Raw genomic sequence first — 109973 nt, forward strand, 5'->3', positions numbered from 1 at the left:
GAAATCGCCCTGAAAAGCGGCTAGAACTTGGTTCTCAGGAGGCATGCGGGTTTGGATCGATAAATTTCGACTGATCATCGATAAAACCCGAAGGTATTCATGCCTTTTTCAACGCCCTGCTAACAACACGCCGTTGAGTCAGTATGTGACGGCACTGGCGGTGCCGGCTCCCCACCCTGGTTGAGCAGCGCCAGCAAAGCACGGCTGGCGCGCTGTCGCACATCTCATTCACTCGCCCTGATTTTGCTTCATTACCGACAACACGGCGGCGCTATGAATCAGGCCGTCATCGCTCATGGTTTTCGCCCCACGCCCCACATTGCTCAGAAAAATATTCAGGTCTTTCGCCGTTACACGTCCGTCCATGCCGGTGACGATTTTAAAGACGACTTTAAAATTCGCAATCATGGCATCATCATTTTCCAACTGTCCTCTTGACTCGGAAATACGCATGAATTGATAGGCGTTGCCGATCCGGTCGTCTTTTCCGCCGGTTTCCGGTAACAGTGACACCGCCTTTGATAGCTGTCTAAGCAGCCTAACTGAGGGATTTTTTCCAAGCGTCTTGGTCATTTTTTCGCAGATGGCAGCAGTTTCCTCTCCGCTCAATGTCGAGATTCTAACCGGAGAGACAGTCTCGAATCCGCATGAAGCCAACATAGTCGAATTGCTATCGAGAGCGCGCTCTTGGGCCTGCATTTCTTCGGACGACTTGCCGCAACCTGACAGGATAAGAGCGGCCAAGATAGATATGGCAAACATTGGAATGGTATTGGGCCGCATAGCTTCCTAACTGAAATTTAGATGTTCAAAAATGTCACGATCAGAGCGTGGTGATTTAGTATACATTGCTCGACAGTGTCAGCGTGGAAACGCTGAGAAAATCATTGGGCGAACGGGTGCGCCAACTACGCCGCGACGCAGGAGTCTCTCAGGAGGACTTTGCGGACGCGTGCGGGTTCGCTCGCAGCTATATGAGCCGGATTGAGCGGGGCACATCGAACTTGTCTTTGGACGGCATTGAGCGGGTTGCCGCCGCGTTCGGGATTTCTGTTGGGGAGCTATTCGAGGGACTGTAGCGTCGCTTTCCCGAAGGCATGTTTATGTGGCGGACTGGTGCCGGACCGCTCATAACTGCCTAGGGCCAAGCCGCGAGCACCGTCCACTATCTTGTCGCCAGTCAACCCGGCCACCGTTCAGGCAAGCAACAATGCCCATTCCGCACAACCGGAACGGGGTTTCAAAATGGCAATTGACGCATACCTGCAAATCGAAGGCATCAAGGGCGAATCTGCGGATTCCGCTCATCCTGGCTGGATCGAAGCTACCGGCATAAATTGGGGCGTCCACCAACCCAAGAGCGCGACCGCTTCGACAGGCGGCGGCCACACTGCCGAGCGCGCCGAACTGTCGGAAATATCGTTCTCCAAGCTGGCCGACATCTCATCACCGTTACTCTTGCAAACCTGCGCGTGCGGCAAGACGATCCCCAAAGCCAAAATTGAGCTTTTCCGCGCTGATGGCACTGGCGCGCGCGTGAAGTATTTTGAAATCGAACTGGAAAACGTGCTTATCGGTATGGTCAAGCCTCACCTTGGCGGCGCGGATTCCTACCTGATCGAGAACGTCAACCTCAAATTCTCCAAGGTGAAATGGCGCTATGTCCAACAGAAGATTGGCGGCGGAGCTGGCGGCTCGACCATTGGCGGCTGGGACGCGGCTGCAAATAAAATCGCGTGAGGTGAATCATGCCAGTTGACATAAAAAAATTCACGAAGCACCTGCGTGACAATGCAGCCCTAATGCCACCGGGGAAGGGAAGATGCGGCGAGTATGTGCGGAAGGCGTTGCAAGCTGGCGGCGCGAACTTCAATGGCTCCAACCCCGGAACCGGCAAGGAATATGGCCCAACGCTGCTGAGGCTTGGCTTTCACGAAATAATCGTGGCCAACCCCGACACGTTCAACTTTATGCCGGGTGACATCATGGTGATGGAACCGTATGAAAAAAGCACGAACAACGCCGGGCACGTTGCAGGATATGACGGACGAAATTGGATTTCCGACTTCATCCAGAACGACTATTGGGCGGGTCCACGATACCGCAAGGAGAGGCCAAAAAATGCTGTCTTCCGTTACTAGAATCCTCGCGACTGCATTGCTCGCAATCAGCACTGCCGCCAGTGCGACCGGCAGCAACAAGCCACCGCAATTTCTGACCGTCCCTGTCCTCGGCTTGCGAGTGCCGCTCGACCGGATCAACCTCGACCAGTTCCCCGACGACCTGCGCGCGGCATGTAGCCAGCTTTACGATGAAGAACGGTTCACGGCTCACATGTGGGTGTTCGGCAAGGTGAAGGATGCGGCAAGCTCGTATTACATCCTTGCGGGCTACTACAAGTGGCGCAATCCAGCGCCGGGGCAGCGCCTGTATGACCTTTCCGAGTATGGAACCGTGTTCACCATGCGCGGCGGCAAGTGTGGCGGAGACGAAGCCGGGGAAGTGTTCGACGTGCGCGACTTGAACGAGACACCGCTTCCAGTCTTGCAACAGCTTGCGCGCGACCTGGCATCACAATCGGTCCGAGCGTTCGGGAGTCCTGACAAACTGCGCGCGGCCATCATCACCCAGCGGATCGACTTCAACGCTCTTTCGCCTGAATTGCAGGAAGCGTTCAAGCCGTATTTTCCTGCGGCGAAGTAGGCCAGCGCCAGCGCTGCCGTAATACGCTCAAGTTCGCGTGAGGTGGCGACATGAGCGTCATGCAGGGGGAGCATAAACCGTGTTGCTACGCCACCAGCGCCAGCCGTAGCGGGCGCTTAGACGGTGCCGGTGCTGAAGCGGGCGCGGTCGGCGATGTCGCATGGCTCTCTGCCCACGAGCGCCAGCAGCCAGGACATGCGGTCGGTGCCCCCCCCTGTAAGGTTAGACGGCTGGCGCTCCAAAGTTGATGAAAGCTACCCCATCGCGGCAATACTTATATTCTAGGACTTTCACTTTTTGGGGCCGGTGCTGGCGCTGGTAAGTCACTGGTGACTTACTGGGCAAGGCAACAAGGTAAGCGGGTCGTTCCGCTTACCTTGTTGTCCTACCGGGTGGGTGTTACTGGATCACGTAGCAGTCGCCCGCGCCTCGACAGGTTGAGATGATGATTGTCGGGACGCCTTCGATGTGTCCGTGATGTGTGATGAATGGGCCGCTGTCGATGGATTGGGTGATGGTCATGACGTCCAGACGGTCTGTTGCGTGTTCAAGTGTGATGCACTTCATGTTGCGTGTGTTCCTCTACAGTTGGTCGGCTTGTCGAACCGGTAGGCGATCTTACGGGTTTTGCAATGGTGTCGTCAAGCAATACGGCGGGCCGGTTGGGATGACGGGTTTTCCCTCGTCTGAGGGCAGAAATTGCCCCGCGTTGGTTGCGCGTTGGTTGCGCGTTGGTTCTCACAATGTGGAATGAGGGGGTGGCAAGGGGGTGCTTTTTGCCACCCCCTCAATTGGGCCTTGTGCCACCCCCTCGGGTCGCCTCTTTTTGCCACCCCATCGGATGTTCGATTCTCCGGGCGTGGAGGTGTGTTTAGGGGGTGGCGTGGAACAATGTGGAACTACGTTCCAAAAAACACAATTTTTCGACCCGAGTTCGGGGCTACCCACACAAATAGTCACCTATTTTTTCACGTAGCACGGCGCGCACTTTTTCAAGCTGTTTTGCCGCCGCCTGTCTCGTCATCGTTTCGCCGCTCAGCAGCATGTAGCGTGCCGCGATCATGGCCGCGCTTTCGCCCTTGCCCATGCGCGAGCAATGCCAGAGTGCATGACGGCGCGCGAGCGACGCCTGCGCGTCCGCCTCGCTGAACGTGGGCGTCCTGTGGACCGTTTGCAGGTTGTCATGCAATGTTTGTCGCACCCGCTCGCCGAGGATAGCTGTGGCCTCTGCCTCTCGCTTGATCGGCGTCGAGCGGAGGTATGCAGACTCCCACTGTTGGCGTTTCGTCATGCTTAACGATCCAGCAAGTTTCCACGCTGGGCGCTTGCCTGCATAAAAAGCGAACTCGGCTTCACGGAGAAAAACCGTCTCGCTGCCGGTCAACAGCGCCTTGCCTCGTTGGTATCGCGCCGCGCTTGCATGGCCGGGGTGCTGGCGGCGCAGCCATGCCAAGTCTGCCATTGCCAAATCGGCCAGCTGGTTGACGCTGGCGCTGACCAGCGCCAGCCGTTCATGCCAAAAACACGGAGGGATGCCGCGCTCGATCAGCTCGCCCGCCATGGCGTAAGCGGTCAGGCGTTTGCCGTCCGCATACGCCGCCCGGTATCGCTGGATCAGGTCGGCCCTGTCGAGCTTCGCCACCCGCCGCCGCGCTTCGCTGAGAGTGGCAGGCGTGACGGCGTGCAGCAGCGACGAGAACGGCGTGTATGACATTGCCGATGGATCGGCCGCTGTCGGTGCATCCTGTCGCATCAGGAGGCCGTAGCGGTGCTCTTGAGGTCGGCCAGCAACTCATCAAGCTCGGCATCGGTGCTTTCGGCTAGCGTCCGGTAGGTGGGCGCGCAGCGCCCGATACAGGCCAGAATGCTTTCGGTGCTCGTGTCGCCAAGTCGCAGCCTGTCGGCCAGCGCCGAGTGCTCCGCCGTCCCTTTCAGGAACTCCTTCATGAAGGCAGCGGCCTCCAAAAGTTCGCCGGGGTGGACTGCGGCTGCGGTGACGAACGCCGTCAGCGTTTCCGCTTCATCGGCAAGCCAGGACACGGCGCGCTTGTCGATCAGGTCGAGGGCGGAGAATTTGATTTTCTGCATCGTCACGTCTTCCCTCATTGGCCGATGTCATACCAGATGCCGGACAGCTCGTCGGCCTTCTGATTGTGGTGTTCGGCAATGATGATGGGCACGCCGTGGCGCGTGCCGTGATGGACCGTGAAGCCGCCCATGTCGATGGAGTATTCAAGCTGTGATTCGGTCATCGTCTGCGTCACGGTGGCGAGGTCAACCGCGTGGAAGTGTTCGACGCTGAGCGGGCTGTGTGGGCGCTTGGTGTTTATGCTCATGCCGCCACCTTCTGATGGCTGGCTTGAATGCGGGTCTGAATCCAAGCATCGACGGATGATGCGAGCCAGCCAACAGCCCGCTCGCCCAACTTGACCGGGGCGGGGAAGGTGCCATTCTTCACTCCGGCGTAGATACTAGCGCGACCAAGGCCGCAGCGGCCTTTGACCTGTGGGAGTCGGAGAATAATTTCTCCCGTCATGGTGTTTGGCGGGAGGGGGAATGCTATTACGTTCGTCATGTCTGATACCTTTCGTAAGTGTCTGTTTGCTGCCGGTGAGCAGCAACAGACCGAACGATATCGGTTTGAATTCTGACGGTCTAGCTGGCGTGACTTGACGTGACCTGACGTGACTTGGCGTGATGTTCTTCCTGCCGTTTGAATAGCGCGGCAAGCGTTCGGCGTGCATAGTGGTCGAATTCCGATCCCTGTGTTCGTCCGTAAATTCCGCCTCGATACCGAATTCCTTTGCCATGTATGTAGCCTGTTACTTCATCCGGTGATTCATCAGTGCCGGCCATGCGCACAAGCTCAATCCAAACGCGACCGAGGCTTTCAAGGTCAAAGCCTGTAGCGCGAACACTCCGCATTGCCCGCGCTATAAACGGAACAAGAGCATGGTTGGTATTTTGTAATTTTGGGAGCAGGACGGTCAATTTCCTCTCTGCGTCTATCTCGGCTGCGGTGCGCATCGCCGCCGCGATCTGCTCCGGGGTGTCCGTGGGTTTAGTCTCAATCCCGAAGCCACCCACCGTTATTTTCAGCTCCCATGCGCTGTCACTGGCACCAGTGACGGCTTCCGATCTTGGCTCCGGTGCGCTGTTGTCGGTTGCCGTTCCAAATGCGCCCCAGCTAGGGTAAATCTTTTCGTCGTTCATGCTGCCTTTCCAAAGTTGGCGACAACCACATTGCCGCCCTGTCTAATTGCGTCGAGGTAGTCGGCCCAGCGCTGCATCATGAGGCGGCGGGCCGGTAGGTGTGCCGTGCGGTTATAGGCGCGCCCGTTCGGGTCTTTGACGGCATGGGCGAGCTGGTGCTCGATCAGGTCCACGCGTTCACCGAGCACTTCATCCATGATCGTGCGGGCCATTGCGCGGAAGCCGTGACCGGTCATCACCTCTTTGCCGTAGCCCATGGCGCGCAGCGCCGCATTGATCGTGTTTTCACTCATACAGCGCTCGCCAGTTCGGACGCTGGGGAACACATATTTGCCATGCCCCGTCATCGAATGGAGCGCCCGCAGCAACTCCACCGCTTGCGTGGACAGCGGGACCAAGTGATCCGTCTTCATTTTCATCTTGCTACCGGGGATGCGCCACTCGGCGGCGTCAAGGTCGATCTCCGTCCACTCCGCAGCCCGCAGCTCGCCAGGACGCACGAACACCAACGGCGACAGCTTGAGCGCCGCGACGGCGTAGGGATGGCCGGTGTAGGCGTGTATGGAGCGCAGAAGTTCGCCCGCTTGCTTTGGCTCCGTGATAGCCGCGTAGTGGGCCTCTGGCGCCGTCGCAAGCGCATCGCGCAGGTCGGCAGTCACGTCACGTTCCGCCAGCCCGCCTGCTACCGCGAACCGGAACACCTGCCCGCATAGTTGCTTGATCTTGTGCGCGGACTCAATCGCACCGCGTGCCTCAATAATGTGCAACGCGCTCAATACGTCGCGTGGCTTGATGGTGGACACAGGCATTGCGCCGATTACAGGAAAGATATTCCGTTCTAGCCATGCGGTATTCTTTTCCTGGGTGCTGATGGCGCGGTCCGCCGCCGTCTTCGCAAGCCATGCGCGCGCCACAGCCTCAAAGGTATGGATGGCCGCAACGCTCCTTGCGTGCTTGTCTTCGCGCTTGGCCTGTCCGGGGTCGATGCCTTCAGCCAGCAGCTTGCGCGCCGCCGCACGCTTCGTCCGGGCGTCCAGGAGCGAGATTTCGGGGTAGGGGCCGAACGTGAGCCGGTTGTTCTTGCCGTTCGGCTGGCGGTAGGCCATGCGCCAAACCTTAGATCCGCTCGGCATGATCTCCAGATACATGCCACCGCCATCGGCCAGAGTGTAGGCCTTCTCTTTTGGTTTGGCGCTTCGTGCTTGGGTGTCGGTCAGAGGTTTAGCGAGTTTTGGCATCTTGCATCCATGCGGTTTTGAGGTTTGAATCCATGGATGAAAGTATGGATGCAAGGTTGCCGGATGTAAATGGACGCCAAAAGCCCTCAACAAACAAAAAACCCGCATTCTCACAGGGAGAGTTGCGGGTCATTGGTTGCTGCTGGACTTCTTCAAACATGATCATGGTGCCGGGAGCCGGAATCGAACCGGCACGCTGTTTCCAGCGCGGGATTTTGAGTCCCGTGCGTCTACCTATTCCGCCATCCCGGCAACGCGACCCGCATTATGGCTGATTTAGCAGGATGCGGCAACTGTTTTGGCCGGGATCGCTCGCCGCCGCGCCTTAGCCAGTCAGCCGCTGCTGCAGCATGCGCAGCACGAACACCGGGCCGACGACGACGATGGCGTGATCGCTGACCTTGATGGCGATCGCGTTTTCCTTCCAGTGGACGATCCTTGCCTGTGGCTGGTAGCAGGACTGGCCGTCGACGGACTCGGCGCGGTGGTAGCCCATGGCCCGGATCGCTTCATCGAGCGTCTTGACGAAATGCTGGGCATGGAAGCGGGTGTGCACCTGGAAGCGCCCCGGCAGCGCGGCAAACACCGGCGCCAGGCCGCCGAGCAATACCGGGATCACGATGTAGGCCAGCGGCGCGCTCGGGTCGATCGCCGCGCACAGCATCGCGATGAAGGTCAGGCCGACTGCCAGCGCCAACCCGAGCGAGACCAGCTGGCCCCGCGACTGGATCGGCCACAGGAAACGGAATGCATCGTGCGCCCTGACCACTTGAGACATCGACACGCTTTTCATGATGAGCTCCCCGAGATGGAACCGTTGACCAGTTCTATATTCTCGGCGTCAATTTCCGTAGCGAATTGATATTTCTCAAGTCGAATCGACGTGCACGTCGCTGCCGCCAGGCGTGCCGGGCGGCCCGCGGCCCATCTGCTGCGCGGTCTTACTTGACGCGGCGGTACAGGCGGAACCGTTCGTCAGGGTCGGACGGGCGCCGTCCTTCCCACAGCAGCGCCCACTGCTTGCCGCGGAAGGCTTGCGTGATTTCGCCGTCATCCCTCAGGTCCATGCTGTCCTGCAGCAGCAGCAAGTCGCATTGTTCGTCGCCGAAGCTGGCGAAAGTCAAGCCGCCGTAAAAGGCGAACGACGCGCGCTGGGCCGCTCCGACATTGGTCAGGATGCAGGCGCCGCCTTCCGGCAGCTTGGCGGCGATTTGCTGCGCCACGTTGTTGTAGCTCTTGCTGTAATTAAATTGTGGCAGCAGCAGCGTCATCAGCAGCACCCAGAACAGGATCAGCCCGCCCGACGACAGCACCACGGCGCGCCACAGCACCGCCGGCTGGCGCGAGATGCGCCAGTGCACCAGCACGAACCAGCCGATGGTGGCCGCGGCAGCCACCAGGCACGCGATGATGCCGAACTCGGCGTGAAAGCCGGGCGACTGCCGCGCTGCGTTCTTGGCCAGCTGCGCCGGCCAGCCGGTCAGCGTGGCGCACCACCACAGCCAGATGCCGCCGGCAATCATGGTCAGCACCATCACCGAGAACCAGTCGATCGCGTTGATGGTGCCGCGTTTCATCGCCGGCAGCCCGAACGCGGCCATGATGGCCAGCGGTGGCAGCAGCTTGAGCAGGTCGCCGCTTTCCGGCGCCGGATCGAACAGGATCAGCAAGGTCAGCGCGCCGGCAAAGCTGAGCGGCAGCACGATGTGCAGCAGCCGCCGCTGGCGCCGCCAGGCGTAGGTCGCCCAGATCGCGAACGGCCAGGCCGGCCAGAAGAACCAGATGCCGACCTTGAGGAACGCTTTCAGTGAATGCAGGCTCGGCAGGCCGATCTGGCTCAGGTTCCAGGCCATCCAGCTGTCGACCGGCGACAGCTGGTAAGGGCGCAGCGTCGCCGCCGGCACGATCCACAGCAGTGCGATCAGCAACGCCACCAGCGCGGCGTAGCCCAGGTCGCGCAGCGTGCGCGCGGCCGGCAAGTCGAGGAAACGGGTGCACAGGAACAGCGCCAGCGCCAGGGTGCATGGCGGCAGCCAGCCGCGCGTGAGCGTCAGCGTGCCCAGCGCCAGGCCGATCAGCCCGGCATTGCCCAGGCTTGGCGCCTCGACGTAGCGCACCGCGCGGTACAGGAAGAAGGCCAGCAGCGACCCTTGCAGCGTCACCGCCAGCGTTTCGTGGCTGTTGAGCAGCAGGCCGAGGCAGCCGAGGTAGATCAGCAGGGCGGTGTCGGCCAGCGTGCGGCCGTAGTCGTCCGGCTCGGGCTGGCCGCCGAAGGCCAGCCGCAGCGGCTGGGCATCCGGGCGCCGGCCCAGGTGGAAGGCGGTGTACCAGACCGACAGCGCGCCGAGCACGAAAATGCCGATCGTCGACACGCGCGCGGCCATGACGTCGCCGAGCAGCCAGCCGAGCAGCTTGATGCAGAGCGCGCCGAGCCAGAACGCCAGCGGGCCTTCGTCGGCCAGCGGCAGGCCGGCGACGTTCGGCAGCAGCCAGTCGCTGACACTGCCGTGCGCCATCGTCCACATGATGCCGAAGCTGGCCGCGTCGTCTTTCCACAGGTCGCGCCCGATCAGGCCGGGCAGGATATATAACAGGCCGAGCCCGAAAATGGCCCAGCGTGGCAAGGCGAGGGTAGCGGCGGCGGCTAGGCGGACTGGCTTCATCGATAACTGTTTGGTCACGGGCACAGCCCTGAAAGTCGGAAATAGTGCGTAGTATCCGCGAAAAAAAAGCAGCCGTAGCTGCTTTTTTTACTTGCGGCCGGAAACTTAGCCGTTTGCGACGGCAGTCTTCGAACCGACTGCGCCGAATTTCTGGCGGAATTTCTCAACGCGGCCAGCGGTGTCGACGATCTTGTGCTTGCCGGTGTAGAACGGGTGCGATTCAGCCGACACCTCGATCTTGACCAGTGGGTACTCTTGACCTTCGTGGGTGATTTTGTCACGGGTCTGGATGGTCGAGCGGGAAACGAATTTGAAGTCGCACGAAACGTCGTGGAATACGACATCGCGGTAATCTGGGTGGATATCTTTACGCATGGTCTTGCCTCTTTAAGTTTGGTAGCCAATCTGCACTTCGTCGGTCGTCGAGCCTCTTGACCCGGTTGCCGATCACTTGCCAGGGGTTTGTTACTGCAACCGGCGATTATACAGGTGGTTGAGGGTGGAAGGCAATACCAGGGCTCAGCCTGGGGGCAACAGCTTCAACATTGTCACTATCATGCCGGCGAAACCGAGGAGCATCGTGAGCAGCGTCGCGGTCATCCACCGCTGGATCTCGGCTTTGAAGGCGTAGACTTCCATGCGCAACGCAACGATGTCCGCCCTCACCGCCGCCTTCAGTTCGATCAGATCGGCTTTCGTTGCAAGTGTCGGCAAGATGGTGTCGAACCGGGTTTCAAGTACGATCAGGCGCCTGTCCATCTTCAGAATATAGGCCGCCCAATCGCCGTTGGCAAGGTCAGCTTCGTCGGTTCCGGAATTGAGCGCCATGATGGTCTCCCAAGCGAAAAAAGGGAACGCCGCGGCGTCCCCTTTTTTGTGATGCTGCAGGGGGCGTTAGCCGCCGCGGCGCATCAGGTCGAAGAACTCGTTATTGTTCTTCGTCGCCTTCATCTTGTCGAGGATGAACTCCATCGCTTCGATCTCGTCCATCGAGTACAGCAGCTTGCGCAGGATCCAGATCTTCTGCAGCTGGTCCGGCTTGATCAGCAGCTCTTCGCGGCGGGTGCCCGACTTGTTCAGGTTGATCGCCGGGTAGACGCGCTTCTCGGCCAGGCGGCGCTCGAGGTGCACTTCCATGTTGCCGGTACCCTTGAACTCCTCGAAAATCACGTCGTCCATGCGCGAGCCGGTTTCGATCAGCGCGGTGGCGATGATGGTCAGGGAGCCGCCTTCCTCGATGTTACGGGCGGCGCCGAAGAAACGCTTCGGACGCTGCAGCGCGTTGGCGTCGACACCACCGGTGAGTACCTTGCCCGACGCTGGAATGACGGTGTTGTAGGCGCGCGCCAGGCGGGTGATCGAGTCGAGCAGGATCACCACGTCTTTTTTCATTTCGACCAGGCGCTTGGCTTTTTCCAGCACCATCTCGGCAACCTGCACGTGGCGCGTGGCCGGCTCGTCGAAGGTCGATGCGACCACTTCGCCGCGTACCGAACGCTGCATCTCCGTCACTTCTTCCGGGCGCTCGTCGATCAAGAGCACGATCAGGGTGCAGTCAGGATGGTTCGCGGTGATCGCGTGCGCCATGTGCTGCAGGATGACCGATTTGCCCGACTTCGGCGACGCCACCAGCAGGCCGCGCTGACCTTTGCCGATCGGCGCGATCAGGTCGATGATGCGGCCGGTGATGTTCTCCTGGCCCATCATCTCGCGCTCGAGGCGCAGCGGCTCGTTCGGGTGCAGCGGGGTCAGGTTCTCGAACAGGATGCGGTGCTTCGACGCTTCCGGCGATTCGCCATTGACCTTGTCGACCTTGACCAGCGCGAAATAGCGCTCGCCGTCTTTCGGGGTGCGTACTTCGCCTTCGATCGAGTCGCCCGTGTGCAGGTTGAAGCGGCGGATCTGCGACGGCGAAATGTAGATGTCGTCGGTCGAGGCCATGTAGGAGGCGTCGGGCGAGCGCAGAAAGCCGAAGCCGTCCGGCAGCACTTCGAGGGCGCCGTCGCCAAAAATTTGTTCGCCTGACTTCGCGCGCTTTTTCAGGATCGCGAACATCAGTTCTTGTTTGCGCAGGCGGGCCGCGTTGTCGATATCGAGGCCAATTGCCATCTCGAGGAGCGCCGAGACGTGCATTGCCTTCAGTTCAGATAAGTGCATGAGTTGAGTCCCGTGACGGGAAAGTAAAGGTAGGGGAGGGGATTGCGTGGGTTAATTATTTGGGGAGGATTCAGACGAGGCTGCTTCGCTTCCCGGCCGGATTGGACGACAGCGCGGGCGCGCTGCCGTCGCATCATATCAGATGTTACTGTCGATGAACGAAGTCAACTGGCCCTTGGCCATGGCGCCCACCTTCTGGGCGGCGGCAACGCCGTTTTTGAACAGGATCAGAGTCGGGATGCCGCGGATGCCGAACTTGGCCGGCACCGCCTGGTTGGCGTCGACGTCCATCTTGGCGATCAGGATCTTGCCGTCGTACTCCTTTGCCACCTCTTCGAGGATCGGGCCGATGGCCTTGCAGGGACCGCACCATTCAGCCCAGAAATCGACCAGCACCGGACGCTCCGACTTGAGGACGTCGGCTTCGAAAGATGCGTCGGTGATGTGTTTAATATTTTCGCTCATGTTTTCTTCCTCAATTGAGGGTAGGGATCAAATTACGCCGCCGCGTGCCGATCAGACGTTCGTCGGATCCTGCGACGGCACGCCGGCCAGCTTCCTTTTGTTGCAACACTTATGGTGGCGACGGAGTCCGCAAATTCAATAAGTGGAGGGGCGTCAAAGGGGGCGTCAGGCGGGGGATTAGACGAAATAATAACCTATTTTCCCAAAAAGGGGCGGTGGTTCGTACGAAATGTTGAGCAATGCGCAAGCGCGTGCCTTTCCCGCCTTGCCGGCGCCGGCAAGGCGCAACTATCCGACGCTGCCGGTGAACTGGTACAGCGCGCCCGGATGCCACATCGTCACCACCGACGCCACATGCCCCGACGACGTCGTGCGGCGGCGCAGCACCAGGCAGCTTTCGCGCGCATCGATCGCCAGCATCTCGGCCACGTCGCGCGGCGCCGCCAGCGCTTCGATGCTGTAGGTGGCGCCCTGCAGCGGCGCGGCAACCATCAGGTGCTCGTTCGGCGTCAGCACGCTGAAGTCCTGCTCCAGGTAACGCGGCGCGCAGGCCGGGTTGACCCAGCGGTCCTCGACCTGGATCGGCGTGTCGTTTTCGAAGTGGACGATCACCGAATGGAACAGCGCGCTGCCGGCGGCCAGCGCGAACTGCTGCGCCAGAACGTCGCTGGCGCGGCCCGCTTCGAGCTTGCGCAGGCTGCTGCGGTGGACGTGGCCGCGCGCGCGGATCTCGTCGGCGATGCTCTTGATCTCGACCAGCGTCGCCTGGTATTTTTTCGGCGCGACGAACGTGCCCGAGCCTTGCCGGCGCGTGAGCACTTGTTCGGCCGTCAGTTCGCGCACGGCGCGGTTGACCGTCATGCGCGAGACGCCGAACTGGCGCACCAGCGCCTGCTCGGACGGCACCACTTCTCCTTCTTTCCAGCGGCCGGCCGCGATTTCGCTGACCAGATAGTCCTTGATGCGCTGGAAAATAGGCGTGCTGTCTTGCGCGATCTGTTCTTCCAAACTACTCTCCGAGGGGCGGGCGATAATCCGATTCTAGCACTTCAATTCAAAAGCAAGACCCGGGGTTTCTTTCGCCGCCGCAGGGTGCACGATGCTGGTTCGGCTCCCACCCACAGAGGCAAAATCATGAACGCAGCAATCCAATCGGCCGGCTACCGCGGCGACGCCGGACGCTGGCAGGCGGTGCAGAACCGCGACGCCGAGGCCGACGGCCAGTTCTACTATTCGGTCAGCAGCACCGGCGTGTACTGCCGGCCCTCGTGCGGCGCCCGGCCGGCGCTGCGCCGCAATGTGCGCTTCCACGACAGCTGCGCCGAGGCCGAACTGGCCGGCTTTCGCGCCTGCCTGCGCTGCAAACCGGACCAGCCGCCGCTGGCCGAGCGCCATGCCGCGGCGGTGGCGCGCGCCTGCCGCCTGATCGACGCCGCCGAAGAGGCGCCCGACCTGGACAGCCTGGCGCAGGCGTCCGGCATGAGCCGCTTCCATTTTCACCGCGTCTTCAAGGCCCACACCGGCATCACGCCGAAAGCCTACAGCGCCGCCGGCCGCGCGCGCCGCCTGCAAGAAGGCCTGGCCGGCGCGCCTACCGTGACCGATGCGATCTACGCCGCCGGCTTCAACTCGAGCGGGCGTTTTTACGCCGCATCGAGCGAGGTGCTCGGCATGAGCGCCACGACGTACCGCGCCGGCGGCAGCGGCGCCTCGATCCGCTTTGCCATCGGCGCCTGCTCGCTCGGCGCGATCCTGGTGGCGGCCACCGACAAGGGCATCTGCGCCATCCTGATGGGCGACGATCCCGAGCGCTTGGTACGCGATCTGCAAGACCGCTTCCCGCGCGCCGAACTGCGCGGCGCCGAGCTGGACTTCGAGGCGACCGTCGCCAAAGTCGTCGGGCTGGTCGAGTCGCCGGCCATCGGCCTTGACCTGCCGCTCGACGTGCGCGGCACCGCGTTCCAGCAGCGCGTCTGGCAGGCGCTGCGCGCGATACCGTCCGGCGCCACCGTCAGCTACGCCGAACTGGCCGAGCGGGTCGGCGTGCCATCCGGCGCGCGCGCCATCGCCGGCGCCTGCGCCGCCAATCCGGTCGCCGTCGCCATTCCATGTCACCGCGTGGTCAGGCAGGACGGCACCCTGTCCGGCTACCGCTGGGGCGTCGAGCGCAAGGCGGCGCTGCTCGAGCGCGAGGGCAAGGCATGACGGGCGATCAGTGGCAGCGCATCGCCGCCGACCTCGACGAGCATGGCTGCGCCGTCGTGCCAGGCTTGCTGACGGCGGCCGAATGCGCCGCGTACGCGGCCGCTTACGACTCGCCGCAGCTCTACCGCAGCCGCGTGGTCATGGAGCGCCACGGTTTCGGCCGCGGTGAATATCAGTACTTCGCCTATCCGCTGCCGCCGGCGCTGGCCGAACTGCGCGCCGCGCTGTATCCGCAACTGGCCGCCATCGCCAACCGCTGGTACGGCGCGCTCGGCATCGATAAGCGCTTCCCGCCGCAGCACGCCGAATTCATCGCCCGCTGCCACGCCGCCGGCCAGTTGCGGCCAACGCCGCTCGTGCTGCGCTACCGCGAGGGCGACTACAACTGCCTGCACCAGGACCTGTACGGCGAACACGTATTCCCGCTGCAGGTCGCGGTGCTGCTGTCGCGCCCCGGCGACGACTTCGCCGGCGGCGAATTCGTGCTCACCGAGCAGCGCCCGCGCATGCAGTCGCGCGCCGAGGTGGTGCCGCTGGCGCTGGGCGACGCCGTCATCTTCCCGGTCAGCCTGCGCCCGGTGAACGGCGCGCGCGGCCCTTACCGCGTCAACATGCGGCACGGCGTCAGCCGGCTGCGCGCGGGCCTGCGCCACACCCTCGGCATCATCTTCCACGACGCCCTCTGAGCGGCGACCTGCATGCCGGATTGACCATTTCACAAATGTCTATACACTCTCCAGTTCAACTCAACGGAGAGAAAACCATGCGCCTGGCCCTGCTGCACAGTTCCCTGTTTGTCCTCGCTTCCATGGGAGCGCTCGGCGCCGCCCAGGCCGATACAGTGCTCGACCGCGCCAACGGTTACACCCTCAACAGCAAGAACGAGCTGGTGCGATTCACGTCGCTGGCGTTCGACGACAAGGGCAAGGTCACCGCCGTCGGCAGCGCCTCCGAGGTAGCGGCCAAGGCGCCCAAGGCGCGCCATATCGACATGCAGGGGCGTACCGTGCTGCCAGGGCTGATCGACGCCCACGGCCACGTATTCGGCCTGGGCGAGATGCTCACCCAGCTCGACCTGTCGACGACGGCCTCGCTGGCCGACGCCCTTAAAGCTGTCAGCGCCTACGCCGGCGCCAATCCGAAGCAGCCGTGGCTGCGCGGGCGCGGCTGGAACCAGGAGATCTGGAAGCTGGGCCGCTTCCCCACCGCCGCGGAACTCGACGGCGCGCTGGCCGACCGCCCGATCTGGCTCGAACGCGTCGACGGCCATGCCGGCTGGGCCAACAGCCGCGCGCTGCAGCTGGCCGGCATCACCAACACGACGCCCGATCCGGCCGGTGGAAAGATCATGCGCGACGCCGCCGGCAACGCCACCGGCATCCTGGTCGACGCCGCGCAGTCCCTGGTGCAGAAGGTCATGCCGAACCAGACCGAGGCGCAGGCGCGCGTGGTGCTCGACCGCGCGCTGGCCGAAATCGCCCGCGTCGGCATCACCAGCGTGCACGACGCCGGTGTCGACTCGGGCAACGACCGCCTCTACCGCGACTACGCCGACCACGGCAAGCTCACCGTGCGCGTGTACGGCATGATCGGCGGCGTCGAACAGGACTTCGACCGCCTCGCCGCCAAAGGCCCGCTGAAGACCTACGCCGGCGACATGTATGCGCTGCGCGCCGTCAAGCTGTACTCCGACGGCGCCCTCGGCAGCCGCGGCGCGGCGCTGATCGCGCCCTACAGCGACGAGCCGTCCTCGCGCGGCCTGCTGTTCAGTAGCGACGCGTCGATGCGCGCGACGATGGAAAAGGCGATGAAGAAGGGCTACCAGGTCAACGTTCACGCCATCGGCGACGCCGGCAACCGCCAGATCCTCGACGGCTACCAGGCGCTGGTGACCAGCACCGCCAGCGCCGGCCAGCGCCACCGCATCGAGCACGCCCAGGTCGTCGCCCTCGGCGACATCGCCCGCTTCAAGGGCATCGGCATCATCCCGTCGATGCAGCCGACCCACGCCACGTCCGACATGAACATGGCCGAGCAGCGCGTCGGCGCCGAGCGTATCAAGGGCGCCTACGCCTGGCGCACCTTCCTCGAGCAAGGCTCGCGCATCGCCTGCGGCTCCGACTTCCCGGTCGAGTCGCCCAACCCGTTCTTCGGCATCCACGCCGCCGTCACGCGCCAGGATGCGCAAGGCCAGCCGGCCGCCGGCTGGTATGCCGGCCAGGCGATGACCTTGAAAGAGGCGTTCCGCTGCTTCACCCTCGACGCCGCCTACGCCGGCCACCAGGAGGACAAACTCGGCTCGCTCGAACCGGGCAAGTGGGCCGACTTCATCGTCATCGACCAGGACCTGTTCACCATGCCGGCCAGCGCCATCCACAACACCGGCGTGCTGGAAACCTGGGTCGCCGGGCGCAAGGTCTACCAGCGCAAGTGAGCGGGGCCGGGCAGGCCGCCGAAAAGTGTTGACGAACTTGTATAGACAACCTAGACTTCAGGGGCCTACCCAATTCCAGGAGCTGCCATGAGCACCGATCCAAGTCACGACGTCGACCCGCGGTTCGATTCCAGCCGCGTCGTCCGCGCCCCGCGCGGCACCGAACTGGCCTGCAAGAGCTGGCTCACTGAAGCTGCCTACCGCATGCTGCAAAATAACCTCGATCCGGAAGTGGCGGAAAATCCGCAGCACCTGGTGGTCTATGGCGGCATCGGACGCGCGGCGCGCAACTGGGCCTGCTTCGACCAGATCCTGGCGTCCTTGCGCACGCTAGGCGACGACCAGACCTTGCTGATCCAGTCCGGCAAACCGGTCGGCGTCTTCCAGACCCACGTCGATGCGCCGCGCGTGTTGATCGCCAATTCGAACCTGGTGCCGAAGTGGTCCACCTGGGAGCACTTCAATGAACTCGACCGCAAGGGCCTGTTCATGTACGGCCAGATGACGGCCGGCAGCTGGATCTACATCGGCACCCAGGGCATCGTCCAGGGCACCTACGAAACGTTCGCCGAAGCCGGCCGCCAGCACTTCGGCGGCGACTGGGGCGGGCGCTGGATCCTCACCGCCGGCCTGGGCGGCATGGGCGGCGCCCAGCCGCTGGCGGCCAGCTTCGCCGGCGCCGTCTCGCTCAACATCGAGTGCCAGCAGAGCAGCATCGACTTCCGCCTGCGCACCGGTTACCTCGACAAGCAGGCCGCCAGCATCGACGACGCCATTTCGCTGATCGAGCAGCACACCGCCGCGCGCGAAGCGGTCTCGATCGGCCTGCTCGGCAACGCCGCCGAGGTGCTGCCGGAGCTGGTGCGGCGCGCCAAAGCCGGCGGCATCGTGCCCGACCTCGTCACCGACCAGACTTCGGCGCATGACCTGATCAACGGCTACCTGCCGCTCGGCTGGAGCGTCGCCGAATGGAAGGCCGCGCAGCAGGACCCGGCCGAGCACGCGCGCCTGAAAGCGGCCGCCTCGGAATCGTGCGCCGTCCATGTGCAGGCGATCCTCGACTTCCACGCGATGGGCGTGCGCGCCGTCGACTACGGCAACAACATCCGCCAGGTCGCGTTCGACCAGGGTATCGCCGACGCCTTCTCCTTCCCCGGCTTTGTGCCGGCGTATATCCGGCCGCAGTTTTGCGAAGGGCGCGGGCCGTTCCGCTGGGTCGCGCTGTCGGGTGACCCGGAAGACATCTACAAGACCGACGCCAAGATCAAGGAGCTGTTCCCGCACCATAGGCAGGTCCACCATTGGCTCGACATGGCGCGCGAGCGGATCGCCTTCCAGGGCTTGCCGGCGCGGATCTGCTGGCTGGGCCTGGGGGAGCGCCACATCGCCGGCCTCGCCTTCAACGAGATGGTGCGCACCGGCGAACTGAAGGCGCCGATCGTCATCGGCCGCGACCACCTCGACACCGGCTCGGTCGCCAGCCCGAACCGCGAAACCGAGAGCATGCGCGACGGTACCGACGCGGTGTCGGACTGGCCGCTGCTCAACGCCATGCTCAACACGGCAGCCGGCGCCACCTGGGTCTCGCTGCACCACGGCGGCGGCGTCGGCATGGGCTACTCTCAGCATGCCGGCATGGTGATCGTCGCCGACGGCAGCGAGGCCGCCGCCAGGCGGCTGGCCCGCGTGCTCGTCAACGACAGCGGCTCGGGCGTGATGCGCCACGCCGATGCCGGCTACGAAACCGCAATCGCCTGCGCCGAGCGGAACCACCTTGACCTCCCTATGGTCCTGCAGGACGGGAACCGTTCCTTGCAAGGAACGGTCGTTTCGCAGGCAGGCAGCGTGCTGCCTGAACCTCCTGCTACACCAATGATCAAATAATGATGACTACTTCAACCGACAGCTGGACCCTGATCCCTGGTGTCATGACCTTGGCCGACCTGCGCGCGGTGTGGACTTCCAGCGCCCCGGTGGTGCTGGCCGACAGCGCCTGGCCGGCCATCGAAGCGTCCGCCGCGGCGGTGCGCGCGATCGTCGCCAAGGGCGACGCCGCCTACGGCATCAACACCGGCTTCGGCATCCTGGCCAGGCAGCGCATCCCCGACCAGCAGCTCGAGCAGCTGCAGCGCAACCTGATCCTGTCGCACTCGGTCGGCACCGGCGCGCTGCTGTCGGACGCCGTGGTGCGCCTGGTGATGCTGATGAAGATCGGCAGCCTGGCGCGCGGCTATTCGGGCGTGCGCCCGGTCATCGTCGAAACCCTCGTCGCGCTGTACAACGCCGGCATCATGCCGGCCATTCCGGCCAAGGGGTCGGTCGGCGCCTCGGGCGACCTGGCGCCACTGGCTCACATGACGCTGGCGATGCTCGGCGTCGGCCAGGTACGCGTCAACGGCGAACTGCTTGATGCCACCGAAGCGCTGGCCGCCGCCGGCATCGCCCCGGTGGTGCTGGCCGCCAAAGAAGGGCTGGCGCTGATCAACGGCACCCAGGTATCGACCGCGCTGGCGCTGCACGGCCTGTTCATGGCCGAGCGCCTGCTGGAGGCGGCCATCGTCGCCGGCTCGCTGTCGTTGGATGCCGCCAAGGGCAGCGACGCCCCGTTCGATGCACGCGTGCACGCGGTGCGCGGCCAACCTGGCCAGATCGCCACCGCCGCCATCTACCGCGAGCTGATGGCCGGCAGCGCCATTCGCGCCTCGCACCTGGTCGGCGACGAGCGGGTGCAGGATCCGTATAGCTTGCGCTGCCAGCCGCAGGTCATGGGCGCTGTGATGGACATTATTAATAACGCTGCGCGCACCTTGCTCATCGAAGCGAACGCGGTGACCGACAATCCGCTCATTTTCGATGGCACCATTATCTCGGGCGGGAATTTCCACGCCGAGCCGGTCGCCTTTGCCGCCGACACGCTGGCGCTGGCGATCGCCGAAATCGGCGCGCTGGCCGAGCGCCGCATCGCGCTGCTGATCGACGCCACCTTGTCCGGTCTGCCGCCATTCCTGGTGCGCGACCCCGGCGTCAATTCCGGCTTCATGATCGCGCACGTCACCGCCGCCGCGCTGGCGTCGGAGAACAAGTCGCTGGCCCATCCGGCCAGCGTCGACAGCCTGCCGACGTCGGCCAACCAGGAAGACCATGTCAGCATGGCCACCTTCGCCGCGCGCCGGCTCGACGATATGGCGCACAATACAGCTGTCATCGTCGGCATCGAGCTGCTGGCGGCGGCGCAGGGCATCGACTTCCACCGGCCGCTGACGAGCTCCGCGCACCTCGAGCACGTGCATGAGCAACTAAGGCGCCAGGTGCCGTTCTTCGATGCCGACCGCTTCTTCGCGCCCGACATCGAAGCGGCCAAGCAGATGGTCATCGACGGAACGCTGAGCGCCTCGTGCAAGGAAGTATTCGCCGCGCTGTATCAATAAGTAAAGCCAGGAGTGACGATGGATTTCGAGTTCAAGGCCGGCAGTATCCCGATCCTGGTGTCGATGCCGCATGCCGGCGCCGACATCCCGGACGACATAGCGGCCCGCATGGCGCCGTGCGCGCTGGCCAGGGCCGACACCGACTGGCACCTGCCGCAGCTGTATGACTTCCTCGGCGAGATGGGCGCCTCGACCATTGCCGCGCGCTGGTCGCGCTACGTCATCGACCTGAACCGCCCGCCCGAGGACACCAACCTGTATCCCGGCATGGACACCACCGGCCTGTGCCCGGTCGACACCTTCGGCCGCGAGCGTTTGTACCTCGCCGGCCACGACCCGTCCGACGCCGACGTGCGGCAGCGGCTGGCGCGCTACTGGCGGCCCTATCACCAGCAGCTGCGCGCCGAACTCGATCGCCTGCTGGCGCTGCACGGCAAGGTGGTGCTGTGGGATGCCCATTCGATCGCGTCGACGGTGCCGCGCTTTTTCGACGGCCGCCTGCCCGACCTGAACTTCGGCACCGCCGACGGCGCCTCGTGCGACCAAGGGCTGGCCGACGCCGTGGTGGCCGCGGCGCCCGCAGCGAGTCAGTACAGCATCGCCGTCAACGGCCGCTTCAAGGGCGGCTACATCACCCGCCAGTACGGCCGCCCCGCCGCCAACGTGCACGCGATCCAGCTCGAAATGTGCCAGTGTCTGTACATGGACGAGAGCACGCCGTTCGCCTACCGGCCGGACGTGGCACGCCGGATCCAGCCGGCGCTGCGCCAGATGGTGGCGGCCGCCGCCGATTGGGTCCGCCAGTGAACGCGCGGCTGTTCGCCCGCCACGCCTTGCTGCCGCATGGCTGGGAGGCGGATGTCCTGATCGAGTGGGACGCCGGCGGCACGCTGATGTCGGTCACTTCCGGTTCGATTCCAGTCGGAGGGATCGAGATCGCGCAGCTGGTGGTGCCGGGCATGGTCAACCTGCATTCGCACGCCTTCCAGCGCGCGCTGGCCGGCCTGACCGAAACAGCCGGCGACAACCCGGACAGCTTCTGGACCTGGCGCGAGCTGATGTACCGCTTCGCGCGCACAATCACGCCCGAGCAGATCGAAGCCATCGCCGCCCAGCTGTTCGTCGAGTGCCTGCGCCACGGCTACACGGCGGTGTGCGAATTCCATTACGTGCAGCGCGCGCCCGGCGGCACGCTGTATCCGCGGCCGGCCGAAACGGCCGAGCGGGTGGTCGCCGCTTCGCGCGCCGCCGGCATCGGCCTGACGATGCTGCCGGTCTTGTACAGCTATGCCGGCTTTGGCGACCTGCCGCTCGGCGCCGACCAGCAGCGCTTTCGCACCGATCCGGCGCAGGTGCTGCAGATGGTCGAGGCGCTCGAACCGATGCGCGGCGGCCAGCTCGAAATCGGCGCGGCGCCGCATTCGCTGCGCGCCGCGTCGATCACGCAGATACAGCAGCTGGCGCGGGCGATGCCGGCCGGCCGCCCGCTGCACATCCACATCGCCGAACAGCAGGGCGAGGTGCTGCAGTGCCAAACCGCCACCGGCATGCGCCCGCTGCGCTACTTGTCCGAGCACCTCGCGCTCGATGCGCGCTGGTGCCTGGTGCACGCGACCCACATCGACGCCGACGAAGTCGAGCGCATCGCTGCCAGCGGCGCTGTCGCCGGCCTGTGTCCCACCACCGAGGCAAACCTGGGCGACGGCCTGTTCCCGCTGGCGCAGTTCAGCGCTGCCGGCGGGCGCTTCGGCATCGGCAGCGACAGCCACGTTTCGCAAAGCCCGGTCGAAGAACTGCGCTGGCTCGAATACGGCCAGCGCCTGCAGCACCAGCGCCGCAACGTCGCGGTGTCGCCGACGCAGCGCAAGGTCGGCGAGTTCCTGTGGCAGGGCGCCTTGCAGGGCGGGGCGCAGGCGAGCGGGCGCAAGGTTGGCGCGCTGGCGGCCGGCATGCGCGCCGACCTGCTGGTGCTCGATAGCGAACACCCTAACCTGGCCGGCGCGCCGCCCGGCGACGTGCTCGGCATCTTCGTTTTTGCCGGCAACGACAACCTGGTGCGCGACGTGCTGGCGGGCGGGCGCTGGGTGGTGCAAGCGGGGCGCCACGCCGACCAGGACGCCATCGCCAGCGGCTACAAACAGGCTATCGCCAACCTGCGGGAGGTTCGCTCATGACCATGCTGATTGCCTTCGCCAGCCTGGCGCCGGTGCCGTGGAAAAACGGCGGCGGCAGCACCACCGAGATCGCCATCGAGCCGCCCGGGGCGCTGTTGTCGGACTTCGACTGGCGCGTCAGCCTGGCGACGATTTCGCAAAACGGACCGTTCTCGCTGTTTCCCGGAGTCGACCGGACACTGGTGCTGGTGGAAGGTCCCGGCATGGTGCTCGACGTCGACAACAGCGGGCGCTTCGTGCTCGGCGAGGACGAAGTCATCATCGAGTTCGCCGGCGAGTTGGCGATCCAGGCCACGCTCGCCGGCGCGCCGACCATCGACTTTAACGTCATGACGCGGCGCACGGTATGCCACCACAAGTTCGGCATCCGGCGCCTGTCGGGCAGCTCGGTGTTCGCGCCGCGCGGCGACCGCTCGCTGCTGTTCCTGGCCGAAGGCGAGAGCCTGTCGATCAGCAGCGACGACGAGCGCATCGGCATGGTGCGCTTCGACGCGGCGATGTTCGACACCGATACCCTGTGGACGCTGGAGTCGAGCGAAGCGACCGTGTTCATCGTCGATATCTTCTTCGGCGCCGAGGTCCCATGAGGGAGCCTGGCGACACCGTCTTCGTCAACCTGCACCTGGCCACCATGGCCGGCGGCTACGGCGAGCAGCGCGACGGCGCGGTGCGGGTGCGCGACGGCCGCATCGCGTGGGTCGGGCCGCGCGCCGATGCGCCGGTCGACGGCGCCACCCTGGTCGACGGCGGCGGCTGCTGGCTTACGCCCGGCCTGATCGACTGCCACACGCACATCGTCCACGCCGGCAACCGTAGCGACGAATTCGAAGCGCGCCTTAACGGCGCCAGTTACGAGGACATCGCCCGCGCCGGCGGCGGCATCATGTCGACCGTGCGCGCCACCCGCGCCGCCACCGAAGACGAGCTGCTGCTCCAAAGCCTGCCGCGCGTGGCCAGCTTGCTGGCCGAGGGAGTCACCACGATCGAAATCAAGTCCGGCTATGGGCTCGACCTCGAATCGGAGGCCAGGATGCTGCGCGTGGCGCGCCGGGTCGCAACCGAGCTGCCGGTCAGTGTCGCCACCACCTTCCTCGGCGCCCATGCGCTGCCGCCGGAGTTTAGCGGCCGGCCCGACGACTACATCGGCGCCGTTTGCGCGATGCTGCCGCAGCTGGCCGCCGAAGGCCTGGTCGACGCGGTCGACGCTTTCTGCGAGCGGATCGGCTTTTCCCATGCGCAGACCGAACGCGTGTTCGACGCGGCGCGCCGGCTCGCGCTGCCGGTCAAGCTGCACGCCGAACAGCTGTCCGACCAGCGCGGCGCCGAGCTGGTGGCGCGCTACAACGGCCTGTCGGCCGACCACCTGGAGCACCTGGGCGCAGCGGGCGTTGCCGCGATGGCCGCCGCCGGCACGGTCGCGGTGCTGCTGCCGGGCGCCTACTACTTTTTGCGCGACACCACGCCGCCGCCGGTAGCGATGCTGCGCGCGGCCGGCGTGGCGATGGCGGTGGCCACCGACTGCAATCCCGGCACGTCGCCACTGACCTCGATCCTGCTGGCGATGAACATGGCCTGCACCCTGTGGCGCCTGACGCCGCAGGAGGCGCTGGCCGGCTGCACCGTCAACGCCGCGCGGGCGCTCGGGCGCGAAGCGGACATCGGCACCATCGAAGTGGGCAAGCGCGCCGATTTCGCGCTATGGGACATCGCCCGTCCCGCCGACCTGTCGTACGCAATGGGCCTCAACCCCTGCCGTGGCGTGGTCAATGCAGGCGTGCTGCGCGCGCCGGTGGTAAGCTGGCGCGACTGATTTTTCCTGGAGAGTGCGTGCGCACCAGACTTGTCGCGGCCATTCTCTGGTTCGCAGTATTCATTTTTGCGTCTACCTCGATGGCCGCCGACGCTGTGCTGCGCGTCGGTTCGAAACGCTTCACCGAATCGTACATTCTCGGCGAAGTGCTGACCCAGACCGCCGCGGCGCACGGCAAGGCGGAACACCGCCAGGGCCTTGGCAACACCGCCATCGTTCTCGCCGCGCTGCAGGCCGGCAGCATCGACGTCTATCCCGAATACCTCGGCACCATCGACCTCGAGATCCTCAAGAACGCCAGGCCGACCACGCTGGCCGAGATGCGTACGGCGCTGGCGCGCATCGGCCTCGGCGTGGCGGTGCCGCTTGGCTTTGACAACACCTATGCGCTGGCGATGCGCGGCGACAGCCGCGGCGTCAGCAAGCTATCCGAACTGGCCGCCCATCCGGAATTGAAGCTCGGGCTGTCGCACGAATTCCTCGGTCGCGCCGACGGCTGGCCAGGCCTGGCGCAGCGCTATGGCCTGCCGCAGCAGCCGCGCGGGCTCGATCACGGCATCGCCTACGAGGCGCTGGCGCAGCGCCAGGTCGACCTCATCGACATCTATTCGACCGATGCGAAGATTGGCCAGTTCGGCCTGCGCCTGCTCACCGACGACCTCGGCTACTTCCCGCGCTACGACGCCGTGCTGCTGTACCGGCGCGATGCGCCGGCGCGTTTTCCGGCGGCCTGGCGCGCCATCGAACAACTCGAAGGGCGCATCACGCCGGCGGCGATGATCGCCATGAACGCGGCGGTCGAACTGCAAGGGAAAAGCTTCGCGATAGTCGCCGCCGACTGGCTGGCGGGCGGCGCGAAGGCCGGAGCGCCAGGGGCGCGCAGTGCCCTGATGGCCAAGCTGTTCGACCGCAGCCTGTGGAAGCTCACGCGCGAACACGTCATGCTGGTGCTGCTGTCGGTGGCGCTGGCCTGCCTGGCCGGCATTCCGCTCGGCGTGCTCGCTGCCTACGTGCCGCGCCTGCGCCACGCCGTGCTGGCGCTGACCGGCGTGCTGCAGACAGTGCCCTCGCTGGCGCTGCTGGCGATGCTGATCCCGCTGCTCGGCACGATCGGCACGGTGCCGGCGCTGGTGGCGCTGTTCGTCTACGCGCTGCTGCCGATCGTGCGCAACACCTGCACCGGCATCCTGCAGGTGCCCGACGGCTTGCGCATGGCGGCGCTGGCGCTGGGCCTGGGGCGGCGCGACCGGCTGCTGCAAGTCGACCTGCCGCTGGCGCTGCCGGTGATGCTGGCGGGCGTGAAGACGGCGGCGGTGATGAGCGTGGGCACCGCCACCATCGCCGCCTTCATCGGCGCCGGCGGCTACGGCGAGCGGATCACGATCGGGCTGGCGCTCAATGACAACGACATGCTGCTGGCCGGCGCGATTCCGGCGGCAGTGCTGGCGTTGCTGACCCAGGGCGCGTTCGAGGCGCTCGAGTGGCTGCTGGCCGGGCGCAGAAAACTATAGCGACTGCAGTTTCGAGCGCATCGCGGTGACCTCGCGGTGCAGGATGCATTCGGCCTGGAAGTCGTTCTCGCGCTGCTCGGCGATGGTCTGCAGGCTGCGCGCGTGCATGTTGATCTGTGAGCGCAGCCAGGCTTTCTGGAGCCGCAAAATAAGGGATTTGAATGTGGGGTTCATAAGGCAGCCTGCGAAAAGAGACCCATTCTGCGGTTGTCATACCTATTGCATTTGTGCTAACTCAATCGGGCGCTAGCGAAGTGCATCATTTGACTTGAATCAACCTGCAATCTTCCATATGAGTAATGATTACTCTAACGGTTGCACAACCAATACGCTGCACGGCGTGAGGCCAGTCTCCCCTCCCCATCGTCAAAAATGGGTTAACCCACGGTTAAGTTTTTCCCGTGGGTTTTTTCTGCGCGGTACGAAAATCAGGCGCGCGCGCCGCTGGCCAGCTGCGCCAGGGCGTCGCCGGCGACGCGGCAGATGCGCCACTCGGGCATCACATCGGCGCCGACACCTTTGTAGAACTGGATCGCCGGCTCATTCCAGTCGAGCACGGACCACTCGAAGCGGCCGCAGTCGCGCTCGACGGCGATTTGCGCCAGCCTGGCCAGCATCTGCCGGCCGAAGCCCTTGCCGCGGTGTGCCTGCTTGACGTACAGGTCTTCCAGGTACAGGCCCTTGCGCGTGAGGAAGGTCGAGAAGTTATGGAAGAACAGCGCGAAGGTGACGACCTCGCCGTTTTCCTCGCCGACGATCGCTTCGCACGAAGGGCGCAGGCCGAACAGGCCGTCGTGCAGTTGCGCCTCGGTGGCCACCACCAGGTGTTCGAGTTTTTCGAACACGGCCAGTTCGACGATCATGGCGTGGATGTGGGCGACGTCGGACGGCTGGGCGGGACGCACTGCGAATACGGTGGAAGAAGTCATGGAATCTCTAAGGCAGGGGTGGATGGGAGAGTGCCGAGGGTTGCAGGCTGCGGTCGCGGCGCCGGCGCACGCACGGCCCACGCCACGCTGGCGAGGCACAATATCATGCCGCACCACTCCAGCGGGCCGGGGCGGTAGTGTTCGAGGCGGATCGACAGCAGCACCGAGATGACCGGCGTGACGACGCCGATGTACACCGCTTTCTGCGAGCCGATCCGGTTGATCAGCGTGAAGTAGGCCATGAAGGCGATTACCGAGCCGAAGATCGACAGGTAGAACAGCCCCATCCAGTAGCGCGGGGCCGACGGCAGCACCAGCGGCTGCCCGCTGGCAACCACCCAGGCCAGCACCATCGCGGTGCCCCAGAACATCGACCAGGCCATCGTCAGCAGCAGGTTCGACGAGCGGTCGCGGATCCTGGTGACGATCACGCTGCCGGCCGAACTGGCGATGGTGGCGGCCAGCGCCAGGCCCAGGCCGAGCAGGAAGTGGCCGCTGCCGCCTTGCACGATGTCGCGCCAGGCCAGGCTGATCGAGCGGTAGAACAGCAGGCCGACGCCGGCCATCGCCACCGCGCCGGCAGCCCAGGTGCGCCAGCCGATCGCGGTGCCGAAGGCGATGCGGCTGCAGATCGGTGTCCAGAACACCATCAGCGCGAACAGCACCGCCACCAGTGCCGACACCAGGTACTGCTCGGCGTTATAGGTGCAGATGTACGACAGGCAGAACGTCAGCAAGCCTTGCAGCATCAGCCAGCGCTGGGTGCGCCACGGCAGGCGCAGGCGGTCGCCGCGCAGCAGGCACCAGGCGAACAGCGTCGCCGCGGCGATGCCGAAGCGATACGCCACCGACACGGCCGGCGGCACTTCGCCCAGTTGCAGCGTGATGGCCCAGAAGGTGGAGCCCCAGATGAGCGAGGCGATGACGAAGAGGAGAGGTGATGACATAAGGAAAGTATACGGGCTTTCGCGGTTTTCCGTCGGCGATGGCCACAAAACGACGGTTGGCTCGCTCTTGCTTGAGCCGCCGCAAGGAAGCCGGCATCGCTCCTTAGCCGCGCGACGGTAACGGTATCATTTTTACCTCGGAAGGACGGAACCATGAAACCATCGCTGCGCATCAAGATACTGATCCTGATTGGCTACGTCGTGCTGTGCACGTCACTGCTGGTGCAGGGCGAGCAGCCGGCCGAGCCGCTCATCCCGCACCTTGACGCAGCTTACGAATAGCCCGGTTCAGTAGCGCACATTGAGGCGGCGGTACAGGAAGCCGAGCACAAACAGCGGGCCGATCAGCAGGAAGCGCAGGTCTTCCAGGAACGACGGCTTCTTGCCCTCGATCTTGTGACCGATGAACTGGCCGATCCAGGCCAGCACGAAGATCGCGATCGACAGCGGCAGCACGGTTTGCGGCGGCATCAGGCGCAGCAGGCCGAGCATCAGCAGCGTCATCACCAGCATGCCGAGCGCAAACGGGCGCGACAGCTGAAAATAGTACCACAGCGCCGCCACGCTGATGGCCACCGCTGCCAGCGGATGGATCCACCAGAAGATTCCCAGCAGCGTGAAGACGATGACCGGCACGCAGACGAAATGGATCAGCTCGTTGGTGTGGTTGAGGTGGCTCTCACTGTATTTCGCCAGCAGGACGTCGATGGTGCGCGCTTGTCCGGTCTGTTGCATCGATTGTCTCCGTATAGTTCTTGTTGTCGTGGAAATGCCGCTTGATTCTACACCGGCGCCGCCGGGCCATCGGATAGAATCGCGGCATGCCTCACTTGACTTCGTCTGCCGGCGACGGCCTGACCGGACTGGCGCCGGTAATCGCCGCCAACACACGTATCCTGATTCTCGGCAGTTTTCCGGGCGCCGCCTCGCTCGCCGCGCAGCAGTATTACGCGCATCCGCGCAATCAGCTGTGGCCGATCTTGTCGGCGCTGACGGGCGAGGACCTGGCCGCGTTGCCGTATGCGCAGCGGCTGCCGCGCCTGCTGGCGAATGGATTCGGCCTGTGGGACGTGCTCGGCGCATGTGAGCGCCGAGGCAGCCTCGACTCGGCGATCCGCCATCCTGCCGCCAATGATTTTGCGCGCCTGCGCGAATTGTGCCCGGCGCTGGAAACGGTCGGCTTCAATGGGCAGACGTCGGGTAAATTTGCGCCCGAGTTTGCGCGGGCCGGATATCGGACGGTGCTGTTGCCGTCGACGTCGCCCGCGCACGCGTCGCTGACATTGGAACAAAAGCTTCAACATTGGCGTATTTTGATTGAAATCGATCAGTAGCGATGGATAGTAAAATCTTCTGTTGATAGCCAGCGACCGATATGGAAACGCAACTGAAAAAACTTGTATCCGCAGCCATGCTGCTCCCGCCCGAGGAGCGAGCCGCTTTCGCCCAACTTTTGCTCGCCAGCTTGAACAGCGCCACAGAAGATGACGACGCGTGGGAACTTGAGGTCGAGCGGCGAATCTCCAATGCGGAAAACGGTCGCTCACCTGACATTCCGATGGCTGACGCACTTGCTCAGATTCGTGCGAATCTGAAGTGAAGCTTCTCATAGCTATCGGACCGGCGACACTACACGCACGGCCGACTCCAGGTAGTCGCCAAATCCCATGCGCAGGTAGAGCTGGTGCGCGCCATCGTTGGAACGCATCACGTGCAGGAACGGGATTTCGCCGCGCGCAAGCTGGCGGTACACCAGCTTCATCATCAGCTTGCGGGCGTAGCCGCGGCCCTGGTAGTCGGGATGGGTGCACACGCCGCTGATTTCGCGCAGACCGGCCACGTGCGTCCGCTCCCCGGCCATCGCCACGAGCTGCCCGCCGTCGAAGTAACCGAAGTAGTCACCCAGTTCGATCGTGCGCGGGCCGAACGGGCCGGGTTTGCACAGCGTCGCCAGTGCCAGCGCCTGCGCGGCGTGCTCAGGGCCCAAGGCTATAGCGTCTGGCGCAGCGTCGGCCCCGGGCGCCGGCGTGTTCCACAACATGCGGAACATGGTCGCTTCTGCCTCGATCTGCCAGCCGTCGGGCGCCGCGCCGGTCCAGCTGTCGCAGTAGAAGTGTTCGCCCACGTCGCAAAACGGCGCCAGCGCGGCGAAGTCGGGCTGCTGCGGATCGGCGAAGGCGAGGATCGGCGAGAAGCCGCGGGCGTAGCGGCGCGCGCCGCCGGCGCCGCTGGCGAACTGCGCGTGCGGCCCAGTCAGCGTGGACCAGAAAATCGTATCGAGAAGAGGGAGGCGGTGCATGCGCAGATTGTATGTCAGCACCGGGAACCGCGACTGCGCTAGTGGCTGAAGCAGTCTAGCAGGTGGTCGAGCAGGTCGGTGATCTCGTCGTCGGACAGGCCCAGATAGGCGCAGGCGCGGGCGCCGCCTTTTTCCCATTCGAGCGACACGGCATGGCCCTGATACGCCTGCAGCGAGCGCTCGGCCAGCAGCGCCAGCGCCACCAGCGAACGGACCGCGTCGTCGGTGGCCGCGTCGTCGATCACGCTGTAATCGTGGTGGTGCAGGATCGCCACCGACACGTCGCTCGACAAGCCCCAGTTACGCGCCAGCAGGCAGCCGACCGCTGCGTGGTTGGTGCTGTGACGCTCGTCCTCGATGTCGGTGACGCGGCGCTGCGGATCGAGACAGGCTGCTTCGAACGTGGCGGCGTAGCCGGGAAAGCGGTTCAGCAGCAGCGCCACGCCGGTGTCGCAAAACAGGCCGAAGGTGTGGGCGACGTCGGGCGCGCCGATGCGCAGGCGGTGCGACAGAAATACCATCGCCTGCGCGCGGCGGGTCGACAGGTCCCAGAACGCGGCCAGCGCGGCGCTGTCGGACGGGATCGCCTGGCGCGCCAGCAGGCCCGTCATCAGCGCGGCGACCTGGTTAATGCCGAGGAAGAGGATGGCCTGGTCGATCGACTTGGCCTTGCGGGTGCTGCCATACAACGGCGAGTTGGCCAGCTTGAGCAGCGCGCCGGACATGCCGACATCGCTGGCGATGATGCGCCCGATCGCCGTCGGCGACGGATCGGCGGCCGCCAGCTCGCGCTGCAGGTCGGCCAGCAGGCTCGGGCGCGGGGGGATACGGATCGACTTGATCAGTGCGTCGACCGGGTCGGCGTCGCGGGGAACTGCAAGGTTATTCATCTGTTATTTCTGTCGAATGATGCATTTGGGCAATACCTCGCACTATAAACCACTGCGGGCCGTGCCGCACGCGTTCTGCGCAATCTGTGGCGGCTAGGAAACGGATGCGGGCCGCCGAATCGGGCGCGGCCCATCGCCGCAGCCGCGCTAGAATTCCTGGATGACAAAAAACTTCATTCTGGCCGGCATCGACTTCCATGCGCCGTCGGACCTGGTGGCGCGCCAGCTGATCGGCACCGTGCTGCTGGTCGACGGCGTTGGCGGGCGCATCGTTGAAACCGAAGCGTACGATCGGGAGGATCCGGCGTCGCACGCCTTTTCCGGCCCGACCGAGCGCAATGGCGCCATGTTCGGCGAGCCGGCCCATGCCTATGTGTACCGCTCGTATGGGATTCACTGGTGCCTCAATTTTGTCTGCCGCGAAAGCGGGCATGGCGCCGGGGTGCTGATCCGCGCCATCGAGCCGCTCGAAGGGCTCGACCGCATGCGCGAACGGCGTGGACTGGAGGCTGAGCGCCTGCTGTGTTCCGGCCCCGGCAAACTGTGCCAGGCGCTGGGCGTGTCGCGCCATCACAACGCGTTGGCGCTGGCGCTGCCGCCGTTCGCGCTGCGGGCGGCGCCGCAGCCGGTCGAGGTGGTGGCCGGCCCGCGCATCGGCATCTCCAAGGCGATGGATGTGCCGTGGCGCTTCGGGCTGGCAGGATCGCGCTTCGTCAGCCGGCCGTTCTAGACTTTCTTGCGCGCGGCCTGCGCGGCGCGTCCCTGCAGCGCGCGCGGTGCGGCGCCGCGCATGCCGCTGTGCGCTGAACGGCGTTCGGCCGGATCATGGAAGCCGGCATCGGGCTCGGCGCCATCGGGCGCTTCGGCCGCCGCCGCCGTATCCTCGCCCTCGATCTTGAAGATCGACACCGCTTCGGCCAGGTTGATGGTCTGCTCGTGCAGGCTGGCCGCGGCCGCCGCCGCCTGTTCCACCAGCGCCGCGTTCTGCTGCGTCATGTCGTCCATCTGGCCGACCGCGTGATTGACTTCGGCGATGCCGTCGGCCTGCTCGGAGCTGGCCACGCTGATGCGCGCGATAATGTCGTTGACCTGCTGGACCGAGGCGACGATATTGCCCATGCTGCTGCCGGCCTCGTTGACCGACGCGCTGCCGCCGTCGATGATGGCGACCGAGGCGGCGATCAGCGACTTGATCTCCTTGGCCGCCGCCGCCGACCGCTGCGCCAGCGTGCGCACTTCCGATGCGACCACCGCAAAGCCGCGTCCCTGCTCGCCGGCGCGCGCCGCTTCGACGGCGGCGTTGAGCGCCAGGATATTGGTCTGGAACGAGATGCCGTCGATGACGCCGATGATCTCGACGATCTTGCGCGAACTGGCCTTGATCGACTCCATCGTGTTGACCGCGCGGTCGACCGCCTTGCCGCCGTTGGCCGCCAGCGTCGCCGCGCTGGCTGCCAGCTCGGTGGCGAGCCGCGCGTTGTTGGCGTTTTCCTTGACCGCCACCGTCAGCGTCTCCATCGCGCTGGCGGTCTGTTCGAGCGAGCCGGCCTGCATCTCGGTGCGGGTCGACAGGTCCAGGTTGCCGGTGGCGATTTCCTGCGACGCGGTGTCGATCGAGCGCACCGAGGCCAGGATCCGGCGTAGCGTCGTGGTCAGCTTGGCGATGGTGTGATCGAGCGCGCGCGAGGTGGCGGCAATCTCGTCGCGGCCATCGTTGCCGGCGCCGACCGCCAGCCGGCCTTCGGCCAGTTCACCCATCACGTCGGCCATCGCGCGGATATCGCCCAGCATCGCGCGCCGCACCATCACGGTGGCCAGCAGCGACAGCGCGATCGACAGCACGACCAGGCCGGCCATGGTCGCTACCTGCACGCGGAAATCGGCCTTCGCGGCGCTGAAGGCGCTTTCGCTGAGGGTGCGCTCGAGCGCCGACAATGCCCCCAGCTGGTTGTTGAGCAGACCGAACTCCTTTTCCGCCTTGCTCATCGAGGCGGTCGCAGTCGACTGGTCGACCTGGGCCAGTTCGATCGTCTGCTGCACGCTCTTGCGGTAGGCCACCAGCGCGGCGCTGCAGGCGTCGATGATCTTGCGTTCGGCCGGATCGGCCACCGCCGCCAGCGCGGCCAGCTGCGCCGCGATCGCGGCCTGCTTCTTGCCGATGTCGGCGGTCAAGCCGTCGAGCCGCGCCTGCGCGAAGCTGCCGTTGATCCAGGCCAGCAGCTGGTAGACGCTGCCGTGCACGTACTTGGCGTCGCCCGACACGTCGGCGGCCGCCTTCAGGCGCGCCGCGCGCACCTGCACCAGGTTTTCCAGCGAGGCGTTCTGCCGCACCATGCCGTAATAGGCGCTGCCGGCGGTAAACAGCAGCAGGATCAGCACCAGCCCTGGCGCCAGCAACAATTTAGGGCCAATGCGCAATTTTTTCAGCATGCCAACTCCCGCCTGTGACATAAGGAAGACGGCGGCGCCAGGCGCCGCCGCGGTTTATTTCTTGTAGATGCCGGCCTCGAGCGTGACCTCGCTGACCCGGTAGATATAGGTGGTCTTGTCTTCGACTTTGCCGCTGGCGGGATTCTTGAACTTGTAGTCGACCCAGCCTTTGCCTTTCGACTTGGCCAGCTCGAGAATCTCGCGGCGAAACAGCTTGCCGTCGGCGTCGGGCACGTCGACCAGGTCCTTGCCGATCATCGCCGGGTTGACCGGATTGGCCAGAATCACGCCCTTGTTGTCGCGCATCGTCAGGTACAGCGGGCCCTGGACGTAGTCGGCATCCTTGGCGTTGATGCGCTTGATCATCTCGTCCTTGCTGTTGGTCTTCATGAAGGCGACGCCTTTTTCGACCATCGAGATGGCGTCCTTTTCGGTCGGTTCGGCGGCCATGGCGAACGGCGAGCAGCTGATGGCGGCGAGCAGGATGGCACTGGTCAGTTTCATTGTTTCCTCCGGGAAATTGATTAACGGTATCTACTCTACCGCCGCGGAATCGGCCCGCATTTGCGCACGCGCAAATGCACGCAACACCGCTGCCGCCACCGGCACTGCGACTGGCACAGGTGCGCGCGTTTGCCCCGTTGAGTTGACGCAATTTGTGCCGCGATATCTGCTCGTATGATTCCCCATCGGAAATAATTTGTTACAGAAAGTGTCTTGTTCCGATTCATCCTGCCTGACACCCAACTCCCACCTCACGAGGCGCACATGTACAAGATTGCAATCATCGGCCTGGGGCCGCGCGGCCTATCGGTATTCGACCGCATCATCGCGTATGCCCGCAACGATTCGTCCGCCACGCCGCTTGATTTGTACCTGTTCGACAGCAAGGAGTTCGGCCCTGGCTGCCACACCACCGACCAGGCCGACCATCTGCTGGTCAATACCGTGGCCTGCCAGATGACCCAGTTTTCCGACGACACCGTGCGCGGCGCCGGCCCGCTGCTGTACGGGCCATCGTTCGCCGACTGGCTCAGCAGCAACCGCGCCGCCAGCGGCGCGCGCGCCGAGATCGACCGCAACGGCTACTATTCGCGCGCCCTGTTCGGCGACTACCTGCGCTGGGGCTTCGAGTACCTCAAGAAGCTCGCGCCCCCGCACATGACGATCTTCCTGCACAACTACGCCGGCGTTGACGACCTGTCGTGGCAGGACGACCAGTGGCACGTGTCGTACGACGGCTGCGCGTTCCTGGCCGATTTCGTCTACCTGACCACCGGCCACGCGCGCAAGGTGCTGACCGAATCGGAACGCACGCTGACGCTGACGGTCGACGCCGCGCGCAGCCGCAATCCGCGCCTGCAGCTGGTGCTCGAGCCTTACCCGATCCGCAACGCCGTATCGAGCGTGACCGCCATCGACACCATCGCCATCGAGGGCATGGGCCTGACCAGCTTCGACCTGATCGCACAGCTGACCCAGGGCCGCGGCGGCAAATTCGAAGCGTGCGGAAAAATGGAGGCGGCCGGACGGCTGCGCTACCGGCCGTCCGGCCACGAGCCGCAGATCCTGCTGTACTCGCGCTCAGGCCTGCCGTTGACGGCGCGCGCGGTCAACCAGAAGGGCGTGTTCGGCCAGTACAAGCCGAAATTTCTCACCTTCGCCAAGGTCGAGGCGCTGCGCCTCGAAGCCGACGGCGGCCAACTCGATTTCGAAAAGCAGATCATCCCGCTGCTGTGGTGCGACATGCAGTTCGCCTATTACTTCGCGTACATGCACAAGCGGCGCGACAAGATCGCCGCCCTCATGTTCAGCAACGAGTTCATGGCCTGCGACGGAGCCGGCGCGCGCCAGGCGCTGATCGACCGCCATATCGACAAGCGCGAACAGCTGTCGTGGGAAAAGCTGGTCGACCCGATCCCGGTGCTGGCGCTAAAGAGCCGGCGCCAGTACGACGACTGGCTGCGCGGCCACATGTGGCGCGACTACGAGCACGCCTGCCTGGGCAACCTCGACGGGCCGCTCAAGTCTGCCTGCGACGTCCTGCGCGACGTGCGCGACGTGGTGCGCAGCGCGATCGACTTCGGTGGCCTGTACGAGCACTCGCACCGCTGGGTGCTGTCCGAATTCTTGCCCATCATGAATCGGCTGGCGGTCGGTCCGCCCAAGGAACGCATCGCTCAGATGCTGGCGCTAATGGACGCCGGCGCCGTACGCGCCGATTTCGGACCTGGCGCCAGGTGCGAGCTTGACGAAAGCCGCGCGTCGTTTGTGGTGCAGAGCCACTGGCCGGGCGAAGCGGCCAGCGCCAACGTGCTGGTGCGCGGGCGCGCCTCTCTGCCAGGGCCGCTGGAAGACAAGTCGCCACTGATGCGCAAGCTGGTGCAGCGCGGGATCGTGCGCCCGTTCATGAACGGCCAGTTCCACCCGGGCGGCATCACGGTCGATCGCAACATGAACGTGGTGGCGCACGACGGCGCCGCGCAGACTACCCTGTGGGCGCTGGGCACCCTGGTCGAAGGCTGCAAGTTCTACACCTTCGTGCTGCCGCGTCCCGGCGCCAATTCCACCACCATGGTCGACGCCGGCCGCGCGGTCGGCCACATGATGGACGCGATCGCCGCGCGCAAGGCGGCCGGCCTGCACGCCCGGCGCGACAGCGAGTACGAAGACGGCATGCGGTTCGAAGCATCGCGGATGGTGCCTGGCGCGGCCGATCACCTGGCGTTTCACGTGCCGGTCGACGAGCCGCGCCGGCAGCTGGCCGATCAGGCGCAGTCTTTGGACGACGTGCAGTCCTGATGGCCGGCGGCGCAGCGCACCCGCGCGAGGCGTGGCCCGGCCTGTGCGGCATGGCCGCCACGCTGACCGGCGTTGGCATCGGCCGCTTCGCGTACGTGGCGATCCTGCCGCTGCTGGTGCAGCAGGCCTGGTGCAGCCGCACCGCCGCCGGCTACCTTGGCGCTGCCAACCTGGCCGGCTACTTCCTCGGCATCGGCATCGCCGCCTGGCTGTCGCGCCGCTGCAGCGCCGGCCGCATGGTACAGGCGTCGATGCTGCTGTGCGCACTGAGCTTTTTCAGCTGCGCCTGGCAAGGCGGCGGGCTGGCCTGGTTCCTGTGCTGTCGCACCGTTGCCGGCGCCTGCGGCGCCATCCTGATGGTGCAGGCGCCGGTGCTGATCCTGCCGCGCACCGATGCGGCGCGGCGCGGGCGCGTCGGCGGCGTGATCTTCTCCGGTGTCGGCCTTGGCATCGTTGCCGCCGCCACCGTGGTGCCTTCGCTGGTGCGGCATGGCCTGGCGGCCACCTGGCTCACGCTCGGCGGCATCTGCCTGCTGCTCACCATCTCCACCTGGCGCTACTGGCAGCAGGCGCCGGCGCAGCGGGCCGCGCCCGCCGGGCCGTGGCGCCTTGCCTGGCCGCGCTTTCCGGCGCCGGTCGCGCTGCTGCTGGCCGCGTATGCGTTAAACGCCGTCGGCTACCTGCCGCACACCTTGTTCTGGGCCGACTACATCACCGGCGAATTGCAGCGCCCATTGGCCGAAGCGGGCTTTTTCTGGGCCTGCTTCGGCGCCGGCGCCGCCTGCGGGCCGTACCTGACCGGCGTCATCGCCGACCGCATCGGACTGACCGCCACGCTGTTCATCGCCTTCTCGCTGAAGGCCGCCGGCGTGGCGCTGCCGCTGTTTGCCGACGGCGCCGTGGCGCTCCTGGTGTCGTTGGTGCTGGTCGGCTTCTTCTCGCCCGGTATCGTCGGCGCCGCCTCGGGCTACGCGCTCGAAATCGGCGGCGCCGACAATCACCGGCGCTACTGGACGGCGATGAATTTCGGCTTCTCGCTGGCGCAGGCCGGCGCCGCCAGCGCGATGGTATGGCTGATGGGCGCGCGCCTGTCGTATGCGCTGCTGTTCGTCATCAGCAGCAGCGCCCTGGCCATCTCCGCACTGTGCATCGGCGCCATTGCGCTGCTGCGCCAGCGCGACGCGCAGCTCATGCTGCGGGCCTGACGACGGGACTGTCGCGCCGGCGGCGCGACCGGTTAGAATGCCGCCTTGGCATCTACTCCCGAAAGCAGAATATGAAACTGGTCCGATACGGCCGTCCCGGCAAGGAAAAACCTGGCCTGATCGACGACGAGGGCAGGCTGCGCAGCCTCGCCGGCGAACTTGACGACATCGGTCCCGAGACCCTGTCGGACAAGGCGCTGCGCAAGCTCGCCAAGATCGATCCGGCCAGCCTGCCGCTGGTGCGCGGCACGCCACGCTTCGGTGTGCCGTTGACAGGCATCGGCAAATTCATCGGCATCGGACTCAATTACGCCGACCACGCCGCCGAAACGAACATGCCGATTCCGCTTGAACCGATCGTCTTCATGAAGGCGCTATCGTGCCTGTCCGGCCCCGACGACCCGGTGCGCCTGCCACCTGGCTCCAAGAAGACGGACTGGGAGGTCGAGCTGGGGGTGGTGATCGGCACCCGTGCGCAGTACGTCGACGAGGCCGACGCGCTCGATTACGTGGCCGGCTTTTGCGTCGTCAACGACGTCTCCGAACGCGCCTTCCAGTTCCAGAGTTCGCAGTGGGACAAGGGCAAGGGCTGCGATACCTTCGGCCCGGTCGGCCCATGGCTGGTCACGCGCGACGAAGTCATGGACCCGCAGCGCCTCGACCTGTACCTCGAACTGAACGGCAAGCGAATGCAGACCGGCTGCACCGAGACGATGGTGTTTACCGTGGCGCAGCTGGTGAGCTACCTGTCGCGCTTCATGACGCTCGAACCGGGCGACATCATCGCCACCGGCACGCCGCCTGGCGTGGGCATGGGCCGCACGCCGCCGCGCTTCCTGAAACCGGGCGACACGCTGCGACTCGGCATCGCCGGCCTCGGCGAACAGCAGCAGTCTATCGTCGCCGCCGACACCGCTGCCAGGCGCGCGCGCTGATCGCCACACGGGCAAAGAGCTGACCTCCACCGTCAAGATGCCGACAACGCCCGCGGTGCCGATCAGGCGCTCAGGCGAGCGCCTTTTTTGCTGCTTCTTCCGGCGTCAGGCCGTCATAAAACTGGTCGGTGAACCACTCGACCTCGTCCTCGATATGTTCCTGCGCCTGCGCCAGCGTGGCGCCGCCGGCGACCAGGAATTTTTCCACTTCGATGCACCAGTTAATCAGTGCCATCGTCTCTTCGTCGAGTTCTTCTTTCTTCGCCATCGTCATTCTCCCGCTATCGTGATCAGGCCGCGAGGCTTTTGGTCAGCAGGTCGGCGACCAGCTGGTTCAGGTCGACGTTGCGTTCCTTTGCCTGCGTTTGCAGTTGCAGCACCAGATCGCTGTTGAGCTTGACGGCAAACGGCACCAGGCCTGCTGCCTGATCGAGCTTGCGCTGTTCGCGGCGGTCGACTGGGACCGCGCCGCTGTTGCCGAAACCGCCGGCGCCAGGGGCGACCATCTGGCCCATCAATTTCTTGGCGTCGCTCTTTGCCATGCCGGTTTTTTTCATGTGAGGCTTTCTGTTGATGTTGTTCGTGGAATTTTACGCCGCCGGAAAATCGGCGGCGCTTCTTACAATGGATAGCCTGAACCGTCATTGTTGCCAATGACGGTTTGAACGCGGCGGTGGAGGCGTCAGGCCAGCACTTTTTTCAGCCAGGCGCCGATGTCGTCGACTTCTTCCTGGCACAGCGAGTGCTGCATCGGATATTCATGCCACTCGACCTGGTAGCCCATCGCCTTGAGTGCGTCGCGCGACTGTTCGGCGCGCACGATCGGGACGACGCCGTCGCTGCGGCCGTGCGCCATGAAGATCGGCGTGTCGAGGCTCTCTTCGGTGCGTTCGGCGGCGACGGTGGCGGCCACCGGCAGGTAGCCCGACAGGCATAGCAGGCCTGCCAGCTTTTCAGGGTGGCGCACGCCGGTCTGCAAGGTCATCGCGCAGCCTTGCGAAAAGCCGGCCAGGATGATGCGGTTCGCCTTGATGCCGCGCGCTTTTTCGCGCGCGATCAGCGCCTCGATCTGCTGCTGCGAGCGACGCAGGCCGGCGTCGTCTTCGCGCCGCACCAGGTCGGCGTTGCTGATGTCGTACCAGGCGCGCATCACGTAGCCGCCGTTGACGGTCACCGGAATCTGGTCCGCATGCGGAAAGACGAAGCGGATGCCCGGCAGGCCGGTCAGGTCAAGCTCGCGCACCAGCGGCACGAAGTCGTTGCCGTCGGCGCCCAGGCCGTGCATCCAGATGACCGCCACTTCCGGATTTGGCGCGGTCTCGATTTCGATGTTTTCAAGAAGTTGGGTCATGCGGCTTCCAATCAGGGTTGAGGGCGCAGCGCCGATTTGGGCCGGAACGCCTTGCAGACGGCAGGATCGGTTTCCATGTACGGCCCGCCGATCAGGTCCACGCAATACGGCACCGCGGCGAAGATGCCGCCGACGAGCTGCTTGCCGTCGGCGTCCTTCAGGCCCTCCAGCGTCTCCTTGATGGCCTTCGGCTGGCCGGGCAGGTTCATGATCAGCGCGGCGTGGTCAAGCGTTTCGCGGATCACCGCCAGCTGGCGCGACAGGATCGCGGTCGGCACAAAGTGAAGGCTGATCTGGCGCATCTGCTCGCCGAAGCCGGGCATCTCCTTGGTTGCTACCGCCAGCGTCGCCTCGGGCGTCACGTCGCGCCGGGCCGGCCCGGTGCCGCCGGTGGTCAGCACCAGGTGGCAGCGCTGCAGGTCCACCAATTCGACCAGCGTCGCTTCGATCTGCGCGCGCTCGTCGGCGATCAGGCGCGTCTCGACGCGGTACGGCGTGGTCAACGCCGAAGCGAGCCAGTCCGACAGCGCCGGAAGGCCCTTGTCCTCGTACACGCCGCCGCTGGCGCGGTCCGACACCGACACCAGGCCGACGACCAGCACGTCGTTATTCGTCGTCGGACTCATCGTCGGCCGGTTCCAGGTCGAGCGCTTCGTCGTCGTCGCCGTCGGCTTTGGCAGACTTGCCTTTCTTGTTCAGGTCCTTGAGGATCTGGAAGATCTCGCGGTACGCTTTCGGCGGCTTGTTCTCGGCCTGTTCCTTGCGCGCGTTGCGGATCAAGGTGCGCAGGTGCTGCACGTCCAGTTCCGGATACTCGGTCGACAGCACCGTCAGCGCCTTGTCGTCGGCCAGCAGCTTCTCGCGGCGACGCTCGAGCGCGTGCAGCGCGGCGGTATCGGCCTTCGACATGCCTTTCCAGCTGTCGATGGTGCGCTGGATGACGGCGATTTCCTCTTCATCGAGGGTGCGCATCTTCTTGCCGACGAATTGCATCTGGCGGCGCCGGCCTTCGTGGTTGGTGATGGTCTGGCACATCAAAATGGCGTCGCGCACGTCTTCCGGCATCGGTACCCGCTTGACGCGGTCGCGCGCTTCGTTGACGAGTTCCTCTCCCAGCTTCTGGACTTCGAGGCTCTGGCGCTTGGCCTCGGACTTGGAAGGACGCTCGTATTCTTGCTCGAACTCGGAGGATTGGAACCCGCAGGCACCGCGGTTTGGATTAGGCATGATATGGATCCGGGTGGCGCAAGGCCAGCCAGTAAAAACAGTAAACGACTGCTATGATAACCGTTTTACCGGCCAGCCAAGAAAACACGATATGAACGACTCCGTCTTTATCCATACCCAGGACCAGCTCAAACAGCTTGCAGCCGACGTTTTGGCGTTCGCGCGCGAGAAGGGCGGCACCGATGCCGCGGTCGAGATCAGCGAGGGCAGCGGCCTGGCTGTATCGGTCCGGCGCGGCAAGATCGAGACGATCGAGCAAAACAAGGACAAGGGCATGGGTGTGACGGTGTATATCGGCCAGAAGCGCGGCAACGCCAGCACCTCGGACTTTTCGGCCGCCGCCCTGCGCGCCACGGTCGATGCTGCCTACAACATCGCCCGCTTCACCGCCGAAGACGACTGCGCCGGCCTGCCGGAGGCCGAACTGCTCGAAATGGCGCCACGCGACCTGCGCCTGTGCTACCCGTGGCGCATAACGACCGAAGAAGCGGTGGCGCTGGCGCAGCGCGCCGAAGGCGCCGCCTTCGAGGTCGACCCGCGCATCACCAACAGCGAAGGCGGCAGCGTGTACGTGCAGCAGTCGCATTTCGTCGCCGCCAATTCGCGCGGCTTCGCCGGCGGCTACCCGTTTTCGCGCCACACGCTGTCGGTCGCGCCGATCGCCGGCAAGGGCGCCAAGATGCAGCGCGACGACTGGTACACCTCGGTGCGCGACGCCTCCAAGATGGCATCGCCCGAAGCGGTCGGCCGCTACGCCGCCGAGCGCGCGCTGGCGCGCCTGAACGCGCGCAAGATGGACACGCGCACCTGCCCGGTGCTGTTCGAAGCGCCGCTGGCGGCGGGCCTGCTCGGCGCCTTCGTGCAGGCCACCTCCGGCGGTGCGCTGTACCGCAAGTCGACCTTCCTGCTCGATTCGCTCGGCCAGTCGGCGTTCCCGGCGCATATCCAGATCCTCGAAGACCCGCACCTGATCGGCGGCGTCGGCTCCGCGCCGTTCGATGAAGAGGGCGTGCGCACGGTGCGCCGCCACGTCGTCAAGAATGGCGTCGTGCAGGGTTACTTCCTGTCGACCTACTCGGCGCGCAAGCTGGGCATGCAAACGACCGGCAATGCCGGCGGCTCGCACAACCTGTCGATGACGTCGTCGAACACGAAGCGCGCCGACGATTTCGCCGGCATGATCCGCAAGATGGGCCGCGGCCTGCTGGTGACCGAACTGATGGGGCAGGGCACCAACTACGTCACCGGCGACTATTCGCGCGGCGCTTCCGGCTTCTGGGTCGAAAACGGCGAGATCCAGTATCCGGTCGAGGAAATCACCATTGCCGGCAACATGAAAGACATGTTCCAGCAGATCGTCGCCATCGGCAACGACACGCTCACGCGCGGCAACAAGTCGACCGGTTCGATCCTGGTCGAAAGCATGGTCGTCGCCGGCAGCTGATTTCCCCGGGTCTGACCCCGGTTGTTCCGTGGGGGGGGCAGACGGGGACGCCGAGTCCCCGGTTGAGATGACGGCTACACACCGGGGTCAGACCCCTGACAGGAGCACCGGGGCCTGATCCTGCTTCCCCCCGCCTCCCCCAAAATTCACATTTTTATTGCAAGCTTTCAACTCCGCTAATACACTAGCCCAAGCAAAAAAATGGCGCGGGCTTCCCCCGCGATGACATCTTCAGGAGACAACACACATGGAACGCCGTTCATTCCTTAAACAGGCGGCCGTTGGCGCCGCCGTTGCAGCACCGATCGCCGCGCAGGCAGCCGATCTGCCGACCATCAAATGGCGCCTCGCCAGCAGCTTCCCGAAAAACCTGGACACCATCTTCGGCGCCTCCGAACTGTTCTGCAAGCGCGTCTCCGAGCTGACCGGCGGCAAATTCAGCATCCGTGCCTTCGCCGCGGGCGAAATCGTGCCGCCGCTGGAAGTGATGGACGCCGTGCGCGCCGGCACCGTCGAGATGGGCCACACCGCTTCTTATTACTATGTGGGCAAAGATCCTGCGTTCGCCTTCGACTGCTGCGTGCCTTTCGGCCTGACGTCGCGCCAGCAATCGGCGTGGATGCAAGTTGGCGGCGGCATGGAACTGATGCGCGAGTTCTACAAGGGCTACAACATCATCAACTTCATGGGCGGCAACACCGGCACCCAGATGGGCGGTTGGTTCCGTAAGGAAATCAAAACCGTCGCCGACCTGAAAGGCCTGAAGATGCGCATCAGCGGCCTGGCCGGCAAGACGATGGCCAAGCTGGGCGTGGTGACGCAGCAGCTGCCCGCCGCCGACATCTATCCGTCGCTGGAAAAAGGCACGATCGACGCGGCCGAATGGGTCGGCCCGTACGACGACGAAAAGATCGGCATCTATAAAGTGGCGCCGTTCTACTACGCGCCGGGCTGGTGGGAGCCAGGCCCGCAGCTGTCGTTCTACATCAACATGAACGAGTGGGCCAAGCTGCCGAAGGAATACCAGTCGGCGGTCGAAGCGGCAACGTACGAAGCGCACGTCTACATGCAGGCCGCCTACGACGCCAAGAACCCGGCCGCCCTGGCGCGCCTGGTCAAGAACGGCGCCAAGGTGCGTTTCTTCTCGAAGGACATCATGGATGCCGGCTTCAAGGCGGCCAACGAGATGATGGAAGAAGAGTCGTCGAAAAATCCGAAGTTCAAGAAGATCTATGAGCCGTGGAAACTGTTCCGCCGCGAGCAGAACACCTGGGCATCGGTGGCCGAAGCGACCATGCAGAACTACCTGATCGTCGCCAACCGCGCCGGCAAATAAGTAAATTGTAGGCAACGTTGCCTACGTAAGCGGGGTCAGACGGGGACGCCGAGACCTAGGTCTGACCCCGTTTTTTTTCGCTTTCGCGCAAGCTGCCGCGCCGCTCCACCCACGTGTGCATCGCACCCTATTGCAAGTCGGGCCCCGGTTTTTGCGTTCTGTCGCACAAGCCATTCAATGTCGAGTCCGCCATGCAATGATGGCGCACCTCATCCTCAATAATCTTTTTTATACTCATGCATACCAAAATCAAGTCGCCGCATTCCCTCCATCTGCGCCTGTTGCTCGCCGCGCCCGCCGTGTTCGGCATGATCGCCGCCCAGGCCGCCGGACAGGATGGCGCCGGCGCCGCGCCGCCGGTCCCGGCGCCGGCCACCACCGCGCAGCCGCTGCAGAAGGTCGAGATCAAGGGCGCCGCCGCCTCGTACGACGCGCGCCGCAACGACACCGCTACCAAGATCGTCATCGGCCAGGAAGAAATCCTGCGCAACGGCGACACCACCATCGGCGAGGTGCTCAAGCGCCTGCCAGGCGTGACGGTTGGCGGCGTGCAAGGCCGCGGCGGCGACGTGCGCATGCGCGGCCTCGGCAGCGGCTACACCCAGGTCCTGCTCAACGGCGAGCCTAGCCCGCCGGGCTTCTCGCTCGATTCGATCTCGCCCGACATGATCGAGCGCATCGAAATCATGCGCGCCGCCACCGCCGAATACAGCACCCAGGCGGTCGCCGGCGCCATCAACATCGTCCTCAAGCGCGCCATCGTCACGGCGCAGCGCGAAATCAAGGCCGGCTTGCAGCTCGATAACGGCAACATCGGCACCAACACCAATTTCCAGGTCGCCGACAAACAAGGCGCGATGTCGTACGCCGTCGGCGGCAACGTCACCTGGGCCCGTTTCGAGCGGCCGCAGGAGACCATCACCGAAGGCAGCAACGCCGCCGGCACGCCGACCGTGCTGCGCCGCGCCGAGCAGGGCAACAGCGGCCACTTCGAGGCGATCGGCCTGTCGCCGCGCATCAACTGGACGCTCGGTCCGGGCGACGTGATTACCTCGCAAAGCTTCATTAACGTCAACCGTTTCCGCGGCGACAGCACCGAACGCGTCGCCACCTTGCTCGGCCCAGCCCCGCTGTACAGCGGCACCCGGGTCGATATCGAATCGGACGTCGCGCAGGTGCGCAGCGATCTGAGCTGGACGCGCAAGCTTGCCGAAGGCGCCAAGCTCGACATGAAGGCAGGGGTCAACTGGAACAAGCGCGAATCGCGCGCGCCATCGCTCAACTACGACGCGTCCGACCGCTTGATCCTGAACCGCCTCGTCACGTCCGACTCGAGCGATAAGGGCGTCACCGCAAACGGCAAATATTCCACGCCCATCTTGGAAGGCCACGCGCTCGCGGCCGGCTGGGACGCCGCCTACAGCAAGCGCAACGAAGACCGTATCCAGCGCGAAAGCTCGCCAACCGCCACCTGCCTGGTGCGCACCCCGAGCGGCGACTGCCTGACCCCGAGCAACCTCGACCAGGTATTCGAGGCAAATGTCTCGCGCCTGGCGATGTTCGCCCAGGACGAATGGACCGTCACGCCGCGCTGGTCGGTGTACTTCGGCCTGCGCTGGGAAGGCATCCGCACCCGCAGCGAGGGCAACAGCTACGCCGCGGTCGACAACAAGTCGAGCGTGTGGAGCCCGCTGTTCCAGACGCTGTGGAAAATCCCCGGCAGCAAGTCCGACCAGGTGCGCCTGGGGCTGACGCGCACCTACAAGGCGCCTGGCGTGAACAGCCTGATCCCGCGCCGCTTCGCCTCCAACAACAACAGCGAGGTCAGCCCTGATCAGCAGGGCAATCCGAACCTGCGTCCTGAACTGGCGTGGGGCCTCGACCTGGCGTACGAACATTACCTGGAAGCCGGCGGCCTGCTGACCGCCAGCACCTACGTGCGCCGCATAGAAGACATCACGCGCCAGCAGACGTCGCTGGTTGACGGCCTGTGGCTGTCGATGCCGGTCAACGCCGGCATTGCCAACACGCGCGGCATCGAGCTCGAAGCGAAGTTGCCGCTGCGTTCGGTGTACAAGGCCGGACCGAACATCGACATGCGCGCCAACTTTTCGCGTAACTGGTCTGACCTCGACAGCGTGCCCGGTCCGAACAACCGCCTCGACCAGCAGACGCCGTTTAGCGGCACGGTCGGCGCCGACTGGAAGCTCGACAAGCTGCCGATGACCTTGGGCGCGAGCTACAGCTTCCAGAACGGCGGACCGGTGCGCATTTCGTTCAACCAGTACGCCTACTCGGTGCCGAAGCGTTCGCTCGACATGTACGGCCTGTGGAAATTCAACCCGAAGAACCAGCTGCGCGTATCGGTCTCTAATGCGCTGGCCCAGGACAACATCGTGCAGTCGAGCTACGTCGACGAGCGCGGCCGCTCCAGCAGCACGCTCATCACGCCGACGACGGTGGTGGTGCGCGCCATGCTTGAAATCAAGCTCTGATGCGGTGATTCCGGGGTCCGACCCGCTTTCTGGGTCAGCCCCTTTCACCTACCGCCAGCACATGAATAAAGCCCCGGAGTCCGGGGCTTTTTTATTCATGGAGTCAGCGGCGAATCGCCCGCAGAATCGGCTGCAGTACCGCCGCGCCCAGGCGCGCGCTACGCGCCCCATCCCAGCCCGTCTGCGCATCCGGATCGTTGGCGTTGTCCTTGAACGGCAGCTCCAGCGTCAGCGCCAGGCACCCGAACGCGTGGGTGATATGCGGCGACCCCATGGTCAGCACCTCGGGCGTGTACGGCGATTCGCCGTAACCGTGCTCGGTCTGGAAGTCCGGGCTGGCGACCTTGAAGTCGTCGGCGAACTGCTTCTCCGCTGCCGCCTGTTCCGCCGTAAAGGTCGGCAGCGCGCTGCTGCCGGCGACGAACACGTAAGGCAGTCCCTCGTCGCCATGCACGTCGAGGAACAGGTCGCAGCCGGTCTCCTTCATCTTCTGCTTGACCAGGAAGACTTCCGGGCTGCGCTCGATCGTCGGCGCGTTCCATTCGCGGTTCAGGTTCGCGCCGGCCGCGTTGGTGCGCAGGTTGCCGTGCACCGAGCCATCCGGATTCATGTTCGGCACCACGTAGAACACCGCTTCCTTGAGCAGCTGGCGGCCGAACGGATCGGACGGGTCGAGCAGCGCATCGAGCATGCCTTCGACCAGCCACTCCGCCATCGTCTCGCCCGGATGCTGGCGCGCGATTACCCACACCTTTTTGCGATCCGGCGCCCCGGCGGCCGCCGGATCGCCGATGATCAGCACATTCATGTCGCGGCCCTCGATGGTGCTGCCGAGGTCCTGCATGCGCACCTGCTCGGACATCTGCGCGCGGTCCAGCAGTTCGAGGTGGCGCTCCCAAGAATACGGCTCGAAGTAGGCGTAGTAGACGCTGTCCATGCCCGGCGTGTGGCTGATCGTCATGACCTGGCCGTCGAAGCTGGTCGGCACGCGGAACCAGTTGACGCGGTCGTAGCTGGCCATCGCCTGGTAGTCGTTCCAGCCGTCCGGATAGGCGCTCTGGCCGGCGTTGAGGAAGCGGATCGAGCACGCTTCGCCCTGCGCGCCCTGCAGGCGGAAGTAGAACCACTGCGTGATGTCGGCGTGTGAATCCTTGCGGATGTTCAGATCGATCGCGCCGGCGCTTGTGGCGCTGACGATATCGATGGCGCCAGCGTCGAACTGGCTGCTGATTTTGATAGACATGGTAAGTCCTGTATCGGAAAAGGGCGTGAACCCGCGATGATACTAGAACTGAACCTCCGCATCTGCTGTGCGCTGTCAAAAACTTACTGTGCCGTCTTGCTACCGTTCCAAGTTGGCCGCGCACCCGGCGCGCCCGCAGTCACGTGGAGACAGCAATGAGCGCCATCCGTTTTTCGTACGCCGAGGTCACCAGCATCAGCCGGCTGGGATTCTGGCTGCAGTTCGGCGCCGAGGAGCTCTACCTGTCGTTCGTCGAGTTCCCCATTTTCGAGTACGCCACCGTGTCGCAGATCACCGAGGTGGTCTGCATCAGCTCCGGCCGCGTGTACTGGCCCGACATCGACTTCGATCTGGCGCTCGACACCATCCGCAATCCGCTGACGCGCGACTACCACCGCGCCAGCTACGATTGTTAAGCAAAAGGGGTCTGACCCGGCGTTGGGGTCGGACCCCGAATTCGCAGGCGCCGAAGGCCCCTACGCAGGCGATTAACCGAGCCCGCCGAACCGCTCGAAGAACACCGTGTCCGCCGGCGCCGCGCCGTCGTCCTCGCGCAGCATCGCCGCCATCACGTGCTCCTCGGCCGCGGCGCAGATCTGCCGGTACAGCGAGCGCGCCAGCTCGTACGCCCGCGCGCCTGGCCACGGATCGGGCAGCAGCTCGACCGGCAGCATCGGGTCATGCAGCTGCACCCGCCGGTAGGCGTGGATCAGCAGCGTGCGGATCACGAACGCCTGCTCCGGCGCCATCGGTGCGGCCAGCCCCAGCAGCGGCTCGAACCGGTCGATGAACTGCTGGTAGCCGGCGGAGACGCCCGACAGGTCCCAGCCGTCGCCGACCAGTTCCGGCAGCGGCCGGCCCGCCACGCCCGGCATTTCGGTCGCGCGGCAGGCGAACAGCTTGCCGCCGGCGCCCAGGCGATCGAGGATGTCGCGCAACACGTCGACATCCGCCGCCGGATGGCCGAACACGCCTGGCGTCACCAGCGCGTAGCCTTCCCACAGCAGCTCCTTGCGCAGCGCCGCGCGCAGCGGCGCCTCGAGCTGCCCGCCCGACGCCAGCAGCAACGTCCACTGGCCATCCCAGTGCACCTCAAGCGGCGCGTAGATGCGCCGGTTGGCGCGCTCGAAGCGCGGCTGCGCCTGCGGCAAGATCGCGTAGGCGCTGCGCCGCCGGTCGCGGCTGGCCACCAGCCAGCCTTCCTGCGCCAGCCGGAACACGCTGGTGCGCAGCAGCCGGTCGTTGACGCCGAACGGCGCCAGCAGCTCGATCAGGCTGCCCAGCCACACGGTGCCGCCGTGCGGCGCGATGGCATCGCCAAAAATCGTCATCACCAGCGACTTCGAACGGGGCGGGTCGCTGGCCAGAAAGCGGGCGATCCATTCAGTGCTGTTCAATTGTTTCATAGGCGCAAGTAGTGGGTCGGCGTTCAAGCAAACCGCAGTTTACTTTGGCGCGAGATGGGCGCACGATTAATTTTTGGATACCGTAGCAATTTAAACAGGATACAGAACCTCGTTTCGATTCAATTTTTTTGTGTACATATCGTTTTTTGTATCGTATTATCCTTTTCGAGCTTTTGCAAACGGAGATCAGCATGTACGCACAACTGGTAGAAACGGGCCTGAAAAAAGTCCAGTCGATTTCGGAGATGGGCGAAGAAGAGCGCGCGTTCCAGGACCGCATCGACGCCGGCGTCAAGATCGAGGCCAAGGACTGGATGCCGGACGCTTACCGCAAGACGCTGATCCGCCAGATTTCGCAGCACGCCCACTCGGAAATCGTCGGCCAGCTCCCCGAAGGCAACTGGGTCACCCGCGCGCCCACGCTCAAGCGCAAGTCGATCCTGCTGGCGAAGATCCAGGACGAAGCCGGCCACGGCCTGTACCTGTACAGCGCCGCCGAAACGCTCGGCGTCTCGCGCGACGAACTGATCGCCGCCCTCCATTCCGGCAAGGCCAAGTACTCCAGCATCTTCAATTACCCGACCCTGTCGTGGGCCGACATGGGCGCCATCGGCTGGCTGGTCGACGGCTCGGCCATCATCAACCAGATCCCGCTGTGCCGCTGCTCGTACGGGCCATACGCCCGCGCCATGATCCGCGTGTGCAAGGAAGAATCCTTCCACGCGCGCCAGGGCTACGACATCATGCTCAGCCTCGCCAACGGCACGCCCGAACAGAAAGCCATGGCGCAGGATGCCCTGAACCGCTGGTGGTGGCCGTCCCTGATGATGTTCGGCCCGTCCGACGCCGAATCGGTCAACAGCGCGCAGTCGGCGCAGTGGCGCATCAAGCTGTTCTCCAACGACGAACTGCGCCAGCGCATGGTCGACCAGACCGTGCCGCAAGCCGAATTCCTCGGCCTGACCGTGCCCGATCCCGACCTCAAGTTCAACGCCGAAACCGGCCACTATGAATTCGGCGAGATCGACTGGAGCGAGTTCCACAACGTCCTCAAGGGCAACGGCCCGTGCAACAAGGAGCGCCTCAAGACCCGCGTCAAGGCCTGGGACGACGGCGCCTGGTTCCGCGAAGCGCTGGTCGCCTACGCCGACAAAAAATCGGCCCGCGCCGCCGCCTGATAAAAACTACGGAGTACAGCATGAGCAAAGAATGGCCCCTGTGGGAAGTCTTCATCCGCAGCCAGCATGGTCTGGCGCACAAACACGTCGGCAGCCTGCACGCACCCGACGCCGAAATGGCCGTCAATAACGCGCGCGACGTCTACACCCGCCGCAACGAGGGCGTCTCGATCTGGGTCGTGCGCGCCACCGACATCGTCGCGTCCAGCCCGTCCGACAAGGGCGCCCTGTTCGAGCCGGCCAACAGCAAGGTGTATCGCCACCCGACCTTTTTCCCGATGCCTGAAGAAGTGAAGAACCTGTGAGCGCGCAACACAAGATCGACTACCTGTTGCGCCAGGGCGACAATGCCCTGATCCTGTCGCAGCAGCTCTCCCAGCTGTGCGGCAAGGGCCCGGCGCTGGAAGAAGACATGGCGCTGACCAACGTCGCGCTCGACCTGCTCGGCCAGACCCGCATGTGGTACGGCTACGCCACCGAACTCGAAGGCCAGGGCCGCAGCGAAGACGACCTGGCGTTCATGCGCGACGCGCCGGCGCTGCGCTGCTGCCTGCTCGTCGAGCAGCCGAACGGTAATTACGCCGACACCATGGTGCGCCAGTTCTACTTCGACACCTGGCACTACTTCCTGATGCTTGGCCTGCTCAAGTCGACCGATGCGCGGATCGCCGAAATCGCCGAAAAGTCGATCAAGGAAGTCACGTACCACCTGCGCCGCAGCGGTGACCTGATCGTGCGCCTCGGCGACGGCAGCGCCGAAAGCCACGCCAAGACCCAGGCCGCGGCCGATCAGCTGTGGATGTACACCGGCGAGATGTTCATCTACGACGCCATCGACAACGCCATGGCCGAGCAGGGCGTCGCGCCAGATGCCGCCGGCCTGCGCGCCGCCTTCGTCGAACACGTCGCCGAAATCTTCGCCGAAGCGACCATCACGATGCCGGCGCCGGACGCGTGGATGCAGCGCGGCGGCAAAAAAGGCGTGCACAGCGAGCACCTCGGCTTCATCCTCGCCGAGATGCAGTTCCTGCAGCGCGCCTATCCAGGAGCACAGTGGTAATGATGCAGCAGGCAGTCGGCAGCGCACAGGTGTGGGACTGGCTCGGCCAGGTCGCCGACCCCGAGATTCCCGTGATCTCGGTGGTCGACCTTGGCATCGTGCGCGCCGTCGAATGGGACGGCGACGAATGCGTCGTCACCATCACGCCGACCTATTCGGGCTGCCCGGCGATGCAGGTGATCGCCGAAGCGGTCACCGAAGCGCTGCACAGCCACGGCGTGCCGAAGGTGCGGCTGGTGAACCAGCTCTCGCCCGCCTGGACCACCGACTGGATGAGCGAAGCGGGCAAGCTCGCGCTGAAAGGCTACGGCATCGCGCCGCCGGCGCAGCAGGTCATCGACATCAGCGGCCTGCACGCCGGCGTCAAGCGCGGCCCGGTGCCGCCCAAACTGATCGTCGCCTGCCCCAACTGCGGCTCGACCCACACCGAGCTGACCAGCCAATTCGGCTCGACGCCCTGCAAGGCGCTCTACAAGTGCCTCGACTGCCGCGAGCCCTTCGATTATTTCAAGTGCCACTAAGGCCCGACATGAGCAAATTTCATCCCCTGACGGTTGCGGCGGTGCGCAACGAAACGCGCGACACCATCGCCGTCACCTTCAACGTGCCGCCCGAACTGGCCGACAGCTTCCGCTACCAGCAGGGCCAGCACCTGACCTTGCGCGCGCTGATCAATGACGAAGACGTGCGCCGCTCCTACTCGATCTGTTCGTCGGTGCAGGACGACCTGCTGCGCGTGGCCATCAAGCGCACCACCGGCGGCCTGTTCTCGACCTGGGCCAACGACACCGTCAAGCCTGGCACCGTCATCGATGTGATGCCGCCGATGGGCCACTTCAACACGCAGCTGTCGGCCGACAACACGCGCAACTACGTCGCCTTTGCCGCCGGCAGCGGCATCACGCCGATCCTGTCGATCATCAAGACCACGCTGCTGGCCGAACCGAACAGCCGCTTCACGCTCTTTTACGGCAACCGCGCGTCATCGTCCGTCATCTTCAAGGAAGAGCTGACCGACCTGAAGGACATGTACATGGGCCGCCTGCAGCTGGCCTACGTGATGAGCCGCGAGCAGCAGGACATCGACCTGTTCAACGGCCGCATCACCAAGGAAAAGACCGAACAGCTGCTGCGCCACTGGATCCGCGTCGAAGACATCGACACGGCCTTCATCTGCGGGCCGGAAGACATGATGCTGGGTGTCTCGGCCGCGCTGCAGGAAGCCGGCATGCCCAAGCACGACATCAAGATCGAGCTGTTCGCCGCCAGCATCCCGAAGCACCAGCACAAGCCGCGCGCCCTCAGCGCCGACGTGCCGCACGAGACCGAGGTCACCGTCATCATGGACGGCAACCACACCACGTTCGCGATGGACAAGGACAAGGAATCGATCCTCGACGCCGGCCTGCGCGCCGGCATCGACATGCGCTACTCGTGCAAGGGCGGCGTATGCTCGACCTGCCGCTGCAAGCTAATCGACGGCAAGGTCGACATGGACGTCAACTATGCGCTCGAGGATTACGAGATCGCGCGCGGCTTCATCTTGTCCTGCCAGAGCTTTCCCGTGACCGACAAGGTGATCGTCGACTTCGACCAGGCCGAGTAACCCACAACAACAATAGTTGGAGACCGCATGAACTACGACAGCATCCTGTTCCAGATCGAGAACGGCGTCGCCAAGCTGACCTTGAACCGCCCCGATAAGCTCAACAGCTTCACCCAGGCCATGCACATCGAAGTGCGTCATGCGCTGGCCCTCACGGCCACCGATCCGAGCGTGCGCGTGCTGGTGCTGACCGGCGCCGGCCGTGGTTTTTGCGCCGGCCAGGACCTGGGCGACCGCGCGGTCGAACCGGGCAAGGAGGGCGTCGACCTCGGCGCCTCGGTCGAGCAGTACTACGCGCCGCTGGTGCTGTCGCTGCGCGCGCTGCCGATGCCGGTGATCTGCGCCGTCAACGGCGTCGCCGCCGGCGCCGGCGCCAACCTGGCGCTGGCCTGCGACATCGTGCTGGCCGCCAAATCGGCCAGCTTCATCGAATCGTTCTGCAAGCTCGGGCTGATCCCCGACACCGGCGGCACCTGGCATCTGCCGCGGCTGATCGGCCAGGCGCGCGCCACGGGCCTGGCCATGCTGGGCGAAAAACTGAGCGCCGAAAAAGCCGAGCAGTGGGGCCTGATCTGGAAGTGCGTCGACGACGCCGCGCTGATGGACGAAGCGATGGCGATGGCCGAACAGTTCGCGGTGGCGCCGACCAAGGGTCTCGCCTTCACCAAGACGGCGCTGCAGGCCAGCTACGCCAACACGCTGCCCGAGCAGCTCAAGCTCGAAGGCGAGATGATGCGCGAACTCGGTTACAGCCATGACTACAAGGAGGGCGTCGCCGCCTTCATCGCCAAGCGTCCCGCCAACTTCCGCGGAGAATGACATGACAGCTCTCGAAAAAGACAGTGTCGTTGCGGTAGTGGGCAGCGGCGCCATGGGTTCCGGTATTGCGCAGGTAGCCGCCAGCGCCGGCCACCGCGTGCTGCTGTTCGATACCCGCACCGACGCCGCCGCCAAGGCGATCGCCGCCATCGGCAAGGTCTACGACCGGCTGCTCGAAAAAGGCCGCATGACGGCCGCCGACGCGGCCGCGGCCAAGGCCCGCCTGCAGGTCGCAGCCAGCCTGGCCGACATGCGCGACGCCGCCATCGTCGTCGAGGCCATTGTCGAGAACCTGCAAGCCAAGCGCACGCTGTTCGCCGACCTCGAAACCATCGTCGCCGACGACTGCATCCTCGCCACCAATACCTCGTCCATTTCCGTCACCGCCATTGCGGCCGAACTGCGCCGCCCGCAGCGCGTCGTCGGCATGCACTTCTTTAACCCGGTGCCGCTGATGGCGCTGGTCGAAGTGATCAGCGGCCTGGCCACCGAAGCGGCCGTCGCCGATGCCGTCTACGCCGCAGCGGCCACCTGGGGCAAGAACCCGGTGCACGCCAAATCGACGCCCGGCTTCATCGTCAATCGCGTCGCCCGCCCGTTCTACGGCGAAGCGCTGCGCCTGCTGTCCGAGCAGGCCGCCGACGCCGCCACGCTCGATGCGGTGATGCGCGAAGCCGGCGCCTTCCGCATGGGCCCCTTCGAGCTGATGGACCTGATCGGCCACGACGTCAATTTTTCGGTCACCCAGTCGGTGCACCAGGCCTACTTCGGCGACCCGCGCTTTGCGCCCTCGGTGCTGCAGCAGGAGATGGTCAATGCCGGCTTCTTTGGCCGCAAATCGGGCCGCGGCTTTTACCAGTACGGCGACGACCACGCCATGCCGGCGCCGCAAACCGAAGCGCCGCAGCCGCGCCCTGAAACGCTCAGCGTCAGCATCGAGCCGGGCGCCGTCGACATCGTCACCAACCAGATGGAACAGCGTTTCGCCGGCGCCGGCTTCACCGTCGCGCATCGCAAGCCGCTGCCCGGGGCCGCCGAACACGAGGCGCCGGCCTTCCACTGCAACGGCGCGGCCGTCTTCGTCACCGATGGGCGCAGCGCCACCGAACGCGCGGCCGCCAACAAGCATCCCGACACGGTGCTGTACGACCTGGCGTTCGACTACGCCGGCGCCGGCCGCATCGCGCTGGCCAAGGCCGACCAGTGCAGCGACGCTGCCTGGCTATCGGTGGTCGGGCTGTTCCAGGCCGCCGGCTTTGCCGTCACCCGCATCGACGACGTGCCCGGCATGGTCGTCATGCGCACCGTCGCCATGCTCGCCAACGAGGCGGCCGACGCCGTCAACCAGGGCGTCTGCAGCGCCGCCGCGGTCGACATCGCGATGCAAAAGGGCGTCAACTATCCGCGCGGCCCGCTGGCCTGGACCGACGCCATCGGCGTCGCGCAAGTCGTTACCGTCCTCACCAACCTGGCCGCCAGCTACGGGGAGGACCGCTACCGTGTCTCGCCGCTGCTGCGCCGCAAACTCGCCGCCGCGCCGGCAGGAGCACGTTTTCATGCATAGTAATCCCCAGGCTTTGGCTGAACTGGCCGGCAAGGCCATGTACGAGCGCGATCCCTCCAGCCAGGCGCTCGGCATGCTGCTGGCCGAAATCCGGCCCGGCTACGCGCGCATGACGATGCCGGTGCGCGCCGATATGCTCAACGGCCACCAGACCTGCCACGGCGGCTACATCTTCATGCTGGCCGACAGCGCCTTCGCCTTCGCCTGCAATTCGCACAACCACAACACGGTGGGCGCCGGCTGCGCCATCGATTACCTGGCGCCGGGCCGCGAGGGCGACCTGCTGACCGCCGAAGCGACCGAGCAGGCGCTCGCCGGCAAGACCGGCGTCTACGACATCAAGGTGCTCAACCAGGACGGCCGCACCATCGCGCTGTTCCGCGGTAAGTCGCACCGGGTCGCCGGCCTGGTGGCCGAAGTCAACGCCGCCTGACACGAATTCAAAGAAGGAGACAAGCATGGTCCAACGCACCCCCGCACCAGGCGACCTGGAGCCGATCGAACGCGCCAGCCGCGATGAACTTCAGGCGCTGCAACTCGAGCGCATGAAGTGGACGCTCAAGCACGCCTACGACAACGTGCCGCACTACCGCGCCGCGTTCGACGCCGCCGGCGTCCATCCGGACGACCTCAAGTCGCTCGCCGACCTGGCCAAGTTCCCGTTCACCGAGAAAAAGACGCTGCGCGAGAACTATCCGTTCGGCCTGTTCGCGGTGCCGCGCGAAAAAGTGGTGCGCATCCACGCTTCGAGCGGCACTACCGGCAAGGCCACCGTGGTCGGCTACACCCAGAACGACATCGACACCTGGGCCGGCGTCGTGGCGCGCTCGATCCGCGCCGCCGGCGGGCGGCCTGGCGACATGGTGCACGTCTCCTACGGCTACGGCCTGTTCACCGGCGGCCTTGGCGCCCACTACGGCGCCGAGCGTCTTGGCTGCACCGTGATCCCGATGTCGGGCGGCCAGACCGAAAAGCAGGTCCAGCTGATCTGCGACTTCAAGCCCGACATCATCATGGTGACGCCGTCGTACATGCTCAACATCATCGAGGAGTTCTCGCGCCAGGGCATGGACGCGGCCGACTCGTCACTGAAGGTCGGCATCTTCGGCGCCGAGCCGTGGACCGAGGCGATGCGCGCCGAGATCGAAGTGCGCGCCGGCATCGACGCGGTCGACATCTACGGCCTGTCCGAAGTGATGGGCCCCGGCGTGGCCAGCGAATGCATCGAGAGCAAGGACGGCCCGGTCATCTGGGAAGACCACTTCTATCCCGAGGTGATCGATCCGGAAACCGGCGAAGTGCTGCCCGACGGCGAAGAGGGCGAGCTGGTATTCACGTCGCTGACCAAGGAAGCGCTGCCGGTCATCCGTTACCGCACCCGCGACCTGACGCGCCTGTTGCCGCCGACCTCGCGCGCGATGCGCCGCATGGGCAAGATCACCGGCCGCTCCGACGACATGCTGATCATCCGCGGCGTCAACGTGTTCCCGACCCAGATCGAAGAGCTGATCCTGAAGATGCCGGCGCTGGCGCCGCACTACCAGCTGGTGGTCTCGCGCGACGGCCACCTCGACAAGCTCGAGGTGCTGGGCGAACTGCGCCTGACCATGACCGAGGAAGCGGTGGTATTGTTAAGCTGCGACCTCGAACACCAGATCAAGACCCACGTCGGCGTGTCGACCAAGGTGACGCTGATGGCCACCGCCGGCATCGAGCGCACCATGACCGGCAAGGCGCGGCGCGTGATCGACCAGCGACCGAAAACCTAATTTCAAGGAGCAGTCAGTGAGCCAATTTTCCGACGCATTCATTTGCGACGCCATCCGTACACCATTCGCCCGCTTCGGCGGCGCCCTCGCCACCGTGCGCGCCGACGACCTCGCAGCGCTGCCGATCGCCGCGCTCATGGCACGTAATCCCGATGTCGACTGGTCGATGGTCGACGACGTCTACTACGGCTGCGCCAACCAGGCCGGTGAAGACAACCGCAACGTCGCCCACATGGCCAGCCTGCTGGCCGGCCTGCCGGTCGACGTCCCCGGCAGCACCATCAACCGCCTGTGCGGATCGAGCATGGACGCCGTCGGCATCGGCGCGCGCGCCATCAAGGCCGGCGAAGCGCACCTGATCATCGCCGGCGGCGTCGAGAGCATGACGCGCGCGCCGTTCGTCATGGCCAAGGCCGAAAGCGCCTTTTCGCGCGCCGCAAAAATCGAAGACACCACCATCGGCTGGCGCCTCGTCAACCCGTTAATGAAGAAGATGTACGGCATCGACTCGATGCCCGAGACGGCCGAAAACGTCGCCCGCGAGTTCAACGTCAGCCGCGCCGACCAGGATGCCTTTGCGGTGCGCAGCCAGCAGCGCTGGGCCGCGGCCAACGCCGCCGGATTCTTCAAGGACGAAATCGTCGCGGTAACCGTACACCAGAAAAAAGGCGAGTCGCGCCAGTTCGACACCGACGAGCACCCGCGTCCCGACACCACCATCGAGATGCTGGCCAAGCTGAAGGGCGTCGTCACGCCCGACGGCAGCGTCACTGCCGGCAATGCGTCCGGCGTCAACGACGGCGCCTGCGCCATCCTGATCGCATCCGGCGGCGCCGCCGAGCGCTTTGGCCTGACGCCGCGCGCCCGCGTCGTCGGCATGGCCACCGCGGGCCTGGCGCCGCGCATCATGGGCTTCGGCCCGTCGCCGGCGTCGAAGAAGGTGCTGGCAATGACCGGCCTGACGATTGGCCAGATGGACGTCATCGAACTCAATGAAGCCTTCGCCGCCCAGGGCCTGGCCGTGACCCGCGACCTCGGCCTGGCCGACGACGCCGCCCACGTCAACGCCAATGGCGGCGCCATCGCCCTCGGCCATCCGCTCGGCGCTTCCGGCGCGCGGCTGGTCACCACCGCCGTCAACCAGCTTCACCGCACTGGCGGGCGCTACGCGCTGTGCACCATGTGCATCGGCGTCGGCCAGGGCATCGCCATGATCATCGAGCGCGTTTAGTACCAATACCACCCACCCCAGGAGACATCATGTTTAAAACTATACTTAAAAAATCCATCCTGTTCGCAGCCATGGCCTTTGCAGCCGCCAGCGCGTCCGCCGCCGATCCGATCCGCATCGGTTCGGTGCTGTCGGTGTCCGGTCCTGCCGCCTTCCTCGGCGACCCTGAACTGAAAACGCTGCAGCTGTACGTCGAGAAGATCAACGCCGAAGGCGGCGTCCTTGGCCGCAAGCTCGAGCTGGTGCACTACGACGACGGCAGCGACGCGGCCAAGGCCAACAGCTTCACCAAGCGCCTGATCGAGTCCGACAAGGTCGACGTTCTGATCGGCGGCACCACCACCGGCGCCACCATGGCGATGGCCCCGCTGGTGGCCACCGCCAGCCTGCCGTTCATTTCGCTCGCCGGCGCCGTCGTCGTCATCGACCCGGTCAAGAAATGGGTCTTCAAGACGCCGCACACCGACCGCATGGCGGCCGAGAAGGTGTTCGAAGACATGAAGAAGCGCGGCATCACCAAGGTCGGCCTGCTGTCGGAAACCAGTGGTTTTGGCGCGTCCGGCCGCAAGGAGACCCAGACCGTCGCCGCCAAATACGGCATCACGCTCGTCGCCGACGAGACCTATGGCCCGAAAGACACCGACATCACCGCGCAGCTGACCCGCATCAAGGGCGTGGCCGGCGTACAGGCCGTGTTCGTGTTCGGCCTTGGCCAGGGTCCGGCGGTCGTCACCAAGAACTACGGCCAGCTCGGCATGACCGCGCTGCCGATGTACCAGTCGCACGGCGTCGCCTCCGACGAGTACCTGAAGTTGTCCGGCAAGGCCGCCGAAGGCGTGCGCCTGCCGTCGCCGGCGCTGCTGATCGCCGCCGCGCTGCCGGCCAGCGACCCGCAAAAGGCAATCGTCACCAGCTACGACAAGTTGTACAAGGAGCGCTACAAGATGGAGCCGTCCACCTTCGGCGGCTACGCGCTCGACGCGCTGAACCTGTCGATCGACGCCATCAAGCGCGCCGGCGGCACCGACCGCGAGAAAGTGCGCGCGGCACTCGAAACCACCAAGGGCTTCGTCGCCACCACCGGTGTCTTCAACATGTCGCCGACCGACCACATGGGACTGGACCTTTCCGCGTTCCGCATGGTCGAAGTCAAGAACGGCGACTGGCAGCTGCTGAAATAAGGTCTTCGATGCTCGCTCAATTCCTCCAGTTCCTGTATTCGGGAATGACGGTCGGTTCGGCCTATGCGCTTGCGGCGCTGGGCTTCACGATCATCTACAACACCAGCGGCGTGATCAACTTCGCTCAGGGTGAATTCATCATGCTCGGCGGGATGCTGGCGGCCATCATGGCCGGCGCCGGCGTGCCGCTGCCGCTGGCGATTCTAGTCGCCGTCGTCGCCACCGCCGTCGTTGGCCTGGTGATGGAAAAGGCCGTCATCGAACCGGCGCAAAACGCCGAAGTGGTCACCCTGATCATCATCACGATCGGGGCGTCGCTGACGGTGCGCGGGCTGGTGCAGATCTGGCTGGGAAAGGGCACGCATTCGCTGCCGGCGTTTTCGGGCGATACGCCGATCATGCTGCTGGGCGCGAGCCTGCTGCCGCAAAGCCTGTGGGTGCTGGGCGTCACGCTTGCCATCGTTGCGGTGCTGGCGTGGTTCTTTGGCCGCACCTTGCTCGGCAAGGCGATGCTGGCGACCTCGCACAACAAGCTGGCCGCGCAGCTGGTCGGCATCAACACGCGCCGCGTGCTGCTGCTGTCGTTCGGCCTGGCCGCGCTGCTCGGCGCCCTCGGCGGCATCCTGGTCGCGCCAATTACGTACACGTCCTATGACGCCGGCATCATGCTGGGCCTGAAAGGCTTCGTCGCCGCGGTGCTGGGCGGCCTTGGTGGCGGCGTCGGCGCGGTGGCCGGTGGCCTGATCCTCGGCATCGCCGAAGCCATGACGGCCGGGTACATCTCGTCGTCGTACAAGGACGCGGTGCCGTTCGTGCTGATCTTGCTGATCTTGTTCTTCATGCCGCGCGGCCTGTTCGGCGCCAAGATCTCGGAGCGCGTATGAAGTTTTTGCACATGCGCCACCGCGGCCTGCTGCTGCTCGCGCTGGTGCTGGCCGTGCTGCCGCTGGTGCTGCCGAACGCATTCTATGTCGACGTGGCGATTCGCATCGCCCTCAACGCCATCGTCGTCATCGCGCTCAACCTGCTGATGGGCTACACCGGCCAGATCAGCATCGGCCACGCCGGCTTCTATGGCCTCGGGGCGTATGCGTCGGCCGCGCTGACCACTCACTTCAACTGGCCGCCGCTGGGCGCGTTGGCCGCCGGCGCTGCCGCCACTGGCCTGCTGGCATGGCTGATGGCGCGCCCGATCCTCAAACTCAAGGGCCACACGCTGGCGATGGCGACGCTCGGCCTGGGCATCATCATCTCGATCGTCATCAACAACGAAGCGCAATGGACCGGCGGACCCGATGGCATGTCGGTGCCGGCGTTCACGCTGGCCGGCATGACCATCGCCGGCGAAACCAGCTGGTACGCGGTGGCGGCGGTGCTGCTGCTGCTGATGACGTGGCTGGCGCTGAACCTGATCGATTCGCCGGTCGGGCGCGCGCTGCAGGCCATCCACGGCTCCGAAATCGCCGCGCGCGTGGCCGGCGTCGACACCACCAGGTTCAAGGTGCGCGTGTTCGTGCTGTCGGCGGTGGTGGCCAGCATCGCCGGCTCCATTTCGGCGCACTACATCGGCTTCATCACTCCTGGCATGGCCGGCTTCTTCCACTCGATCGAGCTGGTGACGATGGTGGTGGTGGGCGGCATGGCGTCGGTATTCGGCTCGATCATCGGCGCCGCGCTGCTGACCATCCTGCCGCAGCTGCTGCAAACCTTCGAAGGCTGGGAAGTGGTGGTGTTCGGCGTGATCCTGATGGCGACGATGATCTTCATGCCGAAAGGCCTGGTGCCGAGCATTGCGCAGCGCCTGCGTGCGCGCCGCAAGGGGAGCAACTGATGCTGACGATCGAACACCTCAGCAAGAGCTTCGGCGGCGTCCACGCGGTGCAGGACGTCACCTTCGCCGTGCGCGAAGGGGCGATCCACTCGGTGATTGGTCCCAACGGCGCCGGCAAGACTACGCTGTTCAACCTGGTCAGCGGCATCTACACGCCGACCAGCGGCAAGATCATGTTCAACGGCGAGGACGTCGCCGGCATGACGCCCGACGCGCTGGCGCGCCGCGGCGTGTCGCGCACCTTCCAGAACCTGCAGGTGTGCATGAACATGACGGCGATCGACAACGTCATGGTCGGCTCGCACCTGCGGCTGAACCAGAACCTGTTCGCCTCGATGCTGCGCCTGCCGGCGGTGCGCCGCGCCGACGATGAGTGCCGCGCCGAAGCGGTGCGCCTGATGCAGTTTGTCGGCGTCGGCAAGTACGAAGGCGCCGACGCCAACCAGATGCCGTACGGCGCCCTCAAGCGGCTCGAAATCGCCCGCGCTCTGGCCGCCAGGCCGAAGATGCTGCTGCTCGACGAGCCGGCCGCGGGCCTTAACCACACCGAGACCGGCGAGATCGAGGACCTGATCCGCAAGGTCGCGCAGTCCGGCGTGACGGTGCTGCTCGTCGAGCACGACATGAAGCTGGTGATGAACCTGTCGGACCATATCCTCGTTCTCGACTACGGCAAGACGCTGGCCGAAGGCACCGCCGCCGAAGTGCGCGCCAACCCGGACGTCATCGCCGCCTATCTCGGCGCCGCAGCATAAAGGAATCAAGATGCGAGATTTTTCCAATGCGCCGCCGGTGCTGCAAATCCAGGGGCTGCACAGCCACTACGGCCCGATCCAGGCGCTGCACGGCATCGACATCGAAGTGCGCGAAGGCCAGCTGGTGGCGCTGGTGGGCGCCAACGGCGCCGGCAAGACCACGCTGCTGCGCGCCATCTCCGGCGTGCAGCCGGTCAGCGCCGGCGCCATTCGCTTCGGCGGCGTCGATATCACCCGCGCCAGCGCCGACCAGCGCGTGCGCTCCGGCATCTGCCAGGTGCCGGAAGGGCGCCAGGTATTCGGCCCGATGTCGGTCGAAGACAACCTGCGCCTGGGCGCCTACACCCGTCCCAAATCCGAGCTGGCCGGCGACCTCGATCGTGTGTTCGCGCTGTTCCCGGTCCTGAAGGAAAAGCGGCTGCTGACCGCCGGCATGCTGTCCGGCGGTCAGCAGCAGATGCTGGCGATGGCGCGCGCGCTGATGGGCCACCCGAAGCTGCTGCTGCTCGACGAGCCGAGCATGGGCCTCGCGCCGTTGCTCATCCGCGAGATTTTCCGCATCGTCGAAAGCCTGCGCGACCAGGGCATCACCATTTTCCTGGTCGAGCAGAACGCGCACGCCGCGCTGGCGATTGCCGACATCGGTTACGTCATCGAGACCGGCGGCATCGTGCTGTCCGGCCCCGGCCCCGAATTGCTGGACAACGAGCAGGTGCAAAGCGCCTACCTCGGAATGTAAGGAGCTAAGCGCATGGTCAAGGTATATGAAATCAACGGCGTCACCCCGGTGGTGCATCCGTCTGCGTACGTGCACCCGAGTGCGGTGCTGATCGGCGACGTCATCGTCGGCCCGCGCTGCTACATCGGCCCGCTGGCCGCGCTGCGCGGCGACTTCGGCCGGCTGATCCTCGAAGAAGGCGCCAACCTGCAGGACACCTGCGTGATGCATGGTTTCCCTGAGGACGACACCGTCGTCGAAGTCGATGGCCACATCGGCCATGGCGCCGTGCTGCACGGCTGCCGCGTCAAGCGCAACGCCATGGTCGGCATGAACGCGGTGGTGATGGACAAGGCGGTGGTGGGCGAAGACTCGATCGTCGCGGCGATGAGCTTCGTCAAGGCCGGCATGATCATCCCGCCGCGCAGCATGGTGATGGGGATGCCGGCGAAGGTCGTGCGCGAACTGCTCGACAAGGAAATCGCCTGGAAAAAATTCGGCACGAAGCAGTATCACGATCTCAACGTGCGCTCGATGCAGACCATGCGTGAGGTCGACTCGAAAGATGAAGTTGAGCCGGATCGCAAGCGCATCGACTTCGGCCCCGACATGCACACGCCAAAGCAGTAATTCGATTCAGACCTGAGGGACACAACCATGAACGACATCTCGACCCTGCAAAGCCTGATCGGCGGCCGCTGGCTCGGCGCCGAGCCGCACATGCCGCTGCGCAGCGCCATCAACAGCAACCTGATTTACCATACCCACGCCGAAAAAATCGATTTCGACGAAGCGGTGCTCTACGCCCGCAAGACCGGCGTGCCTTCCCTGATGGCGCTCGACTTTCAGACCCGCGCGGCGCGCCTGAAAGCACTGGCGACCTACCTGATGGGCCGCAAGGAAGAACTGTACGAGATCTCGCACCACACCGGCGCCACGCGTCCCGACAGCTGGGTCGACGTCGAAGGCGGCATCGGCACCCTGTTCGCCTTTGCCAGCATGGGCAGCCGCGAACTGCCGTCGTCGAACGTGCTGCACGAAGGCCCGGCCATCGCGCTGGGCAAGCGCGGCGGCTTCGCCGGCACCCACATCCTGGTACCGCGCGGCGGCCTGGCGGTGCACATCAACGCGTTCAACTTCCCGATCTGGGGCCTGCTCGAAAAATTCGCGCCGAGTTTTCTCGCCGCGATGCCGTGCATCGGCAAGCCGGCCACCGCGACGAGCTACCTGACCGAGGCGGTGGTGCGGATGATGCATGAATCGGGCCTGCTGCCCGACGGCAGCATTCAGCTCGTCATCGGCAGCACCGGCGACCTGCTCGAGCGCTTGAATGGCGCCGACGTCGTCACCTTCACCGGTTCGGCCGATACGGCCATGATGCTGCGCTCGAACAAAAACCTGCTGGCCAACTCGGTGCCGTTTACCGCCGAGGCGGACTCGCTCAACTGCGCCATCCTCGGTCCCGACGTCACGCCCGACGATCCCGAGTTCGACCTGTTCGTCAAGGAAGTGGCGCGCGAGATGACCGGCAAGGCCGGCCAGAAGTGCACCGCGATCCGCCGCATCATCGTGCCGGAAAACCGGGTCGACGCAGTGGCCGAGCGGCTGCGCGAGCGACTGTCGAAAATCGTCGTCGGCGACCCGAAGGTCGAAGGGGTGCGCATGGGCGCGCTGGCCTCGATGGACCAGCACCGCGACGTCGGCCAGCGCGTCGCCATGCTCGCCGAGGGCAACGAAGTCATCTTCGACGCCAGCCATGGTTTTTCGCCGGTCGGCGAAGGCAGCGCCGGCGGCGCCTTCTTTGCGCCGACCTTGCTGCTGTGCCGTAACGCGATGGTCAACAATGCGGTGCACGACGTCGAGGCGTTCGGCCCGGTCAGCACGATGATGACGTATTCCGGCATCGAGGAAGCGGTGGCGCTGGCCGCGCGCGGCAAGGGCAGTTTGGTCTCGACGCTGTGCACCAAGGATCCCTTGATCGCCGCGCGCGCGGTGCCTGGCCTGGCCGCTTACCACGGCCGCGTGCTGGTGCTCGAGCGCGAGGCCGCAGTCGACTCGACCGGTCACGGCTCGCCGCTGCCCCAGCTCAAGCACGGCGGTCCGGGACGCGCCGGCGGCGGCGAGGAGCTCGGCGGCATTCGCGCCGTGCGCCACTTCTTGCAGCGCGCCGCGCTGCAAGGCTCGCCGACGATGCTGGCGGCAGTCACGGGCGAATACGTGCGCGGCGCGGCGGTGCAGGAAAGCGATCTGCACCCGTTCCGCAAGTATTTCGAGGACCTGAAAATGGGCGACTCGCTGCTGACGCACAGGCGCACCGTGACGGAAGCCGACATCGTCGCCTTCGGCGGCATCTCGGGCGACTTCTTCTACATGCACTTCGACGACATCGCGGCGAAGGATTCGCAGTTCGGCAAGCGCATCGCGCACGGCTACTTTGTGCTGTCGGCCGCGGCCGGGCTGTTCGTCTCGCCGGCGCCCGGTCCCGTGCTGGCCAACTATGGCCTCGACAACCTGCGCTTCATCACGCCGGTGGCGATCGGCGACACCATCCGCGCGCGCCTGACCTGCAAGCGCAAGGTCGACCGCAACCGCACCGACGAAAAAGGTGTCGGCCAGGGCGTGGTGGCATGGGACGTGCAGGTCACCAACCAGAACGACGAACTGGTAGCCAGCTACGACATCCTGACCCTGGTGATGAAGCGCGTATGATGGCGCGATGATCAAGACTTTTGCCAGTATTGGCTCGCTCAAGGCGCGCATCACCTTCGTGGTAGTGTTCCTTGTCCTGCTGGCGGCAGGGTTGGTCACTTACGTCTCGCTGCACCTGGCGGAACGCCAGATGCGGTCGGTTGTGGGTGACCAGCAGTTTGCATTGCTGTCGAGTGCAGCTGCCTACATCGACGAGGACCTGGTCTCCAAAAAAAGCTTGTTGGCGGCCTCGCGCGAGCAACTCGTTTACGCGGATATCGGCGCGCCATCGGCTATCCAGGGGTTTCTCGAAGCGCACGGCAGTCTGCGCGATGAATTTTTCAACGTGATAGCGCTCGATGCGTCGGGCAAGCTGATCGCCAGTCTCAACGACCGCCGCGCCGTCGGCGATTTCAGCAAGCGCGACTATTTCATCGACACAGTGGCCGCTCATGAGGGATTGATCTCGTACCCGTTCAAGAGCGCGCTGTCGGGCAAGCCGGTGGTGGTGGTGACCGAGCCGGTGTACGACGCGGCCGGAAGGCTGTTGTTCGTTCTCGGTGGCGCGATCGACCTGCAGCGGCCACGCTTCTTCGGCCAGCTCGAAACGCTCAGGTCGGGTCGCACCGGCTATCTGTTCATGCTGACGACAACCGGTACGATTATTCATCATCCGGACAAGCAGCGCATCCTCAACAACGTCAAGGAGGAAGCCGGAGGCGCCGTGCCGTCGACGCTGGCTGCAATGAACGGTTTCGAAGGCACGCTCGATGGCACGTCCAAGCGCGGCATCGTTTCCCTGATTACGTACAAACGTTTGCGCCAGACCGAGTGGATCATCGGCGCGGTGTATCCAGTCGACGAAGCGTTTGCCCCGTTGATCGACATGCGCAAGAATGCGATGGTCGCGTCGGCGGCGGTCGCCGCCGCCGCGGGGCTGATCGGGTGGCTGGCTATCCTGCGCTTGCTGCGACCGCTCGGCGCCCTGCGCAAGCATGTTGCGCGCATCGCCGAGGGAAGCAAAAACATCGACGTGTTCGATGTCGCACGCAAGGATGAATTCGGTGAACTGAGTCGCGCTTTTTTCAAGCTTTCGCAACAGCGGCGCGACGCAGAAAACAACTTGGTGAAGTTATCGCGCACCGATCCGCTGACGGGCATTCACAACCGCCGCATGTTCGACGAGATTTTCGCGGCGGCGCTGGAGCGAGCGCGCCGGAGCGGGCGCGGTCTTGGCCTTGCGTACCTTGACATCGACCGGTTCAAGCAGATCAACGATACTTACGGCCACGGCGTCGGAGACCAGGTCTTGATCGAGTTCGCGCAACGGCTCAAACATTGCGTGAGGATTACCGACGCGGTGGCACGCCTTGCGGGAGATGAGTTCGTGGTTATTTTTGAGAACCTCGGCAGCGACGCCGAGGCTGCCGGCCTGGCGACGAAGATGCTCGACGCCATTCGTCCCGACTTTCTTGTCGGCGAACTCGTGCTGGCGGTAACGTCCAGCATCGGCATTGCGGTCGACATGGGCGCCGTGGGCGCGGTCGGCGACTTCATGGAGGAAGCGGACACGGGCCTGTACTCGGCCAAGGAAGCAGGCAGAAACGCCTACTCGGTGCGCCTTCTCCCGGCAGCACTGGGCCACCTGCCGACGTGAAGTCGGCCCAGGCTGTCGCCGATAGCTATCAATAAACGAGGCCAGTGTGCTATATTTGTCCTAGACAAATAACCGGGAGCACAGCATGCTGCCTTCGCTGCAAATCGTCGCCTTCGGCAAAGACGATATCGAAAACGGGCTCGGCAAGATGTCCGGCACTGAGCTCAACGGCTTGGCGTTCGGCGCCATTCAGCTCGACGCCAGTGGCAAAATCATTGACTACAACGCGGCCGAAGCCGACATCACCGGGCGCGACGCCGCCAGCGTGATCGGCAAGAGCTTCTTTCGCGATGTGGCGCCGTGTACCAACATCCCCAAGTTCAAAGGCGTGTTCGACACCGGCGTCAAGGCGGGTAACCTGAACACCATGTTCGAGTACGTATTCGACTACAACATGAAGCCGACCAAAGTGAAGATCCACATGAAGAGGGCGATCAGCGGCGACACGTACTCGGTGTTCGTCAAGCGCCTGTAACCGGATGGCGCATCGTGGCAAATGGTGGCGCCGGCGCCACCTGCTCGAGCGCTTCGTCGGCGACCTCGTCGCCGGTGAGTTCGCGCTGCTGCGGCGCCACGCGGCGCCATTGCTGAGGCAACCGTGGCCGCCCACGCTGGCGATCGACCGCGACCTGGGCGCCGATTCGCTCGAGGTGCTGCAGCTGGCAACGGCCCTGGCCGAAGCGATTCACCTCCACCGTTCCGGCATCGAAGACTACCTGCTCGCGCGCCGTACGCTGGGCCAGTGGGTCGACCTGGCGGCGGCCGGACTTGAGCAGTTCTCGGGCGAGCTGACGTTTCGCACTTCCGGCAGCAGCGACCTGCCGAAACCTTGCGTGCATCCGCTGGCGTCGCTGCTGCAGGAGACCGTCGAATTGGCAAACCTGTTCGCCGGGCGCCGGCGCATCCTGGTCGCCGTCCCGTCCCATCATATTTATGGTTTCCTGTTCTCGGTGCTGCTGCCCGACCTGCTGGACCTGGACGACGACGCCATCATCGACCTGTGCGCCAGCTCGCCGGCATCGCTGGCGGGCTTGCTGCGCGACGGTGACATGGTCGTGGCGCATCCCGATTTCTGGCAAGCCGTGGTGCGCGGCGCCGGCGCTTTGCCGCCAGGCGTGATCGGCGTCAGTTCGACCGCGCCGTGTGCCGACACTGTCAGCGAGGCGCTTGCCGCCGCGGGGCTGCAAGCGCTGTTCCAGGTGTACGGGTCGTCGGAGACGGCCGGCATCGGCTGGCGCGCGAGCCATCAGGATGCGTACCGCCTGTTCCCGTTCTGGCAGCGCGCCGTCGACAGCGAGTCGGTCCTGACCCGCAGCATGCCCGACGGCTCGCTCCAGCACCTCGAAAGCCAGGACACCATCGCGTGGGAGGGTGCCGAGACGTTCCGCCTCGGCGCCCGCGTCGACGCGGCCGTGCAGGTCGGCGGCGTCAACGTGTTTCCGTTGCGCGTGGCCGCGTTGCTGGCGGCCCACCCGCTGGTCGCCGAAGCGGCCGTGCGGCTGATGCGCGCCGATGAGGGCAACCGGCTGAAAGCGTTCGTGGTGCCGGCGCCGCACGTGAGCAACACCGCGCAGCTGGCGCGCGTACTCGAGGCGTGGGCCGAGCAAACGCTGGCGGTGCCGGAGCGGCCAAGGGCGTTCAGCTTTGGCGCCAGCTTGCCGCGCGGCGCGGCCGGAAAACAGTGCGACTGGCTGATCGACGGCTAATGCGCCAACCTGTAAATACCGGCCGCATTGAGCTTGTGCGCATGCCAAAAAACCGGTGTAGTATCCAGACGTTTGTCCCCAAATATAATTACATCAGGAGCGTGGCATGGCGAAGCTGAACGTCAACGGTACGGTGCGTGAATTCGAAGCGGAGGACGACACGCCGCTGCTGTGGGTGCTGCGCGAGCAGCTTGGCCTGACCGGCACCAAATACGGCTGCGGCATCGCCCAGTGCGGCGCGTGCACGGTGCACATCGACGGCGAGCCGACCCGCACCTGCGTGCGGCCTGTCTCCACCGTCACCGCGACGCAGAAAATCGTCACCATCGAAGGGCTGTCGAAAGACGGTTCGCATCCCGTGCAGAAGGCCTGGGCCGCGCTCGACGTGCCGCAATGCGGCTTCTGCCAGTCAGGCATGATCATGGCCGCCGCCGCGCTGCTCAAGCAAAAACCGAAACCGACAGACGCCGATATCGACAGCGCGATGACCAACATCTGCCGCTGCGGTACCTACAACCGCGTGCGCGCCGCCATCAAGGTCGTCGCCAAGGGCGGCGACGTCAAGAGCGCGGGTCTCTCGATCGAGCACATCGCCGGGAGCAAAGCATGAACCGCCGCGGCTTCCTGAAAACCACTGGAGCGGCCGGCCTGGTGTTCGCCTTCCACATCCCGTTCGCCTCCGCGCAAACGGCCGACGCGCCTGAGGTCAACGCCTGGGTGGTCGTCAGGCCGGACGAGACCATCGTCATCCGCATCGCCCGTTCCGAAATGGGGCAGGGCACGCTGACCGGCCTGGCCCAGCTGGTGGTCGAGGAACTCGACGCCGACTGGAGCCGCGTCACCACCGAATATCCGACGCCCGGCCAGAGCCTGGCGCGTAACCGCGTGTGGGGCAGTTTTTCGACCGGCGGCAGCCGCGGCATGCGTGAGTCGCACGAGTATGTGCGCAAGGGCGGCGCCGCCGCGCGCATGATGCTGGTGCAGGCCGCCGCCGCCGAATGGAACGTGCCGGTCGCCGAGTGCGTGGCCGCCAACAGCGTCATCACCCACACGCCGACCGGCCGCAAGAGCAGCTACGGCAAGGTGGCGATTGCCGCCGGCAAGCTGGCGCCACCGGCCGCCACCGGCATCGTGCTGAAGGATCCGAAAGACTGGAAGCTCGCCGGCAAGCGCCTGGCGCGCCTCGACACCGTCGCCAAGACGAACGGCTCGCAGATCTACGGCATGGACCTGACGATGCCCGGCATGCTCAACGCCGCCATCAAGGACTGCCCGGTTTTCGGCGGCAAGGTAAAAAGCTTCGACGCCGCCGCGATCGAAAAGCGCCCCGGCATCAAGAAGGTTCTGCAGATCGGCGACAGCGCCGTGGCGGTGGTGGCCGACACCTGGTGGCGCGCCCGCAGCGCGCTCGAGGCCTTGCCGATCGTTTGGGACGAAGGACCGAACGCCAAACTTTCCAGCGCCGACATCGCCGCTACCCTGAAGGCCGGGCTGGACGCGACCGATGCCGTGGTCGGCAACCAGAATGGCGACGCGCGCGCGGCGATTGCCGCCTCGGTGCGCAAGGTCGAAGCGGTGTATTCGTACCCGTACCAGAACCACGCGACGATGGAGACGATGAACGCGACCGCGCGCTGGACGCCGGAGCGCTGCGAAGTGTGGACGCCAACCCAGAACGGCGAAGCGGCGCTGGCAGCGGCGGCCGAAGCTGCCGGCCTGCCGCCGGCCAAGTGCGAAGTCTACAAGCTGCACCTGGGCGGCGGTTTCGGCCGCCGCGGCGCGGTGCACGACTGGGTGCGCCAGGCGGTGGAAATCGCCAAGGCGATGCCCGGCACGCCGGTCAAACTGATCTGGTCGCGCGAGGAAGACATGCTGCACGGTCGCTACCATCCGGTCACCCAGTGCAAGATGACGGCCGGCCTGGACGCCAAGGGCGAGATCACCGGACTGCACATGCGCATTTCGGGCCAGTCGATCCTGGCGTCGGTGTCGCCGCAGTCGATCAAGGACGGCAAGGACCCGGTGGTGTTCCAGGGCCTGAACGCGCCGGGACCGGAAGCGTCGATCGGCTACACTTTTGCCAACCTGCTGGTCGACCATGCGATGCGCAATCCGCCGGTGCCGGCCGGCTTCTGGCGCGGCGTGAACCTGAACCAGAACGCGGTCTACCTCGAATGCTTCATCGACGAGATCGCGCACGCCACCGAGCAGGATCCGCTGGCCTTGCGGCGCAAGCTGATGGCCAACAGCCCCAAGCACCTGGCGGTATTGAACGCCGTCGCCGAGCGCGCCGGCTGGGGCAAGAAACCGGCCAAGGGCGTGTTTCGCGGGCTGTCGCAGACGATGGGCTTTGGCAGCTACGTCGCCGCCTGCGCCGAAGTCTCGGTCAGCAAGGACGGCAAGCTGAAGATCCACCGCATCGTCGCGGCCACCGATTCGGGCCACGCGGTCAATCCGCAGCAGATCGAGTACCAGGTCGAGGGATCGTTCTCGTACGGCTTGTCGGCGGCGCTGTTCGGCGAGTGCACGCTGAAGAACGGCCGCATGGAGCAGGACAACTTCAGCACCTACCCGGTGATGACGATGGCCGACATGCCGAAGGTCGAGACGATCGTGATGCCGTCCGGCGGCTTCTGGGGCGGGGTGGGCGAGCCGACCATCGCCGTGGCGGCGCCGGCGGTGCTGAACGCGATCTTCGCGGCCACCGGCAAGCGGGTGCGCGACCTGCCGCTGAAGCACCACAGCCTGAAGGCGTAAGCCGTGCGCGTGCTCGCTTGCCTGTGGTTTGCCTGCGCGTCGGTGCAGGCGGAGGCCAGCAGCATGGCGCCGCTCACCGCCGAACCGGGTGACGCGGTGCGCGGCCGGGCGATTGTCGCCAACCGCCAGCTGGGCCTGTGCTTGCTGTGCCACAGCGGGCCGGTTCCGGAGGAACGCTTCCAGGGAAACTTGGCGCCGCCGCTGGACGGCGCCGGCGCGCGCTGGTCGGCCGCCCAGCTGCGCATGCGGATGGTCGACGCCAGCACCTTCAATCCGGAGACCGTCATGCCGTCGTACTTCAAACCCGGCAGCGCCGCGCGCACGCCGGCCGCGCTGCAAAATAAAACCATCCTCTCCGCCCAGCAGGTGGAAGACGTGGTGGCTTACCTGCAGACCCTGAGGACGGCGCCATGATCGACCAGCGCCGCCGCAAAGTGCTGGCCGGCCTGGGCGCGCTGGCGCTCGTCGGTTCCGCCGCCGCCACGCCGGAAGAAATGGCGGCCGCGATCAAGGCCTTCACCGGCGGCACCGCGCCTAAGCAGGGCAGGGTCACGTTGGACGTCGCCACCCTGGTCGACAACGGCAACACCGTTCCGGTCGCGGTGCGGGTCGACAGCCCGATGACGGCCGCCGACCATGTCGCCGCGATCGCCATCTTCAACGAACGCAATCCCGAAACGGGCGTGGCGGTGTTCACGCTGGGGCCGCGCGCCGGCAAGGCCGAGGTGTCGACCCGCATTCGCATGGCCACGTCGCAAAAGCTGGTGGCGCTGGCGCGCATGAGTGACGGCAGCTGCTGGATGCACAGCGCCGACGTGGTGGTGGCGCTGGCCGCCTGCATCGAAGGGGAGGCATAGATGGCGCGCGCCCTGATCCACATGCAGGCCACCGCCAGGCGCGGCGAGGTGATCGAGATCCGCGCATTGATCGCCCATCCGATGGAGACGGGCTTTCGGCCAGGCGCCGACGGCAAGGTGCTGGCGCGCGACATCATCCGACGCTTCACCTGCCGCTACAACGGCGAGGTCGTCTTCGCGGCCGAGCTGCACCCGGCCATCTCGGCCAATCCGTACATCGCCTTTTACACTGTGGCCACCGACAGCGGCGCGCTCGAATTCAAATGGGAGGGCGACCGCGGCTTCGCCCAGACCGAAACCATGCCGATCACGGTGGCAGCTTGATGATGCCGGCGCGCCTGATTGCGCTCGTCATGCTGCTGGGCGCCGCCCTGGTGCACGCCGGCGACACGCGCAAGTCCGGTGCCGAGTTCATCAACCCGTCGACGCAGGCAATGCAGCGCGACGACACCCAGAATCCCGCAATGCTGTGGGTCGGCGGCGGCGAGGCGCTGTGGCAGCGCAAGGCCGGCCGCAGCGACCAGTCGTGCGCCGGCTGCCATGGCAACGCGAAAGTCAGCATGCGCGGCGTGGCGGCGCGTTATCCGGCGTTCGACACGCGCACAATGGCTGCCCTCAATCTCGGGCAGCGCGTCAACCAGTGCCGCGTCAATCACCAGCAGGCCGAGCCCCTGCGCGCCGAAAGCGAAGAGCTGCTCGGCATCGAAAGCTACATCGCCTTGCAGTCGCGCGGCATGCCGCAGGCGCCGCCGGCGGACCCGCGCCTGCAGCCGGCGCGCGAGCGCGGCCAGCGCCTGTTCGCCCAGCGCATCGGCCAGCTGAACCTGTCGTGCGCGCAGTGCCATGACAGCAATGCGGGCAACCGCCTGGGCGGCAGCACCATCCCGCAGGGCCATGCGCTCGCCTATCCGGTCTACCGGCTCGAATGGCAGGGCATGGGATCGCTGCAGCGCCGGCTGCGCAACTGCATGAGCGGCGTGCGCGCCGAAGTCCCCGCTTTCAATGCGCAGGAACTGGTCGACCTCGAGGTCTACCTGGCCGCGCGCGACAAGGGGATGAAACTGGAAGCGCCTGGCGTGCGGCCGTAATGGAGGACTGACATGAAACTACTCGCGTTCCTGATGCTGTGCGCTGCCGCGGCAGCGTCGCACGCTGCCGGCAGCGGCCAGCGGCTGTATGCCAGCTGCGCTGCCTGCCACGGCACCGCCGGCGCCGGCAGTGGCGGCGTGCTGCCAAGGCTGGCCGGGCAGCCGAAAGACGCGCTGGCCGACAGCATGCGCGCGTTCAAGGCCGGCACGCGCCAGGCCACCATCATGCAGCAGATCGCCAAGGGCTACAGCGACGAACAGATCGAACTGATCGCCGCCTATCTGGCGGCGCAGCCGGCGGAGCGGCGCAAATGAGGCGCCGCCAGTTCATCGGCGGCATCGGCGCGCTGGTGTCGCTGGCCGGCTGCGCCAGCACCGGCGCGGCCGGCCGGCCTCACGTGGTGGTGGTCGGCGGCGGCTACGGCGGCGCCACCGCCGCCAGGTACATCCGGTTGTGGAGCGTAGGCGCGATCGACGTCACCCTGGTCGAGCCGAACGCCACTTTTGTCTCGTGTCCGCTGTCGAACCTGGTGCTGGGCGGCTCGAAGTCGATGGCCGACATCACGCTTGGCTACGAGGCGCTGGCGGCGCACGGCGTACGCATCGTGCGCGACCGCGCCGAGCGCATCGACGCCGCCAGACAGTCGGTGCTGCTCGCCGGCGGCCAGTCGCTGCGCTACGACCGGCTGGTGCTCTCGCCCGGCGTCGATTTTCTGTGGGACCAGCTGCCCGGCATGCAGAAGGACGGCGCGCAGGAGCGCGTGCTGCACGCCTGGAAGGCCGGCGCCCAGACCGCGGCGCTGCGCGCGCAGCTGCAGGCGATGCCCGACGGCGGCGTGTTCGCGCTGACGATTCCGCCGGCGCCGTACCGCTGCCCGCCCGGCCCGTATGAGCGGGCTTGCCAGGTGGCGCACTACTTCAGCGTCGCCAAGCCGAAGTCGAAGGTGCTGATCCTCGACGCCAACGAAGACGTGGTGTCGAAGGGCGCGCTGTTCAAGAAAATCTGGGCGACGCGCTATGCCGGCATCATCGAATACCGGCCGGGCTTTCATGCCGTCGACGTCGACGCGGCCAGCCGCACCGCAATCTTCGAGCTGGGCGACAAGGTCAGGGCGGACGTGCTCAACGTGATCCCGCCGCAGCGCGCCGGCAGCGTCGCCATCGACGCCGGCGCCGGCAAGCGCTGGTGTGAAGTCGACTTTTTGACGTTCGAATCGACGCAGGTGAAAAACGTGCACGTGCTCGGCGACGCCATCCAGGCCGCGCCGCTGATGCCCAAGTCGGCGCACATGGCGAACCAGCACGCGAAGGTCTGCGCCGGCGCGGTGGTGGACTTGCTGAGCGGGCGCGCGCCGAACCCGGCGCCGATGCTGACCAATACCTGCTACAGCTTCGTCAACGACCGCGAAGTGATCCACGTGGCGTCGGTGCACGCCTACGATGCGGCCAAAAAGACGCTGCTGGTGGTGCCCGGCTCGGGCGGCGTGTCGTCTGGCGCCAGCGAACTGGAAGGCACGTATGCGATGAACTGGGCGCGCAACATCTGGGACGATACGCTGCTCTAGACCCCGCTTAGTTCCGGTGTCAGGTCTGACATTCGGACATTCGGTCGGTGAATGTCCGAATGTCAGACCTGACACCAGCACTTCGACGGCGCCGCCAGCGGCCAGGGCTTTACTTGCCGAACGCAGTGGCGGCCGGCATCGGCGTCGAATTGGTGATCTGCATCGCCTGCTCGGCCGTGAAGCCCTTGCTGCGCAGCGCGTCGAACAGGTTTTTCTTGAACGCGGCGATGCGCTCGGCCGTTTCCGGCCGCGCCGCAAACTTGACCTGCGTCTCCATCTGCACTTCCGACATGCGCGCCAGCATCGGCAGCATCGACACCATGCTGGCGTCGAGCGTCGTCTGCATCTGTTCGGGCGTCGGCTTGTTCGGCGACTGCGCCTGGGCGAGCGTGGTCAGGCCGAGCAGGGCCGAAATCAACATGGTCTGAAAGGGCATCGGGTCACTCCAATCAAAGAAATTGTCATCCATCGGGCCGGGCTGGTGTGTGGTACCGAACGGATCGGTAGCCGGCATGCGCTTAGTATGGTTGGGTTGCCGCTTCGCCGAACACGCGGGCGGCATTTCCTCCCACCAGCATCACCACGAAAGCCATCATGTCACTCAATAACGCCGTCGTCTGGATCGATCATACCAAAGCGCAAGTCATTCATTTCAACGCCGATGCAGCCGATTCGGAATCGATGAAGACCCATTCGACCCATCCGCATCCGCACCAGCGCCACGGCGACACCCATGCCAACGAAGATGACAACACGCGTTTCTTCGACGACATCGCCGCTGCCTTGACGGATGCGCAGCAGATCTTGGTAGTCGGTCCCGCACAGGAAAAGACGGTCTTTGTCAGCCACCTGACCGCGACCATGCCGGCACTTGCCGAGAAGATCAAGGCTGTCGAGACGGTCGATCATCCGAGCAATGGCGAGCTGCTAGAGCATGCGCGCAAGTACTTCGTCAGCGCCGGCGGCCTGCGCTAACAGCGGCGCGGACGTCTGGCCGGCACACCTGTTGCCGGTCATTGGTCTTCGAGCCCCCATTTGCCGCGGCGGCGCACCAGAGGCACGGCGGAGCGCCAATATGCTCGGTTTGTCACGCGCGGTCAGACGAAGCCGAGATTGCGCGCGCTGACGTTGTAGTTGACCAGGCTTGGCAACATGCCCAGCAGGTCGCTGTCGGACACGCCCATCCACTTGCCGAGCGTGGCCGCCAGCTGGTCGACCGACGTGGTCGGCAGCAGCCGGCCCTGGCCGACATCATCCGGCCCGCCGTTGGCGACGACCGGCGCGGTGCCGTAGAAGCGCTGGCCCTTGACCGCGCCGCCCATCACGAAATGCATGCTGCCCCAGCCGTGGTCGGAGCCGTCGTTGTTGCCGCTCATGGTGCGGCCAAAGTCGGACGCGGTAAAGGTCGTGATCTTGTCGGCCAGGCCCAGTTCGACTGTCGCCTGCTGGAATGCCGCCAGTGCGCCGGCCACGCCGCCGAGCAAGCCCGGATGCGCCGTCAGCATGGCGTCGTGCGTATCGAAGCCGCCCATCGAAACGAAAAACACTTGCCGCTTGGCGCCCAACGCCGGGCCGGCCGAGATCATGCGCGCGACCATCTTCAGCTGGTCGGCCAGGTTGTTGCCGGCTGGGAAGGCGGTGGCGAGTGCAGGGCTCGATGCGAGCGCGCCGGTCAGCACGGTGTCGGCGTCGATCGAGCGCTTGGTGACGCGGCTGTATTCATTTTCCAGCAAGTGCGCGCGCGGCTGGCTGACCAGCGTGCGCAGCGCCTCCGAGCATGCGCTTGAACCGAACAGCGGCGCCTTCAACCCGGCCAGCGGCACCGAGCCGGCGGTCGACACCTGGTACTGCACCGCCGATTTGCCGGACATGAACACGGCGTTGCCGGACACGTTGACGCAGGTGAAGGTGGCGTTGCCGTTGCCGCTTTCGAACAGGTCGCCGATGCGCCCGCCCCAGCCGGACGTGGCGCCTTCCGGCGACGACGATTGCCATACCGATTGCTGGTCGTTGTGCGAAAACAGTTTCGGTGGCAGCTTGACCGACTTGTTGGTGTATTGCAGCTTGGTGGTTGGCTGCACCAGGGTGCCGACGTTGAGGATCACGCCCATCCGGCCGGCATCGAACAGCGGCAGCAGCGGCGCCAGTTCCGGCGCCAGCGCGTAGGCGTGCGCCATGCCGGACGAGTCGAGCGGCGTGGCCGACGGCTTGAGCACGGTTGGCGACAGGGCCGCGTTGGCGTAGGCAAAGCTCGGACGCATCTGCTGGTAGGCGGCGTAGCTGGCGCCGTCGTACGGCACCAGCGTGTTGGCGTAGTCGTTGCCGCCGTACAGGAACACGCACACCAGCGCCTTGTAGTCGCTCGCCGTGGCGGCGGACGCTTCCGCCATCGCCGCCAGGTTCAGTGCCCACGGCGCGGCAACGCCCGCCACCGACAGTGCCGACGCGCGCTTGAGGAAGGAACGGCGCGATTGATTGTTATGCATGGCGGTGTCCTTACTTCTGGATGATGAATTCGGGCGCGGCCAGCACCAGCACCAGCGCCGCGTGCACCCGGTTCAGGCGCGCCGCATCGGTGCCGGACGCCATGGTGGCCAGCGCGCCGCGCATCAGCGCGACGGTGGCGGCCGACAGCTGGCCGGCCGCCAGCACCAGGTTCAGCTCGTCGAGCAGGGCCTGCGGATTGTCGGCCAGCGGTGTCAGGGTGCTGTAGTCGGCCTTGACGTCGCCGATGCCGCGGCTGACGGCGTTCTGCATGAAGTTGATGTAGCCGACCACGCTCGACTCGTTGGTGATCTGGAACTCCGGCGCGACCAGGCTGGCGCTGCCGATCGCGCTGTTGGGCGGGACGTAGCCGGGCCGGAAAAAGTTGAAGACGCTTGACGAGCGCAGCGGGCTTTGGCCAAGGCGGGCGGCCGGATCGGATGTATTGCCGATCGTCCAGGCGTCGCCGGCCGACGTGACCTTGAACGCGCGCGCCCAGGCCGCCAGCCGCAGGATCGGTTCGCGCTGCTTGCCGAAGGCCGGGTCGGCCATGCGCGCGGCGCTGCGCGCTTCATCGTCGAGCAGGATCGCCTTGAGCACCGCCTTCAGGTTGCCCTTGGCGCCGGCGCCGTCGTTGTTGAACACGGTCGCCACGCGTGTGACGTAGGCAGGGCTCGGATTGCTGCACACCAGCCGCAATATCAGCTGGCGGCCGATGAACGGCGCCACGTTCGGATGCGCGAAGATGGTGTCGAGCGCGATGCGCATGCTGTCGTCGCCGCTGGTGCCGGCCGCAATCGTGGTGCCGAGAAAGGTCTTGCTGCCGGTCTCGTGGCGCGACGCGGTCATCGCCATCGGCCGCTTCTTGAAGGCCGGCGTGTTGGTGTCGCCGCCCGCCAGGTCATAGTTCCAGCCGGTGAACACGCGCGCCAGGCCGCCGATGTCGTCTAGGCCGTAGGTTTCCTGCTGCGCGCCGGCCGCCAGTTTCGGCGTGCCGTCCAGGTTCAGCTGCACCAGGCCGATGGTAAACAGCTGCATCACTTCGCGCGCGTAGTTTTCGTCCGGCAGGGCGCCGGTGCCGGCGTTGGCTTTGAGGTTGCCGCGGAAGGTCAGGTATTCGCCCATCGGCGCGCTGGTCGAGACCTGCTGCAGCAAGGTGCGGTAGTTGCCGAACGCCTGGCCTTCGAGCAGGTCGAGGTAGGCGGCCGCCGAGAAGGATTTCCAGCCGCCGTTAAAGCCGGACACCGACGCGACCAGGATTTCCGACAGCGCCAAGGTGACGCGCTGGCGCAAGGTGTCGGGCGACGTCAGCATGTGGCGCCAGATGACGGGATCAGCGCCGGCTTCACCGTTCTTGTTGGTGAGCGCGTCGAGTCCCTTCGATACCAGCCAGTCCCAGCGCGAGGCGGACGGCGCCAGCGCGAACTGCTCGTCGAGCCAGCCTGCGTAACCGACGGCCTGCACGCGGACAATCTGCTCGCGCGTTGCGCCCATCGAGGCTTGCGCCAGGAAACGTGACGCCTGCACGGGCGTGATCGTCTCGGCTGGCGGCGGCACCGGATTCGGTGCTGGTGTGGGCAAAGGGGAAGGCGTCGGCGCTGGCGAGGCGCTGCCGCCGCCGCCGCAAGCGCTGACCAGGGCGCCGCCAACAATGGCGGCAAGTCCACCGGCCGGCACGGCGGTATCGCGCTCGCGCAACGACTCGGTTGTCGATTCGATCTCTTCCATGGGGTGCCCAGTTGGTGAGGAAAACATGCTGAAGCTATGGTAGATCAATGCGTTCAAGATGCCAACCGGCAATTTGTAAGTATACGTGCGGATGCAATCTTCTGCGCTTTCCGGTAGCGGCTCTGTTAGTATTGTTGGTTAAAAGGCGAGGCGTTGAATGATTCATATCATGCCGGAGTTAGTACAGCAGGCTGCGGAAACCGCTTGTTCAGGCTGCCGCGATGGCGAAGCCGTCGGGGTCGAGTTCGACTATGCGTACCAACCGATCGTCGATTGTGCCAGCCACGCCATCTATGCCCATGAGGCGCTGGTGCGCGGGCCGAACGGCGAGTCTGCGGCCAGCGTGCTGTCGCAGGTGACGCCGGCGAATGTCTACCGCTTCGACCAGGCGTGCCGGGTGAAGGCGGTGATCGGCGCTGCCCGGCTCGGCATGCGCGAGCGGCTGTCGATCAACTTTCTCGCCAATGCCGTGTTCCGGCCGGAGGTGTGTATCCGCAGCACACTGGAAGCGGCGCGCGCGCACAATTTTCCTGTCGAGCAGATCATCTTCGAAGTGACCGAAGGCGAGCGGGTGCGCGACCGTGCGCACCTGATGACCATCTTCCGCGAGTACCAGCGTGTCGGTTTCCAGACTGCAATCGACGACTTCGGCGCCGGCTATGCCGGGCTGCACCTGCTGGCCGACTACCAGCCCGACATCATCAAGGTCGACATGGACCTGGTGCGCGGCATCGACAGCAGCGCGCCGCGCCAGGTCATCGTGCGCGCGATCACCGCGATGTGCCGCGACCTGGGCATCCGGATGGTGGCCGAAGGGATCGAAACGGCCGCCGAGCGCGATTTCCTCCGCGACGCCGGCATCGACCTGATGCAGGGCTACTTTTTCTGCCGGCCGGTATTCCAGGGACTTGGCGCCATACCCCCAGCGGCCTGGCAATAGTTATTCGTCACCAGCACTCTCCAGAGGGGTCAGTGCCGACATTCGGACACGAACTCGTCGCTACGCGCCGGAATTCCCGGCAGCGGATGGGCCCGTGTCCGTTTGTCGGCACTGACCCCAGGATACTGACCGCCATGACCGCCATGACCGTAATGATCGCGACAACCGCTATCGCGGCGGCAACAACTGTTATTCCAACCAGGCCTACTACGGCGCGCGCGACAACGGATATCGTTACGAAATGCATGGCGCCTACCTGGCACAGGAATACCGCGGTAGCCGCTACGTGGTCAACGACTGGCGCGGCCGTCACTTGAGCGCGCCTCCGCGTGGCTACCACTGGGTGCAGGCGAACAACACTACGTGCTGGCGGCGATCGCCACCGGCATCATCGCCCAGGTACTGTTGAACAATTAAGCAGCAAAGTTAGCCGCTGAAACAAAACTGGCTGCCCTCGGGCAGCCAGTTTGCATTTCAGGCGCGCTTTCTTCAGCGGCCCGGGTCGTACGATGGCGGCGGCGCCTCCTCCTGCACCGGCACGTCGATCTTCAGCTCGAGCTGCTCCTTCATGTCGATCTTCTTCTCGATCGACACCAGCCGCGGGAACGCAATGATCAACGTCACCATGATGATCTGGATGACCACGAACGGGATCGCGCCCCAGTAGATGTCGGATGTCTTCACTTCCTTCGGCGCCACCGAGCGCAGGTAGAACAGCGCGAAGCCGAACGGCGGGTGCATGAACGAGGTCTGCATGTTCACGCCGAGCAGCACGCCGAACCAGATCAGGTCGATGCCGAGCTTCTCGGCCACCGGGCCCACCAGCGGCACCAGGATGAATGCCAGCTCGAAGAAGTCGAGGAAGAACGCCAGCAGGAAGAACATGATGTTGACGACCACCAGGAAGCCGGTGGTCCCGCCTGGCAGGCTGGTCAGCAGGTGTTCGACCCACAGGTCGCCGTTCACGCCGCGGAACACCAGCGAGAACACGGTCGAACCGATCAGGATGAAGATGACGAAGGCCGACAGCCGCGTCGTCGAATGCATCGCCTGGCGCACCAGGCTCCAGTTCAGGCGGCGGTTGGCAATGGCCAGCAGCATGGCGCCGGCCGCGCCCATGCCGCCGCCTTCGGTCGGCGTGGCCATGCCGATGAAGATGGTGCCCAGCACCAGGAAGATCAGCGCCAGCGGCGGAATCAGCACGAACACCACTTTCTCGGCCATGCGCGACAGCAGGTTCAGCTTCAGGTAGCGGTTCGCCAGCGCGAACACGAACGCCACGCCGATCGCCACGGCGGCGGCAAAGATGCCCAGTTCGTCGCCCGGCATGGTCGGATGCGCGGCGCCGTACCATTTGTCGAAGCCGTAGCCGATCGCCACCGTCGCCGCCACCAGCGCCAGCAGCGAACGCACGCCGCTGTCGCCATTTGCTTGGCGCAGGTTGCGCGCTTCGAGCGGCAGCGCCGGCAAGTAGGTCGGCCGCAGGATCGACAGCGCCAGCACGTAGCCGGCGTACATCCCGGTCAGCAAAAGGCCAGGCACGAAGGCGGCGCGGTACATGTCGCCGACCGAGCGGCCCAGCTGGTCGGCCATGACGATCAGCACCAGCGACGGCGGGATGATCTGCGCGAGCGTGCCGGAAGCGGCGATGACGCCGGAAGCGAGCCGCTTGTCGTATCCGTAGCGCAGCATCACAGGCAGCGAAATGAGGCCCATCGAGATGACCGATGCGGCCACCACGCCGGTGGTGGCGGCGAGCAGGGCGCCGACGAAAATGACCGCATAGGCGACGCCGCCGCGGATCGGGCCGAACAACTGGCCGATGGTGTCGAGCAGGTCTTCGGCCATCCCCGATCGTTCGAGGATCAGCCCCATGAAGGTGAAGAACGGGATCGCCAGCAGCGTGTCGTTGGCCATGATGCCGAAGATCCGGTTCGGCAGCGCCTGCAGCAGCTCCGGCTTGAGCAGGCCCAGTTCGATGCCGACGAAGCCGAAAAACAGGCCGTTGGCGGCCAGCGAAAACGCGACCGGAAAGCCCGATAGCAGGAAGACGACCAGCGCGCCGAACATGATGGGCGCAAGGTTGGCGATGATGAATTGTTCCATGTGTCCCCGGGTGCTTTGTTATTGTGCGATCGTGCGTTACAGCTGGTTGGCTGACTTGATCGCTTCGATTTCTTGTTCCGGCGTGGTGACGTGCTTGGCGAACTCGTGGCCGTCGATGCGGCCGGCCAAAAACTCGATGCGCTTGATGATCTCGGAGAACGCCTGCAGCAGCAGCAGCAGGAAGCCGAACGGCACCAGCAGCTTGACCGGCCAGACGATCAGTCCCCCGGCGCTGCTCGACATTTCGGCGGTGCTGATCGAATAGCGCGCGAACGGGATGCCGTAGTAGATGACGATCAGGCACACCGGCAGCAGGAACAGCAGGTAGCCGAACAGATCGATCCAGACCTGGGTGCGTTTCGAGAAGAGGCTGGTGACGACGTCGATGCGCACATGCTCGTCGCGCTTGAGGGTGTGCGCGCTGGCCAGCATGAACACCGCCGCGAACAGGTACCACTGGATCTCGAGCCAGCTGTTGGAGCTCATCTTGAAGGTGTAGCGCACCAGCGCGTTGCCGGTGCAGATGATCACCGCGATCAGCAGCGCCCAGCTGACCGCGCCGGCAATGACTTCGTTGAGTTTATCGATCGCGCGCGAAATGGACATGAACATGGACCGCTCCTGGGTAGGTCAGTCGGCCAACTGGCCGCGCACGCGCGCGATGGCGGCGCGTACCTGGCGCGGCGCGGTGCCGCCGACATGGTCGCGCGCGGCCACCGAGCCTTCGAGCGTGAGCACGGCGAAGACGTCGTCGCCGATCAGCGGCGAAAACTCGCGCAGCCGTTCGAGCGACATCTCCGACAGGTCGCACCTGGCGTCGTCGCAGGCGCGCACCGCGCGCGCCACCGCTTCGTGGGCGTCGCGAAACGGCAGGCCCTTCTTGACCAGGTAGTCGGCCAGGTCGGTCGCGGTGGCATAGCCCTGCAGCGCGGCCGCACGCATCGCTTCCGGCTTGACGGTGATCCCGCCGGCCATGTCGGCGAAAATGCGCAAGGTGTCGACAACGGTGTCGACGGTGTCGAACAGCGGTTCCTTGTCTTCCTGGTTGTCCTTGTTGTAGGCCAGCGGCTGGCCCTTCATCAGGGTCAGCAGGCCCATCAGGTCGCCGTAGACGCGGCCGGTTTTACCGCGCGCCAATTCCGGCACGTCGGGGTTTTTCTTTTGCGGCATGATCGACGAGCCGGTGCAGAAGCGGTCGGCGATGTCGATGAAGCCGACCCGGGGACTCATCCAGATCACCAGTTCTTCCGACATGCGCGAGACGTGCATCATCACCAGGGCGCCGGCGGCGCAAAACTCGATCGCGAAATCGCGGTCCGAGACGGCGTCGAGCGAGTTGTGGCAGACGTCGTCAAAGCCGAGCGTGCGGGCGACGCGTTCGCGGTCGATCGGGAACGTGGTGCCGGCCAGCGCGGCGGCGCCGAGCGGCAGGCGGTTGACGCGCTTTCTCGCATCCTGCATGCGCTCGACATCGCGGCCGAACATCTCGACGTAGGCCAGCATGTGGTGGCCGAACGTGATTGGCTGCGCCACCTGCATGTGGGTAAAGCCCGGCATGATGGTGTCGGCGTGCTGCTCGGCCAGGTCGGTCAGCGCGCCGCGCAGCGACTGCAGCAGCAGCACAATGTCGTCGATGGCCGCACGAACGTACAGGCGGATGTCGGTGGCCACCTGGTCGTTGCGCGACCGGCCGGTGTGCAGCCGCTTGCCGGCGTCGCCAACCAGTTCAGTGAGGCGCTTTTCGATATTCAGGTGGACGTCTTCCAGGTCGAGCAGCCATTCGAAGCTGCCGGCGTCGATCTCGCTTTTGATCTGGGCCATGCCGCGCTCGATTTCGGCGCGGTCGGCAGCGCTGATGATGCCCTGCGCGGCCAGCATTTCGGCGTGCGCGAGCGAGCCTTCGATGTCGAACATGGCGAGGCGCTTGTCGAAAAATACCGAGGCAGTGTAGCGTTTGACGAGGTCCGAGACGGGTTCGGAAAAGCGCGCCGACCAGGCTTCGCCCTTGTTGGAGAATTGTGCGGTCATGATGTAAGGCCTATGTGATTTACCTGATTATAAACAAGGAAGGAGGGTGGACGTGACTTTCGGGGGGAAATGGCCGAATATGGATGGGTGGCCCCCGCTCGTCGTGCCCGCCATTGGCGGACCCGCGGACCCGACTTCCCGCCTGCAGCGCGTGCGAATGGCGCCACGCGCCGAATGACGCCAGGCCGTTCCAGCGCGGCATCAACAGCATCCAGCTGGTCCACGACGGCCGGCGCTGGTGGGTCGCCAGCCTGCTGTGGCGCGCCGAGGGCGACAAGAGCCCGCTGCCGCAGCGCTGCCTGAAGAGCCGCTGAGCGAAACTTCTGCGCCGTCAACGGGTCAGACTTTCTTTTGCACCAAGCGCTATTGAGCCAATCCGGGCGGCGCAAACGACGGTAGAATTGATTTTTTTGCAGGATGACTTTAATGTCCAGTTTTGAGATCAGTACAGACCGGTCGGAGCTCGACGTTCCGCTGATATACCGGTTCCTCAGCGAGCAGTCGTCGTGGGCGGTGGGCATCTCGCGCGCCATCGTCGACCGGGCCATCGAAAATTCGCTGTGCTTCGGCGGCTATGTCGATGGGCGGCAGGTCGCCTTCGCCAGGGTGGTGACCGATTTCGCCACCTTCGGCAACCTGGTCGACATGTTCGTCATTCCCGAATACCGCAGCCGCGGGTTTGCCGAAGAACTGCTCGAGGCGGTGATGAACCACCCCAGCCTGCAAGGCTTGCGCCGGTTCACGCTGGCCACCGGCGACTGCCACGGCCTGTACGAAAAGTTCGGCTTCGCCCCGCCGCAGCGGCCGGAAACGCTGATGGAACGCTACTTCCCGAACATCTACCTGTCGTAGCGCGGGTCTAGCCAGCGCTCATGAGCTGAGCAGCTTGCCGGCGCGGAATGCCTTGGCGCCGGCGATTTTGCCGACCGCCATGCCGCGCAGCAGGTGGCGATGGGCGGTGCGGGCAAAGAACACGCCAGGCACCGTCGGGCGCAGCGTGCTCACTGCGCCGCTGACCGGGTCGATCAGGTCGGCGATGGCCTCGCCTGCTTCGACGACGTCGCCCAGCTGCTTGAGGAACACCAGCACGCCTGCATGCGGCGCGACGATCGGCTCGACCCCTTCGAGCGGCGTCGGCGCGCACCGCGGCGCCGGCAGCGCTTCGAGCGCGACGTCGATGACGCCGCTGTGGCCGAGAAACTGCAGCAGCGCTTGCGCATCTTGTTGCGCCAGTTCATAGCTGACATCCATCTCGCCGCGCAGTTCGACCGTCGTCGACAGGCAGGCCGGCGGAATCGGGAACGCCGGGCCGAAATGGGCCGCGAGGTCCCACCACAGCCGGCTGCACGCTTCATCGAACGGCTCCTCGCCCGCTTCGAGCGCCAGCAGCACCGCGCGCGCGCCCATCAGCGCCGACAGCGGCGCCACCGCATCGGCCAGCGGCGTGCCGGTATAGATGTGCACCACGGCTTCGTTATCGCAATGCAGGTCGAGCACGATGTCGGCGTCGATCGCCATTCCCAGCAAAATCTTCTTGAGCGCGTCGGCATCGGTGGCCGGCCGCCAGTTCGCCACCGACGCGCGCGCGTGCTCGCGCAGCAGCGCGACGTTGGCGGCGGCATCTGGCCCCAGCTTGCCTTCGAGCGACACCTTCAGGTCGCCGGCGACGTGCTTGTAGGCGCGGTTGAAGTTGGTGCCGGTGGACAGGTCGAAGCGGCCGAACGGCGCGCCGTGGATTGCCTGCGCCAGGCCGAGCGGATTGGCCGCCGGCACCAGGATGACTTCGCCGAGCACCTTGCCTTGCGCTTCGAGCGCCGTCAGTTCGGTGCGCAAGAATTGCGACACCAGCATGCCGGGCACTTCGTCAGCGTGCAGCGCCGCCTGGATGTAGACCTTTTTGCCATGGCCGGGGGTGCCGAAGTGGAAGCTGGCCAGCTGGTAGCTGCCGCCGCCTTCGGTGGTGGAAATCTGCTGTCGGTGTACTTGCATGATGGTGGCCTGGTGCCTGGTGTTAAGGATCAGCGCACAGTGTGGCATATCCCTTGGCTGATCGACAAGGCCGCACGTGTGCGCCGCGGGAGGTGGCGTATATAGATAGCGCGGCCGGTATTGAATGGTTTGCGCAGTGGCAAACAGACGGTCACGGCGGCGAGTAACCTAGGTGTGCGCAACCTTGCGACCTGCTTCTTCGGCAAAGTGTATATTTCACAATAGGCTATGACCCGATTAACACGGACAAGCGTGGCCGCCGCGCCTGCGCCCGAGTGCACCTTGTGCACCGGCGCAGCGCTGACAGCTGCGAGGCCGACGGGTGAGTGAACTGCTCGCCCTTTTTTTTGAAGGAAGCATCATGTTATCCCTCCTTTGCCGCGTCGCGCTGGTAATGTCGCTGACCGCTGTCGCAAGCGCTCAGGCGGCCCCGGCGCCGGCCAGTCCCAAAGGTTCGCTGGTGATCATCGGCGGCGCCCTGCGTGCCGACAACGCAGCCGTCTGGGAGCGCATCGTCAAGTTGGCCGGCGGCGAAGGCGCCCGTATCGCCGTGTTCGCGTCGGCGTCGGCCAGTCCGGAAAAGGCCGCCAAATTCAATATGGGACAGCTCGACCATTACGGCGCCGACGCCTTCTTTATCCCGGTCGCGGTCAAGCTGGCCGGCACCGATTACCTCGCCGCGGCCGACGATCCGAAGCTCGCCGCGCAGGTACGCAGCGCCGGCGGCGCCTACTTCGCCGGCGGCGACCAGGGCCGCATCACGCGCGCGCTGATCCGGCCCGACGGCAGCAATTCGCTGGTGCTCGAAGCGCTGTGGGACATGTACCGCAAGGGCGGCGTGATCGCCGGCTCCAGCGCCGGCGCCGCCATCATGAGCAGCACCATGTTCGACGAGCCGAAGACGGTGCTCTCGACCCTCAAGCAGGGCGTGGCGGAAGGCCAGGAGATCTCGCCCGGACTCGGCTTCATCGGCAACGACGTCTTCATCGACCAGCACCTGCTGGTGCGCGGGCGTTTCGCGCGCATGCTGCCGGCCATGCTCAAGAAGGGCTACAAGCTTGGCCTGGGCATCGACGAGAACACCGCGATGGTGGTCGGCCCGACGCGCGAGGTTGAAGTGATCGGCTACAAGGGCGCGCTGCTGATCGACCTGGGCTCGGCCAGCACCGAGCCTGGCGCCTTCAACCTGTCGAATGCCAAGGTGAGCTACCTCGACAGCGGCGACCGCTTCAACATCGCCACCGGCGCGTTCACGCCGTCGGCCGACAAAGTCGACGGCAAGCTCGATCCGGCCAGGCCGTACTATCGCGAGCCGCTGTTCAATGCCGACATCCTTGGCAACACGACGGTGGTCGACCTGATGGGCAAGCTGATCGACAGCGACCAGCCCGAAGCGATCGGCCTCACGCTCGGCAGCCCGCGCAGCGTGCAGCCCGATCTCGGCTTCGAGTTCCGCTTCAGCCGCGACCGCGACAGCGTCGGCTACCTGTCGGCCGCGTCCGAGACGTACTCGGTCTACCACGTCCGGCTCGACATCCGTCCCATCCAGATCCGCCTGCCGCTGTACCAGTACAAGCAGGATATCGGCCGGGTGGCGCAGAACGGCCGCGACTAGTCGCTACAGCACCAAGACCGTCCTGATGCGGGGGCGGCCTCACCCTCACCAATTTCCCTTTCAACTTCCCTCATGGCGTCGCGGCCGGGATTACAATGCTGCTCATTGTTAATCCCGCGAGGTGCACCCATGTCCCTGTTCCGTTCCCTGGCTGGCGCGCTGGCGCTCGCTGCCGCCGGCTTGGCCCACGCGCAGGCGCCGGCCACCATCCGCGTCGACTACCTCCACAGCGGTAACGCGCTGTCGGACAGCTACGCCATCGAGCGCGTGCTGGTCGAACCGCTGCCATGGCCCGGCAACCTGGCGCAAAACCTGGACAACACGGACCGCGGCCAGAACCGCGTCGAAGTGGTCGACGCCAAGACCGGCGACCTGCTGTACTCGCGCGGCTTCTCCACCATCTTCGGCGAGTGGCGCACCACCGACGAAGCGACCAGGATGAGCCGCGGTTTCCACGAGTCGGTGCGCTTTCCGCAGCAGGACAAGCCGGTGCGCGTGCGCATCCTCAAGCGCGACGAGCGCAACCAGTTTTCGGTGGTGTGGAGCGTCGACGTCGACAGCGCCGCGCCGGAGGTTATTCGCAAGCAGGCGCCGGCGCCGGCGCCCGCCATTCCGATCCGGGTCAGCGGCCCGTCGCCCGACAAGGTCGACCTGCTGATCCTCGGCGACGGCTACACCGCCGCCGATATGCCGAAGTTCGAAGCCGACGCGCGGCGCCTGGCCGATCACCTGTTCAAGGTGTCGCCGTTTCGCCAGCGCGCGGCCGACTTCAACGTCTGGGGCATGGCGGTGCCGACCCAGGAGGGCGGCGTGTCGCGCCCGTCGACCGGCGTGCACCACGCGTCGGCGCTGGGCAGCCGCTACGATATTTTCGGCAGCGAGCGTTATGTGCTCACGCTCGACAACCGCGCGCTGCGCGACATCGCCCAGCACGCGCCGTACGAGTTCATCGAAATTTTGGTCAACAACGACACCTACGGCGGCGGCGGCATCTTCGGCCAGTTCAGCACCGCGGCGGCCGGCAACGACTGGGCCAACTACCTGTTCGTGCACGAATTCGGCCACCACTTCGCCGGCCTGGCCGACGAGTACTACACGTCGCCGGTAGCCTATGCAACGGGCGGCGCCCGCGTCGAGCCGTGGGAGCCGAACGTGACGGCGCTGCGCGACCCGGCCAAACTGAAATGGAAGCGCCACGTCAAGGCCGGCACGCCGCTGCCGACGCCTTGGCCGAAAGCGACCTACGAGGAAAATTCACGCGCCTACCAGGCGCGCCGGGCGGCGCTGCGCAAGGCCAACCGGCCCGAGTCGGAGATGAGCGCGCTGTTTCGCGAAGACCTGGCGCACACCAACGCCTTGTTTTCGCCGGCGCCGCACCGGCATGCCGTCGGCGCCTTCGAAGGGGCCAATTACGAGGCGACCGGTTACTACCGCTCCGAGATGCAGTGCATCATGTTCGATCGAAGTGAAACTTTCTGTAACGTCTGTCAGGATGGAATCAGCACCATTATCGACCTTTACGCCCGTGTGGGCGGGCGAAAGTAAGGTGATTGGCGGCATCAATGTAAATATGGCCGCGTGTCAACCGATTAACGATGTGCCACGTTTAGGGAGGGAACAGCGAGGTCATGTGTGTACGGTAGCGTACCGACCATGTTGTTGAGACGTCATATTCTTGCCTCGTTCCCTTGCGAAAGTTTCGGACGAGAAATGAAAGAAGACGATCGGACTGTCGCCTGACCAGGCCCGGCCCACAACGTCCAGAACCCTACTCATCACTTAAAGGAAACACCATGAATAAAGTACTCGCTGCCCTGATCGCTGGTCTGTTCGCTACTTCGGTGTACGCACAAGCTCCTGCCGTCGCTCCGGCAACCCCAGCTGTGACCAAAGCTGCAGTGAAAGCTGAAAAGACCGTTGTGAAAGCCGAAGCTGCTGAAGCCAAAGACGTCGCCAAAGCTGACGAAAAAGCTGCAAAGGCACTGGCCAAGGCCGACGAAAAGAAAGCTAAAGCAGCCGCTAAAGCTGAAAAAGCAAAAGCTTCGGCCGCTGCAAAAGTCGGCAAGGCCGATGCAGAAGACAAAATGAAAGCAGAAGCCAAGGCCGACACCAAAGTCGCCAAAGCTGACCTGAAAGCTGAAAAGACCATGGTCAAAGCCGACGCTAAAGCTGAAAAAGCTGTCGTCGAAGCGAAGGCTGACAAAGCTGTCGCCGCCGCCAAGACCACCGAAAAGAAAGCTGAAGCAGCTGCTGACGTGAAGAAAGCCGCTGCCAAGTAATTCGGGCTGCGGTAATCAAAAAGGACAGCGCGAGCTGTCCTTTTTTTTTGCCCGCAGCGAAAGCAGGTCAGAGGAGCATTCCGCCCGATGCTTCTACCCGCTGGCCATCGATCCCGCCGCTGTTTTCTCCCGACAGGCTGGCGATCGCGCCGCCGATATCTTCCGGCAGGCCGACCCGGCCCAGCGCCGTTTGCGACGCCACAAAGCTGATCAACTGCGCATTGTCGCGCCCCGAGCTGGCCAGTTTTACGCAGGCGGCGGACAGCCTGGGCATGTCGAAGGCGGCGGTATCGACGGCGATCCGCCAGCTCGAGACCGGACTGGGCACGCGCTTGCTGCAGCGGACCACGCGCCGGGTGCACATGACGCCGGACGGCATGACGTTTCATGAGCGCAGCAAGCACATGCTCGACGAGATGGAAGAGCTGCAAACGCTGTTTCGCCATGGCGCCGCCGAGCTGAGCGGACGCCTGCGCGTCGACATGCCGGTGGCCGTGGCGCGCAACATCGTCATCCCGCTGCTGCCGCGCCTACCAGGCAGCGTGCCTGGCCGGACTTGGCATCATCCAGGCGCCGCGCACCGGTGTCGGCGAACTGCTGGCAAGCGGCCAGCTCGTTGCGGTGCTCGGTGAGTACCGCGCGGCGCCGATGCCGGTGACCTTGCTATACCCGAACCGGCGCCACGTCGCCATGCGCGCGCAGCGCTCCATGCAGTGGATCGCCGACATCATGCAGCCGCATGTCGACGATGCGGGCGTGGTCAGAGCGCGTCCGACTCCGTACTGCGCATCGCCAGCGACACCGCTTTGACCTTCTGCACCAGCGCCTTGCCCTTGAGCGCACGCTTGCCGAAGTGCGGCTCGAGGCTTGATGCGAACAGTTCGACCACGCGCGGCTTCGCGCCGGCCCAGGTGCCGATCACGTTGAGGCCTTTCTGCGTGATCGGCTGCACCGCCAGCAGCTTCTCTTTCGGCTCGAGGTGCATCAGGATCACGCCGCGCCCGCCGTTGGTGAGCACCTTCATCTCGTTCATGCCGAACACCAGCACGCGTCCCTTTTCGGACAGGCATGCCAGCGCGCCGGCCTTGTCGCCGACCACGCGCGGCGGCAGCGGCACTTCGCCGGCGTCGAGCGTGAGGAACGATTTGCCGCCCTTCAGGCGGCTCACCATGTCGCCCGCTTTCGACAAGAAACCGTAGCCGCCGGACGACGCCAGCACCAGCTGCGTCTGCGCGCTGCCGGCGAAGTAGTTCAGGATGCGCGCGCCGCCCGACAAGTCGACCAGGGTGGTGATTGGCACGCCATCGCCGCGCGCGCCAGGCAGCGCCGCCACCGGCACCGAATACACCTTGCCGTTGTCGCCGAAGGCGAGCAGCGTGTCGACGGTGCGGCACTCGAAGGCGCCGTACATCGCGTCGCCGGCCTTGAAGGTGAACTGGGCGGCGTCGTGGCCGATGCCGGTACGCGCGCGCACCCAGCCTTTTTCCGACACGATCACGGTGACCGGTTCGTCGATGACCTTCTGCTCGGAGACTGCTTTCTGCGCTTCTTCGATCACGGTGCGGCGCACGTCGCCGAACGCCTTGGCGTCGGCTTCGATTTCGCGGATGATCACGCGCTTCATCGTCGACGGGTTGTCGAGGATGTCTTGCAGCGTCGCTTTTTCCTTGCGCAGTTCGGCCAGCTCCTGCTGAATCTTGATCGTTTCCAGGCGCGCCAGCTGGCGCAGGCGGATCTCGAGGATGTCCTCGGCCTGGCGGTCGGACAAGCGGAATTCGGCGATCAGCGCCGCCTTCGGCTCGTCCGAATTGCGGATGATCTTGATCACCTTGTCGATGTTGAGCAGGATCGCCTCGCGCCCTTCGAGGATGTGGATGCGGTCGTCGACCTTGCCCATCTTGAATTCAGTGCGGCGCTTGACCGTGATGAAGCGGAATTCGATCCACTCGCGCAGGATGTCGCCCAGGCCTTTCTGGCGCGGGCGGCCGTCGCCGCCGATCATCACCAGGTTGATCGAATTGGACGACTCCAGCGAGGTATGCGCGAGCAGCATCAGCATGAACTCGCCCTGGTCCTGGTTCTTCGACTTCGGCTCGAACACCAGGCGCACCGGCGCGGCGCGGCCCGATTCGTCGCGGATCGTGTCGAGCGAACCGAGGATGGTCTGCTTCATCGTCAGCTGCTCGGGCGACAGCGCCTTCTTGCCCATCCTGATTTTCGGGTTGGTCAGCTCCTCGATTTCTTCGAGCACCTTCTGCGACGAGGTCCCCGGCGGCAGTTCGGTCACGACCGCCTGCCACTGGCCGCGCGCCAGCTCTTCGATCTTCCAGCGCGCGCGCACCTTCATGCTGCCGCGGCCGGTGGCGTACATCTCGGCGATCTGCGATGCCGGCGTGATGATCTGGCCGCCGCCCGGGAAGTCCGGGCCCGGGATGATCGCCATCAGTTCGGCGTGGGTGATCTTCGGGTCGCGGATCATCGCCACCGCCGCCTTGGCCACTTCGGCCAGGTTGTGCGACGGGATCTCGGTAGCGAGACCGACGGCGATGCCGGAGGCGCCATTGAGCAGCACCATCGGCAGGCGCGCCGGCAGCGTTTTCGGTTCGACCGTGGAGCCGTCGTAGTTCGGCTGGAAGTCGACCGTGCCCTGGTCGATTTCGTCCATCAGCAGGCGCGCGATCGGCGTCAAGCGCGCCTCGGTGTAGCGCATTGCCGCGGCGCCGTCGCCATCGCGCGAGCCGAAGTTACCCTGGCCGTCGATCAGCGGATAGCGCAGCGAGAAGTCCTGCGCCATGCGCACCAGCGCGTCGTAGACCGACTGATCGCCGTGCGGGTGGAGTTTGCCCAGCACGTCGCCGACGACCGCGGCCGACTTGCGTGGCTTGGAGGTCGGGCCGAGCCCGAGTTCATTCATCGCGTACAGGATGCGGCGCTGGACCGGTTTCTGGCCGTCGCACACGTCCGGCAGCGCGCGGCCCTTGACGACCGACACGGCGTAGTCGAGGTAGGCGCGCTCGGCGAACGTCGACAGCGTCAGCCAGTCGTCGCCGTCGCCTGGTGGCGGCGGTGGAGGCGGCGCCAGCTCATGCGGCGGCGGCGGCGGCGGAGGCGCTTCGCCGCCCGGCGGCGCCGGCGGCACATCAAATAAGGTTGCTTGTGATGACATAAAATTTAATCTAACTCAATTCGGGGTCAGACCTAGGTCTGACCCCGATGTTATCTAACCCGGTGTTGGTGCTTAAATGTCGGCTTCGGTTTCGTTGCCGTGCTCTTCGATCCAGGCGCGGCGGGCGGCGGCTTCGCCTTTGCCCATCAGCATGTTGAAGCGCGCCGACGAGTCGACGTGGTTGAAGCTGCCCAGCGATACCGGCAACAGCCGCCGCGTGTCGGGGTTCATCGTCGTTTCCCACAGTTGCTCGGCGTTCATCTCACCGAGGCCCTTGAAGCGCGAAATGCCCCACGCGCCTTCCTTCACGCCATCCTTGCGCAGCTTGTCTTCGATCGCCACCAGCTCGCCGGCATCCAACGCGTACAGCTTCTGGATCGGTTTCTTGCCGCGCGCCGGCGCATCAACCCGGAACAGCGGCGGGCGCGCGATGCAGATGTTGCCATTGGTGAACAGGGCCGGGAAATGTTTGAAGAACAAAGTGAGCAGCAGCACCTGGATATGCGAGCCGTCGACGTCGGCGTCGGACAGGATGCAGATCTTGCCGTAGCGTAGGCCCGACAGGTCCGGGCTGTCGCCGTGACTGTGCGGGTCGACGCCGATCGCCACCGCGATGTCGTGGATCTCGTTGTTGGCAAACAGCCGGTCGCGGTCGGTCTCCCACGAATTGAGCACCTTGCCGCGCAGCGGCAAGATGGCCTGGAATTCCTTGTCGCGCCCCATCTTGGCCGAGCCGCCGGCCGAGTCGCCCTCGACCAGGAAAATCTCGTTGCGGGCGATGTCGGACGATTCGCAGTCGGTCAGCTTGCCGGGCAGTACCGCCACGCCGGACGACTTCTTCTTCTCGACTTTTTGCAGCGAACGCAGGCGCGACTGCGCCTGCTTGATGACCAGCTCGGCGAGCTTCTTGCCGTATTCGACGTGATGGTTCAGCCACACTTCGAGCGGCGGCTTGGTGAAGGTCGATACCAGCCGCACCGCGTCGCGCGAATTGAGCCGCTCCTTGATCTGGCCCTGGAATTGCGGGTCGAGCACCTTGGCCGACAGTACGAACGAGACGCGCGCGAAGACGTCTTCGGGCAGCAGCTTGACCCCTTTCGGCAGCAGCGAGTGCATCTCGACGAAGTTCTTCACGGCGCCATACAGGCCGTCGCGCAGGCCCGATTCGTGGGTGCCGCCATTCGACGTCGGAATCAGGTTGACGTACGACTCGCGCACCACGGCGCCTTCCTCGGTCCAGGCCACCACCCACGCGGCGCCTTCGCCCTCGGCAAAGCCTTCCGACTCGGCGCTGGCGTACTGCGCGCCTTCGAATACGGGAATCACGGTCTCGCCGCCGCCGGTGGTCTGCGCCAGCATCTCGTTGAGGTAACCGCGCAGGCCCTCGTCGTACTTCCAGGTCTGCACGTCGCCGGTCTTGGCCGTCGTCAAGGTGACGGTCACGCCGGGCAGCAGCACCGCTTTCGAGCGCAGCAGGCGCGACAGCTCGACGGCGGAAATCGTCGGCGAATCAAAATACTTCGGATTGGGCCAGGCAGTCACGCGCGTGCCGGACTTCTTGCCGTCGCGCGGGGCAGGGCGCGAGTTGAGCGGCTCGATGACGTCGCCGTCGGCAAAAACCAGGTGGTGCAGGCCGTTGCCGTCGCTCTCCTTGCGCCAGACCGTGATCTCGAGGCGCGCCGACAGCGCGTTGGTAACCGATACGCCGACGCCGTGCAGGCCGCCCGAAAACGCATAGGCGCCGCCCGAACCCTTGTCGAACTTGCCGCCGGCGTGCAGGCGGGTGAAGACGATTTCCACGGTCGGCACGTTTTCTTCCGGGTGCAAGCCGACCGGGATGCCGCGGCCGTCGTCCTCCACCGTGATCGAGCCGTCGACGTTGATCGTCACGCCGATGTTGTGGCAATGCCCACCAAGCGCCTCGTCGGAGGCGTTGTCGATCACTTCCTGGATGATGTGCAGCGGATTTTCGGTGCGGGTGTACATGCCCGGGCGCTGTTTGACAGGTTCGAGTCCCTTGAGGACGCGGATCGATGATTCGCTGTAGTCGGATGCGGGTTTTTTAGTGGCCATACTGGTTTTCATTTATGCGGATGCCTGCGCATTCTATCTTGTCGGGCGGAAAAGGCAGAACTTGGCGAGAATGATTCTACTTGCCAGCGCGCGCGATTGTGGTTAGATTCATACGGCAGGCGCGCCAGTTGGCCGCAGCCTCGTCCCCAGTGCCGTTTTTCGATGCAAAAAATGCATTCTCCAAAATATCCGTTCGCCGTGCGCCTGATCGGTTTCGACGCCGCCGAGGCCGCCCAGGTCTGCGCTGCGCTGGCGCAGGCGCCGGCCGCGGGACCGTCGTATTTTTGCCTGCTCGACGACAGTTTGCAAGAGCCGGACCTGTATATCGCCAACGCCGACGACCTGTTGGCGCTGACGCGCCTGTCGGCCGCCAATCCCACCGACGTCACGCCCGCGCTGCTGGTCGGCCAGGCCGCCGCCGCCTTCGCCTTCCCGCAGCTGGCCCGGCCGATCGACCCGGTGCGCATGCACCATCTGCTGGCGCAACTGATTGCCAGGCGCGCGCAGGCGCTGGCGCAGTTGACCGCGCGCGGCCAGCTGCCGGTGGTGATCGAGCGGCGCCGCCGGCCGCGCCTCGACATGGACCTGACCGACCCGGCGCTGATCGAGCAAAAACGCAAGGAGCCGCCGGCCGGCGCCATCCTGATCGTCGACAAGGGCGGCGCCTTCCGCGACCACGTCGCCAGGGTGCTCGGCGCGCGCCGCCTGCCGGTCGAATGGACCGACAGCGCCGGCACCGCGCTGCGCCTGTGCGACGAAACGTCGGTGTCGGTGTTGATGATCAATACCTCGACGCCGCAGGTCGACCCGTACCGGCTGTGCGCCGACGTCAAGGGCCTGCCGACGGCCGAGCGCACCGCGGTGGTATTCCTGGTCGGGCGCAGCTTCAGCTACGACGCGCCGCGCGCCCGCGCGGTCGGCGTGCGCGGCATGCTCGACAAGCCGGTCGCCGACCGCCACTTGTGTTCGGCGATCAAGAAGCTGATGTCGCTGCCCTGATTGCCTACGCGACTTTGTTACGAATTTAAATCGTGCGTCCCGGCAGCGGCGCTATAGTTGAGGCATGTCAGACACCGACAAGCCCGATCCGCTCATCGCCGAACGGCGCGCCAACCCTGAACCGGACGGTCCGCCGGCGCGCGTTCCCGACCGCCGCGCCCGCGAGCACGAGGTCGGGCGCGGCGCGCGCACCCCGCCTTACCAGCGCAGCCACGACACGCCGCTGGCGCTGGCCGGCCGGGTCATCTCGTCGCGCTGGCGGTCGGTGCGCGAGCGCTTCAGCCGCGACTTCATGCGCCGCACCCTCAACATCGGCGTCTCGGCGCGCATCTTCCATCCGGAGGCCGGCTCGACCGGCCTGCGCTCGAAGAACCTGCAATACCTTGAAGAGTCGATCGCCCAATGGGTGATGTCGCGCGACGTGCTGGTGTTCATGATTCCGACGGTGAATACCAATGGCCTGCTCCATCCGAGCAACATCACCTTGCGCCACTATGCGCGCCACCTCGACGGCCTGGTGCTGCAGGGCGGCGCCGACGTCTCGCCGCAAACCTATTCCGAAGCGGCCACGCGGCCCGAGTGGGGCGGCGACCGCGCGCGCGACCTGTATGAACTGGAACTGCTGCACGAATTCGTCGAAGCGGGCAAGCCGGTGCTGGGCATTTGCCGCGGCTGCCAGCTGATCAATGTGGCCTTCGGCGGCAGCCTGTACCAGGACGTCGCCACCAACGTGCCGCAGGCCCTGGCGCACGTGCACCCGGACTACGATGCCCATCGCCATTCGATCGTGTTCCCGCCCGGCTCGTCGCTGGGCAAGATGTTCCCGAAGCAGCAGCGGCCGGTCGTCAATTCGATCCACCACCAGGCGGTGAAGGAGCTCGGGCGCGACATCGTCGTCGAGGCGATGTCCGATCCGGACGGCATCGTCGAAGCGATCCGCTACCAGCGCGCCGATTTCGTGATGGGGCTGCAATGGCATCCCGAGTTCCACCGCGCCGGCGGCCAGGAGCTGCTCGACTGCACGCCGATCCTCGACGAATTTCTACGCGCCGCCCGCGAAACCCGGTTCTAGGGTCAGACCCCGGTTCTTCCGTTAGGGGGGCTGAGCCCGGTATGGTCAGCTGCAACTGAACCGGGGTCCGCCCCCCAACTGAACAACCGGGGTCAGACCCCTTAGCCCCGGAAACGGCGGATCGCCGAATCGACCATTCCCTCGCAATTGCCCTCGGCCGCATACTGCTGGCGAAGATAATTCGCATCGCTGGCGCCGTCGGCCGCGGCCTGCAGATGCCGCAGCGCCACCGTGCTGCCGAGCACCTCGGCGTGCGGCGCCATCGCCGCCAGCGTCTTCAAGATGTCTTCCCGCAATGACACCGTCTGGTAGGTTTTTGGATGCGTGATGGCGCCGTCGAGCCCGAAGCGGCAGGCCTGGAACCGGTTGTAGTTGTAGACCAGGTAGTCGTCCTCGACCGGCGGCGGTTCGGTGCGCTCGAGCAGGTGGCGGCACAGCGCCTGCAGGTAGCCGGCCAGCGCCGCGGCGCGCTCGACCGTGAGCGGGGTGTCGCACACGCGCAGCTCGATGGTGCCGAATTCGGGCTTGGGCCGGATGTCCCAATAAAAATCCTTCATGCTCTTGATGATGCCGGTCGCTTCCATCTTGGCGTAGTAGACGTTGGCGAAGTCGTCCCAGCGCAGGCAGAACGGCGCGCGCCCGCTCATCGGGAATGCGAACACCGAGTTCAGCCGTGCCGAATCGAACAGCGTGTCGCGCCCCTGCACGAACGGCGACGACGCCGACAGCGCGATGAAGTGCGGCACGTAGCGCGACAGCGAGTGCAGCAGGAACATGGCGTCGTCGCCCGAACTGCAGCCGATGTGCACGTGCTGGCCGAAGATGGTGAACTGCTTGGCCAGGTAGCCGTACAGCGACGACAGTTCCTGGAAGCGCGGCTTCGGATAAATCTTCTGCTCCGACCAGTGCTGAAAAGGATGGGTGCCGCCGCCGCAGATGCCGATGTTGAGCGTGTCGGCGGCGGCCACCAGCGTGTTGCGGATCAGGTGCAGTTCGGCCAGCAGCGGCGCGTGGCTGCTCTGCACACTGGAATTAATCTCGATCATGCTCTCGGTAATTTCCGGCGTGACATTGCCGGGGAAGGGCTTCTTGCCCAGCAGGTGCAGCAGGTCGGGACTGGCGGCGGTCAGGTCGAAGTCCGACAGGCTCACCAGTTGCAGCTCGAGTTCGACGCCGAAGGTCAGCGCCTCCGACTGGGCAAACGGTTCAAGTGCCATGGTGTTGCTCCGGTGTTTCGCGCGCCCAGATCAGGGCGCGCTGCAAGATGATGGGGGCGCACAGTTCGAGCAGCAGGATGACGGCGGCCAGCGCGCGCACCGGCTCGGCCATCAGCATGCCGGCCTGGCGCGCGTGTTCGAGCAGCAGCACGACGAAGATCGACAGCGGCGCCAGGCCGAGTCCGGTCAGCGCGCCCTTGCGCCACGAGATGCCCGACAGGTGCGAGAAAGCGGCGACGCCGGCCGTCTTGGTCAGCAGCCGCACGGCGATGATGGCCAGCGCCAGCGCGCCGCCGGACAACACGTCGCGCCAGTCGAGGGTGGAGGCGGCGAATACGAACAGCAGCACCGCCAGCAATTCGCCGAGGGCGCCGAAGTTGCGCTGCGCCTGGCCGAACGTGACGCGGCGGTGGCGCGCGGTCAGGCCGAACGCCAGCGCGGCGACTACTGGCGAGAGCTGGAAGGTGTAGGTGACCGACACCAGCAGGATCACCGACAGCGCGAACGCGACGGTGGCGTCCTGCGCCATGTTGCCGAGCGCGCGCAGCAAGCCCGGCACCACGATGCCGGCGGCGGCGCCGGCCAGCGCCGACAGCGCCAGCACGACCAGGCTGTTGAGGGCGGCGTGGGCGAGGTCGTCCGAGCTGCGAAACAGCCAGAAGCCAACCACGATGTTAAAGGCGAACACCGACAGCACGCAGTTCAGCGCCGACAGGTGCATCACCCGCTCGGTGACCTGGCCGCAGCTGCGAAGCTCGTTGATGACCCGCACCAAGGTGGCCGGCGACGTGGCCATCGACAGCGACGCCAGCATCAGCGCCGTCAGCTGGGCGCTGCCGAACGCGACGGCGACGTAATAGACGGCAATGAAGGTGGCGGCCGACTCGACCAGGCCGGCGATGCCGATCCACGGGTTGGTGCGCAGCCAGCGCAGGTTGATGCGGTAGCCCAGTTCGAACAGCATCAGCGCGAAGGCTATGTCGGCCAGCAACAGCACGGCGCCGCCTTCCGGCTTGGGCAGCACGCCGATCTGGGCGGCGCCGAGTGCGAAGCCGACCAGGCCGTAGAAGGAGACGCGCGGCAAACCGGTCCAGCGCTGGCCGAATTCACCGGCGAGCCAGGCCACGGCGACAGCGAGCGGCCAGGCCAGGCTGGTAAGTATCGACAACAGATCGGACATGTGGGTCCTTCGCGTGGTAAGCGCTTGGGCGATTCTACAAGAGGAGGGCAGCGCGCACGGTTGATGGGATCAGACGCTGATCGAGCGGTCAGACCCCTGCTGCGAGCGTTGCGGCTGTTACTTGCTCAGCAAGCGCATGCCGCGCTCGAGGCCGTCGATGGTCAGCGGGAACATGCGATTGTTCATGATTTGCTTGATGACCGAGATCGACTGGCGGTATTGCCACACGGGCTCGGGCTCGGGATTGAGCCAGATGAACTTGGGAAAGGCATTGCAAAAGCGCGCCAGCCATGCGGCGCCGGCTTCTTCGTTGTTGTACTCGACCGAGCCGCCCGGCTGCAGCACTTCATACGGACTCATGGTGGCGTCGCCTACGAAGATCAGCTTGGTGTCGGCGGGATACTTGCGCAGGATGTCCCAGGTCGGGAAGCGCTCGGCCTGGCGGCGCCGGTTGTTCTTCCACAGGTAATCGTAGACGCAGTTGTGGAAATAGTAGAACTCCATGTTCTTGAATTCGGTCTTGGCCGCCGAGAACAATTCCTCGGTGCGCTCGATATGGTCGTCCATGCTGCCGCCAACGTCGAGCAGCATCACCACCTTGATCTTGTTCTTGCGTTCCGGCTGCATCTTGATGTCGAGCCAGCCGGCATTGCTGGCGGTGGCGTGGATGGTGGCCTCCAACGCCAGTTCCTCGTCGGCGCCTTCGCGCGCGAACTTGCGCAGCCGCCGCAGCGCGACCTTGATGTTGCGCGTGCCAAGCTCGCGCTCGGCATCGTAATCCTTGTACGAGCGCTGCTCCCACACCTTGACCGCGGTGCGCTTGCCGCCGGCGCCGCCGATGCGGATGCCTTCCGGATTGGTGCCGCCGTTGCCGAACGGCGAGGTGCCGCCGGTGCCGATCCACTTGCTGCCGCCTTCGTGGCGCTCCTTCTGCTCCTTCAGCAATTCATTGAGCCGGTCCATCAGCTTGTCGTAGCCAAATTTTTCCAGCGCCGCCTTCTGCTCGGGCGTCAGCTCGCGCTCCATCCGCTTGAGCAGCCAGTCGAGCGGAATCGCGCTGTTGGTCTCGAAGGCGCCGTTGATGCCCTTGAAATACTGCGCAAAGGCGCGGTCGAACTTGTCGAAATGCGCCTCGTCCTTGACCATTGCCAGCCGCGACAAGTAATAGAAGTCGTCCATCGACTGGCCGATCAGGTTCTTTTCCATCGCCTCGAGCAGGGTCAGGAATTCCTTGATCGTCACTGGAATCTTGGCGTCCTTCAGCGTGTAGAAGAAATCGATCAGCATGCTAGGCCCCCGCGCGCAGCTGCAGCCGGTCGCGCAGCGCCGATTCGATGCCGTGCCATTCGCAGCGCAAGATGCTGTAGACGACGGTGTCGCGCACGCTGCCGTCGCGCCGCGCCGCGTGGTGGCGGATGACGCCGTCCTTGTGCGCGCCGAGCCGCTCGATCGCCGCCTGCGAGGCGTGGTTCAGGTTGTCGGTGCGCAGGCCGACCACTTCGCAGCCAAGCGTGTTGAAGGCGTGCGACAGCAGCATCAGCTTGCAGCTGGTGTTGACGCCGCTGCGCTGGCGGCTCTTGGCGTACCAGGTGTGGCCGATTTCGACGCGGTCGATCTCAAGCATGATGTCGTGATAGCTGGTCGTGCCCATGACGACGCCGCTGTCGTCGTCGATCACGGCGAACGCCAGCCGGTTCGGCATCGCCAGCGCGGCGCCGATGTAGTCGTCGACCTGTTCCGGACCCGGTACCCACGTCACGCGCAGCTTCCAGATCTGGCCGTCTTCGGCGGCCGCGCGCAGGCCAGGCGCGTGCGCCGGCGCCAGCGGCTCGAGGCGCACGCCGTTCAGTTTCAGGGTGACTGCTTGAACGTCGATCATGTTGCTCAGCGGTTGGTGCGCGACATGTACACCAGGCGCTCGAACAGGTGCACGTCCTGCTCGTTCTTGAGCAGCGCGCCGTGCAGCGGCGGCACCACCGACTTGCTGTCCTTGCTGCGCAGCGCCTCCGGGCCGATGTCTTCGGCCAGCAGCAGCTTGAGCCAGTCGAGAAATTCGGACGTCGACGGCTTTTTCTTCAGGCCCGGCACGTCGCGCACTTCATAGAAGCTTTGCAGCGCCTGGGCCAGCAGATCCTGCTTGAGCGTCGGGTAGTGCACCTTGACGATCGCCTCCATCGTGTCCTTGTCGGGGAACTTGATGTAGTGGAAGAAGCAGCGGCGCAGGAACGCATCCGGCAGCTCTTTTTCGTTGTTGGAGGTAATGATCACCAGCGGCCGGTGTTTCGCCACCACCATCTCGCGCGTTTCGTAGACGTAAAACTCCATCCGGTCCAGTTCGCGCAGCAGGTCGTTCGGGAACTCGATGTCGGCCTTGTCGATCTCGTCGATCAGCAGCACGACCGGCTCGGGCGCGGTGAATGCCTGCCACAGCACGCCCTTGACGATGTAATTGTGGATGTCGCGCACCCGCTCGTCGCCGAGCTGGGAGTCGCGCAGGCGCGACACGGCGTCGTATTCGTACAGGCCCTGCTGCGCCTTGGTCGTCGACTTGATGTGCCACTGCATCAGCGGCATGTTCAGCGCGGCGGCCACTTCCTCGGCCAGCATCGTCTTGCCGGTGCCGGGCTCGCCCTTGATCAGCAGCGGGCGCTGCAAGGTCAGGGCGGCGTTCACCGCCAGCTTCAGGTCGGCGGTGGCGACGTAACTGTCGGATCCCTCGAAGCGGGGCAGCGGTTGATGATGTGCGGTCATGGGAGTCGATGCCGGAAAATGGAATTGTTTCAAGTATATGCCAACTGCGCGAGGTCGGCAGGGCGACACTTTGAATCTGGACTGCAATGCGGTCTTGGGTTAAAATTGCAGGTTGATAGTGCAAGTAGTACGTTTTGCACGGCCGGAACCGATTATCCCCTTACCATTGCAACCATGAAAAAAATCTTTGCACTTCTCGTGCTCGCCGGCAGTGTCAATGCCGCCGTAGCGGCGGACATCGTTGGAAACCCGAAGGCCGGCGCGGCCAAGGTTGAAATGTGTATCGGCTGCCACGGCATCCCTGGCTACAAGGCCACGTTCCCGGAAGTGTTCCGGGTACCGATGATCGGCGGCCAGTCCGCCAAGTACATCGAAAACGCGCTGCAAGGCTACAAGAAGGGGGAGCGCAAGCATCCGTCGATGCGCGGTATCGCGCAGAGCCTGTCCGACCAGGACATCGCCGACGTTGCCGCGTATTACGCGCAGCAGCCTTCCAACACCGCGCAGAAATAAGGACAGCACCATGAAAAAACTGATTATTGCGCTGGCCGCCTGCGTCGTCTCGTTCAACGCTTTTGCGGGCGGCAACATCGCCAACGGCGAAGCGCTGGCCAAGAAGTACAACTGCGCAGCCTGCCACGGCGCCGACTACACCAAGGCGATCGACCCGAGCTATCCAAAGCTGGCCGGCCAGCACTACGATTACCTGGCGCACGCGCTGAAGGCATACAAGCGCGGCGACGGCCCGAACGGCCGCTCCAACCCGATCATGGCCGGCCAGGTCAAGCCGCTGTCGGACAAGGACATCGCCGACATCGCCGCCTATCTGTCGAGCCTGCCTTCGAGCCTGGTCACCCACCGCTGATCGCCGCCGTCCCGGACGGCACGCGAAAAACCCCTTCCGCCGTCGCCGGCCCGAAGGGATTTTTTTTCGCCTGGCGGATCCCCACTCCCCACTCCCCAATCGCCGGGGTTGTTATCCGCGCCGTGGCTAGCGCATGCGCACGCACTCGACGTAGGCGTCGGCGTCCGGCGGCGTGCCGTCGCGCTGCGAGTTCCAGATCATTTCGCCGAGACACTCCATGATGTGGTGGTGGGCGTCGTGCTGGCCGACGCGGCTAATCAGCGCATTGATGGCGTCGCGGATGCCGCGCGGCTGGTCGACCGACACCTGCTCGGAAATGGACAGGTGCATCGACAGGTGCAGGAAAGGATTGGTCTTGCCGCCCTCGACCGAGTAGTCGCGCGCCACGGCGGCGGCGGCGTCGGACAGCTCGTCGGCATACTCCGGGTGGCCGGCAATCCAGTCGCCGGCGATGGCCTCCATCGGGCTGAGGATTTCGCCGGCGCGCTGCTTGCGGAACACTTCGCAGAAGAAGCGGCGGACGTCATTCGATGACGGATTGAACATGGCGGATGTGGATCGAAGGAGAAAGGCCATATTGTAGCGCCGAACGCCCCATGTATCCGCAGGGGTCTGACCCGGTTATTCTGTTGAGGTCAGACCCCGGAGTTGCGGGCGCCAACTACTCCGGGCCGACCAGGCGTTGAAGGCGGCGGCCTGGCGCACTTGCCGCGCAGCTCGTCGAGCAATGCCTTCGACTTGTCCCGCTCGCCGGCCGCGCCGGCTTGTTCGGCGATGAACAGCCGGGCCTCGCAGCTGCGGGAGAAGGCCAGTGCCGGATCCTTGTCGGCCTGCCCCAGCAGTCGCTCGGCGTCAATCCGGCCGAGGTAGAAATCGGCGATCGGCGCCGGCCAGCGGCGCTCCTGGTCAGCGGCGAAGCGCTGCGCGAGTTCGCGCGCCGCGCGCGCCGGGTCGCCCGCCTGCAGGCGCGCGAGGTACAGGAACAGCGGCGCGCGGGCGTCCTCGGGGCGCTGCGCCGCGGCAGTGCCGAGCAACTCGGCCGCCTGAGCAAACTGGCGCTTGCGCAGCATGCGCACGCCGATCTCGATATTCGCCGCCGGATGCCCCTGGCTGGCTGCCTTGCTCAGCCATTCGGCCGCCTGCGCCTGGTCGACCGGCACGCCGATGCCCCGCGCCAGGCGCCCGGAAACGGCATACTGCGCTTCGGCGTTGCCGGCCTCGGCCTCCTGCAGCATCCACGGCGGAAAGCCTCGCGCGCCGCGGAAGAACACGTCCGCACCCAGATAGGAGATGTACCGCTTCTTCTGGCTTGTTGCAAACAGCACCCGGTGTGTACGCAGGAAGTCGGTGCCGAGCAGGATGTCGGCGGGCAGGCGGCCTGATGCCGGTTTGGCCGAAATATTGAGTTCGGCGTCACGGATCATTTCTGCGCCAATCTTTAGCGTGGCGAACACGGCGCGCCAGTTCGCCAGCCGTTCGCTGCCGACGCCGACCATGTCGCGCGACTTTTGACTGCCCGGCGCATCGGTGCCCACGCCGGCCTTGCGGGCGGCACGGTCGAACACGAAGCTGGTGGCGGAGCCGCTATCGATAATTGCGTCCAGTTTGACGCCGTTCAGTTCGACTTCGAAGGTCGGGTTGCAGCTTTCGCCGAAGTACCCTGTCATCGGCACGGCGTAAGTGCTCTCGCTCCAGTAGCCGAGATGGCTGTCCTTGCAGTTGGCGCCGCGGAAGAACCGCAGCGCCTTCTCGGCCAGCGACAGTTCAACGTCGGCCTGGAACAGGAAATCGGCGCCGACGATGGCGTCGAAATCGTGCTGGGGGGCCATGTCGCCGATGACGTTCATGTAGCGCCCCTCGGTGCGGGTCGGCCCGACCGCGAAGTCGCCGACGCGCGCGCGGTACACGCGGCTGGCGCCGCCCACGCCGTCGACGTGCTGGCCCGTCGTGCCCAGCACCAGGCCGAGGCGCTTGGCGGCGCGCGGCGTCAGGTAGGTTCTTCCCGAGCCGGTGTCGATCACCATTGGCGCTGGCGCACCATTGATGGTGCCGTCGACGGCCGGATGGAAGGACGCGCCCAGGTAGCGCAGCGGGACCGTCGCCACGTTGACGTATTGGCATTTTGCCGGCGTAGCGTCGGCGTGAACGGCAGCGCTGGCGCCGAGCAGGAATGCCAGCGGCAGGGCGCGGCGCAGCAAGGGATTTAGCATGTGCAATTCTAGCCCGGCGCTGATTAAGAATAATTTAATGTTGCATAAATAAAGAAAGGCAAAGCCGACTTTCCGGTCCGCGCTGTCTGTAGCGAGTCAGGGAATACGCCGTTTGCGAAACACCTCGCCGCCCAGATACGACACATACACGCGCCGTTGGCTCATGGAAATCAGGGCGCGGTGGGCGCGCAGGAAATCGGCGCCGATCAGCATGTCGGGCATGCCGATCGAGTTGCCGTGCGGCGGATCGTCGTGGATGCCGATGTTGGCGTTGCGGATCGTCTCGCTGCCGATCGTGAAGTCGACCTCGACCTGCCAGGTATCGATGCGCTTGTCGCCGACGCCGACCTATTTGCCGAGCGTGTGCACGTTCGCATCTCCCACGCGGATGCCGGCCCGCTCGGCCGCGGCGCGCGTCATGCCGGTGCCGCTGGCGCCGGTGTCGATGATGGCCTCGAGCTTGGTGCCGTTGACGTCGACGATAATGCGCGGGGTCGGGTGGCCGGTTTCGGTGCCGCCGAACGGGATCTCCATCGCCTCGGCACTCCAGTACGCCAGGAAAGTGTCGTCGCAGCCGCTCGCACGGTAAAACTTCAGTTTCCGCTCGGCGAGAAAAATCTCCAGGTCCATCTGCAGCGCGAAGTCGGCGCCGACGATGGCGTCGAACGGCATGCGCCGGCCCATGTTGCCAAGCACGCTCATCCTGACCTTGCCGCTATGCGCATTGCCAACTGAGAAGTCGTTGACCTCGGCGACGTAATTGCGCGAGACGCCACCGATCCCAACCGAATAGCGGCGTGTCTGAAGCAGCGAAAGGCCGAACTTGTCGGCCGAGTCCTTCAGCAACTTACTTTGATATGCACCCGTATCGAACAGCATGACCGCCGCCTTGCCGTTGATCGTGCCGTCGACCAGCGGCTGCCACGGCTCGCCGTCGCCGCGCAACTCGACTGTCGCAACCGGTACGTACCGGCATGCCGGGCCGTCCGCAGCAACCGCAAACGGCGCCGCCAGCAGCAGCATCGCGCACCACGCTCGCATCGTCATGATCATCCCGCACAAGTTGAACAGACACGCATTCTAGCTTGCATTTCAGGAACAAATATCAATCTTGCAATATCCAGGCGAAAAAAGACGGCGTGATGACACGCCGCCTTTTTGCTGACTGCAAGGTGCCGGCTATTCCTTGGCAGGCGCCAGTTGCGGCTCCGGCGCGCAATCGGGCTCGGCGGCAGCCGTTTCCGGCTCCGCCACCGCGTGGCGCGGCGCATGCGGCTGGCGCAGGTAGCGCGCGATGTGGCGCCGCTCGTGCGTGTGGCCGCCGGCAGCCGGCCACGTCAGAAAGCGCGACAGTTCCTGCAGCGCGCGCTGGTAGACGTCGCGCTTGAACTCGATCACGCAGTCGAGCGGCACCCAGTAGTCGTGCCAGCGCCAGGCGTCGAACTCGGGATGGTCGGTCAGGCGCAGGTTGACGTCGTTGTCGCGCGCGACCATGCGCAGCAGGAACCAGATCTGCTTTTGCCCGCGGTAATGCCCGCGAATTTCACGCTTGATGAAATGGTCCGGCACCTCATAACGCAGCCAGTCGCGGGTGCGCCCGACGATCTTGACGTGTTCGTGCCGCAAGCCGATTTCTTCCTCCAGCTCGCGGTACATCGCCTGCTCCGGCGTCTCGCCGTATTTGATCCCCCCTTGCGGGAATTGCCACGAGTGCTCGCGCACCCGCTTGCCCCACCACACCTCGTTCTGGGCGTTCAGCAGGATGATGCCGACGTTGGGCCGAAACCCTTCACGGTCGAGCATAATGCACCTCTCGAAACTTTCTGCCAGCGCGTGCCTCTTATTTTTTTACCCACAAATCCCCGCACCCACCAGGTTTTCGACGAGCGAAAACGGCGGGAACGGCTTAATCGGACCCATTTGTATAAAGATTGGACGCATCGGCCAGCTAATCCTTTAAAATTAGGTTGATTATAACTCTCTCTTTTTAAAAAGAATTCATCGATATGCGTGCCTCCCGATTTTTTATTTCAACTCAAAAAGAAGCGCCTTCCGACGCCGAGATCGTCAGCCACCAGCTGATGATGCGCGCCGGGATGATCAAGCGCCTCGGTTCGGGCATCTATACCTACATGCCGACCGGACTGCGGGTGATCCGCAAGGTCGAGGCGATCATTCGCGACGAGATGAACAAGGCGGGCGGCATTGAACTGCTGATGCCGCTGGTCCAGCCGGCCGAGCTGTGGCAGGAGACCGGCCGCTGGGACAAGATGGGCCCGGAACTGATGCGCGTGAAAGACCGCCACGGCCGCGAGTACGCGATCCAGCCGACGTCCGAGGAAGTCATCACCGACGTCGTGCGCACCGAAATCAAGTCGTACCGCCAGCTGCCGTTGAACTTCTATCATATCCAGACCAAGTTCCGCGACGAGCGCCGCCCGCGCTTCGGCCTGATGCGCGGGCGCGAATTCACCATGAAGGACGCCTACTCGTTCGACCGCGACCTGGCCGGCATGCAAGCGTCCTACAAGGTCATGTTCGACGCCTACACCGCCATCTTCACCCGCTTCGGCCTGAAGTTTCGCGCGGTGGCGGCCGACAACGGCGCCATCGGCGGCACCGGTTCGCACGAATTTCACGTCATCGCCAGCACCGGCGAAGACGCGCTGGTGTACTGCCCGACGTCCGACTTCGCCGCCAACATGGAAGCGGCCGAAGCGATGCCGCTGGCGGCCAGCCGTCCGGCCCCAAGCCAGGAACTGACGAAGACGTCGACGCCCGGCACCACCAAGTGCGAGCAGGTGGCGCAGTTGCTCGGCACCCCGCTGTCGAAGACCGTCAAGACGATCGCCCTGGTCATCGAGAAGGAAGTCGATGGCAAGAAGACGACCGAAAACTGGATGTTGCTGCTGCGCGGCGACCATGAAATGAACGAAGTGAAGGTCCGCAAGGTGCCCGGCCTGGCCAGCCACCGCTTCGCCACCGAAGCCGAGATCCTGCTGTGCTACGGCACCTTGCCAGGCTACCTGGGCCCGATCGGCACGAAGCAGCCGGTCACCGTGGTTGCCGACCGCACCGTCGCCAACATGGCCGACTTCGTCTGCGGCGCCAACGACAAGGATTTCCACTACACGGGCGCCAACTGGGGCCGCGATGTCGCCGAGCCGCTGGTGGCCGACCTGCGCAACGTCGTCGAAGGCGACGCTTCGCCGGACGGCAAGGGCGTACTGGTGATCGAGCGCGGCATCGAAGTGGGCCACGTGTTCCAGCTCGGCACCGCCTACTCGGAAAGCATGAAGGCGACCTTCCTCGACGAAAACGGCAAGCCGGCGCCATTGCAGATGGGCTGCTACGGCATTGGCGTCACGCGCATCCTGGGCGCCGCCATCGAGCAGAACTACGACGACAAGGGCATCGTCTGGCCGACCGCGATCGCGCCGTTCGAAGTGGTGCTGTGCCCGATGGGCATGGACCGCAGCGAGATGGTCAAGACCGAAGTCGAGAAGCTGTACGCCGATTTGCAGGCGGCCGGCGTCGACGTCATTGTCGACGACCGCGGGCTGCGTCCGGGCGCCATGTTCGCCGACTGGGAACTGATCGGCGTGCCGCACCGCGTGGTGATCGGCGAGCGCGGCCTGAAAGAGGGCAACCTCGAATACCAGGGCCGGCGCGATGCCGAGGCGAGCGCCGTGCCGGTGGCCGGCATGGTCGAGTTCATCAAGGTCAAGCTGAGCCAGTGAGTCGGATGACTTGGCTGGCCGCGGTGTTGCTGGCGGCCAGCCTGGCCGCCAGCACGGCCGCGCACGCCGGCAACCAAAAGGAGGAGGCACTGGCCGACTCCGTGCGCCTGGCGCTGGCCAACGCCATCAAGGATGCGCGCCCGCCGCAGCCGGTGTTTCGCGACGAGGCGGCGCGGCTGCGCTACCATGAATGGCTGGCGCAGATGTCCGAGCGCCTCAAGCGCAAGCTGCCGGACGCGCAGTTGCGCACCGAGTTCCTCGCCACCGCCTGGTACGAGGCTACCCGCGCCGGGCTCGATCCTGGGCTCGTGCTGGGGCTGATCCAGGTCGAATCGGCGTATCGCAAGTACGCCGTGTCGATGGTCGGCGCGCGCGGCTACATGCAGGTGATGCCGTTCTGGGCCAAGGTGATCGGCGACAGCGACCGCAGCAAGCTGTTCCACATGCAGACCAACCTGCGCTATGGCTGCGCGATCCTGCGCATGTACATCGAGATGGAGGCCGGCAACCTGTACCTGGCGCTGGGGCGCTACAACGGCAGCCGCGGGCGGCCGGAGTATC

115 protein-coding genes, 1 tRNA gene and 3 pseudogenes (1 of these 119 running past the window's edge) are annotated in these 109973 nt (G+C 65.2%); 68 read left to right on the plus strand and 51 right to left on the minus strand.

Annotated features, from left to right (window positions below):
- Positions 1-228 precede the first annotated feature (228 nt).
- On the minus strand, positions 229-783 hold the full coding sequence (locus ACP7DD_RS08175) for a hypothetical protein (protein WP_426174231.1): 555 nt from the start codon (positions 781-783) through the stop codon (positions 229-231).
- A 116-nt stretch (positions 784-899) separates the two neighbouring features.
- Between ACP7DD_RS08175 and ACP7DD_RS08180 the strand changes: the two genes are divergently transcribed.
- The 4 genes from ACP7DD_RS08180 (at position 900) to ACP7DD_RS08195 (ending at position 2703) form a co-directional block, all read left to right on the plus strand.
- A complete protein-coding gene (locus ACP7DD_RS08180) occupies positions 900-1079 on the plus strand; it encodes a helix-turn-helix domain-containing protein (RefSeq protein ID WP_426174463.1) in 180 nt (59 codons plus the stop codon).
- 166 nt (positions 1080-1245) lie between these two features.
- Complete coding sequence (locus ACP7DD_RS08185; protein WP_426174464.1) at positions 1246-1740, plus strand: Hcp family type VI secretion system effector; 495 nt, start codon at positions 1246-1248, stop codon at positions 1738-1740.
- An 8-nt stretch (positions 1741-1748) separates the two neighbouring features.
- On the plus strand, positions 1749-2141 hold the full coding sequence (locus ACP7DD_RS08190) for a CHAP domain-containing protein (RefSeq protein ID WP_426174232.1): 393 nt from the start codon (positions 1749-1751) through the stop codon (positions 2139-2141).
- Complete coding sequence (locus tag ACP7DD_RS08195; RefSeq protein ID WP_426174233.1) at positions 2122-2703, plus strand: hypothetical protein; 582 nt, start codon at positions 2122-2124, stop codon at positions 2701-2703. The genes ACP7DD_RS08190 and ACP7DD_RS08195 overlap by 20 nt, the downstream gene beginning before the upstream one ends.
- Positions 2704-3643: 940 nt before the next feature.
- Here the strand turns inward: ACP7DD_RS08195 and ACP7DD_RS08200 are convergent.
- From ACP7DD_RS08200 to hutC, 15 genes are all read right to left on the minus strand, one after another.
- Complete coding sequence (locus tag ACP7DD_RS08200) at positions 3644-4456, minus strand: hypothetical protein (RefSeq protein WP_426174234.1); 813 nt, start codon at positions 4454-4456, stop codon at positions 3644-3646.
- Positions 4456-4797 carry a hypothetical protein gene (locus ACP7DD_RS08205; RefSeq protein WP_426174235.1) on the minus strand — a complete coding sequence of 114 codons (342 nt, stop codon included), beginning with the start codon at positions 4795-4797 and terminating at the stop codon, positions 4456-4458. The genes ACP7DD_RS08200 and ACP7DD_RS08205 overlap by 1 nt, the downstream gene beginning before the upstream one ends.
- A gap of 8 nt (positions 4798-4805) precedes the next feature.
- Entirely contained in the window at positions 4806-5039 is a 234-nt protein-coding gene (locus tag ACP7DD_RS08210) for a hypothetical protein (RefSeq protein WP_426174236.1), read from the minus strand.
- Positions 5036-5278: a helix-turn-helix transcriptional regulator gene (locus ACP7DD_RS08215; protein WP_426174237.1), complete on the minus strand. Its 243-nt coding sequence runs from the start codon at positions 5276-5278 to the stop codon at positions 5036-5038. Before ACP7DD_RS08215 ends, ACP7DD_RS08210 begins: the two co-directional genes overlap by 4 nt.
- Positions 5279-5358: 80 nt before the next feature.
- Positions 5359-5916, minus strand: a complete 558-nt coding sequence (locus tag ACP7DD_RS08220; protein ID WP_426174238.1) for a hypothetical protein — start codon at positions 5914-5916, stop codon at positions 5359-5361.
- Positions 5913-7154 carry a tyrosine-type recombinase/integrase gene (locus tag ACP7DD_RS08225; protein ID WP_426174239.1) on the minus strand — a complete coding sequence of 414 codons (1242 nt, stop codon included), beginning with the start codon at positions 7152-7154 and terminating at the stop codon, positions 5913-5915. The genes ACP7DD_RS08220 and ACP7DD_RS08225 overlap by 4 nt, the downstream gene beginning before the upstream one ends.
- Entirely contained in the window at positions 7138-7314 is a 177-nt protein-coding gene (locus ACP7DD_RS08230) for a hypothetical protein (RefSeq protein ID WP_426174240.1), read from the minus strand. Before ACP7DD_RS08230 ends, ACP7DD_RS08225 begins: the two co-directional genes overlap by 17 nt.
- Before the next feature lie 5 nt (positions 7315-7319).
- Positions 7320-7406: transfer RNA gene (locus tag ACP7DD_RS08235), tRNA-Leu, on the minus strand.
- Positions 7407-7479: 73 nt separating this feature from the next.
- Positions 7480-7947, minus strand: coding sequence for a hypothetical protein (locus tag ACP7DD_RS08240; RefSeq protein WP_426174241.1), 468 nt, complete (start codon positions 7945-7947; stop codon positions 7480-7482).
- A 148-nt stretch (positions 7948-8095) separates the two neighbouring features.
- Positions 8096-9817 carry an ArnT family glycosyltransferase gene (locus ACP7DD_RS08245; RefSeq protein ID WP_426174243.1) on the minus strand — a complete coding sequence of 574 codons (1722 nt, stop codon included), beginning with the start codon at positions 9815-9817 and terminating at the stop codon, positions 8096-8098.
- Positions 9818-9922: 105 nt separating this feature from the next.
- Positions 9923-10192, minus strand: coding sequence for a type B 50S ribosomal protein L31 (locus ACP7DD_RS08250; protein ID WP_099787180.1), 270 nt, complete (start codon positions 10190-10192; stop codon positions 9923-9925).
- A 144-nt stretch (positions 10193-10336) separates the two neighbouring features.
- Positions 10337-10645: a hypothetical protein gene (locus ACP7DD_RS08255; RefSeq protein WP_426174244.1), complete on the minus strand. Its 309-nt coding sequence runs from the start codon at positions 10643-10645 to the stop codon at positions 10337-10339.
- A gap of 66 nt (positions 10646-10711) precedes the next feature.
- The gene (rho, locus tag ACP7DD_RS08260; protein WP_099787178.1) at positions 10712-11974 is read right to left on the minus strand and encodes a transcription termination factor Rho; all 1263 of its coding nucleotides are present in this window, start codon (positions 11972-11974) and stop codon (positions 10712-10714) included.
- Positions 11975-12112: 138 nt separating this feature from the next.
- The gene (trxA, locus tag ACP7DD_RS08265) at positions 12113-12439 is read right to left on the minus strand and encodes a thioredoxin TrxA (protein WP_099787177.1); all 327 of its coding nucleotides are present in this window, start codon (positions 12437-12439) and stop codon (positions 12113-12115) included.
- A gap of 288 nt (positions 12440-12727) precedes the next feature.
- Positions 12728-13447: a histidine utilization repressor gene (gene hutC, locus ACP7DD_RS08270; RefSeq protein ID WP_426174245.1), complete on the minus strand. Its 720-nt coding sequence runs from the start codon at positions 13445-13447 to the stop codon at positions 12728-12730.
- Between the two features lie 126 nt (positions 13448-13573).
- Here hutC and ada point away from each other — a divergent pair, with 126 nt between their 5' ends.
- From ada to ACP7DD_RS08320, 10 genes and pseudogenes are all read left to right on the plus strand, one after another.
- Positions 13574-14644, plus strand: coding sequence for a bifunctional DNA-binding transcriptional regulator/O6-methylguanine-DNA methyltransferase Ada (ada, locus tag ACP7DD_RS08275; protein ID WP_426174246.1), 1071 nt, complete (start codon positions 13574-13576; stop codon positions 14642-14644).
- Positions 14641-15330 (plus strand): 2OG-Fe(II) oxygenase, encoded by a 690-nt coding sequence (locus ACP7DD_RS08280; protein ID WP_426174247.1) that lies wholly within the window; start codon positions 14641-14643, stop codon positions 15328-15330. Before ada ends, ACP7DD_RS08280 begins: the two co-directional genes overlap by 4 nt.
- A gap of 77 nt (positions 15331-15407) precedes the next feature.
- The gene (locus tag ACP7DD_RS08285) at positions 15408-17078 is read left to right on the plus strand and encodes an amidohydrolase (protein ID WP_426174248.1); all 1671 of its coding nucleotides are present in this window, start codon (positions 15408-15410) and stop codon (positions 17076-17078) included.
- A gap of 87 nt (positions 17079-17165) precedes the next feature.
- Positions 17166-18869 (plus strand): annotated as a pseudogene (gene hutU, locus ACP7DD_RS08290) (urocanate hydratase); the annotation flags it as partial.
- 95 nt (positions 18870-18964) lie between these two features.
- Positions 18965-20506: a histidine ammonia-lyase gene (gene hutH / locus ACP7DD_RS08295; RefSeq protein WP_426174465.1), complete on the plus strand. Its 1542-nt coding sequence runs from the start codon at positions 18965-18967 to the stop codon at positions 20504-20506.
- Positions 20507-20524: 18 nt separating this feature from the next.
- The gene (gene hutG, locus ACP7DD_RS08300) at positions 20525-21313 is read left to right on the plus strand and encodes an N-formylglutamate deformylase (protein ID WP_426174250.1); all 789 of its coding nucleotides are present in this window, start codon (positions 20525-20527) and stop codon (positions 21311-21313) included.
- Entirely contained in the window at positions 21310-22680 is a 1371-nt protein-coding gene (locus ACP7DD_RS08305) for a formimidoylglutamate deiminase (RefSeq protein ID WP_426174251.1), read from the plus strand. The genes hutG and ACP7DD_RS08305 overlap by 4 nt, the downstream gene beginning before the upstream one ends.
- On the plus strand, positions 22677-23267 hold the full coding sequence (locus ACP7DD_RS08310) for a HutD/Ves family protein (protein ID WP_426174253.1): 591 nt from the start codon (positions 22677-22679) through the stop codon (positions 23265-23267). Before ACP7DD_RS08305 ends, ACP7DD_RS08310 begins: the two co-directional genes overlap by 4 nt.
- A complete protein-coding gene (gene hutI / locus ACP7DD_RS08315; RefSeq protein ID WP_426174254.1) occupies positions 23264-24490 on the plus strand; it encodes an imidazolonepropionase in 1227 nt (408 codons plus the stop codon). The genes ACP7DD_RS08310 and hutI overlap by 4 nt, the downstream gene beginning before the upstream one ends.
- Before the next feature lie 80 nt (positions 24491-24570).
- Positions 24571-26001, plus strand: a complete 1431-nt coding sequence (locus ACP7DD_RS08320; RefSeq protein WP_426174467.1) for a glycine betaine ABC transporter substrate-binding protein — start codon at positions 24571-24573, stop codon at positions 25999-26001.
- On the opposite strand, the gene ACP7DD_RS08325 is transcribed toward ACP7DD_RS08320, so the two are convergent.
- From ACP7DD_RS08325 to ACP7DD_RS08335, 3 genes are all read right to left on the minus strand, one after another.
- Positions 25996-26148: a hypothetical protein gene (locus ACP7DD_RS08325; protein ID WP_426174255.1), complete on the minus strand. Its 153-nt coding sequence runs from the start codon at positions 26146-26148 to the stop codon at positions 25996-25998. The genes ACP7DD_RS08320 and ACP7DD_RS08325 overlap by 6 nt on opposite strands.
- A gap of 281 nt (positions 26149-26429) precedes the next feature.
- On the minus strand, positions 26430-26930 hold the full coding sequence (locus ACP7DD_RS08330) for a GNAT family N-acetyltransferase (RefSeq protein ID WP_426174256.1): 501 nt from the start codon (positions 26928-26930) through the stop codon (positions 26430-26432).
- Positions 26927-27877 carry a DMT family transporter gene (locus ACP7DD_RS08335; RefSeq protein ID WP_426174258.1) on the minus strand — a complete coding sequence of 317 codons (951 nt, stop codon included), beginning with the start codon at positions 27875-27877 and terminating at the stop codon, positions 26927-26929. Before ACP7DD_RS08335 ends, ACP7DD_RS08330 begins: the two co-directional genes overlap by 4 nt.
- 153 nt (positions 27878-28030) lie before the next feature.
- On the opposite strand from ACP7DD_RS08335, the gene ACP7DD_RS08340 reads away from it, so the two are divergent.
- On the plus strand, positions 28031-28159 hold the full coding sequence (locus tag ACP7DD_RS08340; protein WP_426174259.1) for a hypothetical protein: 129 nt from the start codon (positions 28031-28033) through the stop codon (positions 28157-28159).
- Positions 28160-28165: 6 nt separating this feature from the next.
- Here ACP7DD_RS08340 and ACP7DD_RS08345 read toward each other — a convergent pair whose 3' ends face one another.
- Positions 28166-28612, minus strand: a complete 447-nt coding sequence (locus ACP7DD_RS08345) for a DUF962 domain-containing protein (protein WP_426174260.1) — start codon at positions 28610-28612, stop codon at positions 28166-28168.
- A gap of 86 nt (positions 28613-28698) precedes the next feature.
- Here ACP7DD_RS08345 and ACP7DD_RS08350 point away from each other — a divergent pair, with 86 nt between their 5' ends.
- The gene (locus tag ACP7DD_RS08350; RefSeq protein ID WP_426174261.1) at positions 28699-29211 is read left to right on the plus strand and encodes a DNA-deoxyinosine glycosylase; all 513 of its coding nucleotides are present in this window, start codon (positions 28699-28701) and stop codon (positions 29209-29211) included.
- Positions 29212-29252: 41 nt separating this feature from the next.
- On the plus strand, positions 29253-29477 hold the full coding sequence (locus ACP7DD_RS08355) for an addiction module protein (RefSeq protein ID WP_426174262.1): 225 nt from the start codon (positions 29253-29255) through the stop codon (positions 29475-29477).
- Positions 29478-29489: 12 nt separating this feature from the next.
- Here ACP7DD_RS08355 and ACP7DD_RS08360 read toward each other — a convergent pair whose 3' ends face one another.
- Positions 29490-30176 carry a GNAT family N-acetyltransferase gene (locus ACP7DD_RS08360; RefSeq protein ID WP_426174263.1) on the minus strand — a complete coding sequence of 229 codons (687 nt, stop codon included), beginning with the start codon at positions 30174-30176 and terminating at the stop codon, positions 29490-29492.
- A gap of 38 nt (positions 30177-30214) precedes the next feature.
- Positions 30215-31066, minus strand: coding sequence for an HDOD domain-containing protein (locus ACP7DD_RS08365; RefSeq protein ID WP_426174264.1), 852 nt, complete (start codon positions 31064-31066; stop codon positions 30215-30217).
- A gap of 160 nt (positions 31067-31226) precedes the next feature.
- Here ACP7DD_RS08365 and ACP7DD_RS08370 point away from each other — a divergent pair, with 160 nt between their 5' ends.
- Complete coding sequence (locus ACP7DD_RS08370) at positions 31227-31796, plus strand: DNA-3-methyladenine glycosylase (RefSeq protein ID WP_426174265.1); 570 nt, start codon at positions 31227-31229, stop codon at positions 31794-31796.
- Here the strand turns inward: ACP7DD_RS08370 and ACP7DD_RS08375 are convergent.
- Both ACP7DD_RS08375 and ACP7DD_RS08380 read right to left on the minus strand, forming a co-directional pair.
- A complete protein-coding gene (locus ACP7DD_RS08375) occupies positions 31793-33496 on the minus strand; it encodes a methyl-accepting chemotaxis protein (protein WP_426174266.1) in 1704 nt (567 codons plus the stop codon). The genes ACP7DD_RS08370 and ACP7DD_RS08375 overlap by 4 nt on opposite strands.
- Before the next feature lie 54 nt (positions 33497-33550).
- Positions 33551-34000, minus strand: a complete 450-nt coding sequence (locus tag ACP7DD_RS08380) for a cache domain-containing protein (RefSeq protein ID WP_426174267.1) — start codon at positions 33998-34000, stop codon at positions 33551-33553.
- Between the two features lie 264 nt (positions 34001-34264).
- Between ACP7DD_RS08380 and ACP7DD_RS08385 the strand changes: the two genes are divergently transcribed.
- The 3 genes from ACP7DD_RS08385 (at position 34265) to ACP7DD_RS08395 (ending at position 38438) form a co-directional block, all read left to right on the plus strand.
- On the plus strand, positions 34265-36298 hold the full coding sequence (locus ACP7DD_RS08385) for an FAD/NAD(P)-binding protein (protein ID WP_426174268.1): 2034 nt from the start codon (positions 34265-34267) through the stop codon (positions 36296-36298).
- Entirely contained in the window at positions 36298-37503 is a 1206-nt protein-coding gene (locus ACP7DD_RS08390) for a YbfB/YjiJ family MFS transporter (RefSeq protein WP_426174269.1), read from the plus strand. The genes ACP7DD_RS08385 and ACP7DD_RS08390 overlap by 1 nt, the downstream gene beginning before the upstream one ends.
- A gap of 71 nt (positions 37504-37574) precedes the next feature.
- Complete coding sequence (locus ACP7DD_RS08395) at positions 37575-38438, plus strand: fumarylacetoacetate hydrolase family protein (RefSeq protein ID WP_426174270.1); 864 nt, start codon at positions 37575-37577, stop codon at positions 38436-38438.
- A gap of 70 nt (positions 38439-38508) precedes the next feature.
- Here ACP7DD_RS08395 and ACP7DD_RS08400 read toward each other — a convergent pair whose 3' ends face one another.
- The 5 genes from ACP7DD_RS08400 to yjgA all read right to left on the minus strand — a co-directional run bounded on the left by ACP7DD_RS08400 (position 38509) and on the right by yjgA (position 41016).
- Complete coding sequence (locus ACP7DD_RS08400) at positions 38509-38706, minus strand: hypothetical protein (RefSeq protein ID WP_426174271.1); 198 nt, start codon at positions 38704-38706, stop codon at positions 38509-38511.
- Positions 38707-38728: 22 nt separating this feature from the next.
- Positions 38729-38995 (minus strand): hypothetical protein, encoded by a 267-nt coding sequence (locus ACP7DD_RS08405; RefSeq protein ID WP_426174272.1) that lies wholly within the window; start codon positions 38993-38995, stop codon positions 38729-38731.
- A 125-nt stretch (positions 38996-39120) separates the two neighbouring features.
- Positions 39121-39789 carry an alpha/beta hydrolase gene (locus ACP7DD_RS08410; protein WP_426174273.1) on the minus strand — a complete coding sequence of 223 codons (669 nt, stop codon included), beginning with the start codon at positions 39787-39789 and terminating at the stop codon, positions 39121-39123.
- An 11-nt stretch (positions 39790-39800) separates the two neighbouring features.
- Positions 39801-40415, minus strand: a complete 615-nt coding sequence (gene mog, locus ACP7DD_RS08415; protein WP_426174274.1) for a molybdopterin adenylyltransferase — start codon at positions 40413-40415, stop codon at positions 39801-39803.
- Positions 40396-41016 (minus strand): ribosome biogenesis factor YjgA, encoded by a 621-nt coding sequence (yjgA, locus tag ACP7DD_RS08420; protein ID WP_426174275.1) that lies wholly within the window; start codon positions 41014-41016, stop codon positions 40396-40398. The genes mog and yjgA overlap by 20 nt, the downstream gene beginning before the upstream one ends.
- Positions 41017-41107: 91 nt before the next feature.
- Between yjgA and pmbA the strand changes: the two genes are divergently transcribed.
- The 3 genes from pmbA (at position 41108) to ACP7DD_RS08435 (ending at position 46291) form a co-directional block, all read left to right on the plus strand.
- Positions 41108-42460: a metalloprotease PmbA gene (gene pmbA / locus ACP7DD_RS08425; RefSeq protein ID WP_426174276.1), complete on the plus strand. Its 1353-nt coding sequence runs from the start codon at positions 41108-41110 to the stop codon at positions 42458-42460.
- 247 nt (positions 42461-42707) lie between these two features.
- Positions 42708-43796, plus strand: a complete 1089-nt coding sequence (locus ACP7DD_RS08430; RefSeq protein ID WP_426174277.1) for a TRAP transporter substrate-binding protein — start codon at positions 42708-42710, stop codon at positions 43794-43796.
- Positions 43797-44032: 236 nt separating this feature from the next.
- Complete coding sequence (locus ACP7DD_RS08435; protein ID WP_426174278.1) at positions 44033-46291, plus strand: TonB-dependent receptor plug domain-containing protein; 2259 nt, start codon at positions 44033-44035, stop codon at positions 46289-46291.
- A gap of 103 nt (positions 46292-46394) precedes the next feature.
- Here the strand turns inward: ACP7DD_RS08435 and ACP7DD_RS08440 are convergent, their stop codons facing one another.
- Complete coding sequence (locus ACP7DD_RS08440) at positions 46395-47534, minus strand: M14 family metallopeptidase (RefSeq protein ID WP_426174279.1); 1140 nt, start codon at positions 47532-47534, stop codon at positions 46395-46397.
- 155 nt (positions 47535-47689) lie between these two features.
- Between ACP7DD_RS08440 and ACP7DD_RS08445 the strand changes: the two genes are divergently transcribed.
- Positions 47690-47950, plus strand: coding sequence for a DUF2442 domain-containing protein (locus ACP7DD_RS08445; protein ID WP_426174281.1), 261 nt, complete (start codon positions 47690-47692; stop codon positions 47948-47950).
- Between the two features lie 72 nt (positions 47951-48022).
- Here ACP7DD_RS08445 and ACP7DD_RS08450 read toward each other — a convergent pair whose 3' ends face one another.
- Positions 48023-48940, minus strand: a complete 918-nt coding sequence (locus ACP7DD_RS08450; protein ID WP_426174282.1) for a PaaX family transcriptional regulator C-terminal domain-containing protein — start codon at positions 48938-48940, stop codon at positions 48023-48025.
- Between the two features lie 191 nt (positions 48941-49131).
- Here ACP7DD_RS08450 and paaA point away from each other — a divergent pair, with 191 nt between their 5' ends.
- The 28 genes from paaA (at position 49132) to ACP7DD_RS08590 (ending at position 74970) form a co-directional block, all read left to right on the plus strand.
- Positions 49132-50118, plus strand: coding sequence for a 1,2-phenylacetyl-CoA epoxidase subunit PaaA (gene paaA / locus ACP7DD_RS08455; protein ID WP_426174283.1), 987 nt, complete (start codon positions 49132-49134; stop codon positions 50116-50118).
- Between the two features lie 20 nt (positions 50119-50138).
- A complete protein-coding gene (paaB, locus tag ACP7DD_RS08460) occupies positions 50139-50423 on the plus strand; it encodes a 1,2-phenylacetyl-CoA epoxidase subunit PaaB (RefSeq protein WP_305506427.1) in 285 nt (94 codons plus the stop codon).
- Positions 50420-51178 (plus strand): 1,2-phenylacetyl-CoA epoxidase subunit PaaC, encoded by a 759-nt coding sequence (gene paaC, locus ACP7DD_RS08465; RefSeq protein ID WP_426174284.1) that lies wholly within the window; start codon positions 50420-50422, stop codon positions 51176-51178. Before paaB ends, paaC begins: the two co-directional genes overlap by 4 nt.
- Positions 51178-51699 carry a 1,2-phenylacetyl-CoA epoxidase subunit PaaD gene (gene paaD, locus ACP7DD_RS08470; RefSeq protein ID WP_426174285.1) on the plus strand — a complete coding sequence of 174 codons (522 nt, stop codon included), beginning with the start codon at positions 51178-51180 and terminating at the stop codon, positions 51697-51699. Before paaC ends, paaD begins: the two co-directional genes overlap by 1 nt.
- 8 nt (positions 51700-51707) lie before the next feature.
- Positions 51708-52784 (plus strand): 1,2-phenylacetyl-CoA epoxidase subunit PaaE, encoded by a 1077-nt coding sequence (paaE, locus tag ACP7DD_RS08475; RefSeq protein ID WP_426174286.1) that lies wholly within the window; start codon positions 51708-51710, stop codon positions 52782-52784.
- 27 nt (positions 52785-52811) lie between these two features.
- Positions 52812-53603: a 2-(1,2-epoxy-1,2-dihydrophenyl)acetyl-CoA isomerase PaaG gene (paaG, locus tag ACP7DD_RS08480; RefSeq protein ID WP_426174287.1), complete on the plus strand. Its 792-nt coding sequence runs from the start codon at positions 52812-52814 to the stop codon at positions 53601-53603.
- Between the two features lies 1 nt (position 53604).
- Positions 53605-55167, plus strand: a complete 1563-nt coding sequence (locus tag ACP7DD_RS08485) for a 3-hydroxyacyl-CoA dehydrogenase (RefSeq protein WP_426174288.1) — start codon at positions 53605-53607, stop codon at positions 55165-55167.
- Positions 55160-55600: a hydroxyphenylacetyl-CoA thioesterase PaaI gene (gene paaI, locus ACP7DD_RS08490; protein WP_426174290.1), complete on the plus strand. Its 441-nt coding sequence runs from the start codon at positions 55160-55162 to the stop codon at positions 55598-55600. Before ACP7DD_RS08485 ends, paaI begins: the two co-directional genes overlap by 8 nt.
- A 25-nt stretch (positions 55601-55625) precedes the next feature.
- Positions 55626-56936: a phenylacetate--CoA ligase PaaK gene (paaK, locus tag ACP7DD_RS08495; protein WP_426174291.1), complete on the plus strand. Its 1311-nt coding sequence runs from the start codon at positions 55626-55628 to the stop codon at positions 56934-56936.
- 16 nt (positions 56937-56952) lie between these two features.
- The gene (gene pcaF / locus ACP7DD_RS08500; RefSeq protein WP_426174293.1) at positions 56953-58167 is read left to right on the plus strand and encodes a 3-oxoadipyl-CoA thiolase; all 1215 of its coding nucleotides are present in this window, start codon (positions 56953-56955) and stop codon (positions 58165-58167) included.
- Between the two features lie 29 nt (positions 58168-58196).
- Positions 58197-59348: an ABC transporter substrate-binding protein gene (locus ACP7DD_RS08505; RefSeq protein ID WP_426174294.1), complete on the plus strand. Its 1152-nt coding sequence runs from the start codon at positions 58197-58199 to the stop codon at positions 59346-59348.
- Between the two features lie 8 nt (positions 59349-59356).
- Positions 59357-60232 (plus strand): branched-chain amino acid ABC transporter permease, encoded by an 876-nt coding sequence (locus ACP7DD_RS08510; protein ID WP_426174295.1) that lies wholly within the window; start codon positions 59357-59359, stop codon positions 60230-60232.
- Entirely contained in the window at positions 60229-61179 is a 951-nt protein-coding gene (locus tag ACP7DD_RS08515) for a branched-chain amino acid ABC transporter permease (protein ID WP_426174296.1), read from the plus strand. The genes ACP7DD_RS08510 and ACP7DD_RS08515 overlap by 4 nt, the downstream gene beginning before the upstream one ends.
- Complete coding sequence (locus ACP7DD_RS08520) at positions 61179-61934, plus strand: ABC transporter ATP-binding protein (protein ID WP_426174298.1); 756 nt, start codon at positions 61179-61181, stop codon at positions 61932-61934. Before ACP7DD_RS08515 ends, ACP7DD_RS08520 begins: the two co-directional genes overlap by 1 nt.
- 10 nt (positions 61935-61944) lie before the next feature.
- On the plus strand, positions 61945-62673 hold the full coding sequence (locus tag ACP7DD_RS08525; RefSeq protein ID WP_426174299.1) for an ABC transporter ATP-binding protein: 729 nt from the start codon (positions 61945-61947) through the stop codon (positions 62671-62673).
- Positions 62674-62685: 12 nt separating this feature from the next.
- Positions 62686-63282, plus strand: coding sequence for a phenylacetic acid degradation protein PaaY (paaY, locus tag ACP7DD_RS08530; protein ID WP_426174300.1), 597 nt, complete (start codon positions 62686-62688; stop codon positions 63280-63282).
- A gap of 27 nt (positions 63283-63309) precedes the next feature.
- On the plus strand, positions 63310-65361 hold the full coding sequence (gene paaZ, locus ACP7DD_RS08535; RefSeq protein WP_426174301.1) for a phenylacetic acid degradation bifunctional protein PaaZ: 2052 nt from the start codon (positions 63310-63312) through the stop codon (positions 65359-65361).
- Between the two features lie 7 nt (positions 65362-65368).
- Positions 65369-66997, plus strand: a complete 1629-nt coding sequence (locus ACP7DD_RS08540; protein ID WP_426174303.1) for a diguanylate cyclase domain-containing protein — start codon at positions 65369-65371, stop codon at positions 66995-66997.
- 85 nt (positions 66998-67082) lie between these two features.
- Positions 67083-67472 (plus strand): photoactive yellow protein, encoded by a 390-nt coding sequence (gene pyp, locus ACP7DD_RS08545; RefSeq protein WP_426174305.1) that lies wholly within the window; start codon positions 67083-67085, stop codon positions 67470-67472.
- 4 nt (positions 67473-67476) lie between these two features.
- Positions 67477-68703, plus strand: coding sequence for an AMP-binding enzyme (locus tag ACP7DD_RS08550; protein ID WP_426174306.1), 1227 nt, complete (start codon positions 67477-67479; stop codon positions 68701-68703).
- A 106-nt stretch (positions 68704-68809) separates the two neighbouring features.
- Complete coding sequence (locus ACP7DD_RS08555; RefSeq protein WP_426174308.1) at positions 68810-69313, plus strand: (2Fe-2S)-binding protein; 504 nt, start codon at positions 68810-68812, stop codon at positions 69311-69313.
- Positions 69310-71460, plus strand: coding sequence for a molybdopterin cofactor-binding domain-containing protein (locus ACP7DD_RS08560; protein ID WP_426174310.1), 2151 nt, complete (start codon positions 69310-69312; stop codon positions 71458-71460). The genes ACP7DD_RS08555 and ACP7DD_RS08560 overlap by 4 nt, the downstream gene beginning before the upstream one ends.
- Before the next feature lie 3 nt (positions 71461-71463).
- Positions 71464-71874: a sulfur oxidation c-type cytochrome SoxX gene (gene soxX / locus ACP7DD_RS08565; RefSeq protein ID WP_426174311.1), complete on the plus strand. Its 411-nt coding sequence runs from the start codon at positions 71464-71466 to the stop codon at positions 71872-71874.
- A complete protein-coding gene (locus tag ACP7DD_RS08570) occupies positions 71871-72317 on the plus strand; it encodes a SoxY-related AACIE arm protein (protein WP_426174312.1) in 447 nt (148 codons plus the stop codon). Before soxX ends, ACP7DD_RS08570 begins: the two co-directional genes overlap by 4 nt.
- Positions 72318-72641, plus strand: a complete 324-nt coding sequence (gene soxZ / locus ACP7DD_RS08575; RefSeq protein ID WP_426174313.1) for a thiosulfate oxidation carrier complex protein SoxZ — start codon at positions 72318-72320, stop codon at positions 72639-72641.
- Complete coding sequence (soxA, locus tag ACP7DD_RS08580; protein ID WP_426174314.1) at positions 72641-73405, plus strand: sulfur oxidation c-type cytochrome SoxA; 765 nt, start codon at positions 72641-72643, stop codon at positions 73403-73405. Before soxZ ends, soxA begins: the two co-directional genes overlap by 1 nt.
- Before the next feature lie 12 nt (positions 73406-73417).
- Complete coding sequence (locus ACP7DD_RS08585; protein WP_426174315.1) at positions 73418-73720, plus strand: c-type cytochrome; 303 nt, start codon at positions 73418-73420, stop codon at positions 73718-73720.
- Positions 73717-74970, plus strand: a complete 1254-nt coding sequence (locus tag ACP7DD_RS08590; protein ID WP_426174316.1) for an FCSD flavin-binding domain-containing protein — start codon at positions 73717-73719, stop codon at positions 74968-74970. Before ACP7DD_RS08585 ends, ACP7DD_RS08590 begins: the two co-directional genes overlap by 4 nt.
- Before the next feature lie 109 nt (positions 74971-75079).
- On the opposite strand, the gene ACP7DD_RS08595 is transcribed toward ACP7DD_RS08590, so the two are convergent.
- Positions 75080-75406, minus strand: a complete 327-nt coding sequence (locus ACP7DD_RS08595; protein WP_426174318.1) for a hypothetical protein — start codon at positions 75404-75406, stop codon at positions 75080-75082.
- 158 nt (positions 75407-75564) lie between these two features.
- On the opposite strand from ACP7DD_RS08595, the gene ACP7DD_RS08600 reads away from it, so the two are divergent.
- Complete coding sequence (locus ACP7DD_RS08600) at positions 75565-75945, plus strand: translational machinery protein (protein ID WP_426174319.1); 381 nt, start codon at positions 75565-75567, stop codon at positions 75943-75945.
- A gap of 122 nt (positions 75946-76067) precedes the next feature.
- Here ACP7DD_RS08600 and ACP7DD_RS08605 read toward each other — a convergent pair whose 3' ends face one another.
- On the minus strand, positions 76068-77456 hold the full coding sequence (locus tag ACP7DD_RS08605; RefSeq protein ID WP_426174321.1) for a DUF1501 domain-containing protein: 1389 nt from the start codon (positions 77454-77456) through the stop codon (positions 76068-76070).
- 10 nt (positions 77457-77466) lie between these two features.
- Positions 77467-79182 (minus strand): DUF1800 domain-containing protein, encoded by a 1716-nt coding sequence (locus ACP7DD_RS08610; protein ID WP_426174322.1) that lies wholly within the window; start codon positions 79180-79182, stop codon positions 77467-77469.
- A 169-nt stretch (positions 79183-79351) separates the two neighbouring features.
- Between ACP7DD_RS08610 and ACP7DD_RS08615 the strand changes: the two genes are divergently transcribed.
- Entirely contained in the window at positions 79352-80122 is a 771-nt protein-coding gene (locus ACP7DD_RS08615; protein WP_426174323.1) for an EAL domain-containing protein, read from the plus strand.
- 241 nt (positions 80123-80363) lie between these two features.
- Entirely contained in the window at positions 80364-80531 is a 168-nt protein-coding gene (locus tag ACP7DD_RS08620) for an RcnB family protein (RefSeq protein ID WP_426174325.1), read from the plus strand.
- A gap of 80 nt (positions 80532-80611) precedes the next feature.
- Here ACP7DD_RS08620 and ACP7DD_RS08625 read toward each other — a convergent pair whose 3' ends face one another.
- From ACP7DD_RS08625 to argH, 3 genes are read right to left on the minus strand one after another with little or no spacing between them, the layout of a single operon-like run.
- The gene (locus tag ACP7DD_RS08625; RefSeq protein WP_426174326.1) at positions 80612-82228 is read right to left on the minus strand and encodes a TRAP transporter large permease; all 1617 of its coding nucleotides are present in this window, start codon (positions 82226-82228) and stop codon (positions 80612-80614) included.
- Between the two features lie 36 nt (positions 82229-82264).
- Positions 82265-82840, minus strand: a complete 576-nt coding sequence (locus ACP7DD_RS08630) for a TRAP transporter small permease subunit (protein WP_426174327.1) — start codon at positions 82838-82840, stop codon at positions 82265-82267.
- A gap of 18 nt (positions 82841-82858) precedes the next feature.
- Positions 82859-84256 carry an argininosuccinate lyase gene (gene argH / locus ACP7DD_RS08635; protein WP_426174328.1) on the minus strand — a complete coding sequence of 466 codons (1398 nt, stop codon included), beginning with the start codon at positions 84254-84256 and terminating at the stop codon, positions 82859-82861.
- A gap of 83 nt (positions 84257-84339) precedes the next feature.
- Here argH and ACP7DD_RS08640 point away from each other — a divergent pair, with 83 nt between their 5' ends.
- Positions 84340-84570: a hypothetical protein gene (locus tag ACP7DD_RS08640; protein WP_426174329.1), complete on the plus strand. Its 231-nt coding sequence runs from the start codon at positions 84340-84342 to the stop codon at positions 84568-84570.
- A 112-nt stretch (positions 84571-84682) separates the two neighbouring features.
- The gene (locus ACP7DD_RS08645) at positions 84683-85108 is read left to right on the plus strand and encodes a GNAT family N-acetyltransferase (protein ID WP_426174330.1); all 426 of its coding nucleotides are present in this window, start codon (positions 84683-84685) and stop codon (positions 85106-85108) included.
- Positions 85109-85126: 18 nt separating this feature from the next.
- On the opposite strand, the gene ACP7DD_RS08650 is transcribed toward ACP7DD_RS08645, so the two are convergent.
- Positions 85127-86245 carry a succinylglutamate desuccinylase/aspartoacylase family protein gene (locus ACP7DD_RS08650; protein WP_426174331.1) on the minus strand — a complete coding sequence of 373 codons (1119 nt, stop codon included), beginning with the start codon at positions 86243-86245 and terminating at the stop codon, positions 85127-85129.
- 361 nt (positions 86246-86606) lie between these two features.
- On the opposite strand from ACP7DD_RS08650, the gene ACP7DD_RS08655 reads away from it, so the two are divergent.
- From ACP7DD_RS08655 to ACP7DD_RS08665, 3 genes are all read left to right on the plus strand, one after another.
- Entirely contained in the window at positions 86607-87860 is a 1254-nt protein-coding gene (locus tag ACP7DD_RS08655; RefSeq protein ID WP_426174332.1) for a cyanophycinase, read from the plus strand.
- Positions 87861-87989: 129 nt separating this feature from the next.
- Complete coding sequence (locus ACP7DD_RS08660; protein WP_426174333.1) at positions 87990-89405, plus strand: M64 family metallopeptidase; 1416 nt, start codon at positions 87990-87992, stop codon at positions 89403-89405.
- A gap of 248 nt (positions 89406-89653) precedes the next feature.
- Positions 89654-90139 (plus strand): hypothetical protein, encoded by a 486-nt coding sequence (locus ACP7DD_RS08665; protein ID WP_426174334.1) that lies wholly within the window; start codon positions 89654-89656, stop codon positions 90137-90139.
- A gap of 67 nt (positions 90140-90206) precedes the next feature.
- Here the strand turns inward: ACP7DD_RS08665 and ACP7DD_RS08670 are convergent.
- A pseudogene (locus tag ACP7DD_RS08670) lies at positions 90207-90368 on the minus strand (short-chain dehydrogenase); the annotation flags it as partial.
- On the opposite strand from ACP7DD_RS08670, the pseudogene ACP7DD_RS08675 reads away from it, so the two are divergent.
- Positions 90346-90949, plus strand: a pseudogene (locus ACP7DD_RS08675) (LysR family transcriptional regulator). The pseudogenes ACP7DD_RS08670 and ACP7DD_RS08675 overlap by 23 nt on opposite strands.
- Here ACP7DD_RS08675 and parC read toward each other — a convergent pair.
- Positions 90900-93305 carry a DNA topoisomerase IV subunit A gene (gene parC / locus ACP7DD_RS08680; protein ID WP_426174335.1) on the minus strand — a complete coding sequence of 802 codons (2406 nt, stop codon included), beginning with the start codon at positions 93303-93305 and terminating at the stop codon, positions 90900-90902. The pseudogene ACP7DD_RS08675 and the gene parC sit on opposite strands and share 50 nt — an antisense overlap.
- A 72-nt stretch (positions 93306-93377) precedes the next feature.
- Positions 93378-95378: a DNA topoisomerase IV subunit B gene (locus ACP7DD_RS08685; protein ID WP_426174336.1), complete on the minus strand. Its 2001-nt coding sequence runs from the start codon at positions 95376-95378 to the stop codon at positions 93378-93380.
- Between the two features lie 171 nt (positions 95379-95549).
- Here ACP7DD_RS08685 and ACP7DD_RS08690 point away from each other — a divergent pair, with 171 nt between their 5' ends.
- Entirely contained in the window at positions 95550-96377 is an 828-nt protein-coding gene (locus tag ACP7DD_RS08690; protein WP_426174337.1) for a response regulator, read from the plus strand.
- A gap of 64 nt (positions 96378-96441) precedes the next feature.
- The gene (locus ACP7DD_RS08695; RefSeq protein ID WP_426174338.1) at positions 96442-97449 is read left to right on the plus strand and encodes a gamma-glutamyl-gamma-aminobutyrate hydrolase family protein; all 1008 of its coding nucleotides are present in this window, start codon (positions 96442-96444) and stop codon (positions 97447-97449) included.
- A gap of 101 nt (positions 97450-97550) precedes the next feature.
- Here ACP7DD_RS08695 and ACP7DD_RS08700 read toward each other — a convergent pair whose 3' ends face one another.
- The 5 genes from ACP7DD_RS08700 to ACP7DD_RS08720 form a co-directional block, all read right to left on the minus strand.
- Positions 97551-98666 (minus strand): YbdK family carboxylate-amine ligase, encoded by a 1116-nt coding sequence (locus ACP7DD_RS08700; RefSeq protein WP_426174339.1) that lies wholly within the window; start codon positions 98664-98666, stop codon positions 97551-97553.
- Positions 98656-99846, minus strand: coding sequence for a cation:proton antiporter (locus ACP7DD_RS08705; RefSeq protein ID WP_426174341.1), 1191 nt, complete (start codon positions 99844-99846; stop codon positions 98656-98658). Before ACP7DD_RS08705 ends, ACP7DD_RS08700 begins: the two co-directional genes overlap by 11 nt.
- A 117-nt stretch (positions 99847-99963) precedes the next feature.
- Entirely contained in the window at positions 99964-101133 is a 1170-nt protein-coding gene (locus tag ACP7DD_RS08710; protein WP_426174342.1) for a vWA domain-containing protein, read from the minus strand.
- 1 nt (position 101134) lies between these two features.
- A complete protein-coding gene (locus ACP7DD_RS08715) occupies positions 101135-101725 on the minus strand; it encodes a GNAT family N-acetyltransferase (RefSeq protein WP_426174344.1) in 591 nt (196 codons plus the stop codon).
- Between the two features lie 5 nt (positions 101726-101730).
- Positions 101731-102597 carry an AAA family ATPase gene (locus ACP7DD_RS08720; RefSeq protein WP_426174346.1) on the minus strand — a complete coding sequence of 289 codons (867 nt, stop codon included), beginning with the start codon at positions 102595-102597 and terminating at the stop codon, positions 101731-101733.
- Positions 102598-102771: 174 nt separating this feature from the next.
- Between ACP7DD_RS08720 and ACP7DD_RS08725 the strand changes: the two genes are divergently transcribed.
- Together ACP7DD_RS08725 and ACP7DD_RS08730 are read left to right on the plus strand one after the other, a co-directional pair.
- Positions 102772-103110 (plus strand): c-type cytochrome, encoded by a 339-nt coding sequence (locus tag ACP7DD_RS08725; protein WP_426174347.1) that lies wholly within the window; start codon positions 102772-102774, stop codon positions 103108-103110.
- A 10-nt stretch (positions 103111-103120) separates the two neighbouring features.
- The gene (locus ACP7DD_RS08730; protein WP_426174348.1) at positions 103121-103462 is read left to right on the plus strand and encodes a c-type cytochrome; all 342 of its coding nucleotides are present in this window, start codon (positions 103121-103123) and stop codon (positions 103460-103462) included.
- 126 nt (positions 103463-103588) lie between these two features.
- Here the strand turns inward: ACP7DD_RS08730 and ACP7DD_RS08735 are convergent, their stop codons facing one another.
- The 5 genes from ACP7DD_RS08735 to ACP7DD_RS08755 all read right to left on the minus strand — a co-directional run bounded on the left by ACP7DD_RS08735 (position 103589) and on the right by ACP7DD_RS08755 (position 107475).
- On the minus strand, positions 103589-104008 hold the full coding sequence (locus tag ACP7DD_RS08735) for a DUF1841 family protein (RefSeq protein WP_426174349.1): 420 nt from the start codon (positions 104006-104008) through the stop codon (positions 103589-103591).
- An 89-nt stretch (positions 104009-104097) separates the two neighbouring features.
- Positions 104098-105672: an aspartyl protease family protein gene (locus tag ACP7DD_RS08740; RefSeq protein ID WP_426174350.1), complete on the minus strand. Its 1575-nt coding sequence runs from the start codon at positions 105670-105672 to the stop codon at positions 104098-104100.
- 96 nt (positions 105673-105768) lie between these two features.
- Positions 105769-105894: a hypothetical protein gene (locus tag ACP7DD_RS08745; RefSeq protein ID WP_426174351.1), complete on the minus strand. Its 126-nt coding sequence runs from the start codon at positions 105892-105894 to the stop codon at positions 105769-105771.
- Positions 105895-106020: 126 nt separating this feature from the next.
- On the minus strand, positions 106021-106719 hold the full coding sequence (locus ACP7DD_RS08750) for an aspartyl protease family protein (protein ID WP_426174352.1): 699 nt from the start codon (positions 106717-106719) through the stop codon (positions 106021-106023).
- Positions 106720-106851: 132 nt separating this feature from the next.
- Positions 106852-107475: an RNA pyrophosphohydrolase gene (locus ACP7DD_RS08755; RefSeq protein WP_426174353.1), complete on the minus strand. Its 624-nt coding sequence runs from the start codon at positions 107473-107475 to the stop codon at positions 106852-106854.
- 203 nt (positions 107476-107678) lie between these two features.
- Between ACP7DD_RS08755 and ACP7DD_RS08760 the strand changes: the two genes are divergently transcribed.
- Complete coding sequence (locus ACP7DD_RS08760) at positions 107679-109412, plus strand: proline--tRNA ligase (RefSeq protein WP_426174355.1); 1734 nt, start codon at positions 107679-107681, stop codon at positions 109410-109412.
- A gap of 5 nt (positions 109413-109417) precedes the next feature.
- Positions 109418-109973: the 5' portion of a lytic transglycosylase domain-containing protein gene (locus ACP7DD_RS08765; protein ID WP_426174468.1), read on the plus strand. It continues 68 nt past the right edge of the window; the window shows 556 of its 624 coding nt (coding positions 1-556); it begins with the start codon at positions 109418-109420; its stop codon lies off the right edge, out of view.

Origin of the sequence: Massilia sp. TWR1-2-2 (assembly GCF_049897565.1) — a bacterium.
In the GTDB taxonomy this organism is placed as follows: Bacteria; Pseudomonadota; Gammaproteobacteria; order Burkholderiales; family Burkholderiaceae_D; genus JAFCUW01.

Coding starts and splice junctions, on each gene's coding strand:
- ACP7DD_RS08175 (WP_426174231.1), bottom strand. CDS start 783: ATGCGGCCCAATACCATTCCAATGTTTGCCATATCTATCTTGGCCGCT.
- ACP7DD_RS08185 (WP_426174464.1), top strand. CDS start 1,246: ATGGCAATTGACGCATACCTGCAAATCGAAGGCATCAAGGGCGAATCT.
- ACP7DD_RS08190 (WP_426174232.1), top strand. CDS start 1,749: ATGCCAGTTGACATAAAAAAATTCACGAAGCACCTGCGTGACAATGCA.
- ACP7DD_RS08195 (WP_426174233.1), top strand. CDS start 2,122: ATGCTGTCTTCCGTTACTAGAATCCTCGCGACTGCATTGCTCGCAATC.
- ACP7DD_RS08200 (WP_426174234.1), bottom strand. CDS start 4,456: ATGCGACAGGATGCACCGACAGCGGCCGATCCATCGGCAATGTCATAC.
- ACP7DD_RS08210 (WP_426174236.1), bottom strand. CDS start 5,039: ATGAGCATAAACACCAAGCGCCCACACAGCCCGCTCAGCGTCGAACAC.
- ACP7DD_RS08215 (WP_426174237.1), bottom strand. CDS start 5,278: ATGACGAACGTAATAGCATTCCCCCTCCCGCCAAACACCATGACGGGA.
- ACP7DD_RS08220 (WP_426174238.1), bottom strand. CDS start 5,916: ATGAACGACGAAAAGATTTACCCTAGCTGGGGCGCATTTGGAACGGCA.
- ACP7DD_RS08225 (WP_426174239.1), bottom strand. CDS start 7,154: ATGCCAAAACTCGCTAAACCTCTGACCGACACCCAAGCACGAAGCGCC.
- ACP7DD_RS08230 (WP_426174240.1), bottom strand. CDS start 7,314: ATGTTTGAAGAAGTCCAGCAGCAACCAATGACCCGCAACTCTCCCTGT.
- ACP7DD_RS08240 (WP_426174241.1), bottom strand. CDS start 7,947: ATGAAAAGCGTGTCGATGTCTCAAGTGGTCAGGGCGCACGATGCATTC.
- ACP7DD_RS08245 (WP_426174243.1), bottom strand. CDS start 9,817: ATGAAGCCAGTCCGCCTAGCCGCCGCCGCTACCCTCGCCTTGCCACGC.
- ACP7DD_RS08250 (WP_099787180.1), bottom strand. CDS start 10,192: ATGCGTAAAGATATCCACCCAGATTACCGCGATGTCGTATTCCACGAC.
- ACP7DD_RS08255 (WP_426174244.1), bottom strand. CDS start 10,645: ATGGCGCTCAATTCCGGAACCGACGAAGCTGACCTTGCCAACGGCGAT.
- rho (WP_099787178.1), bottom strand. CDS start 11,974: ATGCACTTATCTGAACTGAAGGCAATGCACGTCTCGGCGCTCCTCGAG.
- trxA (WP_099787177.1), bottom strand. CDS start 12,439: ATGAGCGAAAATATTAAACACATCACCGACGCATCTTTCGAAGCCGAC.
- ada (WP_426174246.1), top strand. CDS start 13,574: ATGAACGCAGCAATCCAATCGGCCGGCTACCGCGGCGACGCCGGACGC.
- ACP7DD_RS08280 (WP_426174247.1), top strand. CDS start 14,641: ATGACGGGCGATCAGTGGCAGCGCATCGCCGCCGACCTCGACGAGCAT.
- ACP7DD_RS08285 (WP_426174248.1), top strand. CDS start 15,408: ATGCGCCTGGCCCTGCTGCACAGTTCCCTGTTTGTCCTCGCTTCCATG.
- hutH (WP_426174465.1), top strand. CDS start 18,965: ATGACTACTTCAACCGACAGCTGGACCCTGATCCCTGGTGTCATGACC.
- hutG (WP_426174250.1), top strand. CDS start 20,525: ATGGATTTCGAGTTCAAGGCCGGCAGTATCCCGATCCTGGTGTCGATG.
- ACP7DD_RS08310 (WP_426174253.1), top strand. CDS start 22,677: ATGACCATGCTGATTGCCTTCGCCAGCCTGGCGCCGGTGCCGTGGAAA.
- hutI (WP_426174254.1), top strand. CDS start 23,264: ATGAGGGAGCCTGGCGACACCGTCTTCGTCAACCTGCACCTGGCCACC.
- ACP7DD_RS08320 (WP_426174467.1), top strand. CDS start 24,571: ATGGCCGCCGACGCTGTGCTGCGCGTCGGTTCGAAACGCTTCACCGAA.
- ACP7DD_RS08330 (WP_426174256.1), bottom strand. CDS start 26,930: ATGACTTCTTCCACCGTATTCGCAGTGCGTCCCGCCCAGCCGTCCGAC.
- ACP7DD_RS08335 (WP_426174258.1), bottom strand. CDS start 27,877: ATGTCATCACCTCTCCTCTTCGTCATCGCCTCGCTCATCTGGGGCTCC.
- ACP7DD_RS08340 (WP_426174259.1), top strand. CDS start 28,031: ATGAAACCATCGCTGCGCATCAAGATACTGATCCTGATTGGCTACGTC.
- ACP7DD_RS08345 (WP_426174260.1), bottom strand. CDS start 28,612: ATGCAACAGACCGGACAAGCGCGCACCATCGACGTCCTGCTGGCGAAA.
- ACP7DD_RS08350 (WP_426174261.1), top strand. CDS start 28,699: ATGCCTCACTTGACTTCGTCTGCCGGCGACGGCCTGACCGGACTGGCG.
- ACP7DD_RS08355 (WP_426174262.1), top strand. CDS start 29,253: ATGGAAACGCAACTGAAAAAACTTGTATCCGCAGCCATGCTGCTCCCG.
- ACP7DD_RS08360 (WP_426174263.1), bottom strand. CDS start 30,176: ATGCACCGCCTCCCTCTTCTCGATACGATTTTCTGGTCCACGCTGACT.
- ACP7DD_RS08365 (WP_426174264.1), bottom strand. CDS start 31,066: ATGAATAACCTTGCAGTTCCCCGCGACGCCGACCCGGTCGACGCACTG.
- ACP7DD_RS08370 (WP_426174265.1), top strand. CDS start 31,227: ATGACAAAAAACTTCATTCTGGCCGGCATCGACTTCCATGCGCCGTCG.
- ACP7DD_RS08375 (WP_426174266.1), bottom strand. CDS start 33,496: ATGCTGAAAAAATTGCGCATTGGCCCTAAATTGTTGCTGGCGCCAGGG.
- ACP7DD_RS08380 (WP_426174267.1), bottom strand. CDS start 34,000: ATGAAACTGACCAGTGCCATCCTGCTCGCCGCCATCAGCTGCTCGCCG.
- ACP7DD_RS08385 (WP_426174268.1), top strand. CDS start 34,265: ATGTACAAGATTGCAATCATCGGCCTGGGGCCGCGCGGCCTATCGGTA.
- ACP7DD_RS08390 (WP_426174269.1), top strand. CDS start 36,298: ATGGCCGGCGGCGCAGCGCACCCGCGCGAGGCGTGGCCCGGCCTGTGC.
- ACP7DD_RS08395 (WP_426174270.1), top strand. CDS start 37,575: ATGAAACTGGTCCGATACGGCCGTCCCGGCAAGGAAAAACCTGGCCTG.
- ACP7DD_RS08400 (WP_426174271.1), bottom strand. CDS start 38,706: ATGGCGAAGAAAGAAGAACTCGACGAAGAGACGATGGCACTGATTAAC.
- ACP7DD_RS08405 (WP_426174272.1), bottom strand. CDS start 38,995: ATGAAAAAAACCGGCATGGCAAAGAGCGACGCCAAGAAATTGATGGGC.
- ACP7DD_RS08410 (WP_426174273.1), bottom strand. CDS start 39,789: ATGACCCAACTTCTTGAAAACATCGAAATCGAGACCGCGCCAAATCCG.
- mog (WP_426174274.1), bottom strand. CDS start 40,415: ATGAGTCCGACGACGAATAACGACGTGCTGGTCGTCGGCCTGGTGTCG.
- yjgA (WP_426174275.1), bottom strand. CDS start 41,016: ATGCCTAATCCAAACCGCGGTGCCTGCGGGTTCCAATCCTCCGAGTTC.
- pmbA (WP_426174276.1), top strand. CDS start 41,108: ATGAACGACTCCGTCTTTATCCATACCCAGGACCAGCTCAAACAGCTT.
- ACP7DD_RS08430 (WP_426174277.1), top strand. CDS start 42,708: ATGGAACGCCGTTCATTCCTTAAACAGGCGGCCGTTGGCGCCGCCGTT.
- ACP7DD_RS08435 (WP_426174278.1), top strand. CDS start 44,033: ATGCATACCAAAATCAAGTCGCCGCATTCCCTCCATCTGCGCCTGTTG.
- ACP7DD_RS08440 (WP_426174279.1), bottom strand. CDS start 47,534: ATGTCTATCAAAATCAGCAGCCAGTTCGACGCTGGCGCCATCGATATC.
- ACP7DD_RS08445 (WP_426174281.1), top strand. CDS start 47,690: ATGAGCGCCATCCGTTTTTCGTACGCCGAGGTCACCAGCATCAGCCGG.
- ACP7DD_RS08450 (WP_426174282.1), bottom strand. CDS start 48,940: ATGAAACAATTGAACAGCACTGAATGGATCGCCCGCTTTCTGGCCAGC.
- paaA (WP_426174283.1), top strand. CDS start 49,132: ATGTACGCACAACTGGTAGAAACGGGCCTGAAAAAAGTCCAGTCGATT.
- paaB (WP_305506427.1), top strand. CDS start 50,139: ATGAGCAAAGAATGGCCCCTGTGGGAAGTCTTCATCCGCAGCCAGCAT.
- paaD (WP_426174285.1), top strand. CDS start 51,178: ATGATGCAGCAGGCAGTCGGCAGCGCACAGGTGTGGGACTGGCTCGGC.
- paaE (WP_426174286.1), top strand. CDS start 51,708: ATGAGCAAATTTCATCCCCTGACGGTTGCGGCGGTGCGCAACGAAACG.
- paaG (WP_426174287.1), top strand. CDS start 52,812: ATGAACTACGACAGCATCCTGTTCCAGATCGAGAACGGCGTCGCCAAG.
- ACP7DD_RS08485 (WP_426174288.1), top strand. CDS start 53,605: ATGACAGCTCTCGAAAAAGACAGTGTCGTTGCGGTAGTGGGCAGCGGC.
- paaI (WP_426174290.1), top strand. CDS start 55,160: ATGCATAGTAATCCCCAGGCTTTGGCTGAACTGGCCGGCAAGGCCATG.
- paaK (WP_426174291.1), top strand. CDS start 55,626: ATGGTCCAACGCACCCCCGCACCAGGCGACCTGGAGCCGATCGAACGC.
- ACP7DD_RS08505 (WP_426174294.1), top strand. CDS start 58,197: ATGTTTAAAACTATACTTAAAAAATCCATCCTGTTCGCAGCCATGGCC.
- ACP7DD_RS08510 (WP_426174295.1), top strand. CDS start 59,357: ATGCTCGCTCAATTCCTCCAGTTCCTGTATTCGGGAATGACGGTCGGT.
- ACP7DD_RS08515 (WP_426174296.1), top strand. CDS start 60,229: ATGAAGTTTTTGCACATGCGCCACCGCGGCCTGCTGCTGCTCGCGCTG.
- ACP7DD_RS08520 (WP_426174298.1), top strand. CDS start 61,179: ATGCTGACGATCGAACACCTCAGCAAGAGCTTCGGCGGCGTCCACGCG.
- ACP7DD_RS08525 (WP_426174299.1), top strand. CDS start 61,945: ATGCGAGATTTTTCCAATGCGCCGCCGGTGCTGCAAATCCAGGGGCTG.
- paaY (WP_426174300.1), top strand. CDS start 62,686: ATGGTCAAGGTATATGAAATCAACGGCGTCACCCCGGTGGTGCATCCG.
- paaZ (WP_426174301.1), top strand. CDS start 63,310: ATGAACGACATCTCGACCCTGCAAAGCCTGATCGGCGGCCGCTGGCTC.
- ACP7DD_RS08540 (WP_426174303.1), top strand. CDS start 65,369: ATGATCAAGACTTTTGCCAGTATTGGCTCGCTCAAGGCGCGCATCACC.
- pyp (WP_426174305.1), top strand. CDS start 67,083: ATGCTGCCTTCGCTGCAAATCGTCGCCTTCGGCAAAGACGATATCGAA.
- ACP7DD_RS08550 (WP_426174306.1), top strand. CDS start 67,477: ATGGCGCATCGTGGCAAATGGTGGCGCCGGCGCCACCTGCTCGAGCGC.
- ACP7DD_RS08555 (WP_426174308.1), top strand. CDS start 68,810: ATGGCGAAGCTGAACGTCAACGGTACGGTGCGTGAATTCGAAGCGGAG.
- ACP7DD_RS08560 (WP_426174310.1), top strand. CDS start 69,310: ATGAACCGCCGCGGCTTCCTGAAAACCACTGGAGCGGCCGGCCTGGTG.
- ACP7DD_RS08570 (WP_426174312.1), top strand. CDS start 71,871: ATGATCGACCAGCGCCGCCGCAAAGTGCTGGCCGGCCTGGGCGCGCTG.
- soxZ (WP_426174313.1), top strand. CDS start 72,318: ATGGCGCGCGCCCTGATCCACATGCAGGCCACCGCCAGGCGCGGCGAG.
- soxA (WP_426174314.1), top strand. CDS start 72,641: ATGATGCCGGCGCGCCTGATTGCGCTCGTCATGCTGCTGGGCGCCGCC.
- ACP7DD_RS08585 (WP_426174315.1), top strand. CDS start 73,418: ATGAAACTACTCGCGTTCCTGATGCTGTGCGCTGCCGCGGCAGCGTCG.
- ACP7DD_RS08590 (WP_426174316.1), top strand. CDS start 73,717: ATGAGGCGCCGCCAGTTCATCGGCGGCATCGGCGCGCTGGTGTCGCTG.
- ACP7DD_RS08595 (WP_426174318.1), bottom strand. CDS start 75,406: ATGCCCTTTCAGACCATGTTGATTTCGGCCCTGCTCGGCCTGACCACG.
- ACP7DD_RS08600 (WP_426174319.1), top strand. CDS start 75,565: ATGTCACTCAATAACGCCGTCGTCTGGATCGATCATACCAAAGCGCAA.
- ACP7DD_RS08605 (WP_426174321.1), bottom strand. CDS start 77,456: ATGCATAACAATCAATCGCGCCGTTCCTTCCTCAAGCGCGCGTCGGCA.
- ACP7DD_RS08610 (WP_426174322.1), bottom strand. CDS start 79,182: ATGGAAGAGATCGAATCGACAACCGAGTCGTTGCGCGAGCGCGATACC.
- ACP7DD_RS08615 (WP_426174323.1), top strand. CDS start 79,352: ATGCCGGAGTTAGTACAGCAGGCTGCGGAAACCGCTTGTTCAGGCTGC.
- ACP7DD_RS08620 (WP_426174325.1), top strand. CDS start 80,364: ATGCATGGCGCCTACCTGGCACAGGAATACCGCGGTAGCCGCTACGTG.
- ACP7DD_RS08625 (WP_426174326.1), bottom strand. CDS start 82,228: ATGGAACAATTCATCATCGCCAACCTTGCGCCCATCATGTTCGGCGCG.
- ACP7DD_RS08630 (WP_426174327.1), bottom strand. CDS start 82,840: ATGTTCATGTCCATTTCGCGCGCGATCGATAAACTCAACGAAGTCATT.
- argH (WP_426174328.1), bottom strand. CDS start 84,256: ATGACCGCACAATTCTCCAACAAGGGCGAAGCCTGGTCGGCGCGCTTT.
- ACP7DD_RS08640 (WP_426174329.1), top strand. CDS start 84,340: ATGGGTGGCCCCCGCTCGTCGTGCCCGCCATTGGCGGACCCGCGGACC.
- ACP7DD_RS08645 (WP_426174330.1), top strand. CDS start 84,683: ATGTCCAGTTTTGAGATCAGTACAGACCGGTCGGAGCTCGACGTTCCG.
- ACP7DD_RS08650 (WP_426174331.1), bottom strand. CDS start 86,245: ATGCAAGTACACCGACAGCAGATTTCCACCACCGAAGGCGGCGGCAGC.
- ACP7DD_RS08655 (WP_426174332.1), top strand. CDS start 86,607: ATGTTATCCCTCCTTTGCCGCGTCGCGCTGGTAATGTCGCTGACCGCT.
- ACP7DD_RS08660 (WP_426174333.1), top strand. CDS start 87,990: ATGTCCCTGTTCCGTTCCCTGGCTGGCGCGCTGGCGCTCGCTGCCGCC.
- ACP7DD_RS08665 (WP_426174334.1), top strand. CDS start 89,654: ATGAATAAAGTACTCGCTGCCCTGATCGCTGGTCTGTTCGCTACTTCG.
- parC (WP_426174335.1), bottom strand. CDS start 93,305: ATGTCATCACAAGCAACCTTATTTGATGTGCCGCCGGCGCCGCCGGGC.
- ACP7DD_RS08685 (WP_426174336.1), bottom strand. CDS start 95,378: ATGGCCACTAAAAAACCCGCATCCGACTACAGCGAATCATCGATCCGC.
- ACP7DD_RS08690 (WP_426174337.1), top strand. CDS start 95,550: ATGCATTCTCCAAAATATCCGTTCGCCGTGCGCCTGATCGGTTTCGAC.
- ACP7DD_RS08695 (WP_426174338.1), top strand. CDS start 96,442: ATGTCAGACACCGACAAGCCCGATCCGCTCATCGCCGAACGGCGCGCC.
- ACP7DD_RS08700 (WP_426174339.1), bottom strand. CDS start 98,666: ATGGCACTTGAACCGTTTGCCCAGTCGGAGGCGCTGACCTTCGGCGTC.
- ACP7DD_RS08705 (WP_426174341.1), bottom strand. CDS start 99,846: ATGTCCGATCTGTTGTCGATACTTACCAGCCTGGCCTGGCCGCTCGCT.
- ACP7DD_RS08710 (WP_426174342.1), bottom strand. CDS start 101,133: ATGCTGATCGATTTCTTCTACACGCTGAAGGACGCCAAGATTCCAGTG.
- ACP7DD_RS08715 (WP_426174344.1), bottom strand. CDS start 101,725: ATGATCGACGTTCAAGCAGTCACCCTGAAACTGAACGGCGTGCGCCTC.
- ACP7DD_RS08720 (WP_426174346.1), bottom strand. CDS start 102,597: ATGACCGCACATCATCAACCGCTGCCCCGCTTCGAGGGATCCGACAGT.
- ACP7DD_RS08725 (WP_426174347.1), top strand. CDS start 102,772: ATGAAAAAAATCTTTGCACTTCTCGTGCTCGCCGGCAGTGTCAATGCC.
- ACP7DD_RS08730 (WP_426174348.1), top strand. CDS start 103,121: ATGAAAAAACTGATTATTGCGCTGGCCGCCTGCGTCGTCTCGTTCAAC.
- ACP7DD_RS08735 (WP_426174349.1), bottom strand. CDS start 104,008: ATGTTCAATCCGTCATCGAATGACGTCCGCCGCTTCTTCTGCGAAGTG.
- ACP7DD_RS08740 (WP_426174350.1), bottom strand. CDS start 105,672: ATGCTAAATCCCTTGCTGCGCCGCGCCCTGCCGCTGGCATTCCTGCTC.
- ACP7DD_RS08745 (WP_426174351.1), bottom strand. CDS start 105,894: ATGCCCGACATGCTGATCGGCGCCGATTTCCTGCGCGCCCACCGCGCC.
- ACP7DD_RS08750 (WP_426174352.1), bottom strand. CDS start 106,719: ATGACGATGCGAGCGTGGTGCGCGATGCTGCTGCTGGCGGCGCCGTTT.
- ACP7DD_RS08755 (WP_426174353.1), bottom strand. CDS start 107,475: ATGCTCGACCGTGAAGGGTTTCGGCCCAACGTCGGCATCATCCTGCTG.
- ACP7DD_RS08760 (WP_426174355.1), top strand. CDS start 107,679: ATGCGTGCCTCCCGATTTTTTATTTCAACTCAAAAAGAAGCGCCTTCC.